The sequence below is a fragment of the Janthinobacterium paucivorans genome, assembly GCF_051380805.1.
GTDB lineage: Bacteria > Pseudomonadota > Gammaproteobacteria > Burkholderiales > Burkholderiaceae_D > Janthinobacterium > Janthinobacterium lividum_D.
The window spans coordinates 182936-296404 of sequence record NZ_JBNYXR010000001.1; the positions used below are offsets into that span (position 1 = coordinate 182936).

The 113469-nt window shown below is 62.2% G+C and carries 106 protein-coding genes (2 of these 106 only partly in view); 49 read left to right on the top strand and 57 right to left on the bottom strand.

Annotated features, from left to right (window positions below; genetic code table 11):
* From flhF to ACQ4V8_RS00810, 6 genes are all read left to right on the top strand, one after another.
* Window positions 1-1225, top strand: partial view of a flagellar biosynthesis GTPase FlhF gene (flhF, locus tag ACQ4V8_RS00785; RefSeq protein WP_010400809.1) — the 3' portion only. It extends 104 nt beyond the left edge of the window; only the last 1225 of its 1329 coding nucleotides appear in the window; its start codon lies beyond the left edge, outside the window; the stop codon is at window positions 1223-1225.
* On the top strand, window positions 1218-2081 hold the full coding sequence (locus ACQ4V8_RS00790) for a MinD/ParA family ATP-binding protein (RefSeq protein ID WP_043462625.1): 864 nt from the start codon (window positions 1218-1220) through the stop codon (window positions 2079-2081). The genes flhF and ACQ4V8_RS00790 overlap by 8 nt, the downstream gene beginning before the upstream one ends.
* 44 nt (window positions 2082-2125) lie before the next feature.
* Window positions 2126-2857: an RNA polymerase sigma factor FliA gene (locus tag ACQ4V8_RS00795; protein ID WP_436570739.1), complete on the top strand. Its 732-nt coding sequence runs from the start codon at window positions 2126-2128 to the stop codon at window positions 2855-2857.
* Complete coding sequence (locus tag ACQ4V8_RS00800; protein WP_070346410.1) at window positions 2839-3585, top strand: flagellar motor protein; 747 nt, start codon at window positions 2839-2841, stop codon at window positions 3583-3585. The genes ACQ4V8_RS00795 and ACQ4V8_RS00800 overlap by 19 nt, the downstream gene beginning before the upstream one ends.
* Window positions 3586-3590: 5 nt before the next feature.
* Window positions 3591-4379, top strand: a complete 789-nt coding sequence (gene motD, locus ACQ4V8_RS00805; protein WP_010400801.1) for a flagellar motor protein MotD — start codon at window positions 3591-3593, stop codon at window positions 4377-4379.
* A gap of 80 nt (window positions 4380-4459) precedes the next feature.
* Window positions 4460-4822, top strand: coding sequence for a translation initiation factor Sui1 (locus ACQ4V8_RS00810; protein ID WP_029496607.1), 363 nt, complete (start codon window positions 4460-4462; stop codon window positions 4820-4822).
* Between the two features lie 182 nt (window positions 4823-5004).
* On the opposite strand, the gene ACQ4V8_RS00815 is transcribed toward ACQ4V8_RS00810, so the two are convergent.
* The 3 genes from ACQ4V8_RS00815 to flgA all read right to left on the bottom strand — a co-directional run bounded on the left by ACQ4V8_RS00815 (window position 5005) and on the right by flgA (window position 6606).
* Window positions 5005-5472: a flagella synthesis protein FlgN gene (locus ACQ4V8_RS00815; protein WP_010400799.1), complete on the bottom strand. Its 468-nt coding sequence runs from the start codon at window positions 5470-5472 to the stop codon at window positions 5005-5007.
* Between the two features lie 8 nt (window positions 5473-5480).
* Window positions 5481-5789, bottom strand: coding sequence for a flagellar biosynthesis anti-sigma factor FlgM (gene flgM, locus ACQ4V8_RS00820; RefSeq protein WP_010400798.1), 309 nt, complete (start codon window positions 5787-5789; stop codon window positions 5481-5483).
* A gap of 121 nt (window positions 5790-5910) precedes the next feature.
* Window positions 5911-6606, bottom strand: a complete 696-nt coding sequence (gene flgA / locus ACQ4V8_RS00825; protein ID WP_010400796.1) for a flagellar basal body P-ring formation chaperone FlgA — start codon at window positions 6604-6606, stop codon at window positions 5911-5913.
* Between the two features lie 191 nt (window positions 6607-6797).
* Between flgA and flgB the strand changes: the two genes are divergently transcribed.
* From flgB to flgL, 11 genes are all read left to right on the top strand, one after another.
* Entirely contained in the window at window positions 6798-7250 is a 453-nt protein-coding gene (flgB, locus tag ACQ4V8_RS00830) for a flagellar basal body rod protein FlgB (RefSeq protein ID WP_029496606.1), read from the top strand.
* A 2-nt stretch (window positions 7251-7252) separates the two neighbouring features.
* A complete protein-coding gene (flgC, locus tag ACQ4V8_RS00835) occupies window positions 7253-7654 on the top strand; it encodes a flagellar basal body rod protein FlgC (RefSeq protein WP_010400792.1) in 402 nt (133 codons plus the stop codon).
* Window positions 7655-7669: 15 nt separating this feature from the next.
* Window positions 7670-8368 (top strand): flagellar hook assembly protein FlgD, encoded by a 699-nt coding sequence (locus tag ACQ4V8_RS00840; RefSeq protein ID WP_010400790.1) that lies wholly within the window; start codon window positions 7670-7672, stop codon window positions 8366-8368.
* A 54-nt stretch (window positions 8369-8422) separates the two neighbouring features.
* Window positions 8423-9970 (top strand): flagellar hook protein FlgE, encoded by a 1548-nt coding sequence (locus ACQ4V8_RS00845; protein WP_070346411.1) that lies wholly within the window; start codon window positions 8423-8425, stop codon window positions 9968-9970.
* 60 nt (window positions 9971-10030) lie between these two features.
* Window positions 10031-10774 carry a flagellar basal body rod protein FlgF gene (locus tag ACQ4V8_RS00850; RefSeq protein ID WP_010400782.1) on the top strand — a complete coding sequence of 248 codons (744 nt, stop codon included), beginning with the start codon at window positions 10031-10033 and terminating at the stop codon, window positions 10772-10774.
* Window positions 10775-10846: 72 nt separating this feature from the next.
* The gene (gene flgG / locus ACQ4V8_RS00855) at window positions 10847-11629 is read left to right on the top strand and encodes a flagellar basal-body rod protein FlgG (protein ID WP_010400781.1); all 783 of its coding nucleotides are present in this window, start codon (window positions 10847-10849) and stop codon (window positions 11627-11629) included.
* Between the two features lie 50 nt (window positions 11630-11679).
* A complete protein-coding gene (locus ACQ4V8_RS00860) occupies window positions 11680-12330 on the top strand; it encodes a flagellar basal body L-ring protein FlgH (RefSeq protein ID WP_029496605.1) in 651 nt (216 codons plus the stop codon).
* A gap of 2 nt (window positions 12331-12332) precedes the next feature.
* On the top strand, window positions 12333-13448 hold the full coding sequence (locus ACQ4V8_RS00865; RefSeq protein ID WP_436570740.1) for a flagellar basal body P-ring protein FlgI: 1116 nt from the start codon (window positions 12333-12335) through the stop codon (window positions 13446-13448).
* Window positions 13449-13458: 10 nt separating this feature from the next.
* The gene (gene flgJ / locus ACQ4V8_RS00870; RefSeq protein ID WP_010400774.1) at window positions 13459-14379 is read left to right on the top strand and encodes a flagellar assembly peptidoglycan hydrolase FlgJ; all 921 of its coding nucleotides are present in this window, start codon (window positions 13459-13461) and stop codon (window positions 14377-14379) included.
* Between the two features lie 88 nt (window positions 14380-14467).
* Window positions 14468-16435: a flagellar hook-associated protein FlgK gene (gene flgK, locus ACQ4V8_RS00875; RefSeq protein WP_070346412.1), complete on the top strand. Its 1968-nt coding sequence runs from the start codon at window positions 14468-14470 to the stop codon at window positions 16433-16435.
* Window positions 16436-16486: 51 nt separating this feature from the next.
* Entirely contained in the window at window positions 16487-17728 is a 1242-nt protein-coding gene (flgL, locus tag ACQ4V8_RS00880; protein WP_196854757.1) for a flagellar hook-associated protein FlgL, read from the top strand.
* Window positions 17729-17922: 194 nt separating this feature from the next.
* On the opposite strand, the gene fliR is transcribed toward flgL, so the two are convergent.
* The 14 genes from fliR to ACQ4V8_RS00950 all read right to left on the bottom strand — a co-directional run bounded on the left by fliR (window position 17923) and on the right by ACQ4V8_RS00950 (window position 29718).
* On the bottom strand, window positions 17923-18789 hold the full coding sequence (fliR, locus tag ACQ4V8_RS00885) for a flagellar biosynthetic protein FliR (protein WP_010400771.1): 867 nt from the start codon (window positions 18787-18789) through the stop codon (window positions 17923-17925).
* Window positions 18790-18811: 22 nt separating this feature from the next.
* On the bottom strand, window positions 18812-19081 hold the full coding sequence (gene fliQ / locus ACQ4V8_RS00890) for a flagellar biosynthesis protein FliQ (RefSeq protein ID WP_010400769.1): 270 nt from the start codon (window positions 19079-19081) through the stop codon (window positions 18812-18814).
* A gap of 10 nt (window positions 19082-19091) precedes the next feature.
* Window positions 19092-19850, bottom strand: coding sequence for a flagellar type III secretion system pore protein FliP (gene fliP, locus ACQ4V8_RS00895; RefSeq protein WP_495542701.1), 759 nt, complete (start codon window positions 19848-19850; stop codon window positions 19092-19094).
* Window positions 19851-19857: 7 nt separating this feature from the next.
* Window positions 19858-20445, bottom strand: coding sequence for a flagellar biosynthetic protein FliO (gene fliO, locus ACQ4V8_RS00900; protein ID WP_010400767.1), 588 nt, complete (start codon window positions 20443-20445; stop codon window positions 19858-19860).
* The gene (gene fliN / locus ACQ4V8_RS00905; RefSeq protein ID WP_010400766.1) at window positions 20442-20876 is read right to left on the bottom strand and encodes a flagellar motor switch protein FliN; all 435 of its coding nucleotides are present in this window, start codon (window positions 20874-20876) and stop codon (window positions 20442-20444) included. The genes fliO and fliN overlap by 4 nt, the downstream gene beginning before the upstream one ends.
* A gap of 51 nt (window positions 20877-20927) precedes the next feature.
* Window positions 20928-21914 carry a flagellar motor switch protein FliM gene (gene fliM / locus ACQ4V8_RS00910; protein WP_010400765.1) on the bottom strand — a complete coding sequence of 329 codons (987 nt, stop codon included), beginning with the start codon at window positions 21912-21914 and terminating at the stop codon, window positions 20928-20930.
* 6 nt (window positions 21915-21920) lie between these two features.
* On the bottom strand, window positions 21921-22442 hold the full coding sequence (gene fliL / locus ACQ4V8_RS00915; RefSeq protein WP_010400763.1) for a flagellar basal body-associated protein FliL: 522 nt from the start codon (window positions 22440-22442) through the stop codon (window positions 21921-21923).
* Window positions 22443-22628: 186 nt separating this feature from the next.
* Window positions 22629-23915: a flagellar hook-length control protein FliK gene (locus ACQ4V8_RS00920; RefSeq protein WP_436570741.1), complete on the bottom strand. Its 1287-nt coding sequence runs from the start codon at window positions 23913-23915 to the stop codon at window positions 22629-22631.
* A gap of 19 nt (window positions 23916-23934) precedes the next feature.
* Window positions 23935-24375 carry a flagellar export protein FliJ gene (fliJ, locus tag ACQ4V8_RS00925; RefSeq protein ID WP_010400759.1) on the bottom strand — a complete coding sequence of 147 codons (441 nt, stop codon included), beginning with the start codon at window positions 24373-24375 and terminating at the stop codon, window positions 23935-23937.
* A 32-nt stretch (window positions 24376-24407) separates the two neighbouring features.
* Window positions 24408-25724 (bottom strand): flagellar protein export ATPase FliI, encoded by a 1317-nt coding sequence (gene fliI, locus ACQ4V8_RS00930; protein ID WP_261980972.1) that lies wholly within the window; start codon window positions 25722-25724, stop codon window positions 24408-24410.
* 89 nt (window positions 25725-25813) lie between these two features.
* Entirely contained in the window at window positions 25814-26527 is a 714-nt protein-coding gene (fliH, locus tag ACQ4V8_RS00935; protein ID WP_436570864.1) for a flagellar assembly protein FliH, read from the bottom strand.
* A gap of 43 nt (window positions 26528-26570) precedes the next feature.
* A complete protein-coding gene (fliG, locus tag ACQ4V8_RS00940) occupies window positions 26571-27569 on the bottom strand; it encodes a flagellar motor switch protein FliG (RefSeq protein WP_010400752.1) in 999 nt (332 codons plus the stop codon).
* Complete coding sequence (fliF, locus tag ACQ4V8_RS00945; RefSeq protein WP_436570742.1) at window positions 27562-29277, bottom strand: flagellar basal-body MS-ring/collar protein FliF; 1716 nt, start codon at window positions 29275-29277, stop codon at window positions 27562-27564. Before fliF ends, fliG begins: the two co-directional genes overlap by 8 nt.
* 84 nt (window positions 29278-29361) lie before the next feature.
* A complete protein-coding gene (locus ACQ4V8_RS00950) occupies window positions 29362-29718 on the bottom strand; it encodes a hypothetical protein (protein ID WP_261980981.1) in 357 nt (118 codons plus the stop codon).
* Here ACQ4V8_RS00950 and fliE point away from each other — a divergent pair.
* On the top strand, window positions 29615-29917 hold the full coding sequence (gene fliE, locus ACQ4V8_RS00955; protein WP_010400749.1) for a flagellar hook-basal body complex protein FliE: 303 nt from the start codon (window positions 29615-29617) through the stop codon (window positions 29915-29917). The genes ACQ4V8_RS00950 and fliE overlap by 104 nt on opposite strands.
* A gap of 72 nt (window positions 29918-29989) precedes the next feature.
* Here fliE and ACQ4V8_RS00960 read toward each other — a convergent pair whose 3' ends face one another.
* From ACQ4V8_RS00960 to ACQ4V8_RS01015, 12 genes are all read right to left on the bottom strand, one after another.
* Window positions 29990-30751 carry a flagellar brake protein gene (locus ACQ4V8_RS00960; protein WP_029496598.1) on the bottom strand — a complete coding sequence of 254 codons (762 nt, stop codon included), beginning with the start codon at window positions 30749-30751 and terminating at the stop codon, window positions 29990-29992.
* Window positions 30752-30761: 10 nt separating this feature from the next.
* On the bottom strand, window positions 30762-31088 hold the full coding sequence (locus ACQ4V8_RS00965) for an EscU/YscU/HrcU family type III secretion system export apparatus switch protein (RefSeq protein WP_010400745.1): 327 nt from the start codon (window positions 31086-31088) through the stop codon (window positions 30762-30764).
* Entirely contained in the window at window positions 31081-32334 is a 1254-nt protein-coding gene (gene fliK, locus ACQ4V8_RS00970; RefSeq protein ID WP_436570743.1) for a flagellar hook-length control protein FliK, read from the bottom strand. The genes ACQ4V8_RS00965 and fliK overlap by 8 nt, the downstream gene beginning before the upstream one ends.
* Window positions 32335-32360: 26 nt before the next feature.
* Window positions 32361-32687 carry a flagellar protein FliT gene (locus ACQ4V8_RS00975; RefSeq protein ID WP_010400742.1) on the bottom strand — a complete coding sequence of 109 codons (327 nt, stop codon included), beginning with the start codon at window positions 32685-32687 and terminating at the stop codon, window positions 32361-32363.
* Window positions 32688-32690: 3 nt separating this feature from the next.
* Window positions 32691-33146, bottom strand: a complete 456-nt coding sequence (fliS, locus tag ACQ4V8_RS00980) for a flagellar export chaperone FliS (RefSeq protein WP_010400740.1) — start codon at window positions 33144-33146, stop codon at window positions 32691-32693.
* A 30-nt stretch (window positions 33147-33176) separates the two neighbouring features.
* Complete coding sequence (gene fliD, locus ACQ4V8_RS00985) at window positions 33177-35174, bottom strand: flagellar filament capping protein FliD (protein ID WP_436570744.1); 1998 nt, start codon at window positions 35172-35174, stop codon at window positions 33177-33179.
* 119 nt (window positions 35175-35293) lie between these two features.
* Window positions 35294-35677 carry a flagellar protein FlaG gene (locus ACQ4V8_RS00990; RefSeq protein WP_070346415.1) on the bottom strand — a complete coding sequence of 128 codons (384 nt, stop codon included), beginning with the start codon at window positions 35675-35677 and terminating at the stop codon, window positions 35294-35296.
* Window positions 35678-35769: 92 nt separating this feature from the next.
* Entirely contained in the window at window positions 35770-37218 is a 1449-nt protein-coding gene (locus tag ACQ4V8_RS00995) for a flagellin N-terminal helical domain-containing protein (RefSeq protein WP_010400736.1), read from the bottom strand.
* Window positions 37219-37585: 367 nt separating this feature from the next.
* Window positions 37586-39157: a diguanylate cyclase gene (locus ACQ4V8_RS01000; protein ID WP_196854877.1), complete on the bottom strand. Its 1572-nt coding sequence runs from the start codon at window positions 39155-39157 to the stop codon at window positions 37586-37588.
* A 213-nt stretch (window positions 39158-39370) separates the two neighbouring features.
* Window positions 39371-40018 carry a response regulator gene (locus ACQ4V8_RS01005; RefSeq protein WP_010400733.1) on the bottom strand — a complete coding sequence of 216 codons (648 nt, stop codon included), beginning with the start codon at window positions 40016-40018 and terminating at the stop codon, window positions 39371-39373.
* Window positions 40019-40070: 52 nt separating this feature from the next.
* On the bottom strand, window positions 40071-41561 hold the full coding sequence (locus ACQ4V8_RS01010; protein WP_080570684.1) for a sensor histidine kinase: 1491 nt from the start codon (window positions 41559-41561) through the stop codon (window positions 40071-40073).
* Between the two features lie 14 nt (window positions 41562-41575).
* Complete coding sequence (locus tag ACQ4V8_RS01015) at window positions 41576-42166, bottom strand: hypothetical protein (protein ID WP_010400730.1); 591 nt, start codon at window positions 42164-42166, stop codon at window positions 41576-41578.
* Between the two features lie 124 nt (window positions 42167-42290).
* Here ACQ4V8_RS01015 and greB point away from each other — a divergent pair, with 124 nt between their 5' ends.
* Complete coding sequence (gene greB, locus ACQ4V8_RS01020; protein WP_070346416.1) at window positions 42291-42857, top strand: transcription elongation factor GreB; 567 nt, start codon at window positions 42291-42293, stop codon at window positions 42855-42857.
* A gap of 68 nt (window positions 42858-42925) precedes the next feature.
* Window positions 42926-43567, top strand: a complete 642-nt coding sequence (locus tag ACQ4V8_RS01025; RefSeq protein WP_436570745.1) for a transposase — start codon at window positions 42926-42928, stop codon at window positions 43565-43567.
* A gap of 48 nt (window positions 43568-43615) precedes the next feature.
* Here the strand turns inward: ACQ4V8_RS01025 and ACQ4V8_RS01030 are convergent, their stop codons facing one another.
* The 5 genes from ACQ4V8_RS01030 to ACQ4V8_RS01050 all read right to left on the bottom strand — a co-directional run bounded on the left by ACQ4V8_RS01030 (window position 43616) and on the right by ACQ4V8_RS01050 (window position 48238).
* The gene (locus tag ACQ4V8_RS01030; protein ID WP_436570746.1) at window positions 43616-45898 is read right to left on the bottom strand and encodes a RelA/SpoT family protein; all 2283 of its coding nucleotides are present in this window, start codon (window positions 45896-45898) and stop codon (window positions 43616-43618) included.
* A gap of 82 nt (window positions 45899-45980) precedes the next feature.
* On the bottom strand, window positions 45981-46184 hold the full coding sequence (rpoZ, locus tag ACQ4V8_RS01035; protein WP_010400723.1) for a DNA-directed RNA polymerase subunit omega: 204 nt from the start codon (window positions 46182-46184) through the stop codon (window positions 45981-45983).
* A 59-nt stretch (window positions 46185-46243) separates the two neighbouring features.
* Complete coding sequence (gene gmk / locus ACQ4V8_RS01040; protein ID WP_010400722.1) at window positions 46244-46882, bottom strand: guanylate kinase; 639 nt, start codon at window positions 46880-46882, stop codon at window positions 46244-46246.
* Between the two features lie 135 nt (window positions 46883-47017).
* On the bottom strand, window positions 47018-47344 hold the full coding sequence (locus ACQ4V8_RS01045) for a hypothetical protein (protein ID WP_436570747.1): 327 nt from the start codon (window positions 47342-47344) through the stop codon (window positions 47018-47020).
* A 3-nt stretch (window positions 47345-47347) separates the two neighbouring features.
* Window positions 47348-48238 carry a YicC/YloC family endoribonuclease gene (locus ACQ4V8_RS01050; protein ID WP_010400718.1) on the bottom strand — a complete coding sequence of 297 codons (891 nt, stop codon included), beginning with the start codon at window positions 48236-48238 and terminating at the stop codon, window positions 47348-47350.
* On the opposite strand from ACQ4V8_RS01050, the gene ACQ4V8_RS01055 reads away from it, so the two are divergent.
* The 4 genes from ACQ4V8_RS01055 (at window position 48237) to hemW (ending at window position 51248) form a co-directional block, all read left to right on the top strand.
* Window positions 48237-48428 (top strand): hypothetical protein, encoded by a 192-nt coding sequence (locus ACQ4V8_RS01055; protein WP_128089180.1) that lies wholly within the window; start codon window positions 48237-48239, stop codon window positions 48426-48428. The genes ACQ4V8_RS01050 and ACQ4V8_RS01055 overlap by 2 nt on opposite strands.
* An 89-nt stretch (window positions 48429-48517) precedes the next feature.
* Window positions 48518-49246 carry a ribonuclease PH gene (rph, locus tag ACQ4V8_RS01060; RefSeq protein WP_010400717.1) on the top strand — a complete coding sequence of 243 codons (729 nt, stop codon included), beginning with the start codon at window positions 48518-48520 and terminating at the stop codon, window positions 49244-49246.
* 137 nt (window positions 49247-49383) lie between these two features.
* Window positions 49384-49977: an RdgB/HAM1 family non-canonical purine NTP pyrophosphatase gene (rdgB, locus tag ACQ4V8_RS01065; protein WP_010400715.1), complete on the top strand. Its 594-nt coding sequence runs from the start codon at window positions 49384-49386 to the stop codon at window positions 49975-49977.
* Entirely contained in the window at window positions 49974-51248 is a 1275-nt protein-coding gene (hemW, locus tag ACQ4V8_RS01070) for a radical SAM family heme chaperone HemW (protein ID WP_010400714.1), read from the top strand. Before rdgB ends, hemW begins: the two co-directional genes overlap by 4 nt.
* A gap of 395 nt (window positions 51249-51643) precedes the next feature.
* Here hemW and ACQ4V8_RS01075 read toward each other — a convergent pair whose 3' ends face one another.
* The 5 genes from ACQ4V8_RS01075 to zwf form a co-directional block, all read right to left on the bottom strand.
* The gene (locus tag ACQ4V8_RS01075) at window positions 51644-53362 is read right to left on the bottom strand and encodes a methyl-accepting chemotaxis protein (protein WP_070346420.1); all 1719 of its coding nucleotides are present in this window, start codon (window positions 53360-53362) and stop codon (window positions 51644-51646) included.
* Window positions 53363-53482: 120 nt separating this feature from the next.
* The gene (locus tag ACQ4V8_RS01080) at window positions 53483-54565 is read right to left on the bottom strand and encodes a patatin-like phospholipase family protein (protein WP_436570748.1); all 1083 of its coding nucleotides are present in this window, start codon (window positions 54563-54565) and stop codon (window positions 53483-53485) included.
* A gap of 122 nt (window positions 54566-54687) precedes the next feature.
* Window positions 54688-55623 (bottom strand): transaldolase, encoded by a 936-nt coding sequence (tal, locus tag ACQ4V8_RS01085; protein ID WP_070346422.1) that lies wholly within the window; start codon window positions 55621-55623, stop codon window positions 54688-54690.
* 235 nt (window positions 55624-55858) lie between these two features.
* The gene (locus ACQ4V8_RS01090; protein WP_010400706.1) at window positions 55859-56713 is read right to left on the bottom strand and encodes an SIS domain-containing protein; all 855 of its coding nucleotides are present in this window, start codon (window positions 56711-56713) and stop codon (window positions 55859-55861) included.
* Between the two features lie 230 nt (window positions 56714-56943).
* Window positions 56944-58416, bottom strand: a complete 1473-nt coding sequence (gene zwf, locus ACQ4V8_RS01095) for a glucose-6-phosphate dehydrogenase (RefSeq protein WP_010400704.1) — start codon at window positions 58414-58416, stop codon at window positions 56944-56946.
* A gap of 551 nt (window positions 58417-58967) precedes the next feature.
* On the opposite strand from zwf, the gene ACQ4V8_RS01100 reads away from it, so the two are divergent.
* Window positions 58968-59921, top strand: a complete 954-nt coding sequence (locus ACQ4V8_RS01100) for a chemotaxis protein (RefSeq protein ID WP_029496595.1) — start codon at window positions 58968-58970, stop codon at window positions 59919-59921.
* Window positions 59922-60040: 119 nt separating this feature from the next.
* Here ACQ4V8_RS01100 and ACQ4V8_RS01105 read toward each other — a convergent pair whose 3' ends face one another.
* Both ACQ4V8_RS01105 and pgi read right to left on the bottom strand, forming a co-directional pair.
* Window positions 60041-60937 (bottom strand): SMP-30/gluconolactonase/LRE family protein, encoded by an 897-nt coding sequence (locus ACQ4V8_RS01105; protein ID WP_436570749.1) that lies wholly within the window; start codon window positions 60935-60937, stop codon window positions 60041-60043.
* Between the two features lie 10 nt (window positions 60938-60947).
* Window positions 60948-62612, bottom strand: coding sequence for a glucose-6-phosphate isomerase (gene pgi, locus ACQ4V8_RS01110; RefSeq protein WP_436570750.1), 1665 nt, complete (start codon window positions 62610-62612; stop codon window positions 60948-60950).
* Window positions 62613-62947: 335 nt separating this feature from the next.
* On the opposite strand from pgi, the gene edd reads away from it, so the two are divergent.
* The 3 genes from edd (at window position 62948) to ACQ4V8_RS01125 (ending at window position 66194) form a co-directional block, all read left to right on the top strand.
* A complete protein-coding gene (gene edd / locus ACQ4V8_RS01115; protein WP_010400697.1) occupies window positions 62948-64861 on the top strand; it encodes a phosphogluconate dehydratase in 1914 nt (637 codons plus the stop codon).
* Window positions 64862-64864: 3 nt separating this feature from the next.
* Window positions 64865-65494 carry a bifunctional 4-hydroxy-2-oxoglutarate aldolase/2-dehydro-3-deoxy-phosphogluconate aldolase gene (gene eda / locus ACQ4V8_RS01120; RefSeq protein WP_010400696.1) on the top strand — a complete coding sequence of 210 codons (630 nt, stop codon included), beginning with the start codon at window positions 64865-64867 and terminating at the stop codon, window positions 65492-65494.
* A 187-nt stretch (window positions 65495-65681) separates the two neighbouring features.
* Entirely contained in the window at window positions 65682-66194 is a 513-nt protein-coding gene (locus ACQ4V8_RS01125) for a hypothetical protein (protein WP_010400695.1), read from the top strand.
* Between the two features lie 149 nt (window positions 66195-66343).
* On the opposite strand, the gene ACQ4V8_RS01130 is transcribed toward ACQ4V8_RS01125, so the two are convergent.
* From ACQ4V8_RS01130 to ACQ4V8_RS01140, 3 genes are read right to left on the bottom strand one after another with little or no spacing between them, the layout of a single operon-like run.
* Entirely contained in the window at window positions 66344-67324 is a 981-nt protein-coding gene (locus ACQ4V8_RS01130; RefSeq protein WP_010400694.1) for a diguanylate cyclase, read from the bottom strand.
* Window positions 67321-67947: a chemotaxis protein CheC gene (locus tag ACQ4V8_RS01135; protein ID WP_010400691.1), complete on the bottom strand. Its 627-nt coding sequence runs from the start codon at window positions 67945-67947 to the stop codon at window positions 67321-67323. The genes ACQ4V8_RS01130 and ACQ4V8_RS01135 overlap by 4 nt, the downstream gene beginning before the upstream one ends.
* Before the next feature lie 2 nt (window positions 67948-67949).
* Window positions 67950-68318 carry a response regulator gene (locus ACQ4V8_RS01140; protein ID WP_070346425.1) on the bottom strand — a complete coding sequence of 123 codons (369 nt, stop codon included), beginning with the start codon at window positions 68316-68318 and terminating at the stop codon, window positions 67950-67952.
* Between the two features lie 205 nt (window positions 68319-68523).
* Here ACQ4V8_RS01140 and rpiA point away from each other — a divergent pair, with 205 nt between their 5' ends.
* Window positions 68524-69201 (top strand): ribose-5-phosphate isomerase RpiA, encoded by a 678-nt coding sequence (gene rpiA / locus ACQ4V8_RS01145; protein ID WP_010400688.1) that lies wholly within the window; start codon window positions 68524-68526, stop codon window positions 69199-69201.
* An 86-nt stretch (window positions 69202-69287) separates the two neighbouring features.
* On the opposite strand, the gene ACQ4V8_RS01150 is transcribed toward rpiA, so the two are convergent.
* A complete protein-coding gene (locus tag ACQ4V8_RS01150) occupies window positions 69288-69947 on the bottom strand; it encodes a DUF6622 family protein (protein WP_436570865.1) in 660 nt (219 codons plus the stop codon).
* A gap of 168 nt (window positions 69948-70115) precedes the next feature.
* Entirely contained in the window at window positions 70116-70388 is a 273-nt protein-coding gene (locus ACQ4V8_RS01155) for an oxidative damage protection protein (protein ID WP_010400684.1), read from the bottom strand.
* A gap of 220 nt (window positions 70389-70608) precedes the next feature.
* On the opposite strand from ACQ4V8_RS01155, the gene kdsA reads away from it, so the two are divergent.
* Window positions 70609-71454, top strand: a complete 846-nt coding sequence (gene kdsA / locus ACQ4V8_RS01160) for a 3-deoxy-8-phosphooctulonate synthase (RefSeq protein WP_010400683.1) — start codon at window positions 70609-70611, stop codon at window positions 71452-71454.
* Window positions 71455-71708: 254 nt separating this feature from the next.
* Here kdsA and argA read toward each other — a convergent pair whose 3' ends face one another.
* The gene (gene argA, locus ACQ4V8_RS01165; protein ID WP_010400682.1) at window positions 71709-73019 is read right to left on the bottom strand and encodes an amino-acid N-acetyltransferase; all 1311 of its coding nucleotides are present in this window, start codon (window positions 73017-73019) and stop codon (window positions 71709-71711) included.
* Window positions 73020-73075: 56 nt separating this feature from the next.
* Between argA and hrpA the strand changes: the two genes are divergently transcribed.
* Entirely contained in the window at window positions 73076-77278 is a 4203-nt protein-coding gene (hrpA, locus tag ACQ4V8_RS01170; RefSeq protein ID WP_436570751.1) for an ATP-dependent RNA helicase HrpA, read from the top strand.
* A 142-nt stretch (window positions 77279-77420) separates the two neighbouring features.
* Here the strand turns inward: hrpA and ACQ4V8_RS01175 are convergent, their stop codons facing one another.
* Window positions 77421-78014 (bottom strand): PRC-barrel domain-containing protein, encoded by a 594-nt coding sequence (locus ACQ4V8_RS01175; protein ID WP_436570752.1) that lies wholly within the window; start codon window positions 78012-78014, stop codon window positions 77421-77423.
* Between the two features lie 238 nt (window positions 78015-78252).
* Here ACQ4V8_RS01175 and ACQ4V8_RS01180 point away from each other — a divergent pair, with 238 nt between their 5' ends.
* The 3 genes from ACQ4V8_RS01180 to ACQ4V8_RS01190 all read left to right on the top strand — a co-directional run bounded on the left by ACQ4V8_RS01180 (window position 78253) and on the right by ACQ4V8_RS01190 (window position 83150).
* On the top strand, window positions 78253-79491 hold the full coding sequence (locus tag ACQ4V8_RS01180) for an extracellular catalytic domain type 1 short-chain-length polyhydroxyalkanoate depolymerase (RefSeq protein ID WP_436570753.1): 1239 nt from the start codon (window positions 78253-78255) through the stop codon (window positions 79489-79491).
* 318 nt (window positions 79492-79809) lie between these two features.
* Window positions 79810-81024, top strand: a complete 1215-nt coding sequence (locus ACQ4V8_RS01185; RefSeq protein ID WP_010400673.1) for an MFS transporter — start codon at window positions 79810-79812, stop codon at window positions 81022-81024.
* Between the two features lie 83 nt (window positions 81025-81107).
* Window positions 81108-83150, top strand: a complete 2043-nt coding sequence (locus ACQ4V8_RS01190) for a GNAT family N-acetyltransferase (protein ID WP_436570754.1) — start codon at window positions 81108-81110, stop codon at window positions 83148-83150.
* 57 nt (window positions 83151-83207) lie between these two features.
* Here the strand turns inward: ACQ4V8_RS01190 and ACQ4V8_RS01195 are convergent, their stop codons facing one another.
* Window positions 83208-84473, bottom strand: a complete 1266-nt coding sequence (locus ACQ4V8_RS01195) for a putative Na+/H+ antiporter (RefSeq protein ID WP_070346427.1) — start codon at window positions 84471-84473, stop codon at window positions 83208-83210.
* A 290-nt stretch (window positions 84474-84763) separates the two neighbouring features.
* On the opposite strand from ACQ4V8_RS01195, the gene imuA reads away from it, so the two are divergent.
* The 4 genes from imuA to ACQ4V8_RS01215 all read left to right on the top strand — a co-directional run bounded on the left by imuA (window position 84764) and on the right by ACQ4V8_RS01215 (window position 88566).
* The gene (imuA, locus tag ACQ4V8_RS01200) at window positions 84764-85474 is read left to right on the top strand and encodes a translesion DNA synthesis-associated protein ImuA (protein WP_010400669.1); all 711 of its coding nucleotides are present in this window, start codon (window positions 84764-84766) and stop codon (window positions 85472-85474) included.
* Complete coding sequence (locus tag ACQ4V8_RS01205) at window positions 85404-86891, top strand: Y-family DNA polymerase (protein ID WP_436570755.1); 1488 nt, start codon at window positions 85404-85406, stop codon at window positions 86889-86891. The genes imuA and ACQ4V8_RS01205 overlap by 71 nt, the downstream gene beginning before the upstream one ends.
* Window positions 86892-87014: 123 nt before the next feature.
* Window positions 87015-87719, top strand: coding sequence for a glutathione binding-like protein (locus tag ACQ4V8_RS01210; RefSeq protein ID WP_010400664.1), 705 nt, complete (start codon window positions 87015-87017; stop codon window positions 87717-87719).
* Between the two features lie 79 nt (window positions 87720-87798).
* On the top strand, window positions 87799-88566 hold the full coding sequence (locus ACQ4V8_RS01215; protein ID WP_436570756.1) for an alpha/beta hydrolase family protein: 768 nt from the start codon (window positions 87799-87801) through the stop codon (window positions 88564-88566).
* Between the two features lie 113 nt (window positions 88567-88679).
* On the opposite strand, the gene ACQ4V8_RS01220 is transcribed toward ACQ4V8_RS01215, so the two are convergent.
* The 5 genes from ACQ4V8_RS01220 to ACQ4V8_RS01240 are packed head-to-tail and all read right to left on the bottom strand — an operon-like array spanning window position 88680 to window position 95257.
* Entirely contained in the window at window positions 88680-89030 is a 351-nt protein-coding gene (locus ACQ4V8_RS01220) for a hypothetical protein (protein ID WP_436570757.1), read from the bottom strand.
* Window positions 89031-89072: 42 nt separating this feature from the next.
* A complete protein-coding gene (locus tag ACQ4V8_RS01225; RefSeq protein ID WP_436570758.1) occupies window positions 89073-92294 on the bottom strand; it encodes a CHAT domain-containing tetratricopeptide repeat protein in 3222 nt (1073 codons plus the stop codon).
* On the bottom strand, window positions 92291-94024 hold the full coding sequence (locus ACQ4V8_RS01230) for a caspase family protein (protein ID WP_436570759.1): 1734 nt from the start codon (window positions 94022-94024) through the stop codon (window positions 92291-92293). The genes ACQ4V8_RS01225 and ACQ4V8_RS01230 overlap by 4 nt, the downstream gene beginning before the upstream one ends.
* 5 nt (window positions 94025-94029) lie before the next feature.
* Entirely contained in the window at window positions 94030-94656 is a 627-nt protein-coding gene (locus ACQ4V8_RS01235) for a hypothetical protein (RefSeq protein ID WP_436570760.1), read from the bottom strand.
* The gene (locus ACQ4V8_RS01240) at window positions 94649-95257 is read right to left on the bottom strand and encodes an RNA polymerase sigma factor (protein ID WP_070346433.1); all 609 of its coding nucleotides are present in this window, start codon (window positions 95255-95257) and stop codon (window positions 94649-94651) included. Before ACQ4V8_RS01240 ends, ACQ4V8_RS01235 begins: the two co-directional genes overlap by 8 nt.
* A 285-nt stretch (window positions 95258-95542) precedes the next feature.
* Here ACQ4V8_RS01240 and ACQ4V8_RS01245 point away from each other — a divergent pair, with 285 nt between their 5' ends.
* The 6 genes from ACQ4V8_RS01245 to coaD all read left to right on the top strand — a co-directional run bounded on the left by ACQ4V8_RS01245 (window position 95543) and on the right by coaD (window position 101588).
* A complete protein-coding gene (locus ACQ4V8_RS01245) occupies window positions 95543-95764 on the top strand; it encodes a helix-turn-helix domain-containing protein (RefSeq protein ID WP_010400640.1) in 222 nt (73 codons plus the stop codon).
* A gap of 160 nt (window positions 95765-95924) precedes the next feature.
* Window positions 95925-96395, top strand: coding sequence for an Hsp20 family protein (locus ACQ4V8_RS01250; protein ID WP_436570761.1), 471 nt, complete (start codon window positions 95925-95927; stop codon window positions 96393-96395).
* Window positions 96396-96689: 294 nt separating this feature from the next.
* The gene (locus ACQ4V8_RS01255) at window positions 96690-98204 is read left to right on the top strand and encodes a Do family serine endopeptidase (RefSeq protein ID WP_436570762.1); all 1515 of its coding nucleotides are present in this window, start codon (window positions 96690-96692) and stop codon (window positions 98202-98204) included.
* A gap of 120 nt (window positions 98205-98324) precedes the next feature.
* Window positions 98325-98984: a response regulator gene (locus ACQ4V8_RS01260; RefSeq protein WP_010400558.1), complete on the top strand. Its 660-nt coding sequence runs from the start codon at window positions 98325-98327 to the stop codon at window positions 98982-98984.
* Window positions 98985-98986: 2 nt separating this feature from the next.
* Window positions 98987-100321, top strand: a complete 1335-nt coding sequence (locus ACQ4V8_RS01265) for an ATP-binding protein (RefSeq protein ID WP_010400557.1) — start codon at window positions 98987-98989, stop codon at window positions 100319-100321.
* Window positions 100322-100439: 118 nt separating this feature from the next.
* Window positions 100440-101588, top strand: a complete 1149-nt coding sequence (gene coaD, locus ACQ4V8_RS01270) for a pantetheine-phosphate adenylyltransferase (protein WP_436570763.1) — start codon at window positions 100440-100442, stop codon at window positions 101586-101588.
* Between the two features lie 59 nt (window positions 101589-101647).
* Here the strand turns inward: coaD and ACQ4V8_RS01275 are convergent, their stop codons facing one another.
* From ACQ4V8_RS01275 to ACQ4V8_RS01285, 3 genes are all read right to left on the bottom strand, one after another.
* Window positions 101648-103843, bottom strand: a complete 2196-nt coding sequence (locus ACQ4V8_RS01275) for an OsmC domain/YcaO domain-containing protein (protein ID WP_436570764.1) — start codon at window positions 103841-103843, stop codon at window positions 101648-101650.
* Window positions 103844-104072: 229 nt separating this feature from the next.
* On the bottom strand, window positions 104073-106415 hold the full coding sequence (locus ACQ4V8_RS01280; protein ID WP_436570866.1) for a TonB-dependent receptor plug domain-containing protein: 2343 nt from the start codon (window positions 106413-106415) through the stop codon (window positions 104073-104075).
* Between the two features lie 249 nt (window positions 106416-106664).
* Window positions 106665-107462, bottom strand: a complete 798-nt coding sequence (locus ACQ4V8_RS01285) for a PhzF family phenazine biosynthesis protein (RefSeq protein ID WP_436570765.1) — start codon at window positions 107460-107462, stop codon at window positions 106665-106667.
* A gap of 148 nt (window positions 107463-107610) precedes the next feature.
* On the opposite strand from ACQ4V8_RS01285, the gene ACQ4V8_RS01290 reads away from it, so the two are divergent.
* From ACQ4V8_RS01290 to exbD, 5 genes are all read left to right on the top strand, one after another.
* The gene (locus ACQ4V8_RS01290) at window positions 107611-110784 is read left to right on the top strand and encodes an error-prone DNA polymerase (protein ID WP_436570766.1); all 3174 of its coding nucleotides are present in this window, start codon (window positions 107611-107613) and stop codon (window positions 110782-110784) included.
* A gap of 39 nt (window positions 110785-110823) precedes the next feature.
* The gene (locus ACQ4V8_RS01295) at window positions 110824-111297 is read left to right on the top strand and encodes a GNAT family N-acetyltransferase (protein WP_261980905.1); all 474 of its coding nucleotides are present in this window, start codon (window positions 110824-110826) and stop codon (window positions 111295-111297) included.
* Window positions 111298-111617: 320 nt separating this feature from the next.
* Window positions 111618-112559, top strand: a complete 942-nt coding sequence (locus ACQ4V8_RS01300) for a ChaN family lipoprotein (protein WP_436570767.1) — start codon at window positions 111618-111620, stop codon at window positions 112557-112559.
* A gap of 142 nt (window positions 112560-112701) precedes the next feature.
* Entirely contained in the window at window positions 112702-113460 is a 759-nt protein-coding gene (gene exbB / locus ACQ4V8_RS01305; protein WP_010400543.1) for a tonB-system energizer ExbB, read from the top strand.
* Window positions 113461-113463: 3 nt separating this feature from the next.
* Window positions 113464-113469 carry the beginning of a TonB system transport protein ExbD gene (gene exbD / locus ACQ4V8_RS01310; RefSeq protein ID WP_010400541.1) on the top strand. Its footprint extends 420 nt past the window's final position, so the window shows 6 of its 426 coding nt (coding positions 1-6); it begins with the start codon at window positions 113464-113466; its stop codon lies beyond the right edge, outside the window.

Consider the following 113469-nt stretch of genomic DNA (forward strand, 5'->3'; position numbering starts at 1 on the left):
TGGCGTGGTGGAAATCCTGGCGCTGGCCAATGACGATGCCGCTTCGCTGGCGTCGCCGCCGGCGGCGTCCGAAATGTCCCAGCCGCGGCCCCAGTTGCAGACCCAGTTCGCCACGCCGCAGCGTCAGCCCGCCCCGGCCCAACGCCCGGCTGCGCCACGTCCTGCCGCACCGCGCCAAGCAGCCGGCGAGCCAGTGGACATGGCCCGCATGCAGCAGATGATGGCCAGCGCGTTGGCGCACGTGAAAGAGAATGCCGCCGCCGAGATGAGCGGCATGATGAATGAAATTCGCGCCATGCGCGGCATGATGGAAACCCAGTTGGCGGAAATTTCGTGGGGCTCGACGCAGCAGCGCGAGCCGCAAAAAGCCGTGGTGCTGCGTGAAATGCTGGCCGCCGGTTTCTCGGCCAGCCTGGCGCGCTACCTGATCGACAAGCTGCCCGCCGGCCTGGATGGCGCGCAAAGCATGCGCTGGATCAAGACCGTCCTCAGCCGCAACCTCAATACAGTCGCCAACGAAGACGCCATGCTGGAGCAGGGCGGCGTGTTTGCGCTGGTGGGCCCGACCGGTGTTGGCAAGACCACCAGCACGGCCAAGCTGGCGGCCCGCTGCGTGATGCGCCACGGCCCGGAAAAGCTGGCCCTGATCACCACCGATGCCTATCGTATCGGCGCGCATGAACAGCTGCGCATCTACGGCAAGATTCTCGGCGTGATGGTGCATTCGGTGAAGGATGAGGCGGACTTGCGCATCGCCTTGAAGGAATTGAAAAACAAGCACACGGTGCTGATCGATACGGTGGGCGTGAGCCAGCGCGACCAGATGGTGACCGAACAGGTGGCCATGCTGTCTGGCGCCGGCGCCGACGTGAAACGCCTGCTGTGCCTGAACTCCACGGCCACGCAGGAAACCTTGAACGAAGTGGTGCGCGCCTACCAGGGCAGCGGCCTGGCTGGCTGCATCATGACCAAGCTCGATGAAGCGGCCTCGATCGGCAATGTGCTCGACGTGGTGATCCGCCAGAAACTGAACCTGTTTTATGTGTCGAATGGCCAGCGCGTGCCGGAAGACTTGTACCTGGCCGACCGTGGCTACCTGATCGACCGCGCTTTCAAGCTCAAGCGTGATGCCGCGGCGACACAGTTTTCCGATGCCGAACTGCCGCTGTTGATGGCACAGGCGGCGTCGCGCAACAATGAAGCGCGCGGGGTGCACCTTGGCTAATTTTGATTTCGACCAGGCCGAAGGCTTGCGCCGCATGTTGGCCGGCCCGCAGCCGCGCGTCATGACGTTCTTGTCGGCCACGCCGCAAGACGACAAGGGCGCCATGCTGGTCAACCTTGGGGCCTCGCTGGTGTACGGCGGCAATGACGTGCTGCTGCTCGACGCCAGCGGCGGCAGCGACGGCGTCGCTGCCCGCCTGGGACTGGCGCACGGCGCCAGCCTGCGCGACGTGGCACGCCAGCAGTGCGCCTTGAACCAGGTCATCCATCAAGTGCCGCAAGGCTTCGGCGTGGCCAGCCTGGGCGCGCGCAACCATCTGATGGATAGCTTGGACTATGCTGGCGAGGAAGAACTGCGCCGCCTAGGCAAGACCTTCGAGGTGCTGGCGCGCCAGAGCGGCATCGTGCTGGTCGACGGCGTCATGGCCGACGCGGGCGACTGCTTCCCCGTGCCGCTGATGGCCTCATCCGACATCGTGGTGCAGGTCTCGACCAGCGCCACCTCGATCAAGGCCGCTTACTGCCTCATCAAGCGCCTGAGCCAGGAACTGGGACGGCGTCCGTTTGGCATTCTTGTTACCGGCGCTTCCGAATCTGAGGCAAAAGTGGTGTACGATAATATGGCGCAGGCGGCGAGCCGTTATCTGGCCGTGAAATTGACCTCGATGGGGTCGGTGCCTGCCGACGAGTATCTACACCGCGCGGCGCGTCTGGGACGCAGCGTGGTCGATGCCTTTCCATTGGCGGGGGCCTCGGTGGCGTTTCGCGGACTGGCCGAGCGGCTGGCCCGTTCGGCGGCGCCAGTGCTCGGCGGCACCTTGTACCAGACGGGGAGCCTGCACCAGTTCAGCGCCTGATTCCATTATCAGCACTCGATAGCAGTTAAAACAATAAGCAGCCTATGTACACGGTCAAAGGGAAATCGAACAAGGACTATTTGCTGACGGAGCATATTCCGTTGGTAAAGCGTCTGGCGCACCATATGAAGGCGAAATTGCCGCCTTCGGTCGAGGTCGATGACCTGATCCAGGCCGGCATGATCGGCCTGCTCGACGCTATCAGTCGCTACGAAGAGACGCATGGCGCGCAGTTCGAGACGTATGCCGTGCTGCGCATCCGAGGTGCCATGCTCGACGAATTGCGCACCAGCGACTGGCTGCCGCGCAGCATGCGCCAGAACATGCGCAAGATCGAAGAGGCGATGAGTACCTTGCAGCAGCGCCTCGGTCATCCGCCGACCGAGTCGGAAGTGGCCAAGCTGCTCAAAATGTCGCTCACGGACTACCAGGAAATGCTGGGCGATGGCGGTGGGCACCAGTTGGTGTACTACGAAGACTTTCATGACCCGGACGGCAATGACAGCTTCCTTGACCGCCATTGCGTGGACGAGGATAGCGATCCTTTGCGTTCCCTGCTCGATACCGATTTCCGGCAATCCGTGATCGATGCCATCGACGCGCTGCCGCCACGCGAGAAAATACTCATGGGCCTGTATTACGAAGAAGAGCTGAACCTGAAGGAAATCGGTGCGGTGATGGGCGTGTCCGAATCGCGCGTCTCGCAATTGCATACCCAGGCCGTCGCGCGCCTGCGCGCAACTTTGAGGGAGCAGGCGTGGACTGGTCCAGCGTAATCGGGCTGGCGCTGGCGCTGGCGGGCCTGCTGGTCGGCCAGACACTGGAAGGCGGCAAGATGGCCTCCCTGCTGCAGCCGGCCGCCTTTGCCATCGTCATCGTCGGCACCTTTGGTGCCGTGCTGCTGCAAACGCGGCTGCGCACCTTCGCGCGCGGCATGCAAATGCTGCGCTGGGTCTTCCTGCCGCCCGCCGATACGCGCGCCGCGCTGGCGCGCGATATCGGGCAATGGAGTTTGACGGCGCGTCGCGACGGCACGCTGGCGCTTGAGCGCCTGATGGAAGACACGACCGACCGCTTCAATGCCAAGGGCTTGAGGATGATCGTCGATGGCATTGCGCCCGACAAGCTGCGCCAGGTGCTCGATGTGGAAATCTCTGCCTACGAAATGGCCGAGCGCCAGGCCGTCAAGGTGTGGGAATCGGCGGCCGGCTATTCGCCCACCATCGGTATCGTGGGCGCCGTACTGGGCTTGATCCACGTCATGGAAAACCTGACCGACCCGAGCAAATTGGGCAGTGGCATTGCCGTGGCGTTTGTCTCGACCATCTACGGCGTGGGGCTGGCCAACCTGCTGTTCCTGCCGGTGGCGAATAAACTCAAGGCCATCGTGTCGCGCCGCGTGCTGCAGTACGAGATCACGGCCGCCGTGCTGTACGACATCGCCACGGGCGACCATACGCGCATCATCGAAGAGCGCGTGGCCAGCCTGTTGCACGAGCACTGAGCATGATGCGGCGCGCGCGCAGGAAGTATGACGAGGAAGCGGATAACCAGGACCGCTGGCTGATTTCGTACGCCGACTTCATTACCTTGCTGTTCGCCTTTTTCGTTGTCATGTATGCGATTTCGCAAGTCAACGAAGGTAAGTACCGCGTCTTCCAGAATGCCATCGGCGAGGCCTTCAGCCTGGAAAAGGGCGCGCCGCCCATCATCATGGAAGCGCCGCAAGCCATCGCGCTGCCGAACCCCGCCCTGAAACGCCGCGCCGAAGCCATCCGCCGCGAGCGCGAACACATGACGCGCCTGGCGCAGGACCTCACATCGACGCTGGCGCCGCTGGTCAAGGAAGGCAAAGTGAGGGTCACGCAGACGAGCCGCGGCGTGAGCGTGGAAATCAACGCCAGCGTGCTGTTCGATCCGGGCGCTGCCGGCTTGACGACGGAGTCGGACCAGGCCTTGCGCGCCGTGGCCGTGCTGCTCAAGGACGATACGCACGACGTGCAGGTGGAAGGGCATACGGATGTACAGCCGATCAGCAATTCAAATTTTGCCTCGAACTGGGAATTGTCGGCCGCGCGCGCCAGCGCCGTGGTGCGCCTGTTCATCGCCAGCGGTGTGCAAGCGTCGCGCCTGTCGGCCGTGGGACACGCCGACAACATCCCGGTGGCGCCAAACGCCACGCCGGAAGGACGCGCGCGCAACCGCAGGGTCGCCGTGACGATCCTCTCCGGCATCCCCGAGACGGTGATGGAGGTGCCGACGGCGCCGGTGTCGCCAGCGCCGGCACCGGCCAACTGACTGGCGGGGTCAGCCCCGTCGGCTCTGACCCCGGTATTGCTTGGTACAATCGCGGCCTTCTCCCTTATTCTCTCTCCATCATGAAAAGCAGTTCCGCAGGCGCTCTCGTATATTCCACCGAAACGGGCCGTATGTGCCCCGCATGCCGCCAGCCGCTGGCGCAATGCGCATGCAAGGCGCAAGCCAAGGCGGTGCCGGCGGGCGATGGCGTGGTGCGCGTGTCGCGCCAGACCAAGGGGCGCGGCGGCAAGAGCGTCACCGTAGTGAAAGGCTTGGCGCTCGACGCCATCGCGCTGGCCCTGCTGGGCAAGCAGTTGCGCACGCAGTGCGGCTCGGGCGGCACGGTCAAGGATGGCGTGATCGAAGTGCAGGGCGACCATGTCGATACCATCGTGGCCGCGCTGGCCAAGCTGGGCCACCAGCCTAAAAAGGCTGGCGCTTAGCTTTGACGTGCGCGCGTGCGCGTGGGCTAGCGTCCCGACGATCCGCTGGTCCAGCGGCGAAGGGGCAGGTCATCGCAGCGAAATGTCGCCAGCATGAATGTCGCCAGCATGCGCGGCGTGCTGCGCATGGTTGACGCTGCAAGGCTGCTGCGTCTTGGTGTGATGGTGTGGTGTTGGGACAGTTAGCCGATGACGACGCGTCGGCTGGCCGTGTTCGTCATCGCTTGGCCGCTGGGGCCGTAGAAATTGCCACTCTGGGCCGTGGGGCGCATGGCGTTCAGGGCGCCTTGCGTATGCAGCATGTGCCTGTTGACCAGCAGGCTGTTCAGCCGGTTTTGTTCCTTGGCTTCGCGCGTGATATCGAGCAGGGCTTTCCACAGGGGCGCCGCTTCGGCTTCGCTGGCACCGACCAGCCAGTCTTCCATGCCAGCTTCTGCAGCCGTGAAGCCAGCTGCCGCCAGCGCCTTGTGGCGTTGCGCCGCCAGTTGGCTCAATTGTCCTACGAGTGCCGTCTTGCGCGCCGTCAACTCCGTGATTGCATCGATGTCAGCGGCAACCAGATGCCGCTGTTCTTCTTTCATCAATGCCAGCAATGTGGTCATGAGCTGTTGCTCGTCGCGCAGGCTGGAAAACGGAGTCACTGATTGCATGAGGGAACCTATCTATTGCGTGAGTGCAGCAAGTCCTTGACTGTGTCGAGGAGACCGTCTGCCACTTTTTCAGAGTTGACCTGGAACTGGCCGTCGGCGATCGCCAGCTTGATGCGTTCGACTTTTTTCGTGTCGAACACGGCGCTGCTGCCGGCAGTTGCACTGGCCGCTAACGCCTGTCCTTGCGGCGACAGGCGTACATTGTCCGACGTCGTCGGTGTTGCCTGGGCTTTCTCGGCATTGCGGGCGCCGGAGGTACTCGCGGGCGACACCGGCAGGCCGGGATTGCTTTTAATAGTGTTGTCGGTAATTTTCACAGCGTGATCCTCGTCTGGTCGAAGTCAATAAACTCCGGGATATAGCTCTTTATCGGCACCTTCTTCCGAAACTTTAGTGCGCCAGACCAGAATATCGCTGTGCATCGCTGTTCTTCGCTGTTTAAAAGGCGACCTCCACCATGCCGCCAGCGCGCGCCACGCCGCTGATCTGCTGGCCGCTCTGCGTGCGTACTTGCACCGTCTGGCCATCGCCGGCGCTGCCGATGGCGCGTCCTTCTGATGCTACCTGAAAACCATTACCGCTGGAAACGACGCGCACCAGCTGGCCCTGCATCACCACTGGCTTGCGGCGCAGGGTGTCGAGGCGCATCGGCGTGCCTGGTGGCAAGGAAATATTCGTGCTCGCGCCCACGACCTGGGCCATGTCCGTGGCGATGCCTGCTGGCAATGCGGCCAAGTCACCCTGCATCGTCACCAGTTGGCTGGCGTCGATGGCTTGCCCTTGCGCCAGCGGCACGGCGCTGGCCACGTAATCGCCGACGACGGCTACGTTGGCTTGCAGATAAATGCTCCAGTTACTCGGCGCCGTGCAGCGCACGCCCACGGTGGTCTTGCCCCAGGCGCGGGCGCCCGGCGCCATGAATGCTTGCGGTGCGGGGCACGCCGCCAGATTCAGGCGCGGATCGACGGCGCCGACGCTGATCGTCACCTTGCCCGGCAAGCCCTTGCTTTGTACCTGCAGGAATTGTTCCACGCTGTTGCGCAGCGCTTCCGGCGTTTGCCGGCCGGCGTTTTGCGCCTGCGTCAGCGGTGGCAGGGCGGCAAGAGCGAGTAAGAGTGCAAGCGGTGTTTTCATGGTGATAGGCCTCTGGAATAGTGCCATGATAGTGCGCGCCGCCCTGATCGAAGCGTCGATTAAGGGGTAAAAGTATGGTCTGATCCGGCGATGGCCTTGCCGGTGCGCGCCGTACTATGTTTCCTGTCATCACTATACCGCCATCCTTCCGCCATCTCAGGCGCCAGTGGCAGATTTTTCCGGAGCCTGACATGATAGGGAAACTCGACGATTACATGCGCTTCAACGAGACGGCGCTGAGCCTGCGCTCGACGCGCCAGGAATTGCTCGCCTCGAATATCGCCAATGCCGACACGCCCAACTACAAGGCGCGCGATGTCGATTTCGCCAGCGCCTTGAAGGGGGCGATGGCGCGCAAGGATGGCGTGCCGCCGGCCCTCAAGGGCACGGCGCCGCAGCATATGCCGGGCAAGGGCTTAGCCGCTGGCGCAGGCAGCAGCACGGGCGGCAAGGTCGACGCGCTGGCCGACGGCACGCCGCTGCTGTACCGCGCACCGGCCCAGGGCGCCGTCGATGGCAATACGGTGGACATGGATCTCGAACGCAATGCCTTTGCCGACAACGCCATCCGCTACGAGGCAGCCGTGACGTTCCTCAACTCGCAGATCAAGGGCATGTTGACGGCCATCCAGGGAGGACAATAATTATGTCGCTGTTTAATATTTTCAATGTGTCCGGTTCGGCCATGAGCGCCCAGGCGCAGCGCCTGAACACGGTAGCGAGCAATCTGGCCAATGCCGACAGCGCCACCAGCGCCAGTGGCGAGGCTTACCGCGCCAAGCAAGTGGTGTTCGAGGCCGTGCCCCTGGCCAACGGCGCCACCGCCGTCAAGGTGCAGAAGGTGATCGAAGACCCGTCGCCGATGAAGCTGGTCTACGACCCGAAGAACCCGCTGGCCGACGAGAAGGGCTACGTCACCATGCCGAACGTGAATACGGTCGACGAGATGGTCAACATGCTGTCGGCTTCGCGCTCCTACCAGACCAATGTGGAAACCATGAATGCGGCCAAGTCGCTGCTCCTGAAAACCCTTACGCTCGGCCAATAAGGCTGACTGACTATTATGGCAACCATCGATACCAGCTCTGCCACCGTCACCGACTTGATGGCGACAATGAATCCGAAGAAGACGACGGCCGCGAAGGGCAGCGTCGAGGAAGAAACGAATAAATTCCTGACGTTGCTGGTGACCCAGCTGAAAAATCAGGACCCGATGAACCCGCTGGACAATGCGCAGCTGACCAGCCAGCTGGCCCAGCTGTCGACGGTGACGGGCGTCAACAAGCTCAATACCACGCTGGAAACGCTGAAAACCAGTTACCAGCAGGCCGAATCCATGCAGGCGGCCAATATCATCGGTCATGGCGTGCTGACGGCAGGCAAGAACATCACCCTGAGCAAGAGCGCGGCCTTGCTGGGCGTGGAGTTGGCGACGCCGGCCGACAGCGTCAAGGTCCTCATTTACAACGGTGCGGGCAAGCAAGTCCATTCCATCGACCTGGGCCCGCAGGATGCGGGTACCTTGCCCTTGGGCTGGAATGGCGCCACTGCCGACCTCGACAAGGATGGCAAGCCGATCGTGCTGGCCGACGGTGCCTACACCTTCTCGGTGGAAGCAACGCGCGGCGGTAGCAAACTCACCGATGCAGCGGCGCTGATGTTCGGTTCGGTCGCCAGCGTATCGACGGGCGCCGCTGGCGTGAAATTGAATGTGCCGGGCGTGGGCAGCATCACCATGGCCGATGTGAAACAAATTTTGTAAGCCGCTCATTTGTAGCGTAGACCCTCTACACCTCATTTCTACCAGGAGAATACAATGTCTTTCCAACAAGGCCTGAGCGGCTTGAACGGCGCCGCCAAATCGCTGGACGTCATCGGCAACAACATCGCCAACTCGGCCACCGTAGGTTTCAAGCAATCGCAGGCGCAGTTCGCCGATATCTATGCCAACTCGCTGTATGGCGTGGGCGGCAACCAGCCTGGCATCGGTGTTTCCGTATCGCAAGTAGCGCAGCTGTTTAACCAGGGTAACCTGGAGAGTTCGTCCAATCCGCTCGACATCGCCATCAATGGCGGCGGTTTCTTCCGCACCAGTGTCAACGGCACCATCCAGTATTCGCGCAACGGCCAGTTCCAGGTCGACAAGAGCGGCTTCATCATCAATGCACAGAAAGCCCAGCTGACCGGCTATCCGGCCGATGTGAACGGCAAGATCTTAGCTGGCGCCACCGTGCCCCTGCAGATCGACCCGGCCGACATGGCGCCGCAGGCGACCAGCAAGGTCGATACCCAGGTCAACCTCGATTCCAATTCGGAGATGCCGACCGTGGTGCCGTTCAGCGTGAGCGAGCAGAAATCGTGGACCAAGCAGTTCCCCGTGCCGGTCTTCGATTCGCTCGGCAATTCGCACACCATGTCCAATTTCTACGTCAAGACCGGCACCAATTCCTGGGATGTCTACACAGCCACTGACGGCATGGAAATCACCAGCGCGAAAGTGGCGTCGACGGCGCAGACCGATGCCGCCTCGCTCGCTGCGCGCGCCGCCTATCAGGCCGCCGCCACGGCCGTGCCGCTGGTGCCGGCCAATATTACGGCTGCCGCCGTCGCCTATGGCAACGCCGCCGGCGCTGCCGTGCGCGCCGCAGCCGCCACGGCCGGCGCCAGCCCCGCCCAGCTGGCCGCCATCAGCGCCACCTATGGCAGCGCCGTGCCCAACGGCATCAATTCGAGCCTGACGCCAGATCAGATCGACAGTAATATCGCTAAGGTGACGCAAGTGCCCGCCGTGAGGTCGGCTTCGCTGGTGTTCAACAGCGTCGGCAGCCTGGACAAGGCAGCCATGCTGGCCCTGACGCCGCCGCAAACCTTGCCGGTGACGGTCAACCTGCCTGTGTTCCCCGCCACAGGCGCGAACTCGAACCTGGCGATCAAGGTCGACTTCAGCAATTCCACCCAGCTCAGTTCGTCCACCAGCGAAAAGCGGACCGTGGCCGATGGCTATGCGGCTGGCCAGTTGAGCCGTTTCGTCGTGGGCACCGATGGCGTGATTCAGGGCCAGTACAACAATGGCAAGACGCGTGACCTGGGGCAGGTGGTGCTGACCAAGTTTGCCAATCCGAATGGCCTTGAGCCGCTGGGCAACAATGCCTGGGCGGAAAGCTCGACCTCGGGCAGCCCCATGACGGGCGAGCCGAGCTCGGGTGGCCTGGGTGACTTGCGCGCCTCGTCGGTGGAAGTGTCGAACGTGGACTTGACGGCCGAACTGGTCAACATGATCACTGCCCAGCGCGCCTATCAGGCGAACGCGCAGACCATCAAGACGCAGGATTCGGTCTTGCAAACACTCGTCAACCTGCGTTAAGTGTAAGGGGAGCAGTTCTTTCGGACTGCTCCCGGCTTTCGTTTTGCACGGAGAAAAAACATGGACCGTCTCATCTACACCGCCGGCTCGGGCGCCAAGCACATCCTGGACAAGCAGGCCACTACCGCGAATAATCTGGCGAACGCCACCAGCACGGGTTTCCGTGCCCAGCTCGACTCGTTTCGCGCCGTGCCCGTCGTGGCCGATGGCATGATGCCGACACGTGCTTTCGTTGTCGATTCGACCGTTGGTTCCGATTTCACGCAAGGACCCATGCAGCACACGGGTCGCGCGCTCGATGTGGCCGTGGAAAACAGCGGCTGGATCGCGGTACAGTCGACCGACGGTTCCGAAGCCTATACGCGCAATGGCGCTTTCAAGCTCAATGAAAACGGTATGCTGCAGACGCAATCGGGCCTGATGATACAGGGCGACACGGGCCCGCTGGCCGTTCCACCGGGCGTGACAGTGACTATTGCCGGCGATGGCACGGTGGGTACGATTTCCACCGACGTGCCGCCAGGGCCGTCCACGGTGCTGGGGCGCATCAAGCTGGTCAACCCGCCCGAGCAGCAACTGGTGCGCGGCGATGACGGCCTGTTCCGCTTGAAGGATGGCACGCTGGCGCAGGCCGACCAGGCCGTCAAATTGACCACGGGCGCGCTGGAGGGCAGCAATGTCAGCCCCGTCGAATCGATGGTCAGCATGATCGCTCTGGCGCGCCAGTTCGAAACCCAAATGAGCTTGTTGAAGAATGCCGAGAATAACGCGGCGAAAGCCACCCAGATCCTCGCTTTGAATTGATAGAGCCGGTCGCATAATGGTTACATAGAAATAGCTTACAGGGCTGGCAAGCGCTGTTATTGGAGAAAAAACATGATTCGTTCCCTTTGGATAGCCAAGACCGGCCTGGAAGCGCAGCAGACGCAGATGGACGTGATCGCCAATAACCTGGCCAACGTCAGCACCACCGGCTTCAAGAAGTCGCGCGCCGTGTTTGAAGACTTGCTGTATCAAAATGTGCGCCAGCCGGGCGCGCAATCGTCGCAGCAAACCCAGCTGCCTTCGGGTCTGCAGATCGGCACCGGCGTGCGTACCGTGGCTACCGAGCGCATCCATACCCAGGGCAATCCCCAGGCGTCGGGCAATTCGCGCGATGTGATGGTCAATGGCACCGGTTTCTTCCAGGTGCTGCTGCCCGATGGCGCCACCGCCTACACGCGCGACGGCTCCTTCCAGACCGATGCCAACGGCCAGCTCGTCACTTCCGAAGGCTTCGTCATCCAGCCCGCCATCACCGTGCCGACGAACGCGCTGAGCCTGACAGTGGCGCGCGACGGCACCGTCTCCGTTACCCTGCCCAATACGGTGGCGCCATCGCAGATCGGTTCGCTGCAGCTGACCACCTTCGTCAATCCGGCTGGCCTCGAATCGAAGGGTGAAAACCTGTACATGGAAACGGGCGCTTCCGGCGTGGCGCAGACCAATACCCCGGGCACGAATGGCGCGGGGGTGCTGATGCAGGGTTATATTGAAAGCTCGAATGTCAACGTGGCCGAGGAAATGGTCAACATGATCCAGACGCAGCGCGCCTACGAGATCAACAGCAAGGCCATCACCACATCCGATCAAATGCTGCAGAAATTGTCGCAACTCTAATGTTCATCGTCGTCCTGCCATCCGCCAACGGATGGCCGCGGAGGTTCCTCATGCAATACCCCATCATCGCCCTGTTGTCTGCAGTCCTGTTGTCTGGCTGCGCCATTACGCCCACCTCGATCGTGCAATACCCTACCACCACGCGCGCGCCGATGCCCGAACCGGTGGTCGTCAGCAACGGTTCCATCTACCAGCCATCGACCTACCGTCCCGCCTTCGAAGATCGCCGCGCGCGCCACGTGGGCGACATCATGATCATTGCCATTACCGAGCGCACCAATGCCGTCAAGGCGGGCGCCAGTTCCGGCAACAAGTCCGGCAGCGTGGGCTTCAGCACGCCCGGCCTGGCCCAGGGCCGTCTGGGCGGCACCGTCTCGGCAAATGGCGCAACGAAATTTGCCGATGGCGACAACCAATCCGCCAGCAACACCTTTTCCGGCACGATCGGCGTGACGGTGATCGAGGTGCTGCCAAACGGCAACCTTATCGTGGCTGGCGAAAAACAGATCGCCATGAACAAGGGCACGGAATTCATCCGCTTCTCGGGCATGGTCAATCCCGACACCATCGGCATCGGCAACGTCGTGCCATCGACGCAGGTAGCCGACGCGCGCGTCGAATACCGCACCAACAGCCAGATCGACCGCGCCGAAATGGCGTCGATGGCTTCGCGCTTCTTCCTCAGCTTGCTGCCATTCTGATCATGACTACGTTTACTTTTCAGCGCGTTTTGATCGCCATCGGCCTGGCCATGTGCCTGCTGGCACCCGTGGCGCAGGCCGAGCGCCTGAAAGACTTGGCCAGCATCGCCGGCGTACGTCAGAATCAGCTGATGGGCTATGGCCTCATCGTCGGCCTCGATGGCAGCGGCGACCAGACCACGCAAACGCCGTTCACCATCCAGAGCGTGGCGGCGATGCTACAGCAGCAAGGCATTAACTTGCCGCAAGGCACGAGCTTGCAGCTGAAAAACGTGGCCGCCGTGATGGTGACGACAGCCTTGCCCGCGTTTGCCCAGCCGGGCCAGTTGCTCGACGTGACGGTGTCGTCGATGGGCAATGCAAAAAGCTTGCGCGGCGGCACTTTATTGATGACGCCTTTGAAGGGCGCCGATGGCCAGGTGTATGGCATGGCGCAGGGTAATGTACTGGTGGGTGGCGTAGGCGCGCAGGCGGCCGGCAGCTCGGTGGTCATCAATCACTTGAGCGTGGGACGCATTTCGGGCGGTGCCACCGTCGAGCGCACCGTGCCTTCGGTACTGGGCGCCAACAACACGATACGCCTGGAATTGAATGCGACCGATTTCGCTACCGCCAGCCGCGTCGTCGATGCCATCAACAGCCGCTACGGCGCCGGCACGGCTGCGGCGCTGGACGGGCGGGTGATCCAGGTGCAGTCGCCCGGTGGCAGCGACCAGCGCGTGACCTTTCTGGGCCAACTGGAAAGCATCGAAGTCAATCCGGCCCGCCTGGCCGCCAAGGTCATCATGAATGCGCGTACCGGTTCCGTGGTGATGAACCAGTCCGTGACCCTGGAAACGTGCGCCATTTCGCATGGCAACCTGTCCGTCACCGTCACTGTAGAGCCCGATGTGAGCCAGCCGGCGCCTTTGTCGGGCGGGCGCACGACGGTTACGCAGACAGCACAGATCGATATCAAGAAAGAACCGGGCAAGGTCATGCTGGTCAAGGGCGGCGCCTCGCTGGCCGAGGTGGTGAAAGCCTTGAATGCCATCGGCGCCTCGCCGCAAGACTTGCTGGCCATCCTGCAGGCGATGAAGGCGGCCGGTTCGCTGCGCGCCGAACTCGAAATCATTTGATGGGTACGCCATGATCAGCCAAACCGACCTCAGCAATACCGCCGCCTACGACGTCAAGGGCATGGATGGCTTGCGCCAGTCCGCCAAGGCGAAGGACCCAGCCGCCCTGAAAGAGGCAGCTACGCAGTTTGAAGCCATGTTTATCAACATGATGATGAAAAGCATGCGCGACGCCTCGCCGCAGGACGGCATCATGGATAGCCAGCAAAGCAAGATGTACACCTCGATGCTGGACCAGCAGACCAGCCAGAACCTGGCCAAGCGTGGCACGGGCCTGGCGGACGTGCTGATACGTCAGTTGTCGTCCTCGAACCAGGCGCTCGCTGCCGATGGCGCCGAAGCGCCGTCGCCGCGTTCGTCGAGCATGGCGCAGGCGCTGGCAGCCTTCCGCCAGCAGCAGGGCGCGCTGACCGATGGCGCGGCCAGCACCACCGGCAAGACCTTGAGCGACAAGGCCAATGCCACGCAGGCGCCACACGTGCGCGCGTTTCAGGAAAAACTCGGCGTGCATGCGGAAGAAGCCAGCCGCGCTACCGGCATCCCGGCCAAGTTCATGCTGGGCCAGGCTGCGCTGGAGACGGGCTGGGGCAAGCGCGAAATCATCAGCCGCGACGGCAGCAGCAGCCACAACCTGTTCGGCATCAAGGCCTCAAGTGACTGGAAGGGCAAGGTCGCGGAAGCTGTCACCACGGAATATGTAAACGGCAAGGCGCAGCGCAAGGTGGAAAAATTCCGCGCCTACGACAGTTATGCGGACAGCTTCAAGGATTATGCGCAGTTGATTACCGGCAACAAGCGCTACGAAAAAGTGCTGGCCAGTGCGGGCGACGCCAGCAAGTTCGCCCAGGGCTTGCAAAAGGCTGGTTACGCGACGGACCCCAACTATGCGGCCAAATTGACAAAAATAATCAATCATTCGCTGGTCGGTTAAGGCGCGTCCCTACCCTTGTGCAGGCCGCGTGCTTCAAGTTTTCGCCGCAACTGCCGTAAATCATCTTGACGGTAAACAATAAGACACCATGACTTCGAATCTCCTCAGTATTGGTAAAAGCGGTTTGCTTGCAGCGCAGGTGGGCCTGTCGACGACCGGGCATAACATCACCAATGCAAATGTGCCCGGGTATAATCGCCAGACGGTACTGCAGCAGACTGCGCATTCGAACTATGCCGGCTACGGCTTCGTCGGCACGGGCACGGAAGTGTCGCAGATCAAGCGCCAGTACGACAGCTTCATCGCCACCCAGGTCAATGCTGCACAAAGCGCCACCAGTGCGCTCGATAGTTATCACACGCAGATCAGCCAGATCGACAACTTGCTGGCCGATCCCACGGCCGGTCTCTCGCCCGCGCTGCAGGATTTCTTCAAGGGCGTGCAGGACTTCAGCGCCAATCCGTCCTCGGTCGCTTCGCGCCAGGCCTTGCTGTCGAGCGCCGGCTCGCTCACTTCCCGTTTCCAGGGTTTGAGCGCGCGCCTGACGGAGATCGGCGACGGCGTCAATTCACAGATCACGTCGAGTGTGACGGTGATTAATACCTATGCCAAGCAGCTCGCCGAGCTGAATCAATCGATTTCTCAGCTGTCGGTCGATGCCAGCAACCAGCCCAACGATCTGCTGGACCAGCGCGACCAGCTGATCACGGAATTGAACAAATATGTCAAGGCGACGGTGCAACCGGCAGCCAACAATACCGTGACCATTTCCATCGGCGCGGGCCAGCCGCTGGTGGTGGCCGAGCGCAGCTTTGCGCTCGCCGCCACGCCTTCGCGGACCGACCCTAACCGCATAGAGGTAGGCTACGTCACGGGCAGTACTGTCACGGTGCTGCCGGACAGCTCCCTGACCGGTGGCTCGCTGGGCGGCTTGCTGGAGTTTCGCAGCGGCACGCTGGACAATGTCGAGAACTCTCTGGGCAAGGTGGCCATCGCGCTGGCCAGCACCTTCAATGACCAGCACAAGCTGGGCCAGGACTTGAGTGGCGCCATGGGCGGCGACTTTTTCAAGATACCTGACCCCGTGATCGGTGCCGACCGTGGCAACAACGCCAGCAGCACCACCGTGCTGTCGGCCAAGGTCAGCGACGCCACCAAGCTGACAGCCAGCGATTACAGCCTGAAATACGATGGCAGCAACTACGTGGTGACGCGCGAATCGGACGGCACGCACACCATCATCAACCCGTATCCGCAAACCGCGCCGCAAACCATCGATGGCGTCGATTTCTCGATCTCGGGCGCGGCCGCGCAGGGCGATAATTACGTCATCAAGCCGACGGCAAATGGCGCGGCCGGCCTGGCTGTGCTGATCACCGACCGCAACAAGATGGCCGCCGCCTCTCCCATTGCCACCTCGGCACCGGTGGCCAATACGGGTTCAGGCAAGCTTAGTCCAGGCTCGGTCGACAAGGCCTACCTGACCCCGGGCAATGCCCTGACGGGTCCGCTGACGTTAACATATGACAAGGCGACTACCTCGCTGACGGGTTTCCCGCCGAGCCAGGCGGTGACGGTCAAGGGCTTGAATGGCAGCACCACGACCTATCCGGCCGGGACGGCGAATATCCCGTACAAGGAAGGCGATAACTTCAGCTTCGGCGGCATCAATGTCAGCATGACGGGCGCGCCGGCGCAGGGCGATAAATTTACCATTGCGCCCAACACGGGCGGCGTGGGCGACAACCGCAACGCGGTGCTGCTGGCGGGCTTGCAGACCAAGAATATCCTCGATGGCGGCAATACCACGTTCCAGGGTTCGTATGCGCAAACCGTCAGTTTCGTGGGCAACAAGACACGCGAAGTACAGGTCAGTGGCCTGGCCAGCCTGGCCTTGCTGCAGCAGACCAGCACCCAGCAGCAGGCCATTTCTGGCGTCAACCTCGACGAAGAGGCGGCCAACCTGCTGCGTTACCAGCAATCGTATCAGGCGTGCGGCAAGGTCATGCAGATCGCCAGCACCTTGTTCGATGTGGTGATCGGTCTGGGACGTTAATTAATTTTTACCGCAGCGCAGCGCGCCGCGGCTTTCAGGAAGGGCAGCATCATGCGCATCAGCACACGAATGATTTATGACCAGGGCAGCGCCCAGCTGAACAATCTGCAGGGCGCCTTGAACCGTACGCAGATGCAGCTGTCGTCGAACCGTCGCAATCTGACGCCGGCCGATGATCCGATCGCCTCGGCGCGCGCGCTGGAAGTGACGCAGTCGCAATCGATCAATACCCAGTTCGTGACGAACCGCTTGAATGCAAAGAATTTCCTGTCGCAGGAAGAGCTGGCATTGGCCAGCACCACCTCGCTGATCGCCGACGTGAAAGACCTGGTCGTGAAGGCCGGTAATACTTCTCTCAAGGATGTCGACCGCGAAACCCTGGCCAAGGAGCTGGAAGGCCGGCTGACCGACTTGTTGGGCATTGCGAACACGGCCGACGGCGCTGGCGGCTATCTGTTTTCCGGTTATAAATCCACCACCCAGCCATTCAGCCAGACGCCGACGGGCGCCACCTACGTGGGCGACCAGGGACAGCGTGAACTGCAGGTGGGATCGGCGCGCTACCTGCCGACCAGCGATTCCGGCGCCATCGTGTTCGAGAATAACCTGACCGGCAACGGCAAGTTCACCACGGCAGCGGCCACCGCCAATTTCACGCGCGGCGGCTCAGGCATCATTTCCAGCGGCACGGTGACGGATCCGTCGGCCTTGACGGGGCATAAGTATTCGATCGATTTCAACATCACGGGCACGGGCACAACCGCCGTCACCACCTATACTGTCACGGACGCCACCTTGGGCCAGACGGTGCCAAATCCCGCCGTACCCGTCGCCTACAAGTCGGGCGACACCATCACCTTCGACGGCCAGCAGCTGAACATCACGGGAAAACCGGCCGATCTGGATAGCTTTACGCTGGAGCCGAGCGCCAAGGAATCGCTGTTTACCAGCGTGAGAAACCTGATCGGCGTGCTGCGCCAGACGGCCGTCGGCGACGCGGGCCAGGCGCGCCTGACGAATGGCTTGAACGCCGCGCATAATATTCTCGACACCGCTTACGACAATGTACTGTCGGTGCGCACCGAAGTGGGCGCCCGCATGAAGGAACTCGATTATCTCGACAGCGCAGGCGAAGACCTCGACATCCAGTACGCCACCACGCTGTCCGACTTGCAAGATCTCGACATGGTCAAGGCCATCTCCAGCTTCACCCAGCAGCAAGTGACCCTGCAGGCGGCACAAAAATCGTTCAGTTCCATCTCGGGCCTGTCGCTGTTCAATTACATCAGCTAAGCGGCCAGCAGCGCGCAATGAGCGGCAAGCCGGGGCAGGCAGTGCGTCTCCCGCCCCGGCTTTTTTGCGCCCGCAAGCTGGCCATCCTTGCAAACTACGCAGGCAAGCTGTGCAGTCTACTGCATCGCTGTTGTGCTGGAGGATCGTTGAGCCACTGCCTGCTGCCCATGGCTATCTGAGCGCGGCGGCGAGCATCAGCGCGCGGGTGGCAGCGGCGACGGCGCCGGTAGCGCAGGGCGCAAGGGGTTCGGCGGCGCGGGCGGTGGCGGGCGGTCGCGCGTGGCAAAGCCGCGCGGCAGCAGGCGCGCCGTTTCTATGCCGCGCAGGAACATATTCTGGAAGGGTGTCGCCAAGTAGGGCAAGACCATGCTGATCACCAGCAAGCCCACGCCCAGGGTGACGGGGAAGCCGATGCCGAAAATGTTCAGCTGCGGCGCAGCGCGCGTCAAAATGCCCAGCGCCACGTTGGTCAGCAGCAAGGCAGCGATGACGGGCAGCGAAATCTGCAGGCCGGAACGGAAGATTTCCCCGCCCCAGGCCGCCACTTGCTGGAAGCCGCCGCTGCTGATCGGACTCGATGAAATCGGCAGGCTGATAAAACTCTCCGCCAGCGCCGCCAGCAAGACCAGGTGGCCGTTGACGGTGAGAAACATCAACGTGGCCAGCATGACGAGGAACTGGCTGATGGCCGACGAGCGGCCCTTGGTTTGCGGGTCGAAGAAGGAGGCGAAGCCCAGGCCCATGGTCAGACTGCTGAGCTCGCCGGCCATTTCGATGGCGGAAAACACGATGCGGATGGAAAAGCCCATGGCCAGGCCCACCAGCATCTCTTGCGTCAGGATCAGCAAACCGGGCAAGGACATCGGGTTGATGGCAGGCAGGGCTGGCACGGTGGGGGCGATGATCATGGCCAGCAGCGCGCCCAGGGTCACCTTCACGCTGGCCGGTACGGCAGCGTTGCCGAACAGGGGCGCGGCCGCAATCAGGCCGAGGATGCGGCTAAGCGGCCACAGCAATGCTGCGATCCAGGTATTGAGTTCGATGCTCGACAGGGTCAGCATTGCGTCTGCCGTGGCGCCATGCCTAGCCTACCAGGTTCGGAATGCCGGTAAATACCTGGCGCATGTAGTCGAGCATGACGGACAGCATCCACGGGCCCGCCGCGATGAGGGCAACAAAGATGCCGACCAGCTTGGGGATAAAGGACAGGGTCGACTCGTTGATCTGCGTAGCGGCCTGGAAAATACTCACGATCAAGCCGATGATGAGGGCGACGAGCAGCATGGGCGCAGCCACCATCAGGGTCACTTCCATCGCATGGCGGCCCAGGGTCATGACGCTTTCGGGTGTCATCGTGCCTCCCCTAGTAAAAACTCTGAGACAAGGAGCCCAGCAGCAACTGCCAGCCATCGACCAGCACGAAGAGCATCAATTTGAATGGCAGCGAAATCGTCGCTGGCGACATCATCATCATCCCCATCGACATCAGCACGCTGGCGACCACCATGTCGATGATCAAAAACGGGATGAAGATGGCAAAGCCGATCTGGAACGCGGTTTTCAGTTCACTGGTGACGAAGGCGGGCACGAGGATGCGCAGCGGCACGTCTTCCGGGCCTTGCAGCGCCGGCGAGCGCGACATCTTGGCAAACAGGGCCAAGTCGGCTTGGCGCGTCTGCTTGAGCATGAAGGTTTTCAGCGGATCGACGCCCTTGTCCATCGCTTGTTGCATGCTGATCTTGTTTTCCTGGTAGGGAAGATAGGCATCCGTATACATCTTGTCGAACACGGGACCCATGACGAACAGGGTCAAAAACAGGGCCAGCCCTACCAGCACCTGGTTGGGTGGCGCCGATTGCGTGCCGATGGCCTGGCGCAGCAAGGACAGCACGATGATGATGCGCGTAAAGGAGGTCATCATCAAGAGCGCCGCCGGCAAAAAGGTGAGCGACGTCATCAGGATGAGCGTCTGCACCGGCAAGGAGTAATTTTGCCCGCCGCCCGGCGCTGGCGTGCTGTTGAAGGCCGGTATGCCCGGCTGGGCCATGGCCCACAGCGGCAAGGCCAGCGCGACGCCCGCCAGCAGCCAGGTCAAGGGAGTCTTTAGCTTGGAGCACATCATTTGCTGCTTATTTCCCATTGCGTTTTTCGATGGTCTGTTTCAGCCACTCGGAAAAATTGGCGGCGGCGGGGCCGTTTTGTGCCGCTGCCAGTTGCGGCAACTCGCCTTCCTGGCGCGCCATGGTCGCCAGCGCGTTGATGCGGCCAGGCGAGGCGCCGACGACGATCCACTGGTCGGCTACCTCGACGAGGACGATGCGTTCGCGTCCGCCCAGGTTGAGCGAACTGACGACGCGCATTTTGTTGTTGCCGCCCATGACCTTGGGGCCATAACGCTTCATGAACCAGGCCAGGCCGATCAGCAGGGCCAGCACGAAGACGAGCGCGAAGATGGTTTGCAGCAGGCTGCCCGCCGAGCTGGTCGGCGCCATCGCCATGGGCGCGCCGGCCGGCATGGCGGGCAGGGCGGCGGCAGGGGCGGGTGCCGCTGCAGCGGCGGCAGCGGGTTTTTCAGATGCAACTTCGGCAGCTGCGCTGGGCGCCGCCGTTTCGGCCGGGACCGAAGCTGGTACGGGCGCCGAAGCCGGCGCCGCCAGCGCAATGCTGCATGCCGCCATGAGCGGCAGCACGGTGGAAATGAACAGGCCAGGCTTCATTTATTCAATTTTCGAATGCGTTCGGAAGGCGTGATGATGTCGGTCAGGCGGATACCAAACTTGTCATTCACCACCACCACTTCGCCCTGGGCAATCAGGCAGCCGTTCACCAGCACGTCCATCGGTTCGCCGGCCAGGCCGTCGAGCTCGACCACGGAACCCTGCGCCAGTTGCAGCAGGTTCTTGATGGCGATCTTGGTACGCCCCAGTTCGACCGTTAGCTGCACGGGGATATCGAGGATGAAATCGATATCGTTGTGCGTTTCCGACTTCGATGGCTGCTTGGAAAAGTCCTTGAACACGGCGGCGCTGGCCGCGCTGGCCGTGCTGGCGGCCTGGTTTTGCAGCGCTTCCGCTTCGGCCTTGGCCTGTTCGGCAATGGCCGCGCCCCAATCGTCTTCCGCAGTTTGGTCGTCTTGGTTGTCAGACATGTGTTTCTCCTGTTGTACAGATACGGACCGCAACGCGGCCAGTGCAATTATTTAGTGATTGTTCATGTTGTCGGCGTTCGCCAACAACTTTTCGACCTTCAGCGCATATTGTCCGTTCAACACGCCGTACGTGCAATCCATCACGGGCACGCCGTCGACGGTGGCGGCGATCAGTTCGGGAATGTTGAGGGGGATAATGTCGCCCACCTTCATGTTCAAGATTTCGTCGAACGAGACGCGCGCCGTGCCCAGCGAGGCCACCAGTTCGACTTCGGCGATCTGGATTTGCTGTGTCATCAGGCGGATCCAGCGCTTGTCCACTTCCAGCGCCTCGCCCTGCAGGCTCGAAGTGAGCGAATCGCGGATCGGTTCGATCATCGAATACGGCATGCAGAAGTGAATTTGTCCGGAAACAGAGCCTAATTCCACCGTAAACGTCGACGCCACCACCACTTCGTTCGGCGTGGCGATGTTGGCGAACTGCGTGTTCATTTCAGAGCGGATATATTCGAACTCGACGGGGAAGACCGGCTCCCACGACTTGGTGTAAGCTTCAAAAACGATGTCGAGGATGCGCAAAATGATGCGCTGCTCGGTCTGCGTAAAGTCGCGCCCTTCGACGCGCGTGTGAAAACGTCCATCGCCGCCGAACAGATTGTCGACCAGCAAGAACACCAGGCCCGGATCGAAGACCATCAGGGCCGTACCGCGCAGCGGCTTCATGTGGACCAGGTTCAAATTGGTTGGCACCACCAAGTTACGGATGAACTCGCTGTATTTCGATACGCGTACGGAACCGACCGACACTTCGGCGCTGCGGCGCAGGAAGTTGAACAGGCCCACGCGCAGCAGGCGGGCGAAACGCTCGTTGATAATTTCCAACGTTGGCATCCGGCCGCGCACAATGCGCTCCTGGGTTGCCAGGTTGTAGGTACGAACTCCCGCGACATCTTCCGGCGTCTGTGCGTCGTCCTGGTCTCCGTTGACGCCCTTCAGAAGGGCATCGACTTCTTCCTGGGAGAGGAAATTATCGGCCATGGCTGCTTATTGAATGATGAATGCGGTAAATAATACGTCCGTCACGTCTTGCTCCGGCCCTTTGCCCTCAAACGGCTGGTTCACCTGATTGATGATTTCGGCCGCCAGTTGCTGCTTGCCTTCCACGGTGTTCAGTTCGGAGGCCTTTTTGCCGGACAGCAGCAGCAGCAAGCGGCTGCGCACTTTCGGCATGTTGACCTTGATCAAGTCCATTTCTTCCGGGCTGCTGACCTGCAAGGTGAAGGCGATTTGCAGGTATTGCTCGCCATTTTCCGGCTGCAAGTTGACGGTGAAGGAGTCGATGGGCACGAAGACGGGTGGGCCCGCTTTGGAGGCTGCATGTTTCTGCTTCTTCTTGCTGGGCGCCGCTTCTTCTTCCTTATCGGCCTTGCCATGCAGGAAGTACCAGGCTGCACCGCCGCCGATACCGCCGGCCAACAGCACCGCGGCCAGCACTATGATCAGAAGCTTCTTTTTCGAGGCACCGGCGGGGGCCAGGCCTGCATCTGCTTTCGGATCTGCTTTCATTTTTGGATTTGCTTTCAATGGTACACGAGTGCATGGAAGTGGATCACGACGCCATTATGTCATTATCGGCAAATTCTGCGCAGAAGGATGCAGTGAAAAGAGGGCGGAAGCGCCCTCAACTCGCTGTTTTTATAAGAAAAGTGATGCTGTGGCGCGCGCCAGTGGCTTGCACGCGATGAATTATCCTCAGGCAAAGGTATCCACGGCACTCAGGCTGGGCCGGCTGGCCGGTGCGATGGCGATCTCGCCACCGGATACGCGCTCGCCCTGGCCTGTGCCACGGCGTTCCCCCGAGGCGGCACGCTCGCCATTGTTTTGCTGTTCCGGCGTGCCGGCCGAGACGGTGGCGCTGCCAAAGGCGATGCCCGCTTCGCTCATCATCTCGCGCAGGCGCGGCATGGCCGCTTCCAGTGCCTGGCGCACTTCGGGCTGGGCTGACATGAAGGCGGCATCGGCCTGGTCATTGGTGACCGTCAAAACCACTTGCACGGGCCCGAGATCGGGCGGATTCAGGGTCAGGGTGGCGCTCTGGTCGCCCCCGGCCGCCATCCATACGACTTTCTGTCCCAGTTGCTGGTCCCAGGCCGGCGTGCCGACCCTGCCCGTCAGCTTGTCTGCTGGCACGGCCGCAGCGGCGGCTGCCAGTTGCAGCGCGCCTGGCTGCAACTGCGCGGCCAGGCGGCTCAGGTCGGCTGGCGTTTCCTTGATGCTTGGTTCGGCCACGGCGGTGCCAGCCCTGGCGCTGGCCGCCAACTGGGCATCGATGGCCAGCTTGCCCGGCTCGGCTTTGCCGCTCAGCACGCTGCTGCCCTGTGCAGTGGCTGCCTTGCCCTGGGCCTGGCCCAAACTGTCGGCGAAGTCGCCGCGCTCTGCTTGCGCAGTGGCGGCGCTGGCGGCAGCCTTGCCGCTGCCCTGGGCGGCTGCCAGCAATCGCTCTGTTGCCAGGTTCTTGCCGTCGGCCTTGATGCTCGCGTTCGCGGGCAGTTCCGCTACTTCCTTGGCCGCCGTGGCTGCCGCTGGCGGCTCGATGGCCAATTGGATGCTGCCCACCAGGGCCAGCATCTCGGCGGCCGGATCGGCTGGCGGCGCTACTGGCGCGGTGGTGGTGGCGGGCATGCTGGCCTCGGCCGTGGTGCGGTCGCCGGTGGCGGGCGCGGCCGTTTCGCTGGCCGGTGCGCAGGGCAGTTCACTGTTGCCGCCCTGTTCCTTGTCCACTTGCGTTGGCTGCGTTTCCTTGGCCGGCGCCTTGGCGGGGGCTTGCGGGGTGGCAGGGTTGGCGGTCCGGGCCGCAGCTGCGGCCGGTGCTGCTGCTTGCTCCCTGTTGCGGCTGGCCTGGCGTTGTTCGATCTGCTGGTTCAAGGTGCGCTGGAAGTCGCCCGCCGTGCCGCTGGTGGGCGGCTGGCTGCGCTTGGCGGTGCCCGGCGTGGCGTTCGGCGAGACAATCTGGGAAATCGGGTTTTGCAGGGTTTGCATGATGCTGCCTCAGTGTAGCTTAGCGTTTGTAATAGGCTTGTCGCGCCGCGTGCTCATCCATTGCTTTCTGGTCGCGCTTGTTTTCCAGCTTCAGCGCCTGTTCCTGCGCCCGGTTGTTCAGGGTGGTGTACGACATGCGCTTGCGTTCGGCGTCCTGCCAGCGCTGCTTTTCATTGTCGCTGCGTGCCTGCGCGTGCTTGACTACTTGCTCTTGACCCATGATGGCGCTGTCGAGCTTGAGCATGAAGGCCTGGAAATTGCGGTAGGCCATGGGCGTCATGCCGTTGCTCATGCTCGCCTCGAAGCGCTTGGCATAGTCATCGCGGTAGCCGGACAGCATATCGAGCTTCTGGCGGCAATCGTCGAGCGCTTTCAGGGCCGCGCCCAGGCGCTTGGCGCAATCATCCGTTTCGCGCTGGGCAAGGTCAATCAGGGTTGCAAGTTGGGAAGGAGAGGCCATGCCCGATTATATTCCCGCCATGCAAGCGCTCATCAGTCGAATAGAGCGGTAAGTTGCCCCAAGCTCTCGTCCATGCTGACCCGCTCCGTGATTTGCTGTTGTAAAAATGCCTCGATCTTTTCATGCAGGGCGATGGCCTGGTCCAGCACCGGGTCGGTGCCGGCGCTGTAGGCACCCACGCTGATCAGGTCGCGGCTGCGTTCATAGCGCGAATACAGCTGTTTCAGCTTGCGCGCCTGCTGCTGGTGTGCAGGCGTGGTGATCGAGTGGGCAGCGCGCGAAATCGATTGCTCGATGTCAATGGCGGGATAATGGCCCGCCTCGGCCAGGCGCCGGTTCAGCACGATGTGGCCATCGAGAATCGCGCGCGCGGAGTCGGCGATCGGGTCTTGCTGGTCGTCGCCCTCGGTCAGCACGGTGTAGAAGGCCGTGATCGAGCCGCCGCCTTCCTCGCCATTGCCGGCCCGTTCCACCAGCACGGGCAGCTTGGCGAAGACGGACGGCGGATAACCTTTGGTGGCAGGCGGCTCGCCGATGGCCAGGGCGATTTCGCGCTGTGCCATGGCGTAGCGGGTCAGCGAATCCATGATCAATAATACATTTTGCCCCTGGTCGCGGAAGTACTCGGCAATGGCCGTCGCATACGCGGCGCCCTGCAAGCGCATCAGCGGCGGCGTGTCGGCCGGTGCCGCCACGACGACGGAGCGGGCCAGGCCTTCGGCGCCGAGGATTTGCTCGATGAATTCCTTCACTTCGCGGCCCCGTTCGCCGATCAGGCCGACGACGATCACGTCCGCTTCCGTGTAGCGGGCCATCATGCCCAGCAGCACGCTCTTGCCCACGCCGGAACCGGCGAACAAGCCCATGCGCTGGCCACGGCCCACGGTCAGCATGGCATTGATCGAGCGTACGCCCACATCGAGCGTATCGACGATGGGCGCGCGGCCCAGGGGATTGGCGGGCCGCACATTGATGGGGGCGCTGTCGGTCGTGTGCAGCGGACCCAGCTGGTCGAGCGGGCGGCCCGCGCCGTCGAGCACGCGGCCCAGCAGTTGCGGCCCGACGGGCAGGTGACGCGCACGGTCGCTGGGGCGCCGGCGCGGATGCGCCACGCTGCCGGGGCGGGGAATGGCCGGTTCGACGGAAAACACGCGCGTGCCGGGCACGATGCCTTCGACGTCGCTTTGCGGCATCAGGAACAGGCGCTCGCCTTCAAAGCCGACCACTTCCGCCTCGACTCGTCCGCCATTGGGCAGCGGCACGGTGCAGGCGGCGCCGACGGCCAGGCGCAGGCCCACCGCTTCCATCACCAGGCCAGCCACGCGCGTGACCCGGCCCGATATTTGCATCGGTTCCACAAAGCCGAGCACGGCCGAACAGTCGTTCAGGTAGGCGCGCCAGCGCGCCGCATGGGCTTGCGTGCCTTTGACGCAATCGTTCACGGCGCCAGCCAGTCCAGGTCTTTGGCCAGCGCATGCGTCAGGCGCTGCCAGCGGGTGGCGTTTTGCGCATCAATCTGGTTGCTCGCCGTGTCGATCTTGCAACCGCCGCGTTCCACGCTCGGGTCTTCGATGACACGCCAGCCGCTCTTGTCGAGCTCGTCGCCGATGCCGTCGCGTACCACTTGCGCATCGTCGGGATGGAGTATCAGCAAGGCCGGTTGTTGCAGCACAGGCAAGTATTCGATGGCCTCGCGCACCAGCGGCAGCATCAGTTCCGGGCGCACGGGCAAGGCGGCCTTGAGCATGCTCTTGGCCAACTGCAAGGCCAGTTCCATGACTTCGTTGGCGATCAGTTCATCGGCTTGGTGCACGGCCGTGCCGAAGTCGACGGCGATGCTTTGCAGATGCGCCAGTTCCACGTCCGCGGCCGCCTTGCCTTCGGTATACGATTGCGCATGGCCATCGGCATGCCCGGCCGCGTGGCCTTCTGCATAGCCGGCGGCGCGGCCCTCATCGTAGGCCGTGGCGCGCGCTTCCTCGCGGATGGCGTCGATTTCTTCTTGCGTCGGATAGGCGAGCGGCGGCCCCGGCTCTTCTTGCTCCAGCTCGCCGTAGGGATCCGTTTCCGGGTCGAATTGCCGTTCCGGCTCTGGTTCGAGCAGCTTGCGCGCCGCCACCACGCTGGGACGCTCGTCGCCAAACGAGGTCATTTCCCAGCGCTGGTAAGCAGTTTGTTGCTCTTTGGGGATTAAATTAGACAAACGAATCCTCGCCTTTTCCACCCAGTACTATCTGCCCTTCGTCCGCCAGGCGGCGCACGATTTGCAGAATCTGTTTCTGTTGCGATTCCACTTCTGACAAGCGCACGGGGCCTTTCGACTCCAGGTCTTCGCGCATCATCTCGCCGGCGCGCTGCGACATGTTCCTGAAGATCTTGTCGCGTAGCTCTTGCGAGGCGCCTTTCAGGGCGATGATCAGCATTTCCGACTGCACTTCGCGCAGCAGCAATTGAATGCCGCGGTCGTCGATATCGATCACGTTGTCGAAGACGAACATTTCGTCCATGATCTTTTGCGCCATGTCGTTATCGTAGTTTTTGATATTGTCCATGACGGAGCCTTCCTGCTCGCCGCTCATGAAGTTCAAAATCTCGGCCGCCGCGCGCACGCCGCCGAGCGACGATTTCTTGATGTTTTCGTTACCCGACAGCAGTTTCGTCAGCACATCGTTGAGTTCGCGCAAGGCGGCCGGCTGTACGCCGTCCAGGGTGGCGATGCGCAGCACCACGTCGTTGCGCAGGCGATCCGTGAAATGGCCGAGGATTTCGCACGCCTGATCGCGCTCTAGGTGGACCAGGATGGTGGCGATGATCTGCGGGTGCTCGTTGCGGATCAGCTCGGACACGGATTGTGAATCCATCCACTTCAGCGATTCGATGCCGGACGCATCCTTGCCGCCCAGGATGCGCGATAGCAGCACGGAAGCCTTGTCGTCGCCCAGCGCCTTGGTCAGCACCTGGCGGATGTATTCGTCCGAATCGAGGCCGACCGTGGAATTGAGCTCCGTTTGCGCGCGGAAGTCGCCCAGCACTTCGACCACCTGTTCGTGGGCGATGCCCTTCATGGTGGCCATGGCGGCGCCCAGTTTGAGCACTTCGCGCGGGCCGAGAAACTTCATGACCTCGGCCGCTTCGCTCTCGCCCAGTGCCAGCATCAGGATCGATGCTTTTTGCAGTCCCGTTGTTTCAGTCATTATTGCCTATCCATGCTTTGATTACGTTGGCCACCACGCGTGGGTCTTCTTGTGCCAGTTTCCTCGCCATCGCCAGGTTTTCGCGATAACCGCGGGCCGTGTCTGCTTCCAGCTCTTCGAGCTCGGCTTCGCTGAGCAGGACTTCGTTTTCTTCGTCTTCCTTGCTCACTTCCGGCTCGATGACGGGCGGTGGCGCGCCGAAATCGTCGATCTTGCGCATCACCGGGCGCAGCATCGGGCGCACGATCTTGATGAAGAGATACAGCAAAATGAGGGCCGTGATGAGAAATTTCGCCAGTTCCTTCGCCAGCGGCAGGTTGGCCGTATCGCGCCACCACTCCGGCTTGCCTTCCGGCGCGCGATCGATGCCGTCGAAGGGCGAGTTGGCCACGCTGAAGCTGTCGCCGCGCTCCTTGTTGTAGCCCATCGCTTCCTTGACCAGATTATTGATCTGCAGCATTTCGGCAGGCGAAATCGGCTTCACCGTGACCTTGCCATCCTTGTCGAAGCTGCGGCGGTAGTTGACGACGACGGCGACCGACAGGCGGCGCAAGCCGCCCATGGATTTCTGCTCGTAGCGCACGGTCTTGTCAACTTCGTAATTTGTCGTTGATTCTTTCTGGGTCGGTGCCGTCGGCGCGCCAGCCGCAGCGCCTGGCGCTTCGGCGCTCAATGGTGCCGTGGCCACGCCCGGCGGCTGGTTCGACAAGGCACCCGGCACGCCGGACGGGTTGGCATTGCCGGCGCCCGTCGATTCGCTCGTTTGCTGGCTGCGGATGGTGGACGCTTCCGGCGGTGAATTGGGCTTGTAGGTTTCGGCCGCCTGCTCGCTTTGCGAGAAGTCCACGTCGGCCGTTGCTTCGGCGCGTACATTGCCTTCGCCGACGATGGGCAGCAAAATCGATTCGACTTGCTTGATCACGCTTTGTTGCAATTGCTGTACGTACTTTAGCTGGTTCGGGTCCAGGCTCTTGATGCCATTGGCGCGGTCCTTGTCTTTTTCCTGGTTCGACAGCAGCGTGCCGGCCTGGTCGACCACGGTGACGTTGACGGGCAACAGTTCCGGCACGCTCGACGCCACCAGGTGTACGATGGCGCTGACCTGCAATTGGTCAAGGCCGCGCCCCGGATGCAGGTTCAGCAGCACGGAGGCGGTCGGTTTTTGCTGGTCGCGCACGAAGACGGACGGTTTGGGCAGGGCCAGGTGGACTCTGGCCGTATCGACGGCGGACACCGATTCGATCGACTTTGCCAGTTCGCCTTCCAGCGCACGCTGGAAATTGACCTGTTCCAGGAATTGCGACACGCCCAGCTTCTGGTTTTCCATCAGTTCGAAGCCCACGTTGCCGCCTTTCGGCAAGCCTTGCGCGGCCAGTTTCAGGCGCGCGTCGTGGACTTGTTCGGACGGCACGAGAATGGCGCCGCCGCCTTCGGAAAACTTGTGCTTGATGCCCAGTTGGTCCAGCGACGCGGTGATGGCGCCGCCGTCACGGTCCGTGTAGTTGGAAAACAGGACCTTGTACTCGGGCGGCTGGTTCCACATGTACAGCGCCACGCCGATGGCAATCAGTGCCGCCACGCCCAGGCCGCGCAGAAAATTCTTGCCCATCGGCGTCTTGGCGAAGGCTTGCACGGATTCCACGGGCGAGCGGGCAGGCGCCGGTTCCGGCGGTATGCGGTTCACATCGATTTCTTCGGCTACAGCCATGATTGCCTTCCAGGGCGCGTGGTTTGACGGATATTGGGTGATGCGCGGGGTCCGCTTCCTCGTGAGGAGGGGCGATAGGCAGAATTATCCGCCACTGTCACGCGCTTCAATCGTCCAAACAGAAGGCGCTTTTGCCGCCTGCTCGGCCGAGCGGCTGGTGTTGGCGCTGGTATTGTGGAACCCTGGCAACATGTGACGGAAGTTATTGTACCCGTCGTTGCCTTGCAAGCCAGAGTTTTGTTCTCTGGGTGCAACAGGCAAGGAACAGTTATGCAGCAGACCAGAATCGGGAGGCAAAGTGAAAACAGGCGGTATCGATAGCAGCAGGATCGAGGCGATGATCGCGCAACTGAAGTCGGCAGCCACGCGGCCGGAGGCAAAAATACCGGCGATCCAGACCGAGGCGCCGGCGGCGAAGGTGAACTTTGCCGATGCCTTCAAGAGCGCGCTCGATTCCGTCAGCGGTGCGCAGCAAGCGTCGTCGGCGCTGGGCCGGCGCTTTACCATGGGCGACGAAAAGGTCAGCCTGTCGGACGTGATGGTGTCGATGCAAAAATCGAGCATCGAATTCCAGGCCACGGTGCAGGTGAGGAATAAACTGGTTTCTGCGTATCACGAGATCATGAATATGCAGGTGTAAGTCATGACAACCCCAAGTGCAAGGTCCGGGGTCGAACCCTCAGGGTTCGACCCCAGTCTTCGTTTTGGGTTATTAACCTAACCCCGCCATGCGCGCATTGCGCTCGCGTTCGAGCCGCGTGATATAGCGTTGTACGTGCGCCAGCATGCTGCGCGGCAGGTCGACGAACTGGCAGCCCAGGCGACGGTTCAGCTTATTGTTGAGCAAAGTCATGTCCAGCGAATTGCGAATTTGCAAGGTGGCGGTGACCATGCCGACCTCGGGCAAGTCGATGCGGCAGCCCGGATAATCGCGGCCGATGGTCTCGCCCATGATCAATTTATTGTCCAGGATGGCGATACCGCCGCAACTGATGTCGGCCAGTGGAAACAGGGTGTTGGCGCCGCCCAGCGAGGGTGGCAGGGGAATCGAGACGCGCACGGGATTGCTCACGGGCGTGCTCATGCGGTAATACTCGCGCCGCTGCAAGCGGATCAGTGTTTCTGGAATGGCAATTTTCAAGGCGGGCGTGCCGCCATAATTGCACTCTTGTACCATGGGGCTGGCAAACAGGATGCGGATCTTGTCGAGCGACGTTTCAAACGAGATGCCGGTAGCGACCACCATGCGACGGTTTTGGTCGGCATTCACGGAACGGTCGAGGATGACGATATTGCGTTCGGCATCGACTTCCAGGATAGAGGTGACGCACACATCGGATTCACCGTGGATCAGCATACGGATCAGCTGGTTCTTTTCGCTGATGCTGCGCAGCAAGGAGATGATTTCCCGTCGCGACTCGACTTCAAAGTCATGCCAGTTTTCGAGGCCGGAATCCATAATATGTGCTTGCATTGATGCCTGTCTATGTATCGGTGAGGTTGACGCTGGTGTCGGGCGGCGGCGGGATCGGTCCGCCATTCGCAGATTCAATATAATATAACCATGCCAGCAGTTCCGCAATCGCCCGATACAGGCCCGGTGGAATCTGACGGTCGAGGTCGACATCCATCAGCAGCGCTACCAATTCCTTTGATTCATGCACGAAGACGCCGTGTTCGCGCGCCGTGCTGATGATCTTGTCGGCGACCAGGCCACTGCCCTTGGCCACCACCTTGGGTGCCGGCGTGCCGCTCTGGTAGGCGAGGGCGACGGCCGTCTGCGGCACCTTGCGCTTGGTGTCGTCAGGCACCGCCTGCTCCTGCTGCTATTGGTATTGCTGCTGTCTCCGTTGCCATTTCTGCGGCCATCTGCGCTGGCACCGCTGCTGGCGCGTCGGCCGCCGCCGGCTTGCTGGCGATGCTGAGGGAGGACAGGGGCCAGCCGGCGGCCGCCAGCGACGCTTCCAGCCGCGCCGCATGCCGGCGCAAGGTGTCGGCGCTGCCTTCGCTGCCCGCTTGCAATTCGATGTGCACGCGCCCGCCCTGCAAGAGCACGTGCGCTGCCAAGTCGCCCAGCAGGGCGAACTGGAAGCGCACATTGCTGCGCCAGGCGGTCGCTTCCTCGTCGCCGTTGCGGCTCGCGTGCTGTCCGCCCTGTGGCGCATCCTGGCTGATATCCCACTGCATCTTCTGGCCTGGCCAGGCTTCGCCTTGCCATTGCACGCGCGCCTGTTCGTGCGTGTGCAGCTGTAAATTGATCAGCTGCGCCGAGGCCAGGTCGGTGCCCGTCCTGGGCGTCTCGCCCGGCGCCGCCTTTTGCATTTGCGGTTCCAGCAGCAGCGAAGCGAGCGGGCGCTTGCCTTCGGCCCATTCGGCCACGTGCGATTCATAGAACAAGCCGCTGCTGCCGACCGTGTCGCGCAGCTTTTGCGCCACCTGGGCCGGATCGGCCCCCGGCTTAGCCATCAGCGGCGTCTTGCCGAGCAGCGCCAGCGGTGCGCCGGGTACGCTTTCGGCCTGGCTGAGCACGCTGCTGATAGCGCGCGCAGTGGTGCTCAGCTCTGGTGCTGGCGTATCGCCGGCCAGGGCGGGCAGCAAGTTCGCTGGTGTCAGCGGTGCGCGGCTGAGCAGGGTGGCGGCCGTGCTGCTGGCGCGCGTGCCCGCTTCGGCCGCACCGGCCTGGGGGCCGCGCGCTTCAAGGGCGGTGGGTTCTGCTTCGGCATCGGCATACGTCAGCAGGGCGCTGGCGGGCTGGTCGCGATTATTGCCTATCTGAAACGAGGGGCGGGGATTGATGCCGATCAAGGTCAGCGGAACGTCCGTGCCCGGCTGGGCGCCGGCGGGCAGCTGCATGCGGGCCGGCGTGCCTGCCACGCGTACCAGGTAGTTGCCATCGCCCATGCGGGCCAGCACTTGGCCTTGCATGGATTTGCCGATCAGGCCCTGCAGCGAACGCTGGAACTCGGCCTGGCGCGGGTCGCCGACGCTGTCGGCCGGGCGCGTGCCCTTGACCGCAGTGAGGGGCGTCATGCCGATGGCATCCATCTTCGGCAACATGATATAAGACCTTGCCCCGTGGGCGTTTAGACGCCGTAGGCGTTGGCCAGGCGCCTTTCGGTGCCCGTGCTGTTGATCAGATTAGACAATTGCGCCATCCACGGCATGGTCAGGTCGCGGATCTTGCGGTCGTCTTCCAGGATCTGCTTGATCAGGGCGACCTTGCGCTGGCGGCCGGCGCTTTCCAGCACGACCTTTTCTTCATTCGCTTTCAGTGTTGCCACATGCGCGCTCACTTGCTGCTCCAGCGCATCAAGGGCGTCCCAGTCGGCGTTGCTGGCGGCGGTGACCATCTGACCCGTCAGCGACTGCATGGTTTCGTAGGTGCTCAGGACTTCTTGATTCGTCATCATGGATCAGGCGCTCGCATAGTTGGAGATGCGGGTAACAGATGCATCGCTAGCGGCAATATTGATGCCGGAAGGCGTGCCTATGGCGTTCCAGGTGTCGCGCAGTTCGGTCAAAAGGCGTTGTACCTCATCGAGGATGCTTAAGTCATTTTTCAGGTTCGCCGTCAGCAATCGCGCGCCCATGTATTCATACAGCGCATCGAGGTTTTCGGCGATCTCGCCGCCCGCATTCTTGTCCAGGCTGGCGCGCAGTCCTTGGTCGATCAGCTGCATAGCGCGTGAAATGGACTTGCCCTTTTCAGGGATATTGCCTGCTTTCATGTGCATCTGCGCGCTCAGCACGGCTACCAGCGCGCCGTCGTACAGCATGGCGATCAGCTTGTGCGGGGAAGCGGCACCTATGCCTGTTTCCAGGCCAACCTTGGCGTAGGATTGCGCGCCTTTGTTTGATGATCCAAACATTTGTTTTCCTCTAGTGGATATTGATTAGCTCTAAGACAGCTTCGCCAGTTGCTGAGTCAAATAATTGGTGGTGCTGTTCATCGAACTGAGCTTCACGTCGAGCGAACTGTATTGCTTGCGCAGCCTCGCTTCGGTCAGGGTCAGGCGGCTATTGAGCGCACTGCGCTGCTTGGTGATATCGGAAATGCTCTTGTTCAAGCCATCATTCTTGTTTTGAATCAGGCCCGACGTGCCCAGGTAACTGTCGGTAGTGCTGGCAAACAGCGCGCTGACGCCTTTCGAAATGTTCACCGTGCCCCGGCTGCCCAGTTGGCCGCCGTTGACCAGCACCGCAATGCCGGCGCTGCCGGAGCCTGGCGAACCGGTCAGGGTCTGGCCGCTGCCGACGGCCACGGCGCCGTCGATGGTGCCCGCTACGTCCACGCCGGTGGTCATGGTCGGGCTGCCAAACAGTCCATCGGCGCCGTTGCCGGTAATTTCCAGCTTCGACGCGGTACCATATTTGTTCGAGGTAATACTGATGATGCCGTTTTCCTGCTTGACCGTCACGCCGACAGTTTTGTCGGTGCTGCCGGAGGCGCCATTGATCAGCGACTGCAGATGGCTGACCAGGCTCTCCGCCGTGTAGGCGCCAGGCACCAGCGTGGCCTTGCTGCTGACGCCATTGATCGTCATCGAGAGGTTGTCGTTGACGCCGGCGATGATGTTCAGGCCCGCTGGCGCGCTGCCCACCAGGGTGCCTTGCGTGGCCAGCTTGGAAATCGAGATGGGCTTGGTGCCAACCGTCGAGTTACTGGTCGAGCTGACGAAGCTGACCAGGCTGTCGGTGGTCGAACCGGAGGTGGCCAGCAGCTTGATGACGTCTTCCGAATTCTTGTCGATGGCCGTTTGCAGCTTGCCCGTATCGAGCTTGAGCGTGCCATCCTTTTGGAAGGCGACGCCCAACTGGCTCAGGCTTGTCACGCTGCCTGACAAGCCAGGCACGTTGCTGGCAAACATCTTGCGCAAGCCCGCCTGCAAGCTCAGCGCGGTCGAGTCGCCCACCAGCGGGCCGCCCGTGCGCGCCGCACCCTGCTTCTGGTCCGGCGTGACGGCCGTCAGGCCGGTGATGGTCGTATTGAGCTCATTGTAGGCCTTGACGAAATTGTTCAAGGCCGTCTTGATGCCGGAGGTGTCCGTGCTGATGCCGACATTGCTGGTGCCGATCTTCAGCACCGACATCGTGACACCCGGCACGGCGTTGTCGACGCTATTGGTCTGGCTGGTGATGGCTACGCCATTGACGGTCAGTTTGGCATTTTGGCCAGCATTGCTTTGCTTCATGTTCTGCGTACCGTTCGGCGCGTAGGACAATAAATCGCGCAAGTCTTGGTCGCCAGCGACGGAAACGCGCATGCTCGACGTTTCGCCGCTCTTGTCCGAGGTCAGCACCAGGCGGTTCGGCGTGCTGCTACCGTCGGAAATAATGCTGGCGGTCACGCCGACGCCAGCCTTGTTGATGGCGTCGCGGATGCCTTGCAGCGAGTTGTTGCTGCCGTCGATGGTGACGGTGCGCGCCGTGCGCGTCGCATCGAGATCGAAAGTGGCCCCCGTATACTTGCCGTCGGCCAGGGTGCCGCCCGTGACGCTGCCGAAGTCAAAAGTGAGCACGGTGCTGGCGCCAGAGCCGATCAGCGCGCTGGTGCTGACTTGTCCGGCGGCGCTGACGGTTTGCGCCTGTGCCAGTTGGCTCACATTGACACTGTAGTTACCCTTGACGGTATCCTTGCCCGCCGTGGCGGTCAGGATGGTGATGTCGGAAGAGCTGGCATTGGCCACTTTGTATTTCGAGGAGTCGGCCAGGGCGGTGACGGTGGTCTGGAATGCGCCGACGGCGCCGCTCAGGGTGCCATAGGCCGATAATTGGGTGGTGATGGCCTTCTCTTTGTTCTGCATGGCGACAAAGGGGCGGCTCTCCACGGCCATCAGTTGACTGACCAGGCCATTTACATCAAGGACACCACCAGTACTGAGGGATGAAACAGCCACAATGACCTCCTAGGGAATGCATGAATATAACCAGTTAACGGCACATTTCATCCGTACTTTAGAGGGGTATTTGGCCGCCTGTTTGCCCTATGCACAAAGCGGTGACAGAAGGGGGGCGCTTACGCCGTTTGCCGAATCAGCAAGCCTTGCACTTTTTCCAGGGCCTTGCCGATTTCTAATGCTTCCTTGGTGGGCATCTGGCGGATGACTTCGCGCGTTTGCTGGTCGATCACTTTAACGACGGTGCGATCGCTGTCGGTGTCGACCGAAAACTCCAGTTCGCGCGACATGAACTGCATGGCTTTGTTGATGTCGCTGACGGCCTGCCTGACCTCTTTCAGCTCGGACTGCGCGTCTTCCTTGCTAGCGGCCTTGCCGGCGGGCTTGCTGTCCGTGGTCGCTGGCGCTGGCGCTGCAGGCTTGGGGGCAGTGGTGCCGCCTGACGTGACCGCGCCGCGCTGCTGCAGTGCGGCTGGCATGCCGCCTGTTGCCTGGATATCCATGATGTTGTCCTCTAAAGAAAAATCCCCGGCAGATCAAGATGCGTCATCTGACCGGCCGGGGAGGGCTAAGCTACGGTGCTACTTGGCGGTGATTAACCGCGCAGCAGCGACAGCACGCCGTTAGGCAGCGAGTTGGCCTGGGCCAGCATCGCGGTACCAGCCTGTTGCAGGATCTGGCCGCGCGTCAGCTTGGCCGTTTCCGCCGCAAAGTCGGTATCCTGGATGCGGCTACGCGAAGCCGACAGATTTTCCGAGGTCGATTCCAGGTTGCTCACAGCCGTTTCAAAACGCGACTGCAAGGCGCCGAAGGAAGCGCGCTGGCTGTTGACGCTCGACAAGGCCGAATCGAGAATCTTCAGCGCATCGTTAGCGCCTTTGACGGTCGATACATCGATGCTGGCCACCGATTTCAGGCTGGCGGAGGCGGCGACAACACCGTTGCCTGCCGTGACATTGCCCAGCGAGAAACCCTTGTCGGAGTTCATCGAAATATAGCCCATCGTCTTTGCTGTCTCGCCAGTGCCGATCGAGGCCGTGGTGCCTACCGCGCCAGCCGAGTCGATGGACGCCGCGGTCACGAGCGAGCCGGCATCGGTGCTGTTGTTTTTCAGCGTGATGTTATTGCCGGAAGCGTTGGTCAGCACCAGGCCATCGTTGGCATCGTTCAACTTGGCGGTGACGCCGGTGGTGGACGACACGTCATTGAAGGCGCTCACTGCCGAGGCCAAGCCCGATGCATTGAGCGCTGCGCCGACCGTGAAGGTGACGTTGGCGGCGGTAGCGTTGTCGGAGTTGACTGCCAGCGAATACACTTTGCCCGCAACAAACTTGGCCGATTCTTCGGTCTTGGCCGTTGCCGTCACGCCCGTCTTGTCGGTCGAACCATTGATGGTCGCTGCCAGCGATTGCGCGGTATCCGTTGTCTTGGCCGTAATCGTTGCCGATTGCAGACCTTGAATGTCGAAGGTGCCGCCGCTGTAGGCGGTACCGCCGGTGATCGTGGTCGGTGCGGCGCTGGTTGCCTCGTTGTTGCCGTAGTTGCTGGTACGGAAGTTGGCGGTCGTGGCCTGGATGGTCTGGCCAGCGTTGGCGCCGACCTGGAACGATGCCGTGCCGAACGAGCCGTCGAGCAGTTTCAAGCCGTTGAATTCCGACGTTTGCGAGATGCGGTCGGCTTCCGACAGCAACTGGCCTACCTCAGCCTGGATTGCCTTGCGGTCGCCTGCCGAGTTGGTGGCGTTCGACGATTGCACCGATAATTCACGTACGCGCTGCAGGATGTTACCCGTCGAAGCGAGCGAACCCTCGGCCGTTTGCAGCAGCGACACGCCGTCGTTGGCGTTGCGCTTGGCTTGATCGAGACCGCGGATTTGCGAGGTGAAACGCTCGGAAATAGCCAGACCAGCAGCATCGTCTTTAGCGCTATTGATGCGCAAACCCGAAGACAGGCGTTGCAATGATGTGGACAGGGCGGACTGCGATGTGCTCAGGTTGCGTTGCGCATTCAGTGACGAGGTATTGGTATTGATGACTGAGGCCATTTTGAAGCTCCTTACTATATGTTTTGGCTATGTGCCTTGTACCTTGGTCTGCCCCTGCCTTCCGGGACACTCACACCGCAGTTATATTCATTAACGGAGTGGCTCATGTAAAGTTTAGGAAAATGAAGCGAGTATATTTTTTGTATTGCCCCTCAAGTTGTCATAAGCGAGGACGCGTAGACGGCACGCTTTGACTAAACTTTAGGGGTGTAAATAATTAAATATAAGAAATATTGTTCGCGATGTTCAGATTGCCACAGGGGGGCATGTCGGCCGCTCCAGCGCCGCCGTCCTCCCAGGCCGGGCGCAGGCAAAAAAAAACCCACCGTAGGGTGGGCGTAGCGTGTGACAGCCTGCAAGTTGCCGTTTAGTCGGCCACCACCACCCGGTTCTTGCCCGTCTGCTTGGCCTGGTACATGGCGCGGTCGGCCCGTTTGACCAGTTCAGCCTGTTCTTCGTTGGGCTGGCGCAGGGCTACGCCGGCGGAAAAGGTGATCAAGACTTTTTCGTTGTCGTGCAGGAAGAAATGCCGGGTCAGCTCGCGCTGCAAGCGCGTCATCGTCGATGAGGCTGCTTCGACCGTGGTTTCCGGCAGCAAGATGAGGAATTCCTCGCCGCCGAAGCGGGCGATGACGTCCATCGAGCGCAGGGTTTCCTTGACGATCTTGACCAGGTGTTTCAAGGCTGCATCGCCGGCCAGGTGGCCATAGGTGTCGTTCAGGCGCTTGAAATCGTCGAGGTCCAGCATGGCGATGCACAGCGGCGTGCCGCGGCGGTCGGAGCGCGCCGTTTCGCGCTCAAATACATCATCGAGGCCACGGCGGTTCAAGCTGCCCGTCAACTGGTCTTCTCGCACCAGTTCGCTCATGTGCTGGAGCTTCGCTTCCAGGTTGTGGATGCGCTGTTCCGCATCCTGCACTTCCTGGCGCGCCAGCACCATTTTGTCGCGGGCGCGCAAGGCTTCGTTCTGCACCATGCGCGTTTCGCGCAAGACTTCGTCGAGGACGCTGTTCAGTTCGCTGATATTTTCCGCCTGGCTGATCTTTTCCGAATAGCCGCCGATCTTTTCATGGAAGTCGCCCGTGCTGGCCGCCACTTGCCCCAGGCGGTCGATGAAGGTCATCATCATGTTCTTCACCGTCAGCTTGACGTCGGACAGGCTGTGCTTGAGCTGGCTTTGTTTGTAGATGACTTCTTTCAGGCTGCGCGTGGCGTCTTCCAGCGCGCGCTGGTCGAGCGGGCCGGTGATCAGGTTTTGCACGGCATCGACCTGGCCGCGCAACCAGCTGTCGTCGTCGAGCAACTGGCTGACGTTATCGAGCAGTAACTTGAACAGGCGCAGCAGCAATTCCTGCTGTTCGGCCGTATCGCCGCTTTTGAGTTCGATCTGGTAGCACAGCTGCTTTAAGCGCAGCGCCGCTTCGTTCAGCGCCTCTTCCGTATGCGCCAGCTTGATGGCCGCGCCCAGCGATTCAGCCTCTTCCACCAGCGCGGGCGTGCCCGTGAGCAAGGTGGCAACGGCAAAGCCCAGGGTGCGGCTGAGCAATTCACGCAGGGTGCGCGTCTGTTCGCCGTCCGGCAGGGGCGGCAATTCGATGCCGCCGCCTTTTTTGACTTGTTTTTCCGCCAGTTGCGCCAGCGTGCGGGCATAGCTGTCCCAGTCGCGCGCTTTGAGGGCGCGCTGGAAACGTCTGCCAAAGTCGCCCAGTTCACCCGCAGATTCGCTCATCTTGGCGGCAAACTGCGTCAGGACGTTTTCTGCGCCACCGTCAAGCGGGGCGCTGGCGGCCAGCACCGCAGCAGGCGCACCTGGCGTTTCGGCCGGTTCGCTGATGCCCGCGATCTCGTTGTAGATGTCGCGGTAGGCGTTGGGCGTAGGGGCGATGCGGCGCGTGGCCAGGCGGCGAAACGCCTCGCGCGCGATATCGGCCGGATTCATCACCGCAGCGGCGGCGGTATGCGTGGCGCCAGCGGGGACGCTTGCTGGTGAAGGTGGCAATTTACTGGACATATAGACGCAGCCTTTTCAGATATTTCTCATTATCCTCATGATAGGCGAGTTGGCAAAGAACTTATTGTGCGAGAAGCAAGGAAAAGGCCTGTCAATTCGCCCGATGCCAGCGGGCATGCCGCTGTGTCGTCAACTTTTTCGTCAATCCACCAACTGATTGCGTATGGCGTAATGCGTCAGTTCGGCGCTGTTCTTGAGTTTCATCTTGAGCAACAAGCGGGCGCGGTATTCGCTGACGGTTTTTACGGATAATTTAAGCTCTTCGGCGATAACGCCCACCGCCTTGCCCGAGGCGATCATGACCAGCGTCTGGTATTCGCGGTCCGACAAGGTGTCGTGCAATGCCGTTTCATGGTCTTCGCCTACCGTGTTGGCCAATTCCTGCGCCAGCGAGGCGCTGATGTATTTCAAACCTTGCGCCACCTGGCGAATGGCCGTGACCAGTTCGCGCGGCGCACTCTGTTTCGTCAGGTAGCCGGCCGCGCCCGCCTTGAGCGAGCGGATCGCGTATTGGTCCTCGCGGTGCATGGAGAGCATCAGCACCGCCAGTTCCGGCTTTTCCTTCTTGATCTGCTTGAGCACCTCGATGCCGCTGCGGTCGGGCAGGGAAATGTCGAGCAGTAATACCTGACATTTCGAGGCGCGGAACAGTTTGATGGCATCGTGGCCATTTTCAGCCTCGCCGGCAACGACGATGTCGCGCGTGTCGGCGAGGATTTGTTTCAAGCCTTCGCGCACGATCGCATGATCGTCGGCGATGAATACCCGGATGGTGGCTTTTTCTTTCATAACTGCGTTGTTTCCTATCTGAATCTCTGCGCCCGGCGGCAACCCCGTAGCCTTAGGGCGGTCCGCTTTGCGCTGGTGTGCTGGCTGCGGCCGCTATTATCGCCTCTCGCGGCGTGCTCAGCCGGATTTTTATGCTCAGCATGGTGCCGCCATCGGGCCCATCCGTCAGGCTCAGGGTGCCACCGAGCGCGCTGGCGCGCTCAGCCATGCCGCGGATGCCGAACGATTGCGGCTTGGCGCGGTCAGACAGCCGCGTGCCGACGCCATTGTCGGCGATGGTCAGGCGCAAATGCTGGCGCTGCCGGGCCAGGCGCACGCTCACTTTGCTGGCCTGCGCATGCTTGGCGATATTTGTCAGCGCCTCCTGGGCGATGCGGAACAGGCTGGTCGCCTGGTCCAGTTCCAGTTCGATATGCTGGCGGTTCGACATGAACTGGCATTCGATGCCGGCCTGGCGCGCGAACTCTTTCACCTGCCAGTCCAGTGCGGCGACCAGTCCCAGGTCCAGCATGGAGGGGCGCAAGTCCAGCGAAATGCGGTGCACGGCATCGATGCTGCGGTCGACCAGGGCATCGACATAGTCGGCCTTTTCCTGTAGCAGCGGGTCGTCCGCGGGCAGGCGGCGTGTCAGCATGGCCAGTGCCATCTTGATCGCCGTCAAATTGCCGCCCAGGTCATCGTGCAATTCGCGCGCCAGGCGTGTGCGTTCGTGTTCCTTGACCTTGTCGATATGCGCCGTCAGTTCGGCCAGGCGCGCGCGCGACTGGCGTACTTCGATTTGTTCGAGCCGGCTTTCGCTAATATTCGTCATGATGCCTTCCCACTGCACCGTACCGTCGGCCAGCGCGCGCGGCGTGGAGCGCAGGTTGATCCATTTGACATCTTTCCAGGCATCGATCCAGATCCGGCCTTCCCAGTTCCAGCTCCATAAGGCGGTTTTTGAGGCCTGCATCGACTCCAGATAGGCGGCGCGGTCGTCGGCCAGGATCAGCTGGTAAAACAGTTCCGGGCGCGCGTGCAGCTGTGCCGGGGCCAAACCCAGCAAGGCCTGGCAGCCATCGCTCAGGTAGGGGAAGGCGGCGCGCCCATCCGCATGCAGGCAGAACTGGTATACCAGGCCCGGCGTATTCGAGACGATGGCGTTAAAGCGCGACTGCACCTGCGCCAGGGCGGCGGCCGTTGCCTGTGGCGTGCGCAAGTCTTCGCTTTCGGCCAGGAGCAGGGCGCGGCCATGGTGGCTGGCGCGCGACAGTTGCAGGCTGAGCGAATACAGGCTGCCATCGCGGCGGCGCTGCTGAACGTGCAGCTGGGCTTGCGCACCGATGCCGTCATCGAGGGTGGCCAGCACGGCCGCCAGTTGTTGCGCGTCGAGCTGCGGCGCCAGGGCGAAGGGTGTCATCGCCAGCAATTGCGTGCGTGCATATTGCAAGTTGGCGCAGGCGGCATCATTGGCGTCCAGCAATTGCAAGCTGCTCGCGTCGTACAAGTAAATTTCCGGCGTCGCCGCGCGCATGGCGGGGGCTAGGCAGGCAGTATCGTGCATGGCATTGCCTTTCTTTATCTGCGGCGGGCGCGCCAAAAAGCGGCGAAGCGGCGCAGTATTCTGGCCGGGCGGGACTGATGTCGGCCTGGCGCACCCTTGCGCAAGCGTTGCCACCAGGCGCGGCGGGCGCGGCCCAGCGCGCCCGACAGGCGGCTGACGCGGCGCCATGGACGCGTGGCGCGCAGGCGGGCGATCCAGCGCTCTTTGGTTTCCATGAAGCGGCCATGCCAGCGCGCAAACCACGGCAAACTGAGCAGGGCAGGGCGCGTCAGGCTGTACAGGCGCGCCACGGCGGCCGCGCCGCCCAGCTTGGCAATGAAGATCACGCCGATGCCGTAAAGCGCATGGCCGCGCGCGATCGCCAGCAGGGCCAGCAGCTTGACGGGAAACAGCAGCACGGCCGGCAGCATGAAGACGGCCAGCGCCCAGTACGGCGGCAGGCGCTTGATCCAGGCCTCCAGCGCTTGCAGGGGCGGAAATTGCGCCACCACCTGCATGATGCGCGCGCCCGTCACCCACAGCCATTCTTCGATCAGCAGGAAGATGGCGGCAAGGTAGACCAGTGGCGCGAACAGCCAACGCCTGACTCTGTAGAATTTTTTCATCCGTTTCTGTGTGCGGCGCAGGTTGGCCGCGATGACTGCGATTGCCTCGATGATACGTCAAAAAAGCCCGCCTGCCGTGGCATCCGGTGCGCCTGTGGCACGCTGGCGGGGCTACAATAGGCAGATGAATAAAGCCTTTGTAAAAGAATCCGACAACGACGACGATGAGGAAGCGGTCGCACTGGCATTGGCCATTCCGGCCGGCGCCAAGAACTACATCACGCCGGCCGGCTACGAGCGCATCAAGCAAGAGCTGCTGCAGCTGATCGACGTCGACCGCCCGGAAGTGGTGCGCATCGTACATTGGGCGGCGTCAAATGGCGACCGTTCGGAAAATGGCGACTATATCTACGGCAAGCGGCGCTTGCGCGAAATCGATCGCCGCATCCGCTTCCTGACCAAGCGCATGGACCTCGCCGCCATCGTCGATCCCAGCGTACACCATGGCAACGACCAGGTATTTTTCGGCGCCACGGTCAGCTATCGTACCAGTGACGGCGAAACGCACACCATCACCATCGTCGGCATCGATGAATTCGATCCCCTGAACGGCAAGATCAGCTGGGTCTCGCCGATGGCCCGCACCATCACCAAGGCGCGCGAAGGCGACGTGATCACCCTCAACACGCCGCAGGGAGAGCAGGAACTGGAGTTGCTGGAAGTGACGTATCCGGCGCCGGGGGCGGCGTAGTTTGCGGTGACGCAGGGTTAGTCTGGGCAAGTCTGTCACGCTGGGACTTTTTTTACGGGAGAGTGGCCATGGCCCGCGTCCAACGCCTTTTTCTGCCGGGTATGCCCTTGCATGTGGTGCAGCGTGGGGCAGACAGGCAAATCTGCTTCTTTGAACCGGCTGATTTTCTTTGGTATCTGCAGCAGCTGCAGCGGCACTCCAGTGCCCGGGGTTGCTTGCTCTATGCCTATGTATTGATGACCAATCATGTGCATTTGTTGCTGTCTGCGGCGAAAGTCGAGGCCATTTCTCAGTTGATGAAGTCTTTGGGACAGGAATATGCGCATTACATCAACTGGCGCCGCCATCGTACCGGCCCCTTGTGGGATGGGCGCTACAAATCCTGTGTGGTACAGGATGCGACTTATCTGCTGGTTTGCCAGCGCTATATAGCGCTCAATCCGGTTCGCGCCGGCATGGTGCAGTATCCGGGCAATTACAAGTGGTCCAGCTACCGTTGCAATGCTGAAGGGCGAATCGATCCGTTGATTGAGCCGCATCCGCTTTATCTTGATCTTGGCAACAGTCCGGGTGACAGACAGCAGGCGTATGTTGCTTTGTTCCAGGCAGAAGATTCGCTTGCGTTCCAAGCATTGCGTGACGCTAGTCGTGGCAATGCTGTTGTCGGAAGTAGCGCCTTCGTGCAAGAAAATCAAACCCGCAAAGCGTAAAGGCCGGGGTCGGACCCTGAGGGTCCGACCCCAGTCTTCGTTTTGGGGTTAGTTGCGCTCGCGCAAGATGCGGTTGACGCCAGCGACCCGGCGCACATTGCGCAGCAGGGCGGCCAGATGGACGCGATCCTTGACCTGCACGGTAAAGCGAAGCTGGTCGAGGACGTTGTCCTTGTCTTCATCCATGCCCACATAGATGATGTTGGCGTCGGATTCACCGATTTCGGCCGCCACGCGGGCCAGGATGCCGCGTTCGCTGTTGATCAGGACCTTGATGCGGCAGTCGAAGCGGCGGTTCAGTTCCGTGCCCCAGCGCACGGCGATCCAGCGGTCCGGTTCCTTGGCGCGCTGGCGCTTGGCTAGCGAGCAGTCGCTGGTGTGTACCAGCAAGCCTTGGTCGCGGCGCAGCTGGCCGATGATCTGGTCGCCGGGAATCGGCAAACAGCAGGGCGCCAGCTGCACCGAAACGCCTTCGCTGCCGCAGATGGTGACGGGGTCGAGTTCGCTGCCGCTGTTGTGCTCCACGGGCATGTTGGCCGCTTCGCCGCCGATCAGGCCAAAAATGTGACGTGCCACCAGCGTGGCCATGCGCTTGCCGATGCCGATGTCCGCGTACAGCTCGTCCATGGAATTGGCGCTCGATTCGTTGAGCAGGCGTTCGACCAGCGGCGCCGGCAGCTCGGCGTCAATGTTTAGCGCTTGCAGCGCTTGCGACAGCAGTTGCTGGCCCAGGGCGATCGATTCAGGCAGGTTGATTGTGCGCAAATGGTGGCGGATGGCCGAACGGGCCTTGCCGGTGCGCACGAACGACAGCCAGGTGGGGCTGGGGCGCGATGAGGAATCGGTAATGATTTCGACGATATCGCCATTGTGCAGCTCGGTGCGCAGCGGCGAGGTTTCATTGTTGATCTTCACGGCCACGGTCTGGTCGCCGATGCCCGTATGGATCGAATAGGCAAAGTCGATGGCCGTGGCGCCGCGCGGCAGGGCGATGATCTTCGACTTCGGCGTAAACACATAGACGGAATCGGGGAACAGGTCGACCTTGACGTGTTCGAGGAATTCGGCCGAATCGCCCGTCTGCTGCTGGATGTCGAGCAAGGATTGCAGCCATGCATGGGTGCGCTGCTGCATGTCGGACGGGTTCGATTCGCCGCTCTTGTAGAGCCAGTGCGCCGCCACGCCGGATTCTGCCGTGCGGTGCATCTCTTGCGTGCGGATCTGGAATTCGACCGGGGTGCCGTACGGACCGATGACGGTCGTGTGCAGCGACTGGTAGCCGTTCAGCTTGCGAATCGCGATGTAATCCTTGAACTTGCCCGGCATGGGCTTGTACAGGCTGTGCAGGGTGCCCAGGGTCACGTAACAGTCGGCAAAGCTGCCCACCACCACGCGGAAGCCGTACACGTCCAGCACTTGCGAAAACGATAAATGCTTGCTGCGCATCTTTTTATAGATGTCGTACAAGGTCTTTTCGCGGCCCGTGACGTCGGCCTCGAGTTCGGCCATGGAGAGGGTGCTTTTTACCGCTTCCATGATCTTTTTGACCACTTCGCGCCGGTTGCCGCGCGCCGCCTTGACCGCTTTCGCCAGGGTGCGGTAACGCATCGGATACAGGTGCGAGAACGACAGGTCCTGCAGTTCATGGTAAATATTGTTCAGGCCGAGGCGATGCGCGATCGGCACATACACTTCCATGGTTTCGCTGGCGATGCGGCGTTTTTTTGCCGCCGTCATGAAGTCCAGCGTGCGCATATTGTGCAGGCGGTCAGCCAGTTTGATCAGAATCACGCGCACGTCGGACGCCATGGCCAGCAGCATCTTGCGGAAGTTTTCTGCCTGCGCTTCGATCTGGCTCTGGAATTCGATTTTTTCCAGCTTCGACAGGCCATCGACCAGATGCGCCACGGGCGCGCCGAAGCGCTCGATCAATTCTTCCTTCTTGACATCCTGGTCTTCCATGACGTCATGCAGCAGGGCCGCCATGATCGCTTGCGCGTCGAGTTTCCAGTCGGCGCAGATTTCGGCGACGGCGATCGGATGCGAGATATATGGCTCGCCCGAGCGGCGCATCTGGCCCAGATGCATTTCGTCGGAGAAGCGGTAGGCTTCCTTGACTTTTTTCAGGTCCGCAGGGGATAGGTATTGGGCCAGCTTGTCGGCCAGGTGGCTGACCGAGGCCACGCCCAAGGCGGGGACTGTCGGTGTGGCGGAGGCGGTCCCGGTGGACGTGCCGGCACCGGACGCGGACGCGCCCTGTGATTTTGCCGCCTGGCGCGGGGCCAGAGGCGGCAGTGCTGCAGAAGTCGTGTCGGCTGGGGTCAGACTCATAAAACGTCGCGTTGCTTTACAGTGTGAATAAAGGATACGGTAGAACCAGGGATCAGCACTGTTCCGGCACGCGGGTTCCCACTTACATCGGGACCTTTTTCAGCATTTCGATGCCGACTTTGCCGGCAGCGATTTCACGCAGGGCAACGACGGTAGGCTTGTCCTTGGCTTCCACCTTAGGGGTGTGGCCTTGCAACAACTGACGTGCGCGGTACGTTGCAGCCAGGGTCAGCTGGAAGCGGTTAGGGATCTGCTTCAGGCAATCTTCGATTGTGATACGGGCCATAGTAACTCCTAAATTTTATGCGTGGTGCGTGGCGCTGTGTGAACTGACGTGCAGACGCGTTACTCTGCGTGCAGGCCCAGTTGGGCGAATAGCGATGCGTTGCGGGCCGCTTGTTGCGCAAACCGGCAACGGGCCGCTCTCACGATCGCGCTCAGTTCGGACAAAGCGACCGTAAACTCTTCATTGATAATAACATACTCGAACTCTGGAGCGTGTGCGATTTCGCCGCCGGCTGCCAGCAAACGGCGCGTGATCACATGCGGCTCGTCCTGGCCGCGCTTGTTCAGGCGCTCTTCCAGCGCATCGATCGATGGCGGCAAGATGAAAATGCCGGCCGCGCGCGGGAATTGCTTGCGCACCTGGCGCGCACCTTGCCAGTCGATTTCCAGCAGGATGTCGGTACCGGCCAGCATTTGCTGTTCCACCATGATGCGCGAGGTGCCATAGTAATTGCCATGCACTTCCGCCCATTCCAGGAATTCGCCCTGGTCGGCGCGCGCAATAAAGTCTTCCGCCGTCGTGAAGTAGTATTCGCGGCCGTGCTGCTCGCCCGGACGGGGCGCGCGCGTGGTCGTCGAAATTGACAATTTAATGCCTGGCTCTTGCGCCAGCAATGCGTTGACCAGTGTCGATTTGCCGGCGCCCGATGGCGCGGCAACCACGAACAGGCTGCCCGAGAAGGCGGTAGGGTGGCTCATGCGGATCTTTCAATAGGCGTGTGATGGCGCCGATGCCTGCGCAGGCGGCGCCCAATCCGGTATTTTACCAAGAGGCAAGGCGCTGAGCCAGTCCCTGCCTGCGGCATGATAAAAAACAAACCGTCCAGAGCAGCCTCAGCGTGGCAGCCGACCCAGGGCGATTTCGCCCGTATTGAGGATGATGGTGCGGCCATTCACATCGGTGCAGTCGCGGTTATTGAGGCGTACGACGGTGTTGTCGACGGACACTTCCGCGCCCAAGTTGCTGCGCGAGCAGATGCGATAGGAAGCGGGATCGGCGCCCGTGTAGATGGCGGCGCCGCGCTCCTTGAGCATAAAGCAGCCGGACGTGCAGTTTTCGATCGCGTACGGCGATGGCTGCTGCGTCGTTTGCGCCTGCGCGCCGGTTGCCAGCAGCGCCACGGTGGCGCAGGCGAGTATCGATGTACGCGGCGTGCTCATCGCTTACTCCAGGTTCTGCACTTGTTCGCGCATCTGCTCGATCAGCAGCTTCAAGTCCATCGAGGCGTCCGCCAGTTCCTTGACGGAAGCCTTGGCGCCCAGCGTATTGGCTTCGCGATTGAGTTCCTGCATCATGAAATCGAGGCGCTTGCCCACTTGCCCACCCTTGGTGAGGATGTGGCGCGTTTCGCCCAGGTGGGCCGACAGGCGCGCCAGTTCTTCCGAAACGTCGATGCGAATGCCGTACAAAATGACTTCCTGGCGTATGCGCTCCATGGCGTCCTGGCGCGAGAGGGCCGAATTCGAGCCCTGGCTGGCCAGGCCTAGCGCATCTTGCATGCGCTCGATGGCTTTTTGCTGGAAGGCCGCCACGACTTGCGGAATCAATGGCGTGATGCGCTTGACGATGGCTTCCATCGCCTCGATGCGCGACACCAGCACCGTTTCAAGTGCCGCACCTTCGCGCTTGCGGCTGTCGACGAAGGCAGTCACGGTGCGGCGGGTCAGCGCGGCCACGTCCGCCTGCAAGGACTCTTGCCCCACTTGCGCTTCTTCTATGATGCCCGGCCAGCGCAGCAGTTCGGCCACCGTCATGACGGGGGCGGAGACAAAATGCTGGCCCACTTCGTTTTGCAGGCGCGCCAGTTCGGCCAGCAGGGGCAAGTTCAGCGCCTGCGTGCCGGCTGTCGCTGCCTTGCGGCCAAAGCTCAGGCGTACCTCGACTTTGCCACGCGTGATGGCAGACATGACGGCGGCGCGCAGGTCAGGCTCCAGCGCCCGCAGATCATCGTTGATCCGGAATTGCAGGTCGAGAAAGCGCGAGTTGACGCTCTTGATTTCAATTGTCAGTGTGCCTGCAGCCCCTTCGCTGGTGGCAACCGCGTAGCCTGTCATGCTTGAAATGCTCAAAGGATTCCCCGATTTGGTCTTATATACAGTCACTTATACACTTAATCAGCCAGCGCAGGCAATACCGCCGGCGCCGCAAAACAAGCCCAAAGTGCGCGATGGCCTGAAAATTGCTGGTTATTGTGCGTTTTACCGCATTGTAAAGAAAATTGTGTTTGGCGGGGCAGGATTGTAGGGATCTTGTGTGCAGGCCGGTCTGCACCGTGTGATGGCGCCGCAGTGGTAAAATCGGCGCCGCAACTCCAATCACACAGGACACCCGCCATGACATTTGAATCCCGCCCGAGCGGCCGCGCCGTCGATGCGCTGCGCGCCATCCGCATCACCCGCCAGTACACCAAGCATGCCGAAGGCTCGGTGCTGATCGAGTGCGGCGACACCAAGGTCATCTGCACCGCCAGCATCGAAGACAAGGTGCCGGGTTTCCTGAAGGGCAAGGGCCAGGGCTGGTTGACGGCCGAGTACGGCATGTTGCCACGCTCGACGCACACGCGCATGGATCGCGAAGCGGCGCGCGGCAAGCAGTCTGGCCGCACGCAGGAAATCCAGCGTCTGATCGGCCGCTCGCTGCGCGCCGCCTTTGATCTGCAAGCGTTCGGCGAACGCACCCTGCACCTCGATTGCGACGTCATCCAGGCCGATGGTGGCACGCGCACCGCCTCGATCACGGGCGCCATGGTGGCCGCGTATGACGCTTTTTCCCAACTGCAGGCGCGCGGCGCGATTGCCGCCATCCCCGTGAAAAGCTTTGTCGCCGCCATCTCGGTGGGTGTCTACCAGGGCATGCCGGTGCTGGACCTCGACTATGTGGAAGACTCGGGCTGCGACACGGACATGAACGTGGTAATGACGGAAGCCGGTCACTTCATCGAAGTGCAGGGCACGGCCGAAGGCGCCGCCTTTGACCGCGCCGGCATGAACCGTTTGCTCGATCTGGCGCACAGTGGTATTGCCGATCTTATCGTCATGCAGAAGCAGGCGCTGGGACTGTAATCCTGACGTGGAGTGACAGCTATTTCTTCGCCGCGCGCGGCAAAAAGCCTGCCTCTGCCGTTTTTTCGGCAGCGGCGCGGCGCGGTGAGGGGGACGCAAAAGGTTTACAATGTCGGCACCTCAACCGGACTACTGACATGACCCAACGCCTCATTCTCGCCTCCAATAACGCCGGCAAGCTCAAGGAATTCAACGAGCTGCTCTCGACCATCGGTTTTTCCGTCCATGCCCAGGGCGAGTACGCCGTGCCGGAAAGCGACGAACCGTTCCACACCTTCGTGGAAAATGCCCTGCAAAAGGCGCGCCACGCTGCCCGCCTGACCGGCTTGCCGGCGCTGGCCGATGATTCCGGCGTGTGCGTCAATGCGCTCGGCGGCGCCCCTGGCGTGTATTCGGCGCGCTATGCGGGCGAGCCGAAATCGGACGCTGCCAATAGCGCCAAGCTGATCGCCGACCTGGAAGCGCATGCCGACAAGTGCGCGTATTATTACTGCGTGCTGGTGTACGTGCGCCATGCGGACGACCCGCAGCCGGTGATCGCCGATGGCCGCTGGAATGGCGAGATGATTGCGACGCCGCGCGGCCAGGGCGGTTTTGGCTACGATCCGCATTTCTTTGTTCCCGCGCTGGGCAAGTGCGCGGCCGAACTGACGTCTGATGAAAAGAACGCGCTATCGCACCGGGGCCAGGCCTTGCGCGCGCTGGTCGACAAGTTGCGGACCCTGCGATGATCCCGATCAAACTGGTCGGTGCGGTTGCCAAATCAGGCGCCAAGGCGGCAGTCTCGCCCGCGCCGCAGGAAGGCATTTCCGGCGCGGCGGGCGCGGCGCTGAAGTACCTGCAGCCGGGCGCGTTGAACCTGACGGCCCTGCCGCCGCTGTCGCTCTACATCCATTTCCCGTGGTGCGTGAAAAAATGCCCGTATTGCGACTTCAATTCGCATGAAGTGCGCGATGGCTTTCCGGAAGCGCAATACCTGGCAGCCCTGCGCCTGGACCTGGAAATGGCGCTGCCGCTGATCTGGGGCCGCAAGATCCACACCATTTTCATAGGCGGTGGCACGCCCAGCCTGATGTCGGCGGCGGGACTGGAGCGCCTGATGTCGGACGTGCGCACCCTGCTGCCGCTCGATGGTAATTGCGAAATCACCATGGAAGCCAATCCCGGCACCTTTGAAGCGGAAAAATTCAAGTCTTACCGTGCCAGCGGCATCAACCGCCTGTCGATCGGCATCCAGAGCTTCAATGGCCGCCATCTGCAGGCGCTGGGGCGTATCCATGACGACAACGAAGCGCGCCGCGCGGTCGAAATCGCGCACGCCAACTTCGACAATTTCAATCTCGACCTGATGTACGCGCTGCCCACGCAAACGCTGGCAGAGGCGCAGCAGGACCTGGAAACGGCGTTGTCGTTCGCGCCGCCGCACCTGTCGCTGTACCACCTGACGCTCGAACCGAACACCCTGTTCGCCAAGTACCCGCCCGTGCTGCCGGACGACGACGAAAGCGCCGACATCGCCGACATGGTGGCAGAACGCGCGGCGCAGGCCGGCTATGGCCGCTACGAAGTGTCGGCCTACGCGCAGCCGGGCCGGCAGGCGCGCCACAACCGCAATTACTGGGAGTTCGGCGACTACCTGGGCATCGGCGCGGGCGCACATTCAAAAATCTCGTTCCCGCACCGCGTCCTGCGCCAGGCACGCTACAAGCAGCCGCGCGCCTACATGGACGCGGTACTGGCGGGTCAGCCGGTGCAGGAAGAGCGCGAGCTGGCACGCGAGGAAATGGGTTTTGAATTCATGCTCAACACCCTGCGCCTGACGCAGGGCTTTGCGCCCAACCTGTTCGCCGAGCGCACTGGCCTGGCCATCAACGCCATCGACAAACCGCTCAATACTGCGGAAGCGAAAGGCTTGCTGTACCGCGACCACCAGATCATCGGCCCGACGCCATTGGGATTGCGCTTCCTGAACGACCTGCAGCAAATGTTCCTGGAAGATTAGAAGCTGCTAGTGCGCCGTGGAACCATGTCAGGCGCACCATGTATTGCCGCCGCTGCCGTGCCGCCTGAATCACGGCACCTCGCGCACCAAGGCGCGGTCCGCCCAGCTTAAACTGTCTGTTTAAGCTGTAATGCCGTTCAGTTAAGGATTTTGGCGTGATTGATGAGCGCCAGTAAATTCGCTAACCCCAGAGGCAAAGAGCTGGGGTCGGTCACTTCGTGATCGGAATGTGCTCCATTGAAGCACATTCCCCCTCAGGGTCCGACCCCTTTCCTTGCTCTCGGGCTAAAAATAGCATCACTAACACACTAACACACTAACTGAACGGCATTACTGTTTAAGCTGGCCGTTTAAGTTGTCTGTTTAAGCTGCCCGTTTAAACTGGTCCTCCCGCCTTAAAATTCTTCCCAATCCTGTTCGCCAGCCACGTTTGCCTGGGGCTTGCGCGCAGCGGGCGTGCTCTTGGCCGCAGTGCTTGGCTGCCTGGCGGGCGCGCTCCTGGCCGCCGGCTTGGCCAGCTGGGTGCTGGCAGGTCGCGCGGCGCGCACTGGTGCTGCCGTGGCCACGAGTTCGAGCTGGAAACCGGCCGCCACCTGCGCCAGGCGTGCCGCCTGGTCCTGCATGCTTTCGGCCGCCGCTGCCGCTTCTTCCACCAGGGCCGCATTTTGCTGCGTTACCTGATCCATCTGCGCGATAGCCTGGTTGACCTGGTCGATGCCCAGACTTTGCTCGGCGCTGGCGGCGGTGATCTCGGCCATGATGTCGGTAACGCGGCGCACGCTGTCGACCACCTCGCCCATGGTGCTGCCAGCTTGCTGCACCAGTCGCGTGCCGTTGTTGACCTGATCTACCGAGTCGCCGATCAGGGTCTTGATTTCACGTGCCGCCGCCGCCGAGCGCTGCGCCAGGCTGCGTACTTCCGTGGCGACGACGGCAAAGCCGCGCCCCTGTTCACCGGCACGCGCCGCTTCGACTGCCGCGTTCAATGCCAGGATATTGGTCTGGAAGGCGATGCCATCGATGACGCCGATGATGTCGACGATTTTCGTCGATGCCGTGTCGATCGCACCCATGGTATCGACCACCTGGCTGACGATGCTGCCGCCGCGTTCGGCCACGCCAGACGCGGCGACCGCCATCTGATTGGCCTGGCGCGCATTGTCGGCATTCTGCTTCACGGTGCTGGTCAATTCTTCCATCGACGACGCCGTTTCTTCCAGTGAACTGGCTTGCTGCTCGGTGCGCGACGACAAATCCTGGTTGCCGGCGGCGATCTCGCCCGATGCCGTGGCGATGGCGTTGGTGCCCGTCTGCACTTCCGACACGACCTTGCGCAGTGCCTCGTTCATGCCGTGCAGCGCGCGCATCAGGTCGCCGATTTCATCGCTGGCCGCCGCGCCGAAGTGCGTGCGCAAGTCGCCCGCAGCGACCGTCTCGGCCACCTTCACGGCCGCTTGCAGGGGCACGGTGATCGAGCGCGTGATGAGCCAGGCGCAGATGCTGCCCAAGGCCACCACCAGCCCACACAGCAACAACAACAGGGTGAAGCTGCGTCCATTGGCCGTTTCGATGGCGTGCGCCGTGTCGTCGATGGCCTTGCGCTGCTGCGCCAGCAGGGCCTTGACGTTGCTCTGGTAACTGGCCGCCGCCGGGGCAAAGCTGGCGTTGTAAATACTCTCCGCCTGGGCCGCGTTGCCACCCTTGCGCGCGTTCATCACCGAGGTCTTGGCATCCTGGTATTTGACGCGTATCTCGAGGGAGGACTTGAAGATGGCTTTTTCTTCCTCGTTGACGAGCAGGGTTTCGATTTGCTTGAGCAGCTCAGCGCCTTGCTTGCTGCTGTCGGCGATGGTGTCGGCAAAGACGCTCGACAGAGTTTCATCCGTGCTCCGCGCGATCATCGAGGTGCGCGCGATGGCCGAGTGAATCAGCACATACCAGTCTGATATCAGACGTTCCTTGGCCAGCGGTTTTTCCATCATTTCCCGGGTCGCGTCGGTATTCACGCGCGCACTGTACAGCGCGTACGAGGTGGAGATCACGCACAGCAGGAGCACCAGGGCGTAGCCTGCAGCCAGGCGGGTGCCGATACGAAGATGGGAGAGGGCGTGCATGGTGAGACTCCTGTCGCAGAGGGATTAAGCTTGCCTGTGCAACATAGTATGCACTGATAAGTGACCAATAGGTAAGCGAAAAAACATCCTGTTTTGCTCACTGTTGCAGCCACGCCCGTGCTACAGCTCGCCCGCCTGGCGCAAGTCCGGCTGCTCCACCCAGCGGGCGAAAGCGGCCGCCATGCGCTCGCTTTCTGCGATGGCGCGGCGCCAGTCGCGCATGCGTGCCGCATGGTCTTGTCCGTAATGGCGGAAGTCGCGCCGGTCCGGCAGTTTGCCATTGGGCAGGCTGGCCACGAAGGCAGGCGAGGGCGAGACGAGGATCATGTTGTCGAGTGCGCTATCGCCGCTGCGCGCGCGGCGCCACGGCATGGCCTTGTCCAGCCAGCCCGGCACGATGTGCTCGGCAAAGTGCGGGTACAGTACCAGGTCCGGTTCGCGCTGGTATGGCAAGTGCAAATGATAGTCGACCAGGCCACCGTCCCAGTAGCGCCCGGGCGGTGCGCCGGCGATGTCCGTTACTGCATCGAGCAGCAGCGGGATGGAAGCGGAGGCCAGCAGTGCGTCGCGCAGATTGTCTTGCGCCAGCGGGACGAAATGGGTGTGAAAGGCATCGAAGCGCGAGCGTAGCCAACTGGCGCCATCGGGCCCGGCATGCAATACCGCGCGCTCCAGTGAGGCGGCCAGAAGTGTGCGCGCCATCATATTGCCGGCCGCTGCGAGCAGGAAGCCGCGCCGGTCGCGCCATTTTCCCGGCTTTGCCAGCGCGCCGATACCGCGCACGGCCAGCACCGACAGGCTATGCTGCGCATGCGACAGCAGCTGCGCATCCTGGCCATCGAGGACGGCGTCGAGCAGGGCGCGGCAGGTGCGGCTGACGTGCGTCGCATCGGGTTTGTCGGGATAGCGCTGGCCCACGTATTCGCGCACCAGGCGGCGCTGCGCGGCGAGCGGGTCGGGCAATACGGCGGCGGCCATGCGCCAGGCGCCGATCGAGGCGCCGACGAAGTGGCGGGGGCGCGGCGCCTGTGGCAGAAAGTCGCGCAACATCCAGCAATCGAGCTGGTGCAGGATCAAGCCTTTCGGCCCGCCTGCGGCGGCGGGGACGATGGCGACGTCAAGCGCGCGCAAGCCGTTTTCGGCGATGCGGGCACGGGCGCGGCGTCCCAGTCGTATGCTGATGGCAGATGAAGTAAAAGACATGCGGCGGCGATGGGTGGCGATGCTTTATTCTAGCGCCATTGCTAGAGTGCGCGATGCCATCGCGTAAAAAAAGCGGCGCCGTGCACTGCACGGAGGCCGCTTTTTGCAACAGGCATCGGCGCTTAACGCAGCGCCGCGATCATCTGTTTGAGCTTGCCGGAATCGACGCAGAAAGCGCGGATGCCTTCGGCCAGCTTTTCCGTTGCCATGGCGTCTTCATTCATCATGAAGCGGAAGGCTTCTTCGTTGAGCGTCATGTGCACGATGCTGGCCGATGGCGCCGCTTCGGCGCTCAGTTTGCGCTCCACCGGCGCTTCGCTGTCGGCCAGCTTTTGCAGCAAGTCGGGGCTGATGGTGAGCAAGTCGCAGCCGGCCAGTTCGAGGATTTGCGAGGTGTTGCGGAAGCTCGCGCCCATGACTTCAGTCTTGTAGCCGAACTTGCGGTAGTAGTTGTAGATGCGCCGGACCGACTGCACGCCCGGGTCTTCCGCACCCATGTAATCGATGCCCGTCGACTTCTTGTACCAGTCGTAGATGCGGCCAACGAAGGGCGAGATGAGCTGCGCGCCCGCTTCGGCGCAGGCGATGGCCTGCGCCAGCGAGAACAGCAGGGTCATGTTGCAGCGGATGCCTTCCTTTTCCAGGATGGCCGCTGCGCGGATGCCTTCCCAGGTGGCGGCGATCTTGATCAGTACGCGTTCGCGTGCAATGCCTGCGTTCGAATACAGGGCGATCAGGTCGCGGCCCTTGGCTACCGTGCCTGCGGTGTCGAACGACAGGCGCGCATCGACTTCGGTGGAGACGCGCCCGGGGATGATTTGCAGGATTTCCACGCCAAACGCGATCAGCAGGCGGTCGATAATTTCGCTGGTGGAGGCGTTCGGATGGTCGCGTACGGCCTTTTCCAGCAGCGGCTTGTATTCGTCCTTTTGAACGGCCTTCAGGATCAGCGAAGGATTCGTCGTCGCATCGCGTGGCGTGTAAGCCTGGATCGATTGGAAGTCGCCGGTATCGGCCACCACGGTAGTAAATTGTTTGAGTTGTTCGAGTTGGTTCATGGCTGCTCAGGAGAGAGTGAAAGGGCTTGCCAGGCTATTGTACCGAATGCGGGACGGTGGCGGCGCTTTTAACCCAAGGGCTAAAGTGCCGGGGTCGGACCCTCAGGGTCCGACCCCAGTTGTGGCTTTTGGGGTAAAGCAGGCGGTATCCGTGGCGGGAGGGAACGCTTGTCTTGCCGCCCAAAATTGGGAGCCGGGGGCAGACCCGCCGGGTCGGGCCCCGGATTTATGCCATCTAGCCAATAAAAGAGTCGAACTGCATGTCGAATTCCTGCAGCGCCTTCTGCGCGTTCTGCATCTTCTTGCGAAATTCTGGCCCGCGCTGCAGGGCCAGTCCCACGGCCAGCACGTCGATCACCACCAGGTAGGCCAGGCGGGCGGAAATCGGTGTGTAGGGATCGGTATTGAATACCAAGTCGATCGGGATCAGCACGGTCGCCAGGTCGGCCAGCGGCGTGCCCGATGGCGCCAGTACGACGACGTCGGCACCGCCGCGGCGCGCCAGTTTCACTGAGCGCACCAGGGCGGGGCTGTTGCCGCGCTGCGAGATGGCTACCAGGCAGTCGCCGCCGCGCAGCAGGGCTGCGGCGATGCTGTGGATGTTCGGGTCGCTGTAGGCGACCGTCGGCACGCCCGAGCGGAAGAACTTGTGTTGCGCGTCGGCCGCCACGATGCCCGACGTGCCCTGGCCATAGAATTCGATCTTGCTGGCGCGCGACAGGATGTCGAGCGCGCGCTGGATCGCTTCCGGGTTCAGGTTGTTGCGCAGGTCGAGCAGGGTGTTGATCGAGCGGCTGCAGATTTTATTTACCAGATCGGCTGCCAAGTCGTCCTGCGTCGGCTGCTCGTTCGCACCGGGCATGGCCAGCGCCAGGCCCTGCGCCAGCTTGAGCTTGAATTCATGCCAGCCGTCATAGCCCAGGGTGCGGCAAAAGCGCACCACGGTCGGTTCCGACACCTGCGCGCTTTTCGCCAACGCGGTGATGTTCTGGCTGACCGTCTGGTTAGGCTGGTCAAGCACGGCCAGCGCGACCTTTTTCTCCGACTTGGAGAGAGAATCGAGCTGGGTGCGGATGGAGTCGAGTAGCATTGATTAATTTTCTGGCTTAATGCCCGTTGAGTTGGCGTCCTTCTTCACCCCAAAAGCAAGTTCCGAGGTCGGACCCTCAGGGTCCGACCCCGGCATTTCTGCCGTCCTGGCTTTAGTCAGATATTCACTGTCTCAGTCTTCAAGATGCAGTGGAACAGGGATTTCGTGGAGCACCGCTCCACGCCTGCGTTACGGTATGGCCTTGCAAGGGCAGGCTATGGCGTTGCCTGTTAATCCTCGGGTAAGGCTTCTTCACGCCACTGCAAGCCATCGCGCCCGATCAGGGCGCTGGCCGCAGCCGGGCCCCAGGTACCGGCCGTGTAGGGAATCGGCGCACTGTCGTTCTGTTCCCAGTTCTCGAGTATCGGTTCGACCCATTCCCAGGCCGCTTCCAGTTCATCACCGCGCATGAACAGGGTCAGTTGGCCGCGCAGGACGTCGAGCAGCAGGCGCTCGTAGGCATCCATGCGCGGGGTCTTGAACGATTCGCGGAAATCGAGTTCCAGTTCTGCCGGTTTCAAGCGCATGCCGTCGCCCGGGGTTTTCGCCATCAGATTCATGCGCAAGCCTTCGTCCGGCTGCAGACGGATCACCAGGCAGTTCGGCTGGAAGCTGGACGTCGGCTGGTTGAAGATCGAGTGCGGGATCTGCTTGAAGCGCACGACGATCTCGGCCAGGCTGTCGGCCATGCGCTTGCCCGTGCGCAGGTAGAACGGCACGCCAGCCCAGCGCCAGGTGTCGATTTCCGCCTTCAGCGCGACGAAAGTCTCGGTGCGCGAATGCTCTGGCGCGTCCGGCTCGTCGCGGTAGCTCGGCACGGTGGCGCCGTCGACGTGACCGGCGCGGTATTGGCCACGCACGATGTTTTGCGCCAGGGTAGTGGGCGTGAATTTTTTCAGTGAGCGCAGCACTTGCAGCTTTTCATCGCGCACGGCGTCCGGTGCGATTGAGGTCGGCGGTTCCATGGCGACGATGCACAGCAGTTGCAGCAAGTGGTTTTGCAGCATGTCGCGCAGTGCGCCCGAGGTGTCGTAATAACCCATGCGGTTGCCTACGCCCAGTTTCTCGGCGATGGTGATCTGCACGTCGGAAATCCATTCCCGGCGCCAGAGCGGCTCGAACAGGATATTGCCAAAGCGCAGGGCCAGCAAGTTCTGCACAGTTTCCTTGCCCAGGTAATGGTCGATACGGTAGATCTGCGACTCTTGGAAGACTTTGCCCACTTCAGCATTGATCTGCTTGGCGCTGGCCAGGTCGCGGCCCAGCGGTTTTTCCAGTACGACGCGCGAATTCGGCGTCACCAGGCCGTTGTCTTTCAAGTTATCGCAGATCAAGGCAAACAGGTGCGGCGGCGTGGCCAGGTAGTACACGCGCGTCAGGTCGGCATCGCCGCGCAGCGCTTCGACCAGCGGCGCGTACGTGGCCGCATCGCTGGCGTTGAGCGACACATACACGATGCGCGCGCAAAACTTGCTCCAGGTGGCGGCATTGAGGGTGCTGGCCTTGATATGGGGGCGCGAGTTGCTCTCCACCATGTTCAAGAACGCATCCTGGCCGCTGTCCTGGCGGCCCACGCAGATGATGCGCGCCGTCGGCGGCAAATCGTTGGCGACGTCGCGCGCATACATTGCAGGCAGCAACTTGCGCATTGCTAAATCGCCGCTGCCGCCAAACAGGACCAGGTCAAAATCGGTAAGTGCCATAAGTGAGTGTCGTCGCAAAAGTAAAAGAGCCGGAACGGGGAGGAGGCCGACCGGAAGTGCCAGTCTGTCGCTACTATATTCGATGGTGTAAATTTACTACGCAGAACAGGCAATTGCAAGAAATTTTACTACATCCCATGGTCTGGCGTCGTAGTTTAGCCCTGTCTGCTTGCCACTGGCGCCCGCAAGCGCATTATATGCCGTTCGCCGGTGCAGGTACGCGGGCACGCCTGGCAGCGGACTTTTCAAAGCTACCATGGTTGCCAGGGAAATTTTCGATTCTCTTCATCATCATTTGCGTTGTAGCAACAAGCAAGTCAAGAAATGCTTTCAGGATCGCTGTTGGCAGCGTAAAGTAGCTTTAAGGAAAGTAAAAAACCGTATAATTGGAGCCGAAACGATAGCAACTATTGGTCGTACGAACTACACTGAAACGCAGCGCCGGCCATGCCCCGAACCCGCCGTCCGGCGTACGTGCGACGTGTAGTTGGCGCTGCCAGCAGCATCACGGGTAGGCAGCTTAACTTTACATGACGGCTCAAGGGGACACAATGAATTCAATGCAGCAAGATGTCGATGAACGCACCAGCCTGACAGGCAATAACAAATTCGAACTGTTCCTGTTCAAGCTGGGCACCAGTGATCACTCGACCAGCCGCGAACTGTTCGGCATCAATGTGTTCAAAGTCCGTGAAATCATGGAAATGCCGGCCATCACCGCAGTCGCCGGTTCGCACCCGCACATGCTCGGTGTGGTCAATATCCGTGGCCAAATCGTGCCCGTGATCGACTTGCCGATGGCGGTCGGTTGCAAGAGCAGCGGCTTGAAGATCCTGATGGTGACCGAATTTGCCCGCTCGACACAGGCGTTTGCCGTGGAAGAGGTCGATGAAATCGTGCGCCTGGAATGGAATCAGGTGCTGTCGGCCGAATCGAGCGTCGGTGGCGGCCTCGTCACCAGTATCGCGCGCCTCGATGGCGACACGGACAAGACGCGCCTGGCGCAAGTGCTGGACGTAGAGCAAATCTTGCGCGACGTGCTGCCGTCGGGCGACCCGGACGTGGACAAGAACAGTATCGGCCCGCAAGTGCGCTTGCCGGCCGGTGCCGTGATCCTTGCGGCCGATGATTCCTCGCTGGCCCGCTCGCTGATCGAAAAGGGTCTCGAAGCGATGGGCGTACCGTTCATCATGACCAAGACGGGCAAGGAAGCATGGGAGCGCCTGCAGGCGATCTCGGCCCAGGCGGCGACCGAAGGCAAGACGGCGAAAGACAAGGTCGCGCTGGTGCTGACGGATCTGGAAATGCCGGAAATGGATGGTTTCACCTTGACGCGCAACATCAAGAACGATGGCCGCTTCTCCAACATCCCCGTGGTGATTCACTCGTCTTTGACGGGCTCGACCAACGAAGACCACGTCAAGGGCGTGGGCGCAGACGGTTATGTGGCCAAGTTTGTGGCAGCGGAATTGGCTGACACCATCCGCAAAGTGCTGGCCCGGTAATTTCAACCCAAGGTCGAAAAGCTGGGGTCAGACCCCCGGGGCGACAGCACAAGCCCCTGAGTTGGCGGCATTGAGGGTCTGACCCCGGTATTATTATTGAGGGTTTGACCCCGGTATTGTTACGCCTGGTACGGCGTTTCCGGCTGGCCCGCCACGTCCACGCGCACGGACAGCACGTGGCCCGTTAGCGGATAGTCGGCAAGCTCGGTAGCTGAGCGGTTGTGGCTGGCGCTGGTGATGTACAGGGTGCGCAGGTCGGGGCCGCCAAACGTCACCATGGTAGGGCAGCGCACGGGCACGGTAATTTCGCCCAGCAGGTGGCCGTCGGGGGCGAAGCGTAAAATTTTTCCGCCTTCAAACATGGCCGACCAGTAATTGCCTTCGCTGTCGACGGCCGCGCCGTCCGGGCGCCCGCCATAGTCCGCCGCTTTTTTGTCGGTGGAGAAGCGCTGGAATGGTTGCGCTTCGGAAATAGCTCCCGTGGCTGCATCGAAATCAAAGCGATCGATGCGGTGCGTAGTGGTATCTGAGTGGTACATGGTGCGCCCGTCCGGGCTGAAGCCGAGGCCGTTCGATACCGTCATGCCGCCGGACCAGACCTTGCGTACCTGCCCTTTTTCCAGCACAAACATTTCTGCTGCAGCGGCGCTGCGTGGTTCGAAAATCGTGCCAACCCAGAAGCGGCCGCTTGGGTCGACCTTGCCATCGTTGAAGCGCGTGGTGGCAACGTCGAATGGCGCGGGAGCGATTTGCGCCAAGCTGCCTGTCTTGGTGTCGAGGTGGGCAAAGCCGCTGCGCAAGGCCACGATCAGACCGCCTCCGGCATCGATAGCCAGTGCCGACGGCTCCGTCGGCATACTCCATTGCGCCTGCTGGCCGCTGGCCGGGTGCAAACGATGTACGGCGCGGCCATCGATGTCGACCCAGTACAGGGCCGCTTCCTTGCCATGCCATAGCGGGCATTCGCCCACTTGCATGGGCTTGTCGCTGACTGCTTTGATCTCGTAAATATTCATCTATCTCTCTTTAATATGCGGCTTTTGCGGCCTTGGCCAGGGCGATCAAGCCATTCGTTGAGCTGTCGTGGTGTTCGGGACGGGCTACTCCCGTCAGTTCGGCCTGGATTTTCTTGGCCAGTACCTTGCCCAGTTCCACGCCCCACTGGTCGAAACTGTTGACGTTCCACAGGACGCCTTGCACGAACGTCTTGTGTTCGTACAGCGCGATCAGGGCGCCCAGCGTGGTCGGGGTCAGCTGGTCCATCAGAATCGTATTGCTGGGGCGATTGCCGGGGAAGGTCTTGTGCGGCACCAGTGCCTCGACTTTGCTTTCCGGCAAGCCCTGCGCCTGCAGGTCCATGCGCACTTCGTCGCCCGTCTTGCCCGTCATAAAGGCTTCCGACTGGGCGAAACAGTTAGCCAGCAAGGCGTCATGGTGGCCCGGCAAATCGTGCGTGGCGCGCAGGGCAGCGATGAAGTCGATGGGCGTGATGTCGCTGCCCTGGTGCAGCAGCTGGAAATATGCGTGCTGCGCATTCGTGCCGCAATCGCCCCAGATCACGGGACCGGTCGGCACGTCGACGGGCAGGCCATCCTTGGTGACGCGCTTGCCGTTGCTTTCCATGTCCAGTTGTTGCAAGTAGGCGGCAAAGCGGCTCAAGTCCTGGTGATAGGGGGCGATGGAAACGGAGTCGCAGTCGAGGAACTGGCGGTTCCAGAAGCCCACCATGGCCAGCAGCACGGGCATATTTTGCTCCAGTGGCGCCTGGCGGAAGTGCTGATCCATCGCATGCGCGCCGGCGAGGAAATCGCTGAAGTATTCAAAGCCCACGGACAGGGCCACGGCCAGGCCGATCGAGGACCAGACGGAATAGCGGCCACCGACCCAGTCCCAGAACGGGAACATGTTTTCCGGCGCGATGCCGAAATCGACGATCGCTTGCACGTTGGTCGAGACGGCCACGAAGTGCTGCGCCAAGTCCTTTTCTTCGCCTTCGAGCAGGAACCAGGCGCGCGCCGTGTTGGCGTTGAGCATGGTTTCGGCCGTGACGAAGGTTTTCGATGCAACGATGAACAGGGTAGTTTCGGGATCGACTTTGGACAAGGTCGCTTCCATGTCGTGCCCGTCGACGTTGGATACAAAGTGCATTTCCAGGCCCGGGTTGGCGTAGGAGCGCAGTGCCAGGCAGGCCATTTTCGGGCCCAGGTCCGAACCGCCGATGCCGATGTTGACGATGTCGCAAATCGGCTTGCCGGTGTAGCCGAGCCAGCTGCCATTGCGTACCTTGTCCGTAAACGCCTTCATGCGCTGCAGCACATCTTGCACGTCAGCGTCGATATCCTGGCCATCGACCACCAGGGCGGTGCCGCGTGGTGCGCGCAAGGCGGTATGCAGAACGGCCCGATGTTCGGTAAGATTGATTTTCTCGCCTGTAAACATCGCTTCGCGCTGCGCTTCCACACCGCGCTCGCGTGCCAGGTCCATCAGCAGGGCCATGGCGGTGGCGTCGACGCGGTTCTTCGAGTAATCGAGCAGCAGTCCTGCCGCATCGACTGTCATGCTGGAAAAACGCGCGGGATCGAGCGCGAACAGCTGGCGCAGATGCACCTCGCGCAGGCTGGCGCTGTGCGTTTGCAGGGACTGGAAACTGGCGGTGGCGGTGATGGCAGGAGTAGGTGCTGGCTGGCGCATGGCGGTCGGCTTGGGTGCTTGTCTCGGTTAAAAGGAGCGCGGCGCATTCATTCTGGCGAACGGACGTGCCGGCCTTGGTGTGGGAATAATACATTAGAAAAAGGTAATTTCACTACAGTTTATGCGGAAATATGGCATTTTTGGTATTTTTTTTGGGGTTTTATGCTTGCTGTAATAGAGAAGCAAGCGAGACGAATGGATGTGGGGCGTTGTTGTTTTGCCTTGAAAGGTCGTGTAAAAATGCATTATTTCTGTCGCTGGCCACTGCAAGAGTGCTTCTGCGCGACCATTTTGTAGTAAAATTTCACGAAATACTCATTTTTAAGGAAATTCATATGGCGCTGCATCCAGTAGTCGAATCCGTAACAGCGCGCATCATCGCGCGCAGCCGGCCATCGCGCGGCGCCTACCTGGCGCATCTGGATGCGGCCCGCATCCAGGGCGTGCAGCGCGGCGCTTTGTCGTGCACCAACCTGGCGCATGGCTTTGCCGCCTTTCCTGCCAACGACAAGCTGTCGCTGAAGGAATACAAGAAGCCTTCCGTGGCCATCGTGTCCTCGTACAACGACATGCTGTCGGCGCACCAGCCCTTCGAAGGTTTCCCGCAAATCATCAAGCAAGCCGTGCGCGAAGTGGGCGCCGTGGCCCAGTTCGCCGGCGGCGTGCCCGCCATGTGCGACGGCGTGACGCAAGGCCAGCCGGGCATGGAGTTGTCGCTGTTTTCGCGCGACACCATCGCCATGTCGACGGCTGTGGCGCTGTCGCACAATATGTTCGATGCGGCCCTGTACCTGGGCGTGTGTGACAAGATCGTGCCGGGCCTGTTGATCGGCGCGCTGCACTTCGGCCATTTGCCGGCCGTCTTCGTGCCGGCAGGTCCGATGACGTCGGGCCTGTCGAACCAGGAAAAAGCCAAGGTGCGCCAGTTGTATGCACAAGGCAAGGCCACGCGCGAAGACTTGCTCGAAGGTGAAAGCAAGGCTTACCACGGTGCCGGCACCTGTACTTTTTATGGCACGGCGAACAGCAACCAGATGCTGATGGAAGTGATGGGCCTGCACTTGCCCGGCGCCGCCTTCATCACGCCGAACACGCCGCTGCGCGATGCGCTCACCAAAGCTGCGGCCCAGCGCGCTGCCGGCATCACGGCGCAAAGCGCCAGCTACTTGCCAGTCGGTCATATCGTTGACGAGAAATGTATCGTCAACGCCGTCGTGGGCTTGCTCGCCACGGGCGGCTCGACCAATCACACCTTGCACCTGGTGGCGATCGCCAAGGCAGCCGGCATCGTCATCGACTGGAACGATTTCAATGAGCTGTCGGCCATCGTGCCGATGCTGACGCGTATCTACCCGAACGGCGACGCCGACGTCAACCATTTCCACGCGGCCGGCGGCACCGGTTACCTGATCCGCGAACTGCTCGACGCCGGCTTGCTGCACGATGACGTCAATACCATCCTCGGCCACGGCTTGCGCGCGCACTGCATGGAACCGTTCCTGGGCGAAGACGGCAAGGTCTTCTGGAAAGATGCACCGGCCGCCAGCGCCGATGAAAACGTGTTGCGCCCGGCGGCGAAGCCGTTCGCGCCGGACGGCGGCATGGTCTTGGTCGCAGGTAACCTGGGCCGCGCCGTGATGAAGGTCTCGGCCGTCAAGCCGCAGCACCGCACGGTCGAAGCACCGGCATTGGTCTTCAATTCGCAAGAAGAGTTCATGAGCGCCTACAAGGCTGGCAGCCTGGATCGCGACTTCGTCGCCGTGCTGCGCTTCCAGGGCCCGCGCGCCAACGGCATGCCGGAACTGCATGCGCTGACCCCTGCGCTGGCCAACCTGCAGGATGCGGGTCGCCAGGTGGCGCTGGTCACCGATGGCCGTATGTCGGGCGCGTCGGGCAAGGTGCCGGCCGCTATCCATGTATCGCCTGAAATCCTCGCCGGCGGTCCACTCGGTCTGGTGCGCGATGGCGACATCATCCGCCTCGACGCCTTCACCGGCGTGCTTGAAGCGCTGGTGCCGTCCGACATCTGGCATGCGCGTTCGCTGGTAACGGCGGACTTGTCGCCGAACCACGTCGGCATGGGCCGCGAGCTGTTTGCCATGTTCCGTTCCACCGTCAGCGCGGCGGAAGAGGGTGCCACCACCTTCGGCCTGCCGTCGCCGATACCCACCAGTGTCCCCTTGCACGACGCCGACAATGTCGGTGACACCGTGCCGGGTTCCGATGAAGACTTTTTGGCTAGGAAATAAGAGATGACCATGACACTACTGGAAATTATGCGCACCTCGAGCGTGATCCCCGTGATTGCGATCGACGATCCTGAACACGCCGTACCGCTGGCGCGCGCGCTGGTGGCGGGCGGCATCCGCGTGCTCGAAGTGACCCTGCGCACCAAGCACGGCCTTGAAGCGATCCGCGCCATGTCGGCCGTGCCGGGCGCCATCGTCGGCGTCGGTACGCTGACTCGCCCGGAAGAATTCGTCCAGGCACGCGATGCGGGCGCCGTATTTGGCGTCTCGCCAGGCCTGACCTCGGCCCTGGTGGCGGCGGCGAAAAGCAGCGGCTTGCCCCTGCTGCCAGGCGTGATGACGCCCGGTGAAGTGATGGCGGCGCGTGAAAACGGCTTCCAGCAGCTGAAACTGTTCCCGGCCGTGCCGGCTGGCGGCATCGGCATGCTCAACGCCATCTACGGCCCGCTGCCGGACATTACCTTTTGCCCGACGGGCGGCATCTCGCAAGAGACGGCGTCGCAATTTTTGGCCTGCAAGAACGTCGCCTGCGTGGGCGGTTCCTGGCTGACGCCGAAAGACGCGATTGCGGCCGGCAACTGGGACCGCATCACGGAAATCGCGAAAGCGGCCAGCGGCCTGCGCTCCGCCTAGTCGTACCTGACATAAGCTACTGCGCGTCGCGCTTTGCGGCCTGCGATGCTCACCGTACTAGAGTACGGTTGCGCTTCTTAGCCACAAATCACTGCCGCTCGCTACGCTTCTGTCAGGTACTTGCAGTTATAGTATTCGGCAGGCTTTTATGCCTGCCGCGCTTTATTCCATACTCATTATGCGAGTCTTGCGCCGCCCCCTCACCATTGGCGAAATCGCCATGGCCCGCAGCGTCTTTCAGGACGCCATCGACTACGCGCGCGTGCGCGTGGTGCGCGGCTCTTTTCTTCCGTTTGGCCTGCAGGACCAGAATACGGCGATGACGCCGCGCGGCAGCCTGCATTTCATGCCGGCCCAGTACCGCGACGATTTTTCGCGCGAAGGCACTGGCGGCAAGTTGTTCTTCATCCATGAAATGGTGCATGTGTGGCAGTACCAGCTCGGCTATAGCGTGCTGCTGCATGGCGCACTGCTGGCGCTGTGCGGCGGCTACATCGGGCAGCGGGCCTACCGCTACGACGCGCAAGCCGGCGGCGTCCTGTCCGACTTCAACATGGAGCAGCAGGGCGATATCATCGCCCACTATTTCGGCGCGCGGCAGCTGGGCATTGCCGCCTACGTGGCGAAGTTGCCGCAACTGCAGCAGATACTGCACGGTTTCCTGCGCAACCCCGCCGACCGCCGCTTGCTGCCGCGCTAATGTCATTCTATGGCTTTTCCTGTGCGCATTGTCGAGCGTACTTGAGGGGGGGGCGCAGATCAATCCTTGATTTTTTGCTGCAAGGATACAGCTGTCTACGCCGCCGCCGTAAAGTTGTGTGCTGGAATGGCGTCGCCGGCCTGGCTTTCCTACAGCGACTGCACCATGACCCTGTTGCGCCCGGCGCCCTTGGCCAGGTACAGGGCACGGTCGGCGGCGCCGATCAGGGTGGCGACAGCCAGTTGCTGCTGCGGATGTTGCGTGGCGATGCCGATGCTGACCGTGACGTGCTTGTCTTGAGTGCACGCCCTGGCATGCGGAATGCACAGCTCGGCTGCCCGTGCGCGCATCATCTCGCCCATGCGCAGTGCCTGCACGGCGTCGGTGTCGGGCAGGATGGCGGAAAATTCCTCGCCGCCATAGCGCGCCAGCAGGTCGGTGGGGCGCTGCAGCATGGCGGCCAGTTCGGCTGCTACGCGTATCAGGCAGTCGTCGCCTTGCTGGTGGCCGTAATGGTCGTTGTAATCCTTGAAACAGTCAATGTCGATCATCAGCAGCGACAGGGGACTGCCCGTGCGCATGGCGCGCCGCATTTCTTTCTCGATCGCCACATCGAAGTGGCGGCGGTTGGCGATGCCCGTCAAGCCGTCGGAAAAAGTTTGCGACCGCAAGACGATGGTTTGTTCACGCAGCAACTTTTCACGGCCCACGGCGCTGGTGACATCATTGATCTGGATCAGGCAGTGGCGCGGTAAAGCAGGCAAATTGATCGGTGTCACGGCGATGGCCTGCTGCATGCGTTCTTGGCCTTCCAGCGCGCCATCGGTCGCGCCATGCGTGTACAGGGCAAATGGCGCCTTGTGCAAGGTTTGCGACAACAGCGACTGGAAATTGCCGCGCAGGGCCTGGGTGATGGCCGAGTCGATGCGCTTGTGTCGCAATTCCGGATAGACGGCGAAGAAGTTCTGGCCCAGCATGGCGTCGGCCTGACACGCCGAGTGGTGCGCCATCCATTGGTTCCACAGCACGATGCGCTGCTGCTCATCGAGCACGATGGCGCCCAGGTTCACGGCACCGAGTATGTTCTCGAGCAGAGCGAGTCGGTGCAAGGCATCCGGCATGATCGTCACGCCTGTCCCAGGACCTTGGCCAAATAGTGGCTCACTTGCTGCTTCAGGTCGTGCAAGGCCGATAGGTCGAGCACGAAGGCGACATAGCCGTGGATCTGGTGCCGGGACAGCACGAAGTCGATGTGCAGCATCAGCACGACGGCTTCTTCTTCCTGGCCGCCGAATGAGGACAGGATTTCCGCGCTGGTGCCCAGGTGGTATACGGGCAGCGAGCCATGCAGTTCGCTGTCGAACAGATTGGCCAGGGTGCCCACGCAGGCGTTGAGGATGATGTTGCCGATTTCACTCATCGCCTCCTGTTCCATCTCCGTCAATTCCTGCAGCGGCATGGCGTCGCCCACCATCAGACGGACGATTTCCAGGCTCTTGTCTTCCGGGAACATCAGGATGGCTTCGGTGGTGAAGGCGCCATCGTAATGCTGGCTGATGCCGCAGATGCGTTCGTCATCCTTTTTGCTGCCGAGCAGGGCGGCCGCATCGTCGCGGTTCATGAAGCTGATCGACGGCACCGACATGGTGACTTCTTCATTGACGATCTCGCTCATCGCGGCGGCCGCATGGCCTACCCCGATGTTGAATATCTCTACCAGCGCATCATTTTCCAGTTCGGAGAGATTGATCATGCTCACAGTCCCAGTGATTCGATCAGCTGATGGATGCGCGTTTCCGTGATGGGCTTTTCCATGAATCCCACGTTCATTTCGCTGGCGCGGTTGCGGATGGCATTTTGCACATTTGCCGTGACGAGAATGATGTGCGTTTGCGGGTATAGCGCGCGCAATTGTTCTGCCGCCGCCACGCCGCCCATGCCGGGCATGTTGACATCGAGTAGTATCATAACAGGGGCGATAGTCTTCATTTTTTCCAGCGCTTCTTCACCTGTCGCCGCCTCAATCACTTGCCAGTCGGCATGTTTGCTGAGAATGAATTGATGCGACATCAAACGTGAAACACGGCTGTCATCGACGACAAGTACCTGTTTGTTATGATTCATTTCCTGTTCCTCAAACGTCGTAGTGGTCTGTTGTTACATTTTCGCATATTTTAAATCTTGATAGAGTAATCGGATGTGGAAATGCATTTTAGTAAGGTTTTTCCGCTTACCTGTTGTATCAAAGCCAATGCTGGCGCTGCATGGCGGGTAAGCCGGGCTGGCAATCCGTTAAAATAGCGCCATTCCCCACTTTAGCCTGAATGTCATGACCCAAGACGAATTGAAGCAAGCCGTAGCCCGTGCCGCCATTAAGTACGTGGTCGAGGGTGAAATCATCGGTGTCGGCACCGGTTCTACTGCCAACTTTTTTATCGATGAATTGGCCAAGATCAAGGACACCATCAAGGGTACGGTGGCATCGTCCGAAGCGACGGCCGCGCGCCTGGCCGGCCATGGCATCGCCGTGTTCAGCTTGAACGATGTCGAGTCGATTGCCGTCTACATCGACGGTGCCGATGAAATCACGGCCAGCGGCGCCATGATCAAGGGCGGCGGCGCAGCATTGACGCGTGAAAAGATTGTCGCTTCCGTGGCGAAACAGTTCGTCTGCATCGCCGATGGCTCCAAGCTGGTCGATACCCTGGGCGCCTTCCCGCTGCCGGTGGAAGTGGTGCCGATGGCCCGCGCCGCCGTATCGCGCCAGCTGGCCGCGCTGGGCGGCACGCCCCGTTTGCGCCTGAAGGCCGGCAGCAACGAAGCGTTCATTACCGACAACGGTGGCGAAATCATCGACGTGCTGGGCTTGCAGATTGCCGATCCGCTGGCGCTGGAACAGCAGATCAATCAAATCGTCGGCGTCATCGCCGTCGGCCTGTTCGCCGTGCGCGGCGCCAACGTTTGCCTGCTGGGCATGCCGGAAGGCGTGCGGACGTTGGCTTACTGATACGCAGCAGAAATCCGGGGTCAGTCACTGCGTGATCGGAATGCGCCCCACTGGGGCGCACTCCCGCGCCGGGTCTGACCCCAGCCTTACGTTTGTACCGCCCGGTACACGCTCACGGTGCGCAGCAAGCCTCCCAGGAAAAGTCCGCTGAAGACGCCGTAAGCGAGGCAGACCGGCACGATGAAGGCGCTTGCATGGGCAGTCGACGGGGCGACGGCAAGGGTCACTGCGACCGCATACTTCATGCAGAAGATGCTCATCATCAAGATCAATGGCAGCCAGCTGCCGGGACGCTGCACGCTGCTGCGCTCGGGAATGGCGACGATCTTGTGCGTATCGAGCAGTGTCCAGGCCAGCGCCGCACCGGCCAGGGTGCCGGTGGCCCAGACGAATGGCGCGCTGCCGGCCAGGCCGAAGCTGCCGTGCACGCCGCTCAGGGAAAGGGCCAGCATGACCAGGGGAATGATGCACAGCTTGCGCAAGCTCACTTCGCGTGCGCGGCTGGCCAGCACGCCGCGGTATACGAGAAAGCCCAGGATGGCCCAGACGTAGAGGGGAGTGTGGCTGAAGATTTGCTGCAACATGGTGTCCGCCTTGGTGTGAGGTTGTCGATGGCTGTACTGTGCCCGCCAACGGCGCCGATGGCGAGCGGCGTGCGACGAAACGGGCGCGGCTTGCCGTGAAACGGCGTCAGGCGGCGTGAAATATGAAGGCGGGAAAGTGGAAAAGCGGGAAGGCGGCAGCAGAAGCTACCCGTGGCGCATCGGCCACGGGCGGGAATGTCGAAAAACTTCAACACCTAAGAAAACCGTAGCGAGCGGTAGTGAGTTGTGGCTGAGAAGCGGAGCTGTGCTTTAGCAAAGTGAGCATCGGAGGCCGCAAATCATGACGCGCAGTAGGTTTGCTTAGGTGTTTTATTCCGTTGGTGGAACGTAGCCCATGGCCGCATCGGCGCCATCGCCGAAGAAATGCTTTTCCATTTGCGTGGCCAGGTATTTGCGGGCGCGCGCGTCGGCCAGGTTCAAGCGATTTTCATTGACCAGCATGGTCTGATGCTTGAGCCAGGCAGCCCATGCTTCTTTCGATACCGATTCGTAAATCTTTTTGCCCAGTTCGCCCGGGTACGGTGGGAAATCGAGTCCTTCGGCTTCCTTGTTGAGTTTGCTGCAGTGGATCGTGCGGGCCATCTGTGCTCCTGAATCAGTGTAGAGATAAAGCGTGATTATAAGGCACTTTGCGCCAGCCCTCGCGGGGTCATCGCGGCCAGCTTTGTTGCCGTTTGCCGCATCCTTGCGCCGGATCAAATTTGATCTGCGCCGCCCCAGCTAGTAAGATGCCCTATCGCGCCAGCCGCTGGCTGTGCCTCGTCCAAGTAAGTAGTAGTAATTAACCAATATGGAAGTCCCTATGACCTCAGTGAAAGTCCATGGCATCGACGTCAGCAATGCAGGCAACTTCGTGTTGTTTGGCGGTATCAACGTGCTCGAATCGCGCGATCTCGCCATGCGCGCTTGCGAAGAATATGTGCGCGTGACGCAAAAACTGGGCATTCCCTATGTGTTCAAGGCCAGTTTCGATAAGGCCAACCGTTCATCGATCCATTCCTACCGCGGCCCGGGCCTGGAAGAAGGCATGCGCATCTTCCAGGATGTCAAGGCGGCGTTCGGCGTGCCCGTGATTACCGACGTGCATGAGCCATGGCAGGCGCAGCAGGTGGCCGAGGTGGTGGACGTGCTGCAATTGCCCGCCTTCCTGGCGCGCCAGACGGACTTGGTCGTGGCCCTGGCGAAAACTGGCAAGGTGATCAATATCAAGAAGCCGCAATTTTTGAGCCCTGGCCAGATGGCCAATATCGTCGAAAAGTTCAAGGAAGCGGGCAACGAGCAATTGATACTGTGCGACCGCGGCACCTGCCTGGGCTACGATAACCTGGTAGTTGACATGCTGGGCTTTGGCGTCATGAAAAAGACCTGCGACGACTTGCCCATCATCTTCGACGTCACGCACGCGCTGCAGCAGCGCGACCCCGGTGGTGCCGCCTCGGGTGGCCGCCGTCAGCAAGTGGCGGACCTGGCCCGCGCCGGCCTGGCCGTCGGCATCGCCGGCTTGTTCCTGGAAGCCCATCCGGACCCCGACAACGCCCGCTGCGACGGCCCCAGCGCCTTGCCGCTGGACCAGTTGGAGCCATTCCTGGCGCAATTGAAGGCGCTGGACGACTTGGTCAAGTCGTTTGCCCCCTTGAATATCAAATAACGATAGCAAAGTAGAAAAGCCCGCAGGAAGCGGTAATGCCGTTCAGTTAAGGCTTTTGGCGTGATTGATGAGCGCCAGTAAATTCGCTAACCCCAGAGGCAAAGAGCTGGGGTCGGTCACTCCGTGATCGGAATGTGCTCCATTGAAGCACATTCCCCCGCCGGGTCCGACCCCTGTCCTGGTTCTTGGGCTAAAAATAGCGTCACCAACACACTAACTGAACGGCATTACGCAGGAAGCGGGCTTTTTCAGTGTTACAGGGTTTTCATTAACACCTGCGACTTGCGTTGCCAGTTATACATATGCTGGCGGTCCTTCGGCAAATCGTCGACCGTGGCCGTGACGAAGCCGCGCTTCTTGAACCAGTGCGAGGTGCGCGTGGTCAGCACGAACAGCTTGTTCAGGCCGGCTGCACGGGCGCGGTTTTCCATGTGTTTCAGGATGCGCTCGCCATCGCCCTGGGCTTGTACTTCCGGGTTGACGGTCAAACATGCCATTTCTGCCATCTTTTGCGCCGGGAATGGGTACAGGGCGGCGCAGCCGAAGATCACGCCATCATGCTCGATGACGGAGAAATAATCGATTTCGCGCTCGATCAGCTCGCGGCCCCGCTTGACGAGAGTGCCGTCCGCTTCCAGTGGTTCGATCAGTTTAATAATCCCGCCCACGTCTTCGATGGTGGCCAGGCGCAGGCTTTCCAGGTTTTCATGGCTGATCATGGTGCCGACGCCATCATGGGTAAACAATTCCAGCAGGGCCGAACCGTCCATCGAGAAGGGTACGATGTGCGAGCGCTCGACACCGTTGTGGCATGCCTTGACGCAATGTTTCAGGTAAAACGCCGTGGCGTCTGGCAAGAAACCGGCCATCAGCACGGCTTCGGCCTGGTGCGACGACAGTTCGCGGATTTCCACGCCCGTGGCGTCTTCCATCATCGGCGTTTCGGTAATGAAAATCAGTTTGTCCGCGTGCAGGGCGATGGCAGCGCTGCACGCGACGTCTTCCATGGTCAGATTGAACGCTTCGCCGGTTGGCGAGAAACCAAGTGGCGACAGCAGCACCAGGCCGTCGGAGCCGAGGATGGAATGGATGGTTTCGGCGTCGACCTTGCGCGTGATGCCCGTCAGTTCCAGGTCCACGCCATCGATCACGCCCAGCGGGCGCGCCGTAATGAAATTGCCGGAAATGATGCGGATGGCGGCATGCGACATGGGCGTGTTCGGCAAGCCCTGGCTAAATGCTGCCTCGATATCGAGACGCAGCTCACCGGCCGCCTCTTTCGCGCATTCCAGCGCCGCGATGTCGGTGATGCGCACGCCGTTGTGGAAGCGGCCTTCGACGTTACGCAAGGCCAGTTGTTCAGCCACCTGCGGCCGCGAGCCGTAGACCACGGTGACATTGATGTCGAGCGCATGGAGCAGGGACAAATCATGGGCCAGCACCTGCAGCGCCCCGGCGCTGACGAGTTCACCGGGGAAGGCGACCACGAAGGTCTTGCCGCGAAAGGCGTGGATGTAGGGCGCGACCGAGCGCAGCCATTGGACGAATTGGGTAGGGTTTTCCATTAAGCGCATTATAATTCGCTGCGCGATGTGCGCGCTTAAAATACCTGTAAAAAACAATGTCTTCAGCCAGCAATAAGTCTTCCCCTCCTTCCACCGTTGCAAATGTGCCCGTCAGCGCAGATGTTTCCACGCCTGTCGTCACGCCCGCGCAGGTCCGCCCGCGCCCGCCCGTGAGCCAGCAAAGGCAGCAGCAGCCGCGCGCGCAACAGCAGAAACAACCATCGCAGCAGCAACAGCAGCCGCGCGCGGGAGAGGACAAGCCTCGCGCGCGCCCGCCGCGCGAGGGGCAGGAAAGCCGTGATGCAGCGCGTGCCGTGCGCGAGGCGGAAAAGGCTTTTCGCAACCCGCTGCCTTTGATCACGTACCCTGAAGACTTGCCCGTCTCGGGACGGCGCGCCGAAATCGCCAAGGCCCTGATGGAAAACCAGGTCATCATCGTCTCGGGCGAAACCGGTTCCGGCAAGACGACCCAGTTGCCGAAGATTTGCCTGGAACTGGGGCGTGGCCAGAAGGGCATGATCGGCCACACGCAGCCGCGGCGTATCGCCGCCTCGTCGACGGCCAAGCGTATCGCGCAGGAGCTCGGTACGCCGCTGGGCGAAACCGTGGGTTTCAAAGTGCGCTTTACCGATACCCTGAGCCGTGGCGCCTCCGTCAAGCTGATGACGGACGGTATTTTGCTGGCCGAGACGCAGACTGACCCGTTGTTGAAAAATTACGACACCATCATCATCGATGAAGCGCATGAACGCAGCCTGAACATCGATTTCCTGCTCGGCTATCTGAAGCAGCTGCTGCCGCGCCGGCCCGATCTGAAAATCATCATCACTTCGGCCACCATCGATGCGGAGCGTTTCTCGCGCCATTTCGGCACGCCGGAAAAGCCCGCGCCGGTGATCGAAGTGTCGGGCCGCTTGTACCAGGTCGAAGTGCGCTATCGTCCCGTGGAGCGCGAGCAGGTAGCCATGCCGGGGTCGGGCGCGGGTAGCAACAGCGCGGACAAGCCGGGGCAACGTACCGCCGCCGCACGCGAAAAGCGCGACTTGATGGATGCCGTCGTCGATGGCGTGGAAGAGCTGTGCCGCATCGGCTCGGGCGACGTGCTGGTGTTTTTGCCGGGCGAGCGCGAAATTCGCGACTGCGCCGAAGCGCTGCGCAAGCACCATCCGCCGCACGTGGAAATTTTGCCCCTGTTCGCCCGCTTGTCGGCCGAAGAGCAGGAGCGCGTGTTTAAAACCAGCAATGCGCGCCGCATAGTGCTGGCCACCAACGTGGCGGAAACCTCGCTGACCGTGCCCGGCATCCGCTATGTCGTCGATGCTGGCCTGGCCCGCGTGAAACGCTACAGTTACCGCAATAAGGTCGAGCAGTTGCAGGTCGAGCCGATCGCCCAGTCGGCCGCCAATCAGCGCGCCGGCCGTTGCGGCCGCGTCGCCGATGGCGTCTGCATCCGTCTGTATGAAGAGCAGGATTATCTGTTGCGGCCGAAATTCACGGAACCGGAAATCCTGCGCTCCTCGCTGGCCGCCGTCATCTTGCGCATGAAATCCTTGCACCTGACGGACGTGGAAACCTTCCCCTTCATCGAGCCGCCGCTGGCGCGCGCGGTGGCCGACGGCTACCAGTTGCTGCAGGAACTGGGCGCCGTCGATGATGTCAATAAACTCACGCCGTTGGGCAACAAGCTGGCCAAGCTGCCGCTCGACCCGCGCGTGGGCCGCATGATACTGGCCGCGCTGGATAACGCCTGCCTGACGGAAGTACTGATCGTCGCTTCCGCTTTGTCCGTGCAAGATCCGCGTGACCGCCCGATGGAGCATCAGCAGGCGGCTGACGAGGCGCACAAAAAATTCGCCGATGAAAAGTCGGAATTCTTGAGCTATCTGAAAATCTGGCGCTGGTTCGAAGCCGCCATCGAGCACAAGAAAACCAACCGCCAGTTGCAAGACAATTGCCGCACGAATTTCCTGTCGCAGATGCGCTTGCGCGAATGGCGCGACGTGCATTCGCAGTTGCTAACCATCGTCAAGGAACAGGGCTGGCGCTTGAATGAAGCACCCGCCACCTACGATAATTTGCACATGGCTTTGCTGACCGGCTTGCTGGGCAATATCGGCTTCAAGGGCGAGGACGAGCCGGGCGCGGGCTATTTGGGCGCGCGTGGTATCAAGTTCCATATCTGGCCCGGTTCCTCGCTGCTGAAAAAGCCGGGCAAGTGGATCATGGCGGCCGAACTGGTCGACACGACGCGCTTGTATGCGCGCGGCGTGGCGCAGATCCAGCCAGAGTGGCTGGAAAAAGTGGGCGAACACCTGCTAAAAAAATCCTGGGGCGAACCACGCTGGGAAAAACGTTCGGCGCAGGTGACGGCATCCGAACGGGCGACTTTGTATGGGCTGGTGGTGTACAGCCAGCGCCGCATCAATTACGGCAATTTCAACTTGCCCGAAGCGCGCGACATCTTCATCCGCGACGCCCTCGTCGGCGGTGACTTCGACACGCGCGCGCCATTCTTTGCGCACAACCATAAGCTGATCAAGGACATCGAGAACCTTGAGCACAAATCGCGCCGCCTGGACGTGCTGGTAGACGATGAACTGATCGCCGCCTTCTACGACAAGCTGCTGCCGGCCGATGTATGTAATGGCGCCGGTTTCGAGAAATGGCACAAGGAAGCCACGCGCGAGCATCCGAAGCTGCTGTATTTGAACCGCGAAGAGCTGATGCGCCACGAGGCGGCTGGCGTGACCACCGACTTGTTCCCGAAAACCATGTCCGTGACGGGCCTGGAAATGGGCCTCACCTACCACTTCGAGCCGGGCAGCGTGCGCGATGGCGTGACGTTGAGCGTGCCGCTGTATGCCTTGAACCAGTTGCCGCGCGAGCGCTGCGAATGGCTGGTGCCGGGCATGCTGAAGGAAAAAGTGCATCTGCTGCTCAAGTCCTTGCCGCAAAAGTTGCGCCGCCACTGCGTGCCGCTGCCCGATTACGCGGCCAAGTTCTGCGAGCGCGTGCATGCAGCGGGCGTGTTTGGTCGCGGTGACCTGATCGACGCCATCATCCTCGATATTCGCACGCAGATCACGATCAACGTGCTGACGACGGACTTCAAGCCGGAAACTCTGCCTGCCCATCACTTCATGAATTTCAAGGTGATCGACGAGCATGGCCGCCAGTTGGATATGGGCCGCAACCTGGCCACCCTGCAGGCAGAATTCGGCGGCCAGGCGCGCCAGAGTTTCCAGAAACTGGCCGAAGTGTCGGGCGTGTCCGGCACGGGCACGCCTGCTGCCCGCGTGGCGGGTGCGCAAGTGGCGTCGCGGCTGCAGGCGCAGGGCGCCACAGTTGCAGCAGGCAAGGGCGCATCCGCCCCTGCCGCGCCGGCGTCAAGCAATGCCAGCATCTCGCAGCATATGGGTTTGACTGCTTGGACGTTTGGACAATTGCCGGAATTGCTGGAAATCGTGCAGGGCAAGCTGACATTGATCGGTTTCCCCGCGTTGGTCGACAAGGGCACGCATTGCGATTTGGAAGTGTTTGACGACCCGAGCGTGGCCGCGCGCACGCACAAGATCGGTTTGCGCCGCTTGTTTGCGCTGCAAATGAAGGAGCAGATCAAGTACGTCGAGAAAAGCATTCCCGGCTTGCAGCAGATGGGCATGCAGTTCATGGCCCTCGGTTCGCAGGAAGAGTTGCGCGAGCAAATCATCAACAAGGCGCTTGATATTGCTTGTTTGCAAGATCCGCTACCGCTGGACGCCGCCGCATTTGCCAAGCGCCAGGCCGAGGGCAAGTCGCGCCTGGTGCTGCTGGTCAATGAAATTGCCCGCCTGCTGTCGCAAGTACTGACGGAATTCCACGGCTTGCCCAAGCGCTTGCAGAACATTCCTGCCGCGGCGGCGACCGATATCGCGTCACAGCTGCAGGGACTCGTGCATAAGCGCTTCCTGACGGAAAACGAGTACACGCAATTGGCGCACTTTCCCCGCTATTTGAAGGCGATCAATGTGCGCCTGGAAAAGTTGCGCGCCGACCCCGCGCGCGACACCAAGTTGACGGCCGAATGGCAATCGGCGGCCACGCCGTATTTGCGTCAAGCCAAGGACCGCCAGGCAGGCAAGAACACGGACCCGAAACTGGTCGAGTTCCGCTGGATGCTCGAAGAGCTGCGCGTGTCGCTGTTTGCGCAAGAATTGCGTACGCCGATGCCGGTGTCGGCGAAACGGTTGCAAAAGGTATGGGAGTCGATGCAGCGGTAGGTCGGATTAGCGGGGCGAAGCGACGCGTAATCCGACGCCATCGTTGGCGCGGCGGTGGTGCGGTGTCAACGGTGTTAACGGTGTTGTTGGTGGTGTCGGATTACGCGGCTGCGCCGCTAATCCGACCTACCCGACCCAGGTTTTACCTCTCATCATCGCTGAGCGGGGAGCGTGAGCCGAGCTTGTCAACCTCGCCCTGGCTGCTGCCCGTGCCGGCGCGGCTGTCGCTCATGGCGCTGCCGGATATGCTGCTTTGGCTATCCGATTGCAAGCTGGCGCCGGCGCGCGGTGCCGGTGCGCTGGCGGACGGCATGCGGCCTGCCGTCATGGCGCCGCTGCCATGGCGCGTGCCGCTGTCATAGAACGCTTCCATCTGCCGCTTCCACGTCTCGCTGCCCATGTCGGGCCAGTTGTTCTTGTCGAAGCCGGGTGCGTTTTTCAGCTGGTCTTTTTCCACGTTGAGCAGGAAGCGCTTGTTGACGTGGTCCAGGCTCAGGCTGTCCCAGGGGACGGCGAACAGTTTGTCGCCCATGCCTAGGATGCCGCCGAAGGACAAGACGGCATAGGCGATCTGGCCAGTGCGCATGTCGAGCATGATTTCCTTGATGTCGCCCAGTTCCTCGTCGCTGTGATTGTAGACATCGTCGCCGATCAGGGTGTCGGCCCCCATCAGGGACGGCCCCGGGCCGTCGTGGTCGCGGTACATGCCCAGGATGTCGCGGTCTAGATAACTCATGCTGTTCTCTCCTCTTGTGACGTAGGCATCGAACACCCAGATTACGCGTCGGTACAGTGGCACGCTTGATCTGCCTCAATGGTGCCTGCGGCACTTTTATCGCTGTGCAAATGTGCGCTGTCGTCAGCATGTGCGGTACTCTATGTGTTCTATGGAGGAGGCCGCACATGCTGACGATGCAACGCTGCAGAGAGATGACTATGTGGTATGCGCCGCAACGACACGCGCGCAGTTTGCCATGGTGAAGCCTGCCGCCCAATGGCTGCGCGGGCTATTGCGCGCTGGTAAGGCGCAGCAGCGCACGGCGACCAAGCTGGCCAAGGTGCTGTTCGGGCCCGTGACTGTCAAGCCCAAGCCCAAGCCCGCAGCCAAGTCCACCCCCAAGCCCAAGCCACGCAAGGCCGTGAGCCAGGCCGGTGCCAAGTCGTTGGTCACAGCCGCCGCCAAGGCCGGTGCCAGGCCTGTCGGCGACGCGCTGCCCGTGCTGGCGCCGTTTGCCACGCCCCTCTCGCCCGCGCGCGCGCGCAAGCGAACAGCACCGCCGCCGGGCAAGTGGCTCGCCGCCCACTATGCGCCGTTGCCGGAACTGGGGCAGTTGCCGGGGCGGCGCCTGGCGTATTTCCTGTACCTGCCCGAGAGGGCACCGAGCATCGCCATGCGCAGCCGGGGGCGGCCGCTGCTGGTGATGCTGCATGGCTGCGAGCAAAGTGCCACGCAGTTTGCCGAAGGCACGCGCATGAACCGCCTGGCCGAACGCAAGGGCTATGCCGTGCTGTATCCGCAGCAATCGTTGCGTTCGCATGCGCGCCGCTGCTGGAAGTGGTATGACAGGCTGACGCAGGAGGGCGGCGGCGATGTGCGCCTGATCGTTGGTGCCATCGAGCAGGTGGCGGCCCGCTACGCGATCGACCGTGCGCGTATCTACATCTGCGGCATTTCTGCCGGCGCGGGCATGGCACATATCGTGGCCCTGAATCATCCGCAGTTGTTTGCCGCGCTGGGCCTGCATTCCGGCCCCGTGTTTGGCGCCGGGCATAATCTGATCGGCGCGCTGCAGGTGATGCAGCATGGCGCTGCTGCCCGTGCCGATGCAGCCATCGATGAAGTGCTGGCGCGCCAGCCCGCGTTTCCCCGCCTGCCCACCATGCTGCTGCAAGGACAGGCCGACAAGGTGGTGCGGCCCATCAACCAGGCGCAGCTGGTGCGCCAGAGCGTGCGCGTCAATCGCCTGCCAGCCGAGACGCTGGTGACGGCACAGCGGCTGCCGGGCGGCGCGGCGGGCGGGCGCAAGCGTGCCCATGCATATGCGCTGCACGACTATCGGGTGGGCCAGGATGTGCTGCTGCGCGTGGCGCTGGTCGAGCACCTCGAGCACGCCTGGAGCGGTGGCGACGCCAGCCTGCCGTTCAATGACAAGGCCAAGCCCGATGCCAGCAAGATGCTGCTCGATTTCTTCGCCAGCCACCGCCGCCGATAGCTCAGACTGCCGCGCGCAGCAAGGGCGCGGCAGTCACTGCTGCGCTACGCTTCTCACTGCCGCTGCGTCGCCGGCGGTGCCGCCGCATGGCTGCACAGCCGCCCTGCGCGCACCTTTTTAACTCTTGCAATGAATACCGTAATACCAAGTACTTTTATGATTGGTATTGCTGCGGTATTTAAAAAAACACAAAAAAACCGCTAAAAATAATAATTGGTATACAATTGGTCCACGTTTCAGTGCCGAACCGTGTCGACCGTCCCATGCCCCGACGGCCGGCATGCACTGACGGCAGCCACCCACGTTACGGAACGCGCCATGTTCATCAAGTCCAAGCAGTTGCTGTGGTTTTTTGCGTTTTTCCTCGTCTTTGAACTCAATATCTATCTGTCCAACGACATGATCATGCCGGCCATGCTGGGCATCGTCGATGAGTTCCAGGCGGAGAAAAAGTTCGTCCCGCTGTCGCTGAGCCTATACCTGCTGGGCGGTAGTTCGCTGCAGATTTTCCTGGGACCATGGGCCGACATCATCGGCAAGCGCAAGCTGGTGCTGACCGGCAATACCTTGTTCTTGCTGGCCACGCTGGCCGTGCCGTTTGCCACCTCGATCGAGCAATTTCTCGCCCTGCGTTTTATCCAGGGGATGGGCTGCTGTTTCATCTTCATCGGCTATGCCATGATCCATGAACTGTTCGACGATATGGCGGCCGTCAAGCTGAGCAGCATTCTGTCGAGCACCACCATCCTCGCACCGCTGGCCGGCCCCATCCTTGGCAGCGCCATCATCAGCCAGCTGGACTGGCGCTATGTGTTTTTCCTTTCCGCCCTGCTGGCGCTGCTATCCTTGCTGGGCCTGTTCAAGAGCATGCCGCGCACCGCGCCGACACGTCCGCAGCTCGATGTTCGCGCTGTCGTGCGCAGCTATGTCGCCATTTTCAGCAACGCGCGCTTCATGTTCGGCATGTTTACAGCCGGGTTGGCCACCGTGCCCCTGACGGCCTGGATCGGCTTTTCGCCCATCTTCGTGCTGCAGGAAATGGGTGCCTCCTACGCCACTTATATTGCCCTGCAATGCGTGATTTTGTCCGGTTTTGTCCTCAGCAGCATCGCCATCCAGCGCCTGCGGCAGGATTTCCCGCTCGTGCATCTGCTGCGCCTGGGCGGGCTGATCGCGGCCGCCGGCATGCTGGGCGCCGGCGCGGGCCGCCATCACGTCGCGGTGTTTGCAGCTTGCATGTTTGTCTATTCCATCGGCTTCGGCCTGTTCAATGGCGCCCTGATCCGCAGCGCGATCACGGCCAGCAAGGAAGCGATGACACTGACGACGGCCGCCATGAGCTTGCTGTATTGCATTTATTTGTCTGCCTGGCTGCAGCTATACAACCTGCTGTGCCAGCGCTTCGGCTATACGCTGGAAACGTATGCGCTACTCAATATCCCCGTCATCGTGGCCATTAGCGCCTGCCTGCTGCTGTTTGCGCGCGCCATGGCGGCGCGCCGCAGTGGCACAGTGCAGCTGGCCCGGCACTGATGACGCGACGATGCGCATGTCCTCAAACTTGTTTTACCTCGTGCGACGTTTATTGACACTCTCTTGCGGAAAATGGTGCGCCCATGAAAATAGATGACCTGGCCTCAAAACACGATCAAGCAAAGATTTTCAACCTGGAATACGAGTTTCGCATCCACCGGCTGAAACTCGATTACATCACCCTGGTCGATACCCGGCCGGCCGGCAGCGATCTGCAACAACTGGCCGTGGAGCACCAGGCGGGTATCGCCGCCCTGCGCAGCTTCGTCGCCGACAATTTTGCGTATTTCAATGCGGCAAGCTGTTCCTCGCTTAGCTGCATCCCTACGCGCGCGCTGGGCGACGACGAGCGCTACCTGCACCGCATCTGGATGGGCGGACCCTTGCCGGCCATCGCCTGTGAAGCGATTGTGCAGTGGGGTGCAGCGCTGGAAGAGGTGCGGCACAATGGCGGCGCGCCCTATGTCTCCATCCTGTGGGTCTGGGATGCACAGCAGTTGTGCAATGACGCGCGTTTCAGTCCCACGGGCGGCGCCGGGCGCTACACGATAGGGCGCTACGCCATTGGCGGCACCACTTTGCATATCAACTCGCTGCGCGCGCTGGCGCTGGACTTTGCGCCGGCCCGCTTCGACTTTCTCGATACCCTGCATGCGCAGGGCTATTTCGCCACCTTGTCCGATTATTTCCGCATCCTCATCTTGTGCGAATACGGCGGTATGTATATGGATGTCGATACGATCCCGCACAATCCGGCGACGATTTTCCTGATGAAGCCGGAAGTACCCGATTATTTCCAGTGCAAGCAGTGCAAGCAGGGCGAGGGCGAAGAGCGCCAGCATGTTAGCTCGATGAATCTGTTTCTCGATGAGACGGGCATGCTGATCGCCAAGAAGAACGACGCCGCACTGCGTGTGATGCTGCGCAATGTGAACCTCGCCTATGCGGGCATCGATGCAGAGATCCCCCGTTCCTGCGCGCAATTCGAGGCGCAGTTATTCGGCCAGTTTTATGCTGAATGGAAGAAAAACCTGGGCCTGACCCTGCTCAGCCATACCGAGTTCTATCAGCGCTATTGCGTGCTGTATGACGGCGCGCTGGAAGCGGTGGCGGGCGGCATTCGCGGCATGCGTTTGCTCGACGACATCATTACCGGCATGCACATCCCCTTGAGCGAGGCAGAGCGGCGCGCGTATGCGCGTTGCGTGGCCAGGCTAGCCGAGATCGACTGGCAACTCGACGATCCTTTGCGCCTGCCCGACATCGTCGATGTGTTCGACATCAAGGAAGCGCCGCGCATGGCGTATGCGGCCCAGCTGCGGGCAGACATCGATCACTTTCATTATTACTCGGTGCTCTCGGACGATCCGCAACTGGATCGTGTGAATGCCGTCTTTTGCCGCTACCTGCTGGCCCACCGCTCGCAGTATATTGCCGCCGGCAATTTCTGGCGTCCTACCGTGGGCCGCCACGGCAGCCGCATGCCAGCCCTCGGCGATGCCACCGCGTCGGGCGACGAGGTGCAGGCCGGCTTGCTGTCGCATGCGCCGCTGAGGCTGGTGGCGGGCGAACTGCTGGGCGACGAGACCAAGAACCGCATGGCGAAACTGCTGTTTGCCACCAGTTACCTCGAATACTGCTCGTTTGGCAATAAACTCAATTTGCAGTTCGTGCCATTGCAGCGGCGGCAAAATATCGATCCTTACCTGGCGCACATCCACGGCTTGCACGACGAGGACGGGCGTTTCATCGGTTTCTTCACGGCCGCCACGATGGCCGAGTTCCAGGCGTGTGGCGCCATCTCGTATTACCGCGATGATATGAAGGCGCTCGACGATGCGTATGATGCCTTCGTGCTTGCGCATGCGCGCACCGATGACTGTTTCGTCAGCAGTTTGGCCATCGACGAGAAATACCGGGGGCAGGGCCTGTTCCGGCAAATGTTCCATGAAATCCGCGACCTGGCCAGCCGCAAGGGCTGTGCGCGCATCACCTTGACGGTGTGGGAAAAGAGCGATGCCTTGCCAGTGTATCTGCACAAGGGTTTTCGCAGCGTGGGCACGTTCGACTATGCCTACAGCCTGTTTTATGACCGTCTGCACTTCCTCGTCTACGACGGTAGCTGAGGCAGATAACTGAGGAGGAAAACTAAGGGGACGGCCGGCAGCCGCCCCAGTACATGCTTACAGGACCAGGAAGGCCAGCGCCGCCACAGCCGTCGGCAGCAGGGCGCCGGCCAGCAGGCCGAGGGCGCCGATCGACTCATCCTTGAAGCCGCGGCGCAGCAGCGCCACGCCGGCCGGATTCGGCGCGTTGGCGATGACGGTCAAGCCGCCACCGGCCACGGCGCCGGCCACCAACATGTATTTCGCTTCGTCCGTCATGCCGACGATCAGCGAACCGAGATAAGTCAGCGCTGCATTGTCGGTAATGGCAGTCAAGCCCAGGGCGCCGAAGAACAGGGCCAGCGGCTTCAGGCTTGAGACGATGGGCTGCAGCCACCATTGCTGCATGCCGCCCAGCACCACCAGGCCGCCGAGGAAAAAGCCGACCAGCAAGCCTTCCTTCAGGATCAGCGGACTTTGATAACGCTCATACGCTTGCACGAAGCCGAGAAAGAACAGGAACAGGCCGAAGAACAGCACCGGATGGTGCGCCAGGGCCACCACGCCAGCCAGTACGGCCAGGTGCACCAGGCTGACCGTCAGCGGCACTTTTGGCGCTTCCGCCTCACCGGCCTTCGGCTTGATATCGGACGTGTTGCTGTGCAAATACTTGCGCAGCAAGATGCTCACGCCGGTGGCATTGACCAGCACGGCGATGGCCGCTTTCCAGCCGAAATGGCTGGCCATGAAGGCGCTGTCCCAGTTCCACGTAGTCGCTACCATCAGCACGGGCGGCGCCGCGTACGAGGTCAGGGTGCCGCCGATGGAGACGTTGACGAACAGCACGCCCAGCGCGCCGTATTTCAGCCATTCGGGGATGCCCGGGCGAAAGATTTGCGGCGCCAGCATCAGCGCGGCCAGAGTCATGGCGGCCGGTTCCGTGATCACCGAACCGGTCAGGGGCACGAGTGCCAGTCCCAGCCAGGCGAGGGCCAGTTCCGTGCGCAGCGGCATGCCGCGCGCCACCGCTTTGAGCAGGCGCTGCACGGCGTCGAGCACGGGGCGCGAGGCGGCTACTACCATGACGACAAAGACGAACAGCGGTTCCGTGTACTGGCGCGATTCGGCGTACGCGATGGCCGCCTCACCGCCCGAGATAAAGGCCATGAGGATGATCAAAATGAAGGCCCAGAAGCCGAACACGACTTCCACTTCACCCAGCAAGTGCAGCATGCCTGCATGGCGTGGGTGGCGTTGCGCCAGGGTTTCAAACGACTTGGCGGCGAAGGTGTGGATGAGCGCAAGGCCGAAGACGATGGCGCTGATGATTTGGATGGTGGTCAAATGCGTTTCCTTATGAACGGAGGAAGCCGACTGGTACTTTGCCAGGCGGAAAGGAGAGTGCTTATGGTACAGCAATCGATGCCAGAAACGGGTTTTTTTGGCCTTGGCGGAGCGGCCCTGGCGACGGCCGTACGCAGATAATACGCAGATAATACGCAGATAATACGCAGATAATGAGCAGATGATAATCAGACAATAAGCAGATAAGCCTTGCCAAAAACGGGCCTGAATAGTACTGTATATGCATACAGTACTTATGTTCATTTTCATCTTCATCTTCAAATTCAACTATGCAACATTCCCAATTGATGGCCTCGCCGGAAGCTTTGCACCCGTCCTTGTGGCGCGCATCGCAGCTGGGGCAGGGCGCCACGCGCTGCCTGGAGACGGGTTTTGCCGCCTTGTCCGCGCAACTGCCCGGCGGCGGCTGGCCCAGCGGCAGCCTCATCGATTTGTTGGTGCAGCAGCCGGGCAGCGGCGAATTGCGTCTGCTGGCGCCAGCGCTGGCGCAACTGCCGGGCTTGCCCATCGTGCTGCTGCAGCCGCCCCATCCGCCACAGGCGCTGGCCCTGGCCGCGCAGGGATTGGCGTCGTCGCAACTGCTGTGGCTAAAGAGCGCCAGCAGCAAGGATGCCTTGTGGGCGGCGGAAAATATCTTGCGCAGCGGCAGTTGCGGCGCCTTGCTGTTCTGGCAGCCGCATGTGCGCGCCGACAGCTTGCGCCGCTTGCACCTGGCCGCGCAAGGCGGCAATACCCTGTTTTGCATGCTGCGTCCCTTGCACGGCGCGCAAGATGCGTCGCCCGCGCCGCTGCGCCTGTCCGTGCGCCCGGCCGCCGGTGGCATCGAAATCGGCTTCATCAAGCGCCGGGGACCGCAGCGCGATACGCTCTTGTTCCTGCCCCTGCAACCTCCTTCTTTACTGCTGCGTCATGCGACTCTGGATCGGCCTGTGCCTGCCCCGGCTCCCGCTCGAAGTGTTTTGCCCGCGCTGGTCGGCTGACCATCTGGGCGTGGTGCTGGAGCACGAGCAAGTGATGGCCCTGTCACCGCTGGCGCGGGCGGCCGGTATCGGGCCGGGCATGCGCCGCGCGGGCGCGCTGATGCTGGCGCCGCAGGCGCGCCTGCATGAACGCTCGCCCGAGCTGGAGGCGCAAGCCTTGCAAGCGGTGGCGCTGGCGCTGCTGCAATACTCGCCGCTGGTGGCGCAGGGCGAAGAAGCCACCTTGCTGGTCGACGCGGGCGCCAGCCTGCGCCTGTTCGGTGGCGTGCGCGCCCTGTGCCGGCAAATCGCGGCCAGCTTGCGCACGCTCGGCTACACGGCACAGTTGTCGTGCGCCCCCACGGCGCGCGGTGCCTGGCTGCTGGCGCGCGCCGGTACGCGCCGGGGCCGGACCCTCAGCATGGCCAGTCTCGTGCGCCGCCTCGACCGCCTGCCGTGCGCCTTGCTGCCGCCCGCGCGCCCCTACCTGGACTGGCTCGAAGGCATCGGCTGCCGTACCCTGGGGCAGCTGCGCCACTTGCCGCGTCCCGGCTTGCAGCGCCGCTGCGGCGCGGCCTTGCTGGACATGCTCGATGACGCACATGGCCACAGCACCGAACTGTACCTGTGGATAGCTGCGCCGCCCACGTTCCGCGCCAGCCTGGAATTGTTCGACCGCGTGGAGCACGCCGACGCGCTGTTGTTCGGCGCGCGCCGCCTGCTGCAGCAGATGACGGGCTGGCTGTGCGCGCGCCAATTTGCCGTCGAGCGCATACAACTGCTGCTGGCGCACGAGCGCGGCAGGGTGGCGCGCGCGCCCACCGTCATCGACCTGGCCTTGGGTGTCGCCGTCTGGCGCGATGAGCATCTGGTGCGCCTGCTCAAGGAACGCCTGGCGCAGCAGGTGCTCGACGCGCCCGTGATCGGCTTGACCCTGGAAGCGCTGCAGGTGCAGCCCATGGCGCCGCCCAGTGAAAGCCTGTTTCCCGAACCGGGCGGCACGCCGCAGGAGCGCCAGCGCCTGATGGAATTGCTGGTCGCGCGCCTGGGCGCCGAGAATGTCTTGCAAGCCGCGCCGCGCGCCGATTACCGTCCCGAGGCGGCCAACCAGTGGCTGCCGCTGCCGGCCAAGCCCGGTGCTAAAAACGCGGCGCCGGACTTGCCGCCCGGTCTGCCCGGCATGCCCCGTCCCGGCTGGCTGCTGGCCCAGCCCATCGCCCTCTTGATGCGCGAACATCGTCCCTTCTACGGTTCTCCCCTGAAAATGGTATCCGTCGCCGAGCGCATCGAGGCGGGCTGGTGGGGCCAGTCGCAGGCGCGCGATTATTTCATCGCCGAAGGCCTCGACCATGCCCACTATTGGGTCTACCGCGAACGCATCGCCGGCAGCGGTGTAGACGCCACGCCGCGCTGGTTTTTGCATGGCTTGTTTGGCTGAGTGGCGCTCAGAGCGTTTCAAGCGGCGCGCAACGCACATGGCCATGCTTGGCTATACTTGCTTGATTGCTTGATTGCTTGCTTGCTTGCCTGCGCCGCCTTAACCACTTCAATAAGGATTTTCATGTCCCAACTATCCGACTTTCCCATCACCGAGAAATGGCCTGCACTGCATCCCGAGCGCTTGCAGCTGTATTCGCTGCCTACGCCGAACGGCATCAAGGTTTCCATTCTGCTGGAAGAACTGGGCTTGGCGTACGAACCGCACCTGGTCAGCTTCGAGCGCAACGACCAATTGTCGCCCGCCTTCCTGTCGCTCAATCCGAACAACAAGATTCCCGCCATCCTCGATCCGAACGGTCCCGATGGCAAGCCGCTGGCGCTGTTCGAATCGGGCGCCATCTTGCTGTACCTGGCGGAGAAAACGGGCAAATTCCTGCCGCAGGACGCGGGCTTGCGCTACGAAACAATACAGTGGTTGATGTTACAGATGGGCGGCATCGGCCCCATGTTCGGCCAGGTCGGCTTCTTCCACAAGTTCGCTGGCAAGGACTACGAAGACAAGCGTCCGCTGGAGCGCTATCTGGGCGAGGCCAAGCGCTTGCTGGGCGTGCTCGAGCAGCGATTGCACGGCCGCGACTGGATCATGGGCGAGCAATACACGATAGCCGATATCGCCATCTTCCCTTGGGTGCGCTGCCTGGTGGAGTTCTATGGTGCTGGCGAGCTGGTCGGCTTCGAGCATTTCCCGAACGTGCAGCGCGCGCTGGACGCGTTTCTGACCCGCCCTGCCGTCATCAAGGGACTGGACATACCCAAGCGCGATTAAGCTTGGCTAACTGCGGCCACGCCCGGCGGCGCTACAATGCGCCATCGGCCGCGCTGCGCGGCAGCTTTGATCTGAGACAATGAAATCGACCCGGCAAGATTTTCCCGGCGCCCACGGCCATGTGCTGGCGGCGCGCCTTGACGCGCCCGACGGTGCCATTCGTGCCTATGCGCTGTTCGCCCATTGCTTTACCTGCGGCAAGGACGTGCTGGCCGCGCGGCGCATCGCGCAAGGCTTGACCGAGCACGGCATCGCCGTGCTGCGCTTCGACTTCACGGGGCTGGGCGCCAGCGAGGGCGAGTTTGCCGCCACCAATTTCTCATCGAACGTGGACGACCTGGTCGCCGCTGCCGACTTTTTGCGGGCCAGACATGCTGCGCCGCAATTGCTGATCGGCCATAGCCTGGGTGGCGCCGCCGTGCTGGCCGCTGCCGCGCAAGTGCCGGAATCGACCGCCGTGGTGACCTTGGCCGCCCCCAGCACGCCCGCGTATGTCACGCGCATGTTCAGCGACCACCTCGAGCAAATCGCCGCCGACGGCGAAGCGTTGGTGCAGCTGGAAGGGCGCCACTTCCGTATCCGCCAGCAATTCGTCGACGACGCGGGCAGCCATAGCCTGAAGGCCCACATCGCCGGCCTGCGCCGCGCCCTGCTGGTGATGCACGCGCCGAATGATACGACGGTGAGCCTGTCGAACGCGATGGATATCTTTACGGCAGCGAAGCACCCGAAAAGCTTCGTTTCGCTCGACGATGCCGACCATTTGTTGACGGGGCGCGATGATGCGGCTTATGTCGCCAACGTCATTGCCGCGTGGAGCGCGCGTTATACAACTAAGCTCAACTAAGCAACTAAGCAACTAAGCAATTAAGCAACTAAGCTGAACTAAGCGCTTGCCCATGAAAAACGCCGCGCCAGCAGAAGCTGGCGCGGCGCAGATGGTGTTGATAGCTGGGAGGATCAGTCCTCGTCAAACTCTGCTGATAAGTCTTTCCAACCCTTGCTGATGGCAAAAGCGGAAAATTCCTCGGGCGCTTCCATAACGATCAGTTTCTTGTCTTGCAGGCCCAGGTCGCCATGGCCGAAGTCGGGGCCGACGTAGCCGAGACTGCGCAGGCGGGCCAGGATGTGGCCGACCAGGGTCTTGTCCTTGTAGGCGCCCGCGTCGAGCGGGGCGGCGAAATCGACATACACGTCGATGATGCCGTAGCCTTCGTCGAAGATGCGGATGGCCTTGATGTCGTGGGCACGGCCGGAGCCGTCGGTGGCCTTGAAGGGGCCGCTGAGCTGGATGTCGGTGTCATTATTCATGCCGCCAGCATACACCAAAAACAGCCTTCCGTAGTAGGGGGCTCAGGAGCCGAGCAGGATGAAACCGGCCCAGTAGAAGGGATGGCTGCGCGCGTCGTCGCTGCCGCCGGCGGCGTCGAGCGGTGTCAAGCCCCGCGTCGCCGTGACGCCATGCCGGGCGGCGCGGATCTGCCGCAACTGCGCCTGGCGCAAGGCTTGCGGCTTGCCCTTGCCTTGCGCCAGCGCCGTATAAAAATCGCCCATCAGGGTGGCCGTCGACTGGTCCGACACGCGCCACAGGCTGGCCAGTACATTGCGCGCGCCGCGTTGGCGGGCCAGCCAGGCCAAGCCTTCCAGTTCGCGTCCCGTGGCATCGGTGCCTGCCGGCACGGCCGTTTCGCAGGCTGACAGGGTGAGCAGATCCAGGCCGGCGAAGCGGTAGCCGTCCTGCGCCAATTCCGCCAGGCTGAGTTTGCCGCCATCGCCCAGCAACAAATAGGAGTCCTCGCCCGCGCCCGAGCGCAGCACGAAATGGCTGGCGATGTGCACGCTGCTGTTGGCAGGCAGCGCGCGTTGCAGCGCCGCGCCCGTGTAGTCGCCATCGAGGTAGACTTGGCTGGGGATGCGCGCCGCGTGTCCGATGGCCTGCACGGCGCGCAGTTCGTTTTGCACGAAGGGCAGGGCCGGCAGCTCGCCGCTGGCGCGCGTCTGGCCGAACAGGGCAAGCGATGGCGCGCGGCGCTGCGCTGCTTGTGCGCCAGCGTGGTCGCCGCCGCTGGCATGCAGCGAGACGGGCAGCCGTTCGACCAGCCAGCGGCGCCCGTCATGCAGCATGGCAAACGGCAGGTAGCGCAAGACGCCGTCCAGCGACAGCGATAGCGAGGTGGCGCCATCGAGTTCCCGGCTGGCCGGCGCCAGCAGCAGCGCATACAGCGCCTGCGCATCGGCGCGCGCATCCTGTCCCGGGTCTTGCGCGCTGCGGCGCAGGCGGGCGATGCGCTGCGCCAGCACGCGTTCGTCGATGACCACGTCGTGGATGCTGCTGCCGGTCCGTCCGCCGCGCTGCGCGACGATGCGCAGGCGCGTCTCGGTAAGCAGATAAGTCAGGTGTAACATGCCCCGCTTGAGTGGCTCGGCCCGCGCCATGCCAGCCTTGCCTGCTGGCGCGGGCTTGGCCACGCTGGCCAGGCTGGCCATTGGCAGTGTGGCCAGCGCCTCGGTGGCGCCATCGAGCAGCAGCGCCATGGCCTCGTTCGCCTGCCGCCATGCGTCGTCGGCTTGCGCCACGCCCTGCGCCAGGCGTTCGCGCGCCGCAGCCAGCGCCTGGGCGCCCGCGCGCAGGGCGGCGGCGCGCGCTTCGAACTGGCGCTGCCATTCGCCTTCCGCACCCGTGTAGCCGAGACGCGTGGCGCGCGGATCGGGGGCGCTGCGCACCAGGCTGTGAAATTCGTCCTCGCGTACCATGGCCAGCACGGTTTCCGCTTCATGGATGCGGCGCTGGTCGAGCAGGCGGTCCGCCAGTTGGCCGTAGGCGGCGCGTTTTTGCCGCACAAAGCCCTGGCGCAGCGGCACGGGCAGGCTGGCCGTGCCGGCGCGCGTGGCTTGCAGCGCATTGACCGCTTGCTTGCCCAGGAAAATGCCGGCCGCGTCGGGCTCCAGCGCGCCCAGTTGCGCCGCCGCCCGCGCTTCGAGCATAGTCTGTTCATTGGCCATGCCGATCGCCAGTGCGCGTGCCGACTGGGAGCGCGCCGTGGCGGCATCGCCCGCGCGCGCATTGAGTCCGGCCGCGTCCAGCAAGGCCTGTGCATAGGCGGGATGGGCCGCGCCGCGCGTGGCGGCCAGCTGCTGCGCCATGGCGCCCGCCTCGCGCGCGAGCGCCTGCAGCTCGGCCGCGCCGATGCCGGCGTGCTGCGCGCGCGCGCGCAGGTGCGCCTGGCGCACCGTGTCGAGCATGCCGGCCGCAGCTGGCGGCGTTTGCAGCAGCCGCGCCTCCAGGTCGGCCAGCCCTATTGCCGCCTCGTCCTGGCGTCCCAGCGCGGCCTGTGCCTGCGCCGCCAGCAGCAGCGCATCGGCTTCGTCGGCCGGCAGCGCCTGGACGCCGGACATGGCCAGCCGCGCCGCCGCCTGCGCCGCTTCCAGCGCCTGCTGGTACTGCCCCAATGCCATGCGCGCACTGCCATGGGCGAGCTGGTGTGCGGCGCAGGTGGCGGCGGCCTCGCCATACACGGCGCGGCAATGCGCGAGTGCGGCGGCGGCGGCCACTTCCGCGCGCCCCAGCTGATTGTCCGCCAGCGCGGTCAGCGCCACGTCCTGCCAGGCGCTGACGGTGTTGGCATGGCGGTCGCCGAACAGGGCGCGGCGGATGCGCAGGCCGTCCTCCGCTTCCTGCCATGCCTTGCCACTTTCGCCCAGGCGCAAATGGATGCCGCTCAGGCGGTTCAGGGCCACGCTCGCTTGCATCGAGTCGGCCCCCGAGCGCTGCACCGCCATGGCCAGTGCGCGCTGGGCGAACGCCAGCGCCTGGCGGTCGTTGCCGCTCAGGGTGTACCAGTTGGCCATGTCGGTCACGCTCGTTTGCGTCTCGGTGCGGTTTTCGCCGAAAGCCGCCAGGCGTATCCGGTAGGCGCGCTCCAGGTAGCCGTAGGCTTCTTCCATGCGGCCCATGCGCAGCAGCAGTACGCCCACGTCGCGCATGCCCCACGCATGGTCGGTGCTGTTCTCGCCCGAGGTGCGGGCCCATGTCTGCATGGCTAGCTGCGCGTACGGCAGGCCGCGCGCATACTCCTTGGTCTGCAGCGCCACGCCGGACAGGTTGGACAGGCTGGTGCCATACGCTACCGTGTCCTTGCCGATCAGGCGCGCTTTCGCCGCCAGTGCGACGTCGCCCCATTGCCAGGCCAGGTCGAAGCGGCTCCACTGGCGGTACAGGTACATCAGTTCGCTCGGGTAGTACATGCTTTCGCGCCGCGGATCGCCGTCGTCGAGCGCCTGGCGGATGGCCCAGCCTTCCAGCAAGGCTAGTTCGCTCTCGGCATAGCGGTTGAGCATGTGCAGGCTTTGGCCCACGCCCAGCAGGCCGGTGGCGATGCCGGCCCGGTCGTGCGCCGCGCGGCAGGCGGCCACGCTGCGCTGGAACAGGGGCAGCGAGACGGCTGGCTGTTCCTTGTCGTTGGCGTCGTTCGCCTGCGCCAGCCATGGCGCGATGACGGCCTGGCAGGTGTCGGCCGATGCCGTTTGCAGCCACGCCGACGCGGCCAGCAGCAAGCCCAGGATGAGGCGTTTCATTGCACCGAGCGCCAGGATAGCCGCGCCACCTGGGCTTGGTCGGCATGGCTTGCCCCGGCCTGCGGCAGTGCTGCCGCAGGCGAGGGCGCGGCGCCGCCGCGCGTGCTGGCCAGTCCGGGCAGCGTATCGAGGATGGCGAAGCGGCGCTGCGGCGCGCCATTTGCCGCCGGTGCGGCCACCAGCGCCAGCCATTCCACGCCGAAGCGCGGGCCGCTGACGACGAAGCTGCGCTCGAATCGGCTGATGCCGGCGCCGATGGCGGGCGGCATGCGGTTGCTGTCGCCGTCGAGGGCCGGATAGATGCGCGCGGCGGGGCCGTCCAGCGGCAAGTGCGCCAGGCCCAGGTCGATGGAAGCGGCGCCCCGGTTTTCCACGCTGAGGCCGATGCGTGTGCCGGCCGGCAGCACGCCCAGGTCGCCATCGGTGAATGCCAGCTGGCGCGGCGCCTTGCCCGGCAGGGTCAGTTCGATGCGCGCGTCGAGCAGGGGCTGGCCTGGCGTGGCGGGCAGCGCCAGCAGGGTGGCGAGGCGCTGTCCGCCGTGCCTCGCGGCACCGGCCGGCAGCGGCGCGGGCGTGCGGCTGGCCCAGCCTGGCGCGGCGCTGTCGCCGCCATCGCCGGGCAGCAGCGCCAGCCGCGTTTCTCCCCAGCCGACCGTGGCGGCGCGCCAACGCGTGCCGGCGTGCCGGAACAGGTCGCCCTCGCGTATGCCGTCGAGCAGGCCATATGGCACTTGCCAGCCACGCGCATCGCGCTGCACGGGCCACAGCGGCGCCGCGCCGGTGGCGCCGCCCTGCCACAGCGCTGCGTCGAGCGCGCCCGCATACACGGGTGAGGGCCAGGCGGAGCGCGGCAACTGGTAGGCGCGCAAGGCGGACTGGTATTGCTGCGTGGCGGCGCCGGCCCACATGGCATAGGTTTGCGGCTCACTTTGCAGGGCGGCGATCACGGCCTGCGTAAACAGGCCAGCCGCCTGGCCCGGCGCGGCAGCCGCAGTCGCTTCCGGCGTGCGTTGCTGGGCTTCGGATGCGTAGAAGGCGACAAAGCGCGGCCGCGCGCGCGGCGCGTCGGCTGCTGCTGCGTCATGACTGGCCGCTGGCGCGCCGGGCATGGGGCGCCAGCCGATATCGGGCGCCGCCAGCCCCCGCCATGTCAGGCCGTCGCCGCTGCGCGTGCCGGCCGCCGCATGGCAGGTATCGAAGATGGCCACGACCTGTGTCTGGCGCGCGGCAAACGCATCGATAGCGCGCCCCAGTTCGCTGCTAGCGATGCCGCCATCGAGTTGCCGGCCCTGGTAACTGACCTGGCTGTCGCGCGTCAACAAGCGCGTGCGTCGTCCCTGGGGCGCCGCTGCCTGGCCCGGATAGGCGGGCAGCAGCACGCTGTGGCCGGACCAGTACAGCAGCAGCAAGTCGTCCTTGCCCAGCGTCTTTTCCAGCTGCGCCAGGCGCGCCAGGACGGCCGCGCGCGTGGGCGCCTGGCTGGCGCCCGCGTCGTCGGCCAGGCGCTCGATGCGTGCGTCGGCAAAACCCTGTTGCAGCAACGCCGCGTGCATGGCATTCACGTCGGCCGTGGGACCGGCCAGCCAACTGCTGCGCGGCATGGCGGGCAGGTCCGCCACGCCGATCAGCAAGGCATGGCGTTCGCCCGCCAGCGCCGTGCCGCCCAGCAGGCAAGACAGCAGGCAAGACCGCAGGCAAGACCGCAGCAGCCATGCTTGCCGACGCCGCATCCGTCTCATGGTGCGGTGTGGGCGTCAATGCGCGATGTCTCGCCCGTCACGCCGCTCGCTTGCAGGCTGCGCAGGGCCGCCTGCGGGTCGGCCGCATCGAGCAGGTAGCTGCGGTCGGGCAGGGGACCGGCGACGATGCCGGCCTGCGCCTGTTCCAGCGCCGTCGCCACTTGTTGCATGCTGGCATGGGGCAAGAATTGCACGCGCAAGCTGGCCGGCGGCGCCGCTGCCCCGGGCGCGCCGCGCCAGCTCAGCAGCTCCACCGGCGCGGCCGGCGCCTGCCACAGCAGCCAGGCCTGGACCATGCAGATGCTGGCCAGTGCCGTGATCGCCATTGGTGCCAGGGCCGGCAGCGACAGGCGCAGCAGCAGGCGGCGCCATGAGCTGGGGCGCTCCAGGCGGCTGTGCAGTTGCGCCAGGCCCGCGTCCGGATCGAGGCTGGCAGCTTCATCGCCGATGGCGGCGCGGATCTCGCGCAGCCAGGCGGCGTCGGCGGCCAATGCCGCGTCAGCGTGCAGCCGGGCGGCGATGCGGCTGGCGTCGGCCGCCGGCGCATGGCCATTCAGGTAATCGGGCAGCATGGCGCGCAGCGCCTGCTCGTGGCGATCGTGGGGATCGAGGGGGTCAGTCATGGCGTCCGCCTTCCTGGACAAACCAGCGCTCCATGCACTGGCGTAAGTTAATGCGGCCATGAAACAGGCGCGTCTTGATGGTGCCGGCCGGTGCTTGCTGGATATGCGCGATGTCAGCGACCGACAGGTCGTCGAGCGCCCACAGGGTCAGGCTTTCACGCTGCATCGGGTTGCGCAGGCGCTGCAGGCATTTCAGCACGGCATGGCGCCGCTGCACGGTTTCCGTTTGCGCCTGCGGCCCCGGATCGTACTCTGCTGGCGCTTGCGCGTCGTCATCGCCGTCGAACGGCGTTTCGCGCGCCAGGCGCTTGCCGTGGCGGCGGATCTGGTCGATGGCCTTGTTGCGGACCAGGGTCAGCAGCCAGGTGCCGAAGGCCACCCGGCCGTCGTAGCGCATGGGCGCGCGCCAGATATCGTGGAACACATCCACCGTGACTTCGTCGGCGACCGCGTGCACATCGAGCCCCGAGCCGCTTAGCTGCAGGCGCGCAAACACGCGCACGCGCGGCGACCAGGCGCGGTACAGGGCGTCCAGCGCGCGCTGGTCGCCTGCTGCCATGGCAGCGAGCAATTCGGCAGGATAGACAGGCAATGCACTCATGGTGGCGGGGCCGGGACAGGTTGAATGAAGGGCAGGCAATTACGTCGTTGCGATTATAGCATCGGAGAAATAGTGCAGTATTGGTAAGGGCAAGGTCTGCCAAGGCATGGGCGCAGGGGCTCGCGCAATGTCATTGCAAAAAGATTGAACCGGATGGCGGTACGCTGCGAACAAGAGCATGAAGGACCGCATTGCAGCTGGTCCGCCTAGCCGAAAAGGACAGTCCCATCATGAGAAAACGCGGCGAGACCTTGCGCGATGCCAGCAGGGGCGGGGAGCCAGCCCATGCATGAAAACAGGCTCTCAGGCAACGTCGCCATGCAGCGTCTGACGCCGGCCGAGCGGCTGGTGGCGGCCATGGCTATGCGCGGCGCGCCTTACAAATTGATCGCCCGCGCGCTCGACAAGTCGCCAGCTACCGTGCGCAACCAGTTGCATATGATTTACCGCAAGCTCGGCGTGAGCAATCGGACGGCGCTGGCCTGCGCCTTGCACACCGACGACTAGAGCGCCGCGCAGCAAGCTTCAAAAATACTTTCGGCACTGGGGCAAAAATCGTCTTTTTCAAGGCCTTGAAGGCCGCTTGATCGTCCTTAGATTGGTAGCAAGCGGATGCTCACGGTGAGGTCCGCCCCTCTTATCGCTTCATTTGAAAAGGATATTTATCATGCGTACTTTTGACCTTGCTCCCCTGTACCGTTCCGCCATCGGCTTTGACCGCCTGGCACAGTTGCTGAACGAACAGCGCGCCGATGCACAACCGAGCTATCCCCCTTACAACATCGAACTGGTGTCGGAAGATAAATACCGGATCGTGATGGCATTGGCCGGCTTCTCGCGCGAAGAGATCGACATCATTGCTGAACGTGATTCGCTGCATGTCACGGGCCGCAAGCAGAAAGATGGCGTCGAGCGCACGTTCTTGCACCGCGGCATCGCTGCCCGCGATTTCGAACAGCGTTTCCAGCTGGCTAACCACGTGAAGGTCACGGGCGCCACGTTTGAAAACGGCATGCTGACCATCGAGCTGGTGCGTGAAGTACCGGAAGCGCTGAAGCCGCGCAAGATCGAGATCGGCAGCGGCACCCACGCCAGCGCCGCTAACGTGAATGCGCTCGATCAGCGCCAGGCAGCCTGAGCTGAGCTGAACTCAGTTGAGTTGAGCTGATGTCGGCGCCACGCGCTGGCATCGTCGGAGAGGGGTACCCCTTTTCCGTATAGTAAAATACTGGCCGGTTGATCCGGCCAGTGTCACGTCCAGAGCCCGTTCGGGCCCTGCATAGCCCTCCATGCGAGGTGCGCGCGGCAGGCAAGATGACAGCCTGCTCAACGGCGCCAGCGCCTGTTTCCAAATGGAAAAATGTTAAGCACCGCCTAAGACTCGTGGCCCACTATTGCATACATCAACATCTCATTGAATGAGGAGCAATGCATGGAACAGCAAACCAATACCGCATCTCTTAAAATCAAACGCACCGTAGCCGCGCTGGCCGCGATCGGTGTGCTGGGTGCGGGCGGTGCCATGGTGATGCGCCAGAATAATGCTGGCGCGAATGGCGCAGCCGCCGCGCCTGCCACTGCGGTGGCCGCTGCAGTGGCACCCGCTGCCGGCGCGCCGTTGGTGGCCTTGCCCGACTTTAGCCAGATCGCCGCGCGCAACAGCCCGGCCGTGGTCAACATCAGTGTCACGGGCAGCACCAAGGTGGCCTACGACTCGGCGGCCCAGGCGGGCAACGATGACTTCGCCAACGATCCGTTCTTCGAATTCTTTCGCCGCTTCCAGGGGCCGCAAGGCGGGCAGCGCGGTGGCCGCGATGTGCCCACGCACGGCCTCGGTTCGGGCTTCATCGTCAGCCAGGACGGTATCATCATGACCAACGCCCATGTGGTGCGCGATGCGCGCGAGGTGACCGTCAAGCTCAACGACCGCCGCGAATTTCGCGCCAAGGTGCTGGGCACGGATCCGAAGACCGATATCGCGGTGCTGAAAATCGACGCCAACAAGCTGCCCATCGTACCGCTCGGTCATTCGAGCGAGCTGAAAGTGGGCGAATGGGTGCTGGCCATCGGTTCGCCATATGGTTTCGACAGCACGGTGACGGCGGGCGTGGTCAGCGCCAAGGGCCGTTCCCTGCCCGATGACAGCAACGTACCGTTCATCCAGACTGATGTGGCGGTGAACCCCGGCAATTCTGGCGGCCCGCTGTTCAACACGCGCGGCGAAGTGGTCGGCATCAATTCACAGATATACAGCCAGACGGGCGGCTTCCAGGGCTTGTCGTTCGCCATCCCCATCGACCTGGCCGGCCGCATCAAGGACCAGATCGTTGCCACGGGCAAGGCCAGCCATGCCAAGCTGGGCGTAACGGTGCAGGAAGTGAACCAGGGCTTTGCCGACTCGTTCAAGCTGGCCACGCCGGAAGGCGCGCTGGTGGCCAACGTGGAGCGCGGCAGCCCGGCCGACAAGGCAGGCCTGAAATCGGGCGACGTGGTGCGCAAGGTGAATGGCCAGCGCATCATCGCTTCGGCCGACTTGCCGGCGCTGGTGGGCACGTCCTTGCCAGGCGACAAGATCAGCATGGATATCTGGCGTGACGGCAAGATCGTCAGCCTGACGGCGATGCTGGGCAATGCCGCCGACAAGGTGGCCGAGGTGGCAAAAAACGACAGCGCCGCCGGCAAGTTAAAGCTGGGCCTGGCCCTGCGTCCTTTACAATCGGATGAAAAACGCATGGCTGGCATCAGCGCCGGCCTGCTGGTCGAAGACGCCGGCGGCGCGGCCGCGAATGCCGGAGTGCAGCCGGGAGACGTGCTATTGTCGGTCAATGGCCACCCCGTCAACACAGTCGAACAGGTACGCGAGGTGGTCGAGAAATCGGCCAAGTCGGTAGCCTTGCTGATACAGCGCGGGCCCGACAAGATTTTTATTCCCGTGCGTTTGGGTTGATTACTTAGTACCGGGGTCAGTCACTTCGCGATCGGAATGTGTCCCATTGGGACACATTCCCCCGTCGGGTTCGACCCCGGCCTTTCGCCGTTGGGGTGAAAAATTGAACAAGGAGCAGCCATGCGGCTATTGCTGGTAGAAGACGATACGATGATCGGCGAGGTGGTGCTCGATTTGCTGCGCGCCGAGCATTACGCGGTGGACTGGGTCAAGGATGGCGATATGGCCGATACGGCCTTGCAGACGCAAACCTATGATTTGGTGCTGCTGGACCTGGGCTTGCCGCGCAAGGATGGCCTCGATGTGCTGCGTTCCATGCGTTTGCGCAAGCTCGACACGCCCGTATTGGTGGCCACGGCGCGCGACGCCGTCGAGCAGCGCATCGCTGGCCTGGACGCGGGCGCCGACGATTATGTCTTGAAGCCGTATGACCTCGATGAACTGCTGGCGCGCATCCGCGCCCTGCTGCGGCGCGCCTCGGGGCGGCCCGAGCCGATCTTCGAACACCAGGGCGTGTCGATCAATCCGCTGACGCGCGAAGTGATCGCCGAGGGCCATCCCGTCAATCTGTCGGCGCGTGAATGGGCCGTGCTGGAAGCGTTGATCGCGCGCCCCGGCATCGTGCTGTCGCGCGCGCAGCTGGAAGAAAAACTGTATAGCTGGAAGGATGAAGTCAACAGCAATGCCGTGGAAGTGTATATCCATGGCTTGCGCAAGAAGCTGGGCAGCGACCTGATCCAGAACGTGCGCGGTCTCGGTTATATGGTGCCCAAGGCATGAGGATGAAGGTCACGGTGACGCATTCGCTGCGCGGCCGTCTGCTGTGGTTTTTGCTGGCGGCCATCATCATGGCGGCTCTGGCGCAGGCGTCGATCGCCTATCGCAGCGCCCTGTACGACGCCGATCAGATCTTCGACTATCACATGCAGCAGATGGCCTTGTCGCTGCGCTCCGGCGCGCCGCTGGCCAACCATGCGCAAGCGTTGCCGGCCGACCCGGTCAACAACGATATGGTGGTGCAGGTGTGGACGCCCGATGGCGTGCAGGTGTTCCGCTCGATCACGCGCGCGGAACTGCCGCAGCGCGCCGTGCTGGGCTTTTCGAATGTCAAGGCGAACGGCACCACCTACCGCATCTTTTCCGTGCAAACCAGTTCCCAGACCGTGCAGATCGCCCAGGACATGGCCGTGCGCAAGCGCATGGCCGGCAGCCTGGCGCTGCGCACGGTGGGGCCGATTGCCCTGATGGCGCCGATATTGATGCTGGTCGTCTGGTGGGTCGTCAGCGGTTCGCTGGCACCCGTCTCGCGCGTGCGCAAACAGGTGGCGGCGCGCCAGGCGGACGACCTCTCGCCCGTCTCGGAAGCGGGCTTGCCCGACGAAGTGCGGCCCCTGGTGCATGAATTGAACTTGCTGTTCGGCCGTGTAAAGACGGCGTTCGACGCGCAGCAGCATTTTGTCGCCGACGCCGCGCATGAATTGCGCACGCCGCTGGCGGCATTGAAATTGCAGGTGCTGAGCCTGGAGCGGGCCGAATCGGAAGAAAAGCGCAGCCTGGCCATTTCCCGCGTCAGCGCCGGCATCGAGCGGGCCACGCGCCTGGTCGAGCAGTTGCTGGTGCTGGCGCGCCAGGAAGCGAGCGCCGCCAGCGGCGACCAGTTGCAGGCGGTGGACTTGAATGACGTCGTCAAGCGCGCGCTGGGCGACATGGCTGGTATCGCGCAAGCGCGCAAGATCGACCTGGGCCTGCACCACATGGACCCGGCCAAGGTGGCGGGGCAGGCCGATGCGCTCAACATCATGCTGCGCAACCTGGTCGACAACGCCATCAAGTACACGCCGCAGGGCGGTACGGTCGATATCGACCTGCGCGCCAGCCCCGTCGGCGTGACCTTGTCGGTGGAAGACAGCGGCCCCGGCATTGCGCCCGAGGAGCGCGAGCGCGTCTTCAGCCGTTTCTACCGCGTGCCCGGCACGGATGCCAACGGCAGCGGCCTGGGGCTGGCCATCATCAAGGCCATTGCCGAACACCATGGCGCGCGCCTGGTGCTGGACAAGTCCGAGCGCCTGGGCGGCTTGTGCGTGCGCGTGGAATTGCCCTTGCCGGCAAAAAAATGAGGCAGATTTCTCTCCAGATCGAGGCGCGATGAGGCCGATCTTTAAGCTGCTGCATTGACGCGCGCGCCGTGGCCCTATATTGTCTGCGAAACAAGCAGAATCAGACCACGGAGCGCACATGCAGAGAATCGGATTTTCAGGAACACTCGACCCCATCACCAACGGCCATATGTGGGTGATCGGCGAAGCGCGTTCGCTTGCCGACGAGGTGATCGTGTTCCTGTCGCAAAACCCCGCCAAGCGCCCCCAGTTTCCTGCCGAAGACCGCAAGCGCATCATCGAGCAGAGCGCGCGCGAATGTGGCTGGGACAATGTGCAAGTGGTCATCGTCAAGGGCGATTACACGGCGCGCGCGGCGAAAAAGCATGGCTGCGACTATCTGATCCGCGGCATCCGCACGACTGCCGATTTCGACTATGAAAACCTGATCCAGCAAACCAATGTGGACGTGTTGCAGGGCGCCAAGACGATTTTCGTCATGCCGCCGCGCGACCTCGGTTCTGTCAGTTCCAGCTTCGTCAAGGCGCTGGAAGGCCCCGTGGGCTGGAACTGGACCATGAAGAAATTCGTTCCCGGCCCTGCCTACCACGCATGGATACTCGACTGCCTGCGCAAGGAGTGGGAAGCGCTGTGGCATTACGCCACCGCTGCGCCAGCCGATGTCGCGCTGGCCGATCACTGGTTCGCGCACTTGACGGGAGCACAGGCGTATGGCGGCACGGACCGCCACTATCACAACCTCGACCACCTGGTGCACGGCCTGTCCGAGATCCGCGTGTGGGCCGACAACACCTATGCCTCTACACGCGACAGCGCGCTGGTGAAAAAAGCTTTCTGGTTCCATGACGCCGTCTACAGCCACGACGAAGACGCGCTGTTTTCCAGCGAAGAAGCGAGCGCCCAACTGTGGCTGGCCAGCGGCCTCGACGCTGGGGATAACCATGATGTAGCACAATTGATACGCGTTACCGACCATTTCCAGGGCCCCGGCATCAGCCACGCGCTCAAGGATGCCATGCTCAGCGCCGACTTGGCCATCCTGGGCCAGGATGAAGAGGTGTATCACGCCTATACGCAAGCCATCGGCCTTGAATACGCGCATGTGGACCGCGTGCGCTTCAACGAGCAGCGGGGCTTGGCCTTGCAGCACCTGTGCGCCAAGGCGCAGGCGGGCCAACTGTTTGGCGATGCGTATTTCGCCGATCAGTATAACGCGCGGGCCATTGAAAACATGCAGAAAGAGATCGCGGCGCTGGCGGCTGGCTGATAGTCGTCAGGCGCGCTGCCAGGGATACACTGCGGCAGGTCCATCCCTGGCTTGCCGCTTTAGCGCGCCGCCTTGGCGCGCGCTGCGTGCAGCTTTTTGTAGCTGTCGATCAGGCGCTGGTGCCGCTCAAGGCCTTCCAGTTGCATGCTGGTCGGCGTCAGGCCGAAGAAGCGCACGCTGCCGTCCACCGAGCCCAGCACCGCGTCCATGCGGGCGTCGCCAAACATGCGGCGGAAATTGAGCACGTAATCATCGAGTTCCAGCTCTTCGTCCAGTTCCACTTCCAGTACCACGTTCAAGGCTTGATAGAACAGCTTGCGCTCGAGCGTGTTGTCGTTGTACTGCAGGAACGTTTCTACCAGCTCTTTCGCTTCCTCGAATTGCTGCAAGGCGAGACGAATCAGCAGCTTCAATTCCAGCGTTGTCAGCTGGCCCCAGACGGTATTTTCGTCAAACTCGATGCCGATCAGGGTGGCAATGTCGCCGTACTCATCGAGCTCGCTGTTTTCCAGGCGCTCGAGCAGGTCTTCCAGGCTGGCATCGTCCAGGCCATGCAGGTTCAGGATGTCGGCGCGGAACAGCAGCGCCTTGTTGGTGTTGTCCCAGATTAAATCTTCGACCGGATACACCTCCGAATAACCGGGCACGAGGATACGGCAAGCGATAGCGCCCAGTTGGTCGTACTCGGCCGTGTAGACTTCCTTGCCCATGTCGGCGAGGATGCCGAACAGGGTCGCCGCTTCCTCGGCATTCGAGCCGTCGCCGTGGCCGGAAAAATCCCACTCGACAAAGTCGTAATCGGCCTTGGCGCTGAAAAAGCGCCACGAGACGATGCCGCTGGAATCGATGAAGTGTTCGACGAAGTTGTTGGGCTCGGTGACAGCTTCGCTGGCAAAGGTCGGTTGCGGCAAGTCGTTCAAGCCTTCAAAGCTGCGTCCCTGCAGCAACTCCGTCAGGCTGCGCTCTAGCGCTACTTCCAGGCTTGGGTGCGCGCCGAACGAGGCAAACACGCCGCCCGTGCGCGGGTTCATCAGGGTGACGCACATCACCGGGTACACGCCGCCCAGCGACGCATCTTTCACCAGCACGGGAAAGCCTTGCTCTTCCAATCCCTGTATGCCGGCCAGAATGCCGGGATACTTCGCCAGCACTGCCTGTGGCACGTCGGGCAGGGCGATCTCGCTTTCGAGGATTTCGCGCTTCACGGCCCGTTCGAAAATTTCCGACAGACATTGCACCTGCGCTTCGACCAGGGTATTGCCGGCACTCATGCCATTGCTGACGTACAGGTTTTCAATCAAGTTGGAGGGGAAATACACGGTCTCGCCGTCGGACTGGCGTACATACGGCAGCGAGCAAATGCCGCGCTCGGCATTGCCGGAATTGGTATCGATCAGGTGCGAGCCGCGCAGCTCGCCATCGGCATCGTAGATGTCGCGGCAGTAAGCGTCGAGAATCTCTTTCGGCAGCGCATCCTTGCGGCCCGGCTTGAACCAGCGCTCGTTCGGGTAATGCACGAATGGCGCGTTGGCAATATCCTCGCCCCAGAACGAACCGGCGTAGAAATGGTTGTTGCTGAGGCGCTCGATATACTCGCCCAGGGCCGAGGCCAGCGCGCTTTCCTTGCTTGCGCCCTTGCCGTTGGTGAAACACATGGGCGAGTGCGCGTCGCGGATATGCAGCGACCATACATTCGGGATGATGTTGCGCCACGAAGCGATTTCAATCTTGATGCCCAGACCCGCCAGCAGGCTGGACATATTGGCGATGGTTTGCTCCAGCGGCAAGTCCTTGCCGACGATATACGTGCTCGCGCCAGGAGCCGGATTCAGGGCCAGCAAGGCTTGCGCATCGGCGTCCAGGTTCTCGACTTCTTCAATCACGAATTCGGGACCCGTCTGCACCACTTTTTTCACCGTGCAACGGTCGATAGAGCGCAAGATACCCTGGCGGTCCTTGGCCGAGATATCGGCTGGCAGCTCGACTTGAATCTTGAATATCTGTTGGTAACGGTTGTCCGGATCAACGATATTGTTTTGCGACAGGCGAATATTTTCGGTCGGAATATTGCGCGTATCGCAATACAACTTCACGAAGTACGCGGCACACAGCGCCGATGATGCCAAAAAATAATCGAACGGGCCGGGCGCCGAACCATCGCCTTTATAGCGGATGGGCTGGTCGGCGATGACCGTAAAATCGTCGAACTTGGCTTCAAGCCGCAGCTTATCGAGAAAGTTGACTTTAATTTCCATGAGGTAATCCAATACTGTGCTGATGAGTTAGCCGCTATTATCCGTGCTTTCCGTCGCAGGGCAAAGATTGTTCGCCGCAGCCGTGCTGCGCGGCACAGTTGCTGAATCGAGCTCTTGCCATATCAAGAGCAGCGACAATCGATCTTGGACGGCAGTGTATTGATGTGCATAAAGAAACAGCGGCTGCCCATGCTGGCGCAGCCGCTGTTTCTTCAGACGGAAATGGTGATCAGAATTTCACCCACAGCCGGCCGAAATACGAGGCACCGTTCAAGCCGAACTGCACGCTGTCGTACTTGAAGCCGTTGTCCGTCTCGTCCGGGTTTTGCGTGCTCGGCTTGACGTTGAAAATGTTGTTGCCACCGAAAGTGAGCTTGGTGTTCTTGTTGACGCTGTAGGTAAAGCTCAGGTCGGCCGAGGTCTTGGCTGCGTAACGGGCGTTGGGCACGCCGGCAGCCGTGCCGCTGAAGGTGCCCAGGGTTTGCGGACCAAAATAAATGACGCGCAAGTTCGATTCCAGTTTGCCCGTGATGTAGTCGAAGCCCAGCGTGGATTTCGCGCGTGGGCCGCCCTGTTCGATGAACAGGCGTTCGCGCTCGGACAGCAGCACGTCTTCGTAGCCTTTCAGCGAGTCAGGCGTCTTGATTTTCATCACTTCCGTCTTGCTCAAGTTCAGCGCCAGGAAGGTGTTCAGGCGGTTGCCGGCCAGCTCGCCCTTGTGCGAGGCCGTCAGGTCCAGGCCGCGCGTGCGCGTATCGATGGAGTTGACGAAGAATTGCGCCTCGCCAACGCCCAACAGGGCCAGGCGCGCTGCCAGGTCCGGGTAGTTGTCGGCATTGAAGCGGCCCGACAGCACGATGCGGTCCTTGATCTTGATATTGTACAAGTCGGCCGTCACGGAAATGGCTTGCGTCGGCGTCCAGGTGGTGCCTAACGTAAAGCTGGTGGATTTTTCCTCTTTCAACTTGGGAATGCCGGCCGCGTTGGCGACGCTGCCGCCATTCGGGGCCAGCACCACGTCGGTAGGCACGCCGCCGATGAAGTCGGTGAAGGTGGACGAGAAATACACTTGCTGCAGCGATGGCGCGCGAAAACCCGTGCTGGCCGAGCCACGCAGCAGCACATTTGGCACCACTTTATAGCTGGCGGCCAGTTTGCCCGTCACGGTAGAACCGAAATCGCTGAATTTTTCATAGCGCAGGGCAGCCTGCGTTTTCAGGCGTTCCGTCCATTCCAGTTCCACGTCGGCATACGCGGCGATACTGTGGCGTTTGGCCTTGCTGGCGTCGCCGGGCTGGAAGCCGGGAAAGCCCTGACTGCCCGCATTGCCGCCCATGCCCACGCCGTCGGCGTCGATGTAGGAGCCCCGTTCGCCGGCCATGATCTTGTATTGCTCGCTGCGATATTCGGCGCCGAAGGCCAGGTTCATGCCTTTCATCACCGTGTCATAGTAGCGGCTGAAATCGGCGTTGCTGGTCAGCTGCTGGAACGAGAAGCCGCCCGCGTCGTAGTTGCTGGCGCTGACGCCTTTGCCGCCGTTCATCAAGTCGAGGTTGGCAATCGATGCATTCAAGGTGTTACTGATGTCGTAGCGCATCTTGTTGTAGCCAAAGGTTTGCGAAAAGTCCGCATGCCATTCGCCGATCTGGCTGCGGTGGCCGACGGTGGCGTACTGGTCGTCGATCTTGCCGTTAATGAACGGTACGAAACCGTTCGGATACATGGCGGCCGAATTGCGCGACGGAATGTCCTCGCTGCCGATGCCGCCACGGCCAAACGCGGCGCTCGACGCGTCACGCGTTTGCGCGCCGGCCGTGAAGTACAGTTTGCTGGTGCTGCTGGTGGCGTAGTCGCCATTGACGTACAGGGTCTTGTTCTTGGCCTTGGTGTCGCCGATGATGCGCATGCTGTCCGCATCAGCCCGGTTCGAGCGGCCCCGGTCCAGGTATTCGCCCGTGATGGCCAGGGTGCCCTTGTCGCCCAGCGCGATGCCGCAATATGCGGACGTCATATAGTTCTTGCCGTCGCTGGCTGAGTACTGGCTGTAGCCGGCTACCGCTTCGCAACCGAGGCTTTTCTTCAGTTCGATGTCGATCACACCGGCAATAGCATCCGAGCCGTATTGGGCGGCGGCACCGTCGCGCAGCACTTGCACGTTCTTGATCGCCAGCAAGGGAATCGCATTCATGTCCGTGCCCGTGTTGCCGCGGTTGCGCGCGCCAAACAGGTTGACCAGGGCCGTCGTGTGGCGCCGCTTGCCATTCACCAGCACCAGGGTCTGGTCGGAACCGAGACCGCGCAGGGCGGCTGAATCGACCAGGTCGGCGCCGTCGGCGCCCGTCTGGCGCGTGGAGTTGAACGAGGGCGAAATGTATTGCAGCGATTGGGCCAGGTCAAACTGGCCACCTTGCTCTGCCACCTTGGAAATGGGAATGATATCGACCGGCGCCATGGTGTCGGTGGCGGAACTGGTGACCCGGCGCGAGCCGACCACGCTGACTGTTTGCACGGGACCATCGGTGGCGCCCGCTTCCGTGGTCTGGGCCATGGCGGCGGGACCGAATGCGGCCATGGCGGCGCTGCCGTATAGGCTGATGAGGATGGCTTTACGCAAGATGGTAAGGGTGGGCACGCGGTGTCTCCAAGTGGCTGATGGGCAAGATTTATTTCATTCTAGTGCCATTGATTCTAGTGCCATCATTTCGTGCTCCACTAGCGATACTTTGTTTTTTATTACAAATCTGCCCCAACTGTTGTTTCCTGGTGGACTATCTTTTTGTCCATCGCCTGGCTTGCCTTACACTGGTGCATGATGCCCCTTTCAGGTGCACGCTTGCACCATGCCGCCCACCAGGATTTCCCCGGGACGGTAGTGCACCTCGATCAAACACGGTTGCTGTGTCACATGGCCCTGATGCAGGCGCAGCGATTGTTGCCTATGCGATGCCAGTGCACCCGCCGCTACGCCCGTGGCGCTGTCTTCCAGCGACGGGTCGAGATGGTTGAAGTTGCGTCCCTCGTAACTGTCTTCGCCCGTGCGGCAATACACATAGCAGCCGTTCACTGTATGCAAGGTGCTCCAGTCGGCGATCAGTTCCAGGTTCGGCCGCAGCGCGCGCAGGATGCTGCTGTCGGCCACTTCCAGCAGCAGCTTTGCACTGCCGACCGAGGCGATCACGGGCGGCGACAGCAAGTGCATGTGCTGGCCCATGAGTTCCGAGGCAAGATATTTTTCCAGCATGACCGCTGGCGCCGGTTGCGGCGTGAGGCCCACGAATAAGCGTTGCGATATGCCTGCCGCGCGGCGTACCAGTTGCAAGGCTTGCCCGTGCATGGCCGTGCTCACCGTCAGCGTTGCCGTGGCGCCAGGCGCCGTTAGCAGCACATGCGTCGCTGCCAAGGTGGCATGCAGGCACAGCGCACTGCGCGTGTGCGGATAATAATAGTCGAGCACGATGGCGCCGTCCGCTTGCCGGTCGATGAAGACGCAGGCGCCGACCCGGTGTTCGCGCGCGAAGGTTTGGCGCGCCGTGACGCTGGCGTGGTCGTTTTCCACGACCAGCGCTGCATTGCCGCCACCGGCTGCGGTGCCGAAACATTTCAGGAGTTGGACGATCATGGCAGTCTAGACAAAAGGAAAAACACCAGCATAAACGATCAGCACAATAAGTACGATCAGCACGATCAGCACGATCAGCACGATCAGCTGCCGCCCGATTCAAGATGCGTATAATATACTGTGTTTATATACAGTATTGAGGTGTGTCATGTGGGGCGCAGTCTTAGCCGAGTATGCTGAGTTGTATTGTCTGAGCAATTTCAGCTTCTTGCATGGGGCCTCGCATGCGGAGGAGCTGGTGGCGCGCTCTGCCCAGCTCGGTTACAGGGCGCTGGCCATTACGGACGAGTGTTCGCTGGCTGGCGTGGTGCGCGCCCATGCAGTGGCCAAGCGGACCGGTTTTCCGCTCATTATCGGCGCGCATTTTCATTTGACGCAGGCCGATGGCAGCCCGGCGCTGTCCTTGCTGGCGCTGGTGCAGGACCGCGAGGGCTACGGCAACTTGTCGGAGCTGATCACCATGGCGCGCACGCGCGCGGCCAAGGGCCGTTACTTGCTGACGCCCGATGATTTCGCCACGCCCCCGCCCGGGTTTGCCCATTTGCAGGGTTTGCCCGGCTGTCTGATGATCTTGCTGCCCAGCTATCCGGCCCAGCCCGAGACGCTGCGCGCGCAGGGCGCGTGGATGGCGTCCACCTTTGGCCGCGCGCGCAGCTGGATAGGCCTGAACCTGCTGCAGCGGGCGCAGGATGAAGCACACCGCAGCAGCGTGCAAGACGCCGCGCAGGCGTTGGGCTTGCGCGTGGTGGCTGTCGGCCATGTGTGCATGCATGTGCGTTCGCGCAAGCCCTTGCTCGACACCTTGTGCGCCATCCGCGTGGGCAAGCCCGTGGGCGAATGCGGCTATGCGCTGGCGCAAAATGCGGAGCAGCATCTGCGCGCCCGCTTGCGCCTGGCCAATGTGTATCCGCCGCAAGCGCTGGCCGAAACCCTGCGCATCGCCGCACTGTGTACCTTCTCTCTCGACAGCTTGCGCTATGAGTATCCCGATGAGCTGGTGCCCGCGCATCACACGCCGGCGACCTATTTGCGCGAGGAAACGTATGCGGGCGCGCGCGTGCGCTTTCCGCTCGGCATCCCGGCGCACGTACAGCAGCAGATCGAGCACGAACTGGCCCTGATCGCCGACCTTTCCTACGAGCCGTATTTCCTGACCGTCTACGACATCGTGCGCTTTGCACGCGGGCAAAACATCCTCTGCCAGGGCCGCGGTTCGGCTGCCAATTCGGCCGTCTGTTATTGCCTGCACATCACCGAAGTGGACCCGGCGCGCGGCAATTGCTTAGTCGAGCGCTTCATGTCGCGCGAGCGCAACGAGCCGCCCGATATCGACGTCGACTTCGAGCACCAGCGGCGCGAAGAGGTGATTCAATATATTTACGCAAAATATGGCCGCGAGCGCGCCGCGCTGGCGGCCGTGGTGATCAGCTACCGGCCGAAAAGCGCCTTGCGCGACAGCGGCCGGGCACTCGGGATCGACCTGGCCATCGTGGAAAAAGTCGCCAAGTCGCACCGCTGGTTCGACGGCAAGCGCGATCTGCTGGAACGCCTGGCCGAATGCGGGCTCGACCCGGAGGCGCCGTTGTCGCAGCAGTGGGCCAGCCTGGCGCAGCAGTTACTGGGATTTCCGCGGCACCTGTCGCAGCATCCCGGTGGCTTTGTGATTGCGCAAGGCAAGCTGTCGCGCCTGGTGCCGATTGAAAACGCCAGCATGGCCGAGCGCAGCATCATCGAGTGGGACAAGAACGACCTTGAAGAGCTGGGTTTGATGAAGGTCGACGTGCTGGCGCTGGGCATGCTGTCGGCCTTGCGCCGCGCGCTGGAACTGGTGAGTGCACGCCGTGGCGAGGAGTTCCGGATGCAGGATATTCCCGCTGAGGACCGCGCCACTTACGACATGATATGTCAGGCCGACACCATCGGCGTATTCCAGATCGAGTCGCGCGCGCAGATGAGCATGCTGCCGCGCTTGCGCCCGCGTCAATTTTACGATCTCGTCATTGAAGTGGCGCTGGTGCGTCCCGGCCCCATCCAGGGCGGTATGGTGCATCCGTATCTGCAGCGGCGCCAGCAGAAGGAAGCCGTGGTGTTTCCGAAAGGCTTGGAAAAGGCCCTGGGGCGCACCCTGGGCATCCCGATTTTCCAGGAGCAGGTGATGCAGGTGGCTATCATCGCCGCCGATTTTACGCCCGGTGAAGCGGACCAGTTGCGGCGCGCCATGGCGGCCTGGAAACGCAAGGGCGGCATGAATAATTACCATGACCGCATCGTCGATGCCATGCTGGACAATGGCTATGAGAAAGAGTTTTCCGAAGCCATCTTCAGCCAGATCGAGGGTTTCGGCGAATACGGTTTCCCCGAATCACATGCGGCCAGTTTTGCCCTGTTGACGTACGCCAGTTCCTGGCTGAAATGCCACGAACCGGCTGCCTTCCTGTGCGCCTTGCTCAACAGCCAGCCCATGGGCTTTTACAGTCCATCGCAGCTGGTGCAGGATGCTCGCCGGCATGGCGTGCAAGTGCTGCCCGTCGATGTGGCCGTCAGCGGCTGGGAGGCGACGCTGGAAGAACAGGAAGGGCAGGCCGGGCAGGTAGGGCCGGCAGCGCAGGGCGGCGCGCCCGCCGTGCGCTTGGGCTTGAACAGTCTGTTTGGCATGCGCATGGAGGCGGCCAGTCGCATCGAGGATGCGCGTTCCATCGCCGCCTTTCTTGACGTGGCCGACCTGGCCCGGCGTGGCGGCCTGGACCGGCATGACTTGCAGGTGCTCGCTGCCGGCAACGCCTTGCACGCGCTGGCCGGGCACCGGCGCGAGGCGTTGTGGCAGGCGGCCGGCGCCATGCCCGACACGGACTTGCTGCGCGCCATCACACCAGAGGAAGACTTACCCGTGCTGGCCGCGCCGACGGAAGGCGAGAGCATCGTCAGCGACTACCGCGCGCAAGGCCTGACGCTGGGCCGCCACCCGCTGGCGCTGCTGCGCAAGCCGTTGCTGGAGCAGCGTTTCCTGCCCGCCGCGACGCTTGCCAGCTACACGCATGGCCAGCTGGCGCGCGCCTGCGGCATCGTCACCGTGCGCCAACGCCCGGGCACGGCCAAGGGCGTGGTCTTCCTGACCCTGGAAGACGAGACAGGTACGGTCAACGTCATCGTCTGGCCCGATCTGGTGGACAGCCAGCGGCGCGAAGTGTTGAGCGCGCCCCTGCTGGGCGTGTACGGCGTGTGGCAGCGCGAAGGGCTGGTGCGCAACCTGGTGGCCAAGCGCCTGGTCGATATGTCGCATTTGCTGGGGCGTTTAAGGACCAGCAGCCGCGATTTTTGTTGAGAGTGAGCGCTGGCGAGGAAGGCATGGCATTATTTGAATATGACAACATTATCCGAACCGATCATGCGTCCCGCCCTGGTCGCCGACGCGCCCGCCATCGTTGCCCTGATCGATGATTTGATGCCCTTTTTGACCTTGCACCCGGACGGTGCGGGGGCAGAAAAATTTATTCAACACTGCCGCCAGCCGGCCATCGAAGGCTACCTGTCGCTGCCCAATTACGCTTACCAGCTGGCGTATCTCGATGGTGAGTTGGCCGGCGTGGTGGCGATGCGCGACAACACGCACCTGTTCCACCTGTTCGTGCCGCGCGCCCTGCACCGGCGCGGCATGGCGCGCCGTTTGTGGCAGGCTGCCCGCGAGGTATCGCTGGCCAGGGGCGGCGTGACGGCGTTTACCGTCAATTCCTCGCTCTACGCCTTGCCCTTGTATGCCAGCTTGGGCTTCGTCGCCACGGGGCCGAAGGTGGAAATGGACGGCATTGCGTTTGTGCCGATGCGCATGCCGCTGTAGAAATTAGTCCAACGGCAAGGAATGGGGGCGTACCCTCAGGTTTCGACCCCAGCATTTGCTTTTTGGGGTGGTATTGATTGCCGGCACGCGATCTGGTCCGGATTTGAGTACCGCCCACAGCGCAGTCTGATGTACGCGAGTCCCGCGCTGTTTTGTTTTATTGCGCACGCGGGGGTGCCATGCAAGCAGTGCGTTGATATTTTGGCAGTTATAAAAAATTTGCATGCTTTACGCCGCCTTAGTTGTAAATGAGAATCATTTCTATTAAAATGCCCGCCTATCCTGTTTGCACTGCACGCTTTACCCGAAAGGCCATGCCCATGAAATTCCCCCTGTCCTTCGCCGCCGTCCTGCCCACCTGCGTGCTGGCGCTGAGCGCCTGCAGCAGCGTCGCACCGTTGAGTGCGACGACTGCCGCGTCCGTTTCTGCGCAAGACGTGCGCCAGTTGGGCGAGATCGTTGACTTGCGTAGCGGCCAGCGCCTGAGCGCTGAACAATTGCTGGTCCAGCTGGCAGCCGCGCCGCGCGTGATCGTCGGCGAACAGCATGATCAGCTCAGCCATCACCAGATCGAGCAATGGCTGTTGCAGCAATTGCAGGGCCAGCGTCCGCAAGGCAGTGTGCTGCTGGAAATGCTCAATCCGGACCAGCAAGCCAAGGTGGACAAGGTCAAACCGTGGCTGCAGACGGACCCCGTGGTGCGCCCGGCACACGTGGCCGAGCTGATGGCCTGGCAGCCAAGCTGGAAATGGGAGCAATATGGCGACCTGGTCATGACGCTGATGCGCGCGCCATACCCGCTCTGGTCGGCCAACCTGGACCGCAGCGAAATCAAGCAAATGTTCATCGACAAGCCGGCCGTGCAGGGCATCCATTCCAACCTGGCCAACGATGGCAAGGTGCATGAAAAATTGCAAGACATTATCCGTGTCATGCATGATAACCAGATCGACGCGCCACGCTTGGCCGCCATGCTGTCGGTGCAGCAACAGCGCGACCGCCGCATGGCCGAGCGCCTGCTGGCCGCGCCCGCGCCTGCCGTGCTGATCGCTGGCGCCTACCATGCGCACAAGGACCTGGGCGTGCCGCTGCATGTGCGGGACTTGACGGGCGGCCCCGCGCCGCTGGTGCTGGTACTGGCGCCGCGCGGCGCCACGGTGCTGGCGACGCAGGCCGATTTTGTGTGGTTCACGCCGGCAGTAGCAGAGGCAGCAGCAGTAACAGCCGAAGCCGCAGCAACAGCCGGCGCCAGCGCCAAGTAATTGCTTGTATTGCCGCCGGGCGTTCAGCCCGGCATTCTTCCCCAGCAAGCTCATCCATAGCAGCCAGGTAGTTGTTCCGATTTTTTTTGCATGCGTATGCGCGCCGTTGGCGCAGCCATGCCTGTTACCTGTTGAAGCTCCCATGCGTACCACCTTGTTCTCTATTAACGCCGCTACCGGTGGCGTGTTCCTCGCCCTGTTCCATGCCAGCGCACAAGCGTCTGCGCTGCCACACGACATGTCGCCGCTGGGCATGTTTTTCGCCGCCGACCAGGTCGTGAAGAGCGTCCTCGTCGGCTTGTTGATTGCCGCGCTGGCCACCTGGGTGGTCTTGCTGGTGAAAGGCGCCAGCCTGCTGAAAGCCCGGCGCGAGGCGGCGCGAGCCGTGGCTGTGCTGAAGACGGCGACCTGCTTGCCGGACGCGGCAGTAAAAACGCAGCATGGGGCGTGTTTGCTGGCGCAACATTTGCTCGCTGAGGTACAGCAGGAACTGAGTCTGTCGCACGCGAATGCGCCGGCCACGTCCTTGAAGGAGCGGGCCGGTTTTCGCCAGGAACAGTGGATTGCGCACCAGGTACGCGCCATGACGCAAGGCATAGGTCTGCTCGCCAGCATCGGCGCCGTGGCGCCGTTCGTCGGGCTGTTTGGCACCGTGTGGGGCATCATGAACAGTTTTATCGGCATCGCCGTCAGCCAGAGTACGAACCTGGCCACCGTCGCGCCCGGGATCGCGGAAGCCTTGCTGGCGACGGCCCTGGGCTTGGTGGCCGCGATTCCCGCCGTCGTCATCTATAACCTCTTGAGCCGTGGCATCAACCAGTACAAGGCCCAGCTGCGCGCCGCCTCGGCGCAAGTGCTGCTGATGCTGAGCCGTGACCTCGACGCGCGCAAGCAGGCTTGAACCATGGCT

Coding starts and splice junctions, on each gene's coding strand:
- argA (WP_010400682.1), bottom strand. CDS start 73,019: ATGGAAAACCCTACCCAATTCGTCCAATGGCTGCGCTCGGTCGCGCCC.
- ACQ4V8_RS01185 (WP_010400673.1), top strand. CDS start 79,810: ATGTTCATCAAGTCCAAGCAGTTGCTGTGGTTTTTTGCGTTTTTCCTC.
- ACQ4V8_RS01030 (WP_436570746.1), bottom strand. CDS start 45,898: ATGAGTCTGACCCCAGCCGACACGACTTCTGCAGCACTGCCGCCTCTG.
- ACQ4V8_RS00815 (WP_010400799.1), bottom strand. CDS start 5,472: ATGCAATCAGTGACTCCGTTTTCCAGCCTGCGCGACGAGCAACAGCTC.
- hemW (WP_010400714.1), top strand. CDS start 49,974: ATGATCCCGATCAAACTGGTCGGTGCGGTTGCCAAATCAGGCGCCAAG.
- fliE (WP_010400749.1), top strand. CDS start 29,615: ATGATCGCGCAACTGAAGTCGGCAGCCACGCGGCCGGAGGCAAAAATA.
- ACQ4V8_RS01000 (WP_196854877.1), bottom strand. CDS start 39,157: ATGAATCCGGCCGATATCGCGCGCGAGGCGTTTCGCCGCCTGGCCACG.
- flgB (WP_029496606.1), top strand. CDS start 6,798: ATGATAGGGAAACTCGACGATTACATGCGCTTCAACGAGACGGCGCTG.
- ACQ4V8_RS01090 (WP_010400706.1), bottom strand. CDS start 56,713: ATGCTACTCGACTCCATCCGCACCCAGCTCGATTCTCTCTCCAAGTCG.
- ACQ4V8_RS01155 (WP_010400684.1), bottom strand. CDS start 70,388: ATGGCCCGCACGATCCACTGCAGCAAACTCAACAAGGAAGCCGAAGGA.
- ACQ4V8_RS01140 (WP_070346425.1), bottom strand. CDS start 68,318: ATGAATCATAACAAACAGGTACTTGTCGTCGATGACAGCCGTGTTTCA.
- ACQ4V8_RS01280 (WP_436570866.1), bottom strand. CDS start 106,415: ATGGCCGCATTCGGTCCCGCCGCCATGGCCCAGACCACGGAAGCGGGC.
- motD (WP_010400801.1), top strand. CDS start 3,591: ATGCGGCGCGCGCGCAGGAAGTATGACGAGGAAGCGGATAACCAGGAC.
- ACQ4V8_RS01235 (WP_436570760.1), bottom strand. CDS start 94,656: ATGACTGACCCCCTCGATCCCCACGATCGCCACGAGCAGGCGCTGCGC.
- ACQ4V8_RS00795 (WP_436570739.1), top strand. CDS start 2,126: ATGTACACGGTCAAAGGGAAATCGAACAAGGACTATTTGCTGACGGAG.
- rdgB (WP_010400715.1), top strand. CDS start 49,384: ATGACCCAACGCCTCATTCTCGCCTCCAATAACGCCGGCAAGCTCAAG.
- gmk (WP_010400722.1), bottom strand. CDS start 46,882: ATGAGCCACCCTACCGCCTTCTCGGGCAGCCTGTTCGTGGTTGCCGCG.
- ACQ4V8_RS01210 (WP_010400664.1), top strand. CDS start 87,015: ATGTCCCAACTATCCGACTTTCCCATCACCGAGAAATGGCCTGCACTG.
- eda (WP_010400696.1), top strand. CDS start 64,865: ATGACCATGACACTACTGGAAATTATGCGCACCTCGAGCGTGATCCCC.
- ACQ4V8_RS01215 (WP_436570756.1), top strand. CDS start 87,799: ATGAAATCGACCCGGCAAGATTTTCCCGGCGCCCACGGCCATGTGCTG.
- ACQ4V8_RS01010 (WP_080570684.1), bottom strand. CDS start 41,561: ATGCACGATACTGCCTGCCTAGCCCCCGCCATGCGCGCGGCGACGCCG.
- ACQ4V8_RS01265 (WP_010400557.1), top strand. CDS start 98,987: ATGAAGGTCACGGTGACGCATTCGCTGCGCGGCCGTCTGCTGTGGTTT.
- ACQ4V8_RS01255 (WP_436570762.1), top strand. CDS start 96,690: ATGGAACAGCAAACCAATACCGCATCTCTTAAAATCAAACGCACCGTA.
- ACQ4V8_RS01050 (WP_010400718.1), bottom strand. CDS start 48,238: ATGACAGGCTACGCGGTTGCCACCAGCGAAGGGGCTGCAGGCACACTG.
- ACQ4V8_RS01135 (WP_010400691.1), bottom strand. CDS start 67,947: ATGATCAATCTCTCCGAACTGGAAAATGATGCGCTGGTAGAGATATTC.
- ACQ4V8_RS01245 (WP_010400640.1), top strand. CDS start 95,543: ATGCATGAAAACAGGCTCTCAGGCAACGTCGCCATGCAGCGTCTGACG.
- fliP (WP_495542701.1), bottom strand. CDS start 19,850: ATGATGTGCTCCAAGCTAAAGACTCCCTTGACCTGGCTGCTGGCGGGC.
- tal (WP_070346422.1), bottom strand. CDS start 55,623: ATGAACCAACTCGAACAACTCAAACAATTTACTACCGTGGTGGCCGAT.
- rpoZ (WP_010400723.1), bottom strand. CDS start 46,184: ATGGCCCGTATCACAATCGAAGATTGCCTGAAGCAGATCCCTAACCGC.
- edd (WP_010400697.1), top strand. CDS start 62,948: ATGGCGCTGCATCCAGTAGTCGAATCCGTAACAGCGCGCATCATCGCG.
- ACQ4V8_RS00860 (WP_029496605.1), top strand. CDS start 11,680: ATGCAATACCCCATCATCGCCCTGTTGTCTGCAGTCCTGTTGTCTGGC.
- ACQ4V8_RS00960 (WP_029496598.1), bottom strand. CDS start 30,751: ATGCAAGCACATATTATGGATTCCGGCCTCGAAAACTGGCATGACTTT.
- ACQ4V8_RS00840 (WP_010400790.1), top strand. CDS start 7,670: ATGGCAACCATCGATACCAGCTCTGCCACCGTCACCGACTTGATGGCG.
- flgG (WP_010400781.1), top strand. CDS start 10,847: ATGATTCGTTCCCTTTGGATAGCCAAGACCGGCCTGGAAGCGCAGCAG.
- flgA (WP_010400796.1), bottom strand. CDS start 6,606: ATGAAAACACCGCTTGCACTCTTACTCGCTCTTGCCGCCCTGCCACCG.
- ACQ4V8_RS01285 (WP_436570765.1), bottom strand. CDS start 107,462: ATGATCGTCCAACTCCTGAAATGTTTCGGCACCGCAGCCGGTGGCGGC.
- fliL (WP_010400763.1), bottom strand. CDS start 22,442: ATGAAAGCAGATCCGAAAGCAGATGCAGGCCTGGCCCCCGCCGGTGCC.
- fliG (WP_010400752.1), bottom strand. CDS start 27,569: ATGACTGAAACAACGGGACTGCAAAAAGCATCGATCCTGATGCTGGCA.
- ACQ4V8_RS01080 (WP_436570748.1), bottom strand. CDS start 54,565: ATGTCTTTTACTTCATCTGCCATCAGCATACGACTGGGACGCCGCGCC.
- ACQ4V8_RS00990 (WP_070346415.1), bottom strand. CDS start 35,677: ATGGATATCCAGGCAACAGGCGGCATGCCAGCCGCACTGCAGCAGCGC.
- imuA (WP_010400669.1), top strand. CDS start 84,764: ATGCAACATTCCCAATTGATGGCCTCGCCGGAAGCTTTGCACCCGTCC.
- fliH (WP_436570864.1), bottom strand. CDS start 26,527: ATGACCTCGTTTGGCGACGAGCGTCCCAGCGTGGTGGCGGCGCGCAAG.
- ACQ4V8_RS01300 (WP_436570767.1), top strand. CDS start 111,618: ATGAAATTCCCCCTGTCCTTCGCCGCCGTCCTGCCCACCTGCGTGCTG.
- ACQ4V8_RS01100 (WP_029496595.1), top strand. CDS start 58,968: ATGAATTCAATGCAGCAAGATGTCGATGAACGCACCAGCCTGACAGGC.
- coaD (WP_436570763.1), top strand. CDS start 100,440: ATGCAGAGAATCGGATTTTCAGGAACACTCGACCCCATCACCAACGGC.
- rpiA (WP_010400688.1), top strand. CDS start 68,524: ATGACCCAAGACGAATTGAAGCAAGCCGTAGCCCGTGCCGCCATTAAG.
- ACQ4V8_RS01260 (WP_010400558.1), top strand. CDS start 98,325: ATGCGGCTATTGCTGGTAGAAGACGATACGATGATCGGCGAGGTGGTG.
- fliR (WP_010400771.1), bottom strand. CDS start 18,789: ATGCTGACCCTGTCGAGCATCGAACTCAATACCTGGATCGCAGCATTG.
- fliO (WP_010400767.1), bottom strand. CDS start 20,445: ATGAAGCCTGGCCTGTTCATTTCCACCGTGCTGCCGCTCATGGCGGCA.
- ACQ4V8_RS00810 (WP_029496607.1), top strand. CDS start 4,460: ATGAAAAGCAGTTCCGCAGGCGCTCTCGTATATTCCACCGAAACGGGC.
- ACQ4V8_RS00975 (WP_010400742.1), bottom strand. CDS start 32,687: ATGATGACGAATCAAGAAGTCCTGAGCACCTACGAAACCATGCAGTCG.
- ACQ4V8_RS01275 (WP_436570764.1), bottom strand. CDS start 103,843: ATGGAAATTAAAGTCAACTTTCTCGATAAGCTGCGGCTTGAAGCCAAG.
- rph (WP_010400717.1), top strand. CDS start 48,518: ATGACATTTGAATCCCGCCCGAGCGGCCGCGCCGTCGATGCGCTGCGC.
- greB (WP_070346416.1), top strand. CDS start 42,291: ATGAATAAAGCCTTTGTAAAAGAATCCGACAACGACGACGATGAGGAA.
- ACQ4V8_RS01075 (WP_070346420.1), bottom strand. CDS start 53,362: ATGCACGCCCTCTCCCATCTTCGTATCGGCACCCGCCTGGCTGCAGGC.
- ACQ4V8_RS01180 (WP_436570753.1), top strand. CDS start 78,253: ATGGTGAAGCCTGCCGCCCAATGGCTGCGCGGGCTATTGCGCGCTGGT.
- fliN (WP_010400766.1), bottom strand. CDS start 20,876: ATGTCTGACAACCAAGACGACCAAACTGCGGAAGACGATTGGGGCGCG.
- fliK (WP_436570743.1), bottom strand. CDS start 32,334: ATGTTGCCGAAGATGGATGCCATCGGCATGACGCCCCTCACTGCGGTC.
- pgi (WP_436570750.1), bottom strand. CDS start 62,612: ATGCGCCAGCCAGCACCTACTCCTGCCATCACCGCCACCGCCAGTTTC.
- ACQ4V8_RS01295 (WP_261980905.1), top strand. CDS start 110,824: ATGACAACATTATCCGAACCGATCATGCGTCCCGCCCTGGTCGCCGAC.
- ACQ4V8_RS01015 (WP_010400730.1), bottom strand. CDS start 42,166: ATGAAAAAATTCTACAGAGTCAGGCGTTGGCTGTTCGCGCCACTGGTC.
- ACQ4V8_RS00845 (WP_070346411.1), top strand. CDS start 8,423: ATGTCTTTCCAACAAGGCCTGAGCGGCTTGAACGGCGCCGCCAAATCG.
- flgK (WP_070346412.1), top strand. CDS start 14,468: ATGACTTCGAATCTCCTCAGTATTGGTAAAAGCGGTTTGCTTGCAGCG.
- hrpA (WP_436570751.1), top strand. CDS start 73,076: ATGTCTTCAGCCAGCAATAAGTCTTCCCCTCCTTCCACCGTTGCAAAT.
- ACQ4V8_RS00920 (WP_436570741.1), bottom strand. CDS start 23,915: ATGCAAACCCTGCAAAACCCGATTTCCCAGATTGTCTCGCCGAACGCC.
- zwf (WP_010400704.1), bottom strand. CDS start 58,416: ATGGCACTTACCGATTTTGACCTGGTCCTGTTTGGCGGCAGCGGCGAT.
- ACQ4V8_RS01190 (WP_436570754.1), top strand. CDS start 81,108: ATGAAAATAGATGACCTGGCCTCAAAACACGATCAAGCAAAGATTTTC.
- fliM (WP_010400765.1), bottom strand. CDS start 21,914: ATGGCCGATAATTTCCTCTCCCAGGAAGAAGTCGATGCCCTTCTGAAG.
- fliF (WP_436570742.1), bottom strand. CDS start 29,277: ATGGCTGTAGCCGAAGAAATCGATGTGAACCGCATACCGCCGGAACCG.
- ACQ4V8_RS01105 (WP_436570749.1), bottom strand. CDS start 60,937: ATGAATATTTACGAGATCAAAGCAGTCAGCGACAAGCCCATGCAAGTG.
- ACQ4V8_RS01055 (WP_128089180.1), top strand. CDS start 48,237: ATGCTTGAAATGCTCAAAGGATTCCCCGATTTGGTCTTATATACAGTC.
- ACQ4V8_RS01230 (WP_436570759.1), bottom strand. CDS start 94,024: ATGCGGCGTCGGCAAGCATGGCTGCTGCGGTCTTGCCTGCGGTCTTGC.
- ACQ4V8_RS01290 (WP_436570766.1), top strand. CDS start 107,611: ATGTGGGGCGCAGTCTTAGCCGAGTATGCTGAGTTGTATTGTCTGAGC.
- ACQ4V8_RS01220 (WP_436570757.1), bottom strand. CDS start 89,030: ATGAATAATGACACCGACATCCAGCTCAGCGGCCCCTTCAAGGCCACC.
- fliQ (WP_010400769.1), bottom strand. CDS start 19,081: ATGACACCCGAAAGCGTCATGACCCTGGGCCGCCATGCGATGGAAGTG.
- ACQ4V8_RS00865 (WP_436570740.1), top strand. CDS start 12,333: ATGACTACGTTTACTTTTCAGCGCGTTTTGATCGCCATCGGCCTGGCC.
- flgC (WP_010400792.1), top strand. CDS start 7,253: ATGTCGCTGTTTAATATTTTCAATGTGTCCGGTTCGGCCATGAGCGCC.
- flgJ (WP_010400774.1), top strand. CDS start 13,459: ATGATCAGCCAAACCGACCTCAGCAATACCGCCGCCTACGACGTCAAG.
- ACQ4V8_RS00995 (WP_010400736.1), bottom strand. CDS start 37,218: ATGGCCTCAGTCATCAATACCAATACCTCGTCACTGAATGCGCAACGC.
- fliS (WP_010400740.1), bottom strand. CDS start 33,146: ATGTTTGGATCATCAAACAAAGGCGCGCAATCCTACGCCAAGGTTGGC.
- fliJ (WP_010400759.1), bottom strand. CDS start 24,375: ATGGCCTCTCCTTCCCAACTTGCAACCCTGATTGACCTTGCCCAGCGC.
- fliI (WP_261980972.1), bottom strand. CDS start 25,724: ATGCAAATATCGGGCCGGGTCACGCGCGTGGCTGGCCTGGTGATGGAA.
- exbB (WP_010400543.1), top strand. CDS start 112,702: ATGCGTACCACCTTGTTCTCTATTAACGCCGCTACCGGTGGCGTGTTC.
- kdsA (WP_010400683.1), top strand. CDS start 70,609: ATGACCTCAGTGAAAGTCCATGGCATCGACGTCAGCAATGCAGGCAAC.
- ACQ4V8_RS01205 (WP_436570755.1), top strand. CDS start 85,404: ATGCGACTCTGGATCGGCCTGTGCCTGCCCCGGCTCCCGCTCGAAGTG.
- ACQ4V8_RS00850 (WP_010400782.1), top strand. CDS start 10,031: ATGGACCGTCTCATCTACACCGCCGGCTCGGGCGCCAAGCACATCCTG.
- ACQ4V8_RS01240 (WP_070346433.1), bottom strand. CDS start 95,257: ATGAGTGCATTGCCTGTCTATCCTGCCGAATTGCTCGCTGCCATGGCA.
- ACQ4V8_RS01005 (WP_010400733.1), bottom strand. CDS start 40,018: ATGAAAGAAAAAGCCACCATCCGGGTATTCATCGCCGACGATCATGCG.
- ACQ4V8_RS01250 (WP_436570761.1), top strand. CDS start 95,925: ATGCGTACTTTTGACCTTGCTCCCCTGTACCGTTCCGCCATCGGCTTT.
- ACQ4V8_RS01025 (WP_436570745.1), top strand. CDS start 42,926: ATGGCCCGCGTCCAACGCCTTTTTCTGCCGGGTATGCCCTTGCATGTG.
- ACQ4V8_RS01045 (WP_436570747.1), bottom strand. CDS start 47,344: ATGAGCACGCCGCGTACATCGATACTCGCCTGCGCCACCGTGGCGCTG.
- ACQ4V8_RS01175 (WP_436570752.1), bottom strand. CDS start 78,014: ATGAGTTATCTAGACCGCGACATCCTGGGCATGTACCGCGACCACGAC.
- ACQ4V8_RS01225 (WP_436570758.1), bottom strand. CDS start 92,294: ATGAAACGCCTCATCCTGGGCTTGCTGCTGGCCGCGTCGGCGTGGCTG.
- flgL (WP_196854757.1), top strand. CDS start 16,487: ATGCGCATCAGCACACGAATGATTTATGACCAGGGCAGCGCCCAGCTG.